Genomic DNA, 108,101 nt, shown 5'->3' on the forward strand with positions numbered 1-108,101 from the left:
GCTATGCCTGGCTTGATCCGCGCAGCCGCCTGCAGGGGGTCGACGCATGAGCGCCTTTGCCGCGGTGCCGCACAAACCGTTGCGACTTCGCTGGAGCCTTGCGGCAGGCGCGCTGCTGGTCAGTTTGCTAGTGCTGCTGGCAGTGTTCGGCCAGTGGCTGGCACCACATGATCCGGACTTGATCGACGTCGGCCAACGCCTGCAACCGGCCAGCATGAGTCACTGGCTGGGCACCGACCACCTTGGCCGCGACCTGCTCTCGCGGCTGATTGTCGGCACCCGCTTGTCGCTGGGCAGCGTGCTGTTGACGCTGTCCCTGGTGTTGGCACTAGGTCTGCTGGTCGGCGGCGTCGCGGGGTTTGTCGGCGGCAAGCTGGACCTGCTGCTGATGCGTATTTGCGACATGTTCATGACCTTCCCCACGCTGGTGCTGGCGTTTTTTTTCGTCACCCTGCTCGGCACCGGCTTGACCAATGTCATCGTCGCCATCGCTCTCTCCCACTGGGCCTGGTACGCGCGGATGGTGCGCGGCCTGGTCATCGCCCAGCGTGGCCGCGAGTACCTGCTGGCAGCACGGCTGGCCGGCGCTTCGCGCTGGAGCCGGCTGCGCCAGCATGTAGTGCCCAACATCGCCGGGCCGCTGCTGGTGCTCGCCACTATGGATATCGGCCATATGATGCTACACGTCTCCGGGCTGTCGTTTCTCGGCCTTGGGGTGACGCCGCCAACTGCCGAGTGGGGGGTGATGATCAACGACGCCAAGGAGTTCATCTGGACCCATCCGCAACTGCTGCTGTGGCCGGGGCTTATGATCTTTTTCTCGGTGATGGCCTTCAACCTGCTCGGCGACGCCCTGCGCGACCGCCTCGACCCTGCTCAGGAGCGCCACTAGATGCCCACCCCCACCCTCGAGTTGCGCACCCTCAACGTTGCCAGCCGGAACACGCTGCTGGTCGATCAACTCAGTCTGCAGCTGCACCGGGGCAAGGTCTGCGCGCTGGTTGGCAGCAGCGGTTCGGGCAAGTCGCTGAGCTGTCTGGGCATGCTTGATCTGCTGCCGCAGGGCCTGCTGCGTAGCGGTGGCGAGCTGTTGCTAGACGGCGTTTCGCTGGCACCTGCGCAGGTGCGCGGGCACGTTGCGAGCCTGGTTCTGCAAAACCCGCGCAGCGCATTCAACCCAGTGCGGAGCATGGCCAGTCATGCTCAGGAAACGCTCAAGCTGCGTGGCGTGCATGGCGCCGATGCCCGTCAGCAAATGATCGAATGCCTTGCCGCAGTTGGCTTGGGCGATCACCAGCGGGTGCTCGAATCGTTCGCCTTCCAGCTCAGTGGCGGCATGCTTCAGCGCATGATGATCGCCTTGGCCTTGATGGCGCAGACCCCTTATCTGCTGGCCGATGAGCCGACCAGCGACCTCGATGCACTGAGCCAGGCACGCTTCCTCGAACTGTTGATGGAGCTGGTTGAAGGACACGGGCTAGGCGTGCTGCTGGTGACTCACGACATGGGCGTGGTCGCACGCTGCGCCGACCACGTGCTGGTGATGGACGCCGGGCGCATCGTCGAACGGCAAGACACCCAAGGTCTGTTCGACGCACCCGCGAGCGCCAGCGCCCGTACACTGCTAGACGCGCACCATCTGCTGACCGGGGGTCATCCATGAGCCTGCTGCGAGTACAGCAAGTTGAACACGGTTATCGCAGTGGCGGGCTGCTCGGCAGAGGTAAGTGGCTGCAGGTGCTGGAAGGCATCGATGTACAGTTCGAGGCCGGCCAGACCACCGGCCTGCTCGGTAGCAGCGGCAGCGGCAAAAGCACTCTCGCCCGCCTGCTGCTCGGGCTTGAGCGGCCCAGCCAGGGCCAGGTCAGCTTCGCCGGGCGGGACGTCAGCCGCTTGCGTGGCGAGGCGGCGCGCGATTTTCAGCGCGCCGTCCAATTGGTGTTTCAGGACGCGCCGAGCGCGTTCAATCCACAGCGCTCGATTGGCTGGAGCATCGCTGAGCCCCTGCGTCATCTGAGCACGATCAGCCAAGCAGCCCAACGCCAGCGCGTGTTGCAGTTGCTGGAGCAACTGGGCCTGTCGGCCGAACACGCCGAGCGTTTGCCGCAACAACTCAGTGGCGGTCAATTGCAGCGGGCCAATATCGCTCGAGCTCTGGCGATTTCACCCCAGCTGGTGGTGCTCGATGAAGCCCTGTCCAATCTCGACCGGGTGTTGCAGGTGCAACTGTTGCAGCGGCTTGAGCAACTGCGCCGCGACACCGGCACCGCGTTCGTGCTGATCAGCCACGACCTGAGCCTGGTGCGCTACTTCTGCCAGCGTGTAATGGTGCTTGCGGATGGCCGCATCGTCGAGGATCGATCCGTCGATCAGGAGCTCAGTTTTCAGCACTCAGCAGGCCAGCAGTTGCAGGCAGCGATGCTGCCAAGCCGTCCTGAGCGTGCGCGTAGCGAGTTTGATCTCGCGTGAAAAAATATTTTCAACAGCCTGCATCCAAACCCGTTCCTGGCGGGTAGTACTGTCAGCAGCCCATCGCTGCCACTCGGTTACTCACCAGGAGATACACCATGAATGGCAAACGTACTCTCAGCCTGATCAGCGCTTCCCTGGCCATCGGCGGCCTGTCCCTGTTCATGCAGACCGCCCAGGCGCAAATGGGCCTGCCGGATGCAGTCAAGGTGCCGGACGGCAACAAAGTGATGATGGAAACCGTCGGCGTAGGCGAGATCACCTACGAGTGCCGCGACAAGGTAGATGCCGCCGGCCAGACCGAGTGGTTCTTCGTCGGCCCCAAAGCCGTGCTCAATGACCGCAAGGGCAAAGCAGTCGGCGACTACTTTGGCCCACCTGCAACCTGGCAGGCCAAGGATGGTTCGAAAGTCACCGGCACCCAGGTCGCCGTCTCCCCAGCCAGCAAAGGCGACATCCCCTACCAGCTGGTCAAGGCCAACCCCGCCGACGGCAAAGGCGCGATGCAGGGCGTGAGTTACATTCAGCGCACCGCGACCAAAGGCGGCGTAGCTCCCGCCAGCGCATGCACTGCCGCCAACAAGGGTGAGAAACAGGTTGTCAAATATCAGGCCGACTACATCTTCTGGTCTGCCAAGTGATCGACGTGCGCGGCAAGTGCTGACTACAAAAGTCGTCTAAGCTCTGCGACAAACCCCGGCCAGCCGGCTGGGGTCCGCACCCCTTGCCAATGGCTGAACAGAATTTGTCCTTGCCTGAAACCGCGTTTGATTATCAACGTTGCCTGCTGGCCTGCGCTGCAGGCGATCGTAGAGCCCTGCGCGAGCTGTATCAGCAGGAAAGCGCGCGTTTGCTCGGGGTCGCCCTGCGCATCGCACGCGAACCGGCGGTCGCTGAAGACATCGTCCATGACGCCTTCGTGCGCATCTGGACGCATGCCGCAAGCTTCGACCCAGACAGAGGTTCGGCACGTGGCTGGATCTACAGCGTCACCCGGCATCTGGCATTGAACTTCGTGCGTGATGGCGCCCGCCAGGTGCCTCTGGATGAGCAACACGACGAGGCGCTGCAAGCCTCTGCGCAGTGGCAGCCAGTGGACTTTACCGCGCAGGCGCATTCGGCGCGGATTTACCACTGCCTGGAGCAGTTGGAGCCGGCGCGGCGCGACTGCATCCTGCACGCCTACGTCGACGGCTGCACCCATGCAGAAATCGCCCAGCGCATGAGCACGCCGCTGGGCACGGTCAAGGCCTGGATCAAACGCAGCCTGGCAGCATTGCGGGAGTGCATGGGATGAACAACGACCAGAGCAACGCCGATGAGCTGGAGCAACTGGCCGGTGAATACGTACTGGGCACGCTCGACGCCGAGCAACGTGACGCCGTGCAACAACGCCTGGCCTATGACGGTGCCTTGCGCGCCGCTATCGATGCTTGGGAGCAACGCCTGCTGGAGTTGACTGCCCTCGCCCCGGCGCAACAACCCTCGAGGCAACTGTGGCAGCGCATTGGCCGCAGCCTGGACAACCTCGCTCCACGTGAAGCAGCCCCCGAACGCAGCGTGAACACCTCCTGGTGGAACCTGCTGCCGCTGTGGCGTGGCCTGGCAGGTGCTGGCCTGGCGGCATGTCTGGTGATGGCCGTGGCGCTGTCGAGCCAGACTGTCACGCCGCCGCAGACCTCCTATCTGGTCGTGCTGGTCGCCCCGCAAGACCGCGCCCCGGGCTGGGTGATTCAGGCCAGCAGTCCGCGTGAGGTCGAGCTGATTCCACTCGGCCAAGTCACTGTGCCGGCCGACAAAACCCTGCAGTTCTGGACCAAGGGTGATGACTGGCAAGGGCCGGTCTCGCTAGGTCTGGTCCAGCCAGGGGAGAAGATTTCGGTGCCGCTGGACAAACTGCCGCCGCTTGAAGCGAACCAGTTGTTCGAACTGACACTGGAGAATGCCGGCGGATCGAAGACTGGCAAGCCGACTGGGCCGATTCAGTTTATTGGCCGGGCGGTAAAAGTCATCTGATTGTCGGCATGGAGCCTGTGGCTTCGAGGTTGAGCACGCATGAGCTATGTGGACAAAGCTGTCCAAAAGCCCTCATGCTCACGGCTTCAAGTTCACGACCGAGCAAGGAAGCCATCATGACTGTTCGCGGTAACGACCGGCAGATCGACAACATCGAATTCAATGTCAGCGACATTGCCCGCAGCAAAGCGTTTTACGCCAAGGCATTCGACTGGACCTTCGTCGATTACGGCCCGACCTACACCGAATTCAGTGACGGTCGCCTGAGCGGCGGTTTCACTACCGGCGAACCGGTACGCCCCGGCGGCCCGCTGGTGATTCTGTACGCCGACGATCTGGATGCGACTCAGCAGCGGCTGCTGGCTGCTGGCGCGCAGATCAGCCGGCAGACCTTCTCATTCCCCGGCGGCAGCCGCTTCCACTTCATCGACCCGGACGGCTACGAGCTGGCGGTGTGGACTGCAACAAGCACTGCTTGATCGGCCCGTTCAGTTGTCACCGAAAAAACTGCGCCCGCGTTCCTTGAGCAATTCGACCATCGCGGCCACGGCCGGTGGCAGATAGCCCTCGGCGCGAATCGACACCGCCACAGTGCGGTGCATGGTGCTTTCATCCAGGGTCACCGCACGCAAGCGCGACATACCGTGGCCGTGCTCAAGGGTTTCCCTCGCTACAAAGCTCAGCAGCCGGGTGCGCTCGATCAGGCGGGGCAGCATCGAGATGCTGTTGGCTTCGATCTGCACCTGTGGCATCGGCAAATGGCGAGTGGCAAACACGTTGTCGATCCAGCGCCTGGAACTGACCGTGATCGCCGGCAGCACCCAGCGGTATTGGCAAAGGCTGTGCAAGGTGATCGGCGCGGCAAACAGTGGATGGTCGGCACTGGCTACCACCACGGCCTCATCCTGCAGGATCGGGTAACTGCTGACGTGCGGATCATCGACGATCAGCGGGCAGATGATGGCATCCAACCGCCCCGAGCGCAGCGACTCCTTGAGCAGATCGTCCTGGCCGATGGACAGCTGCAAGGTCAGCTCGGGCGCGCGCTGCAACAGCGACTCGGTCAGCCGCGGCAACAAGTACTCAGCCATGCTCGCCGCGCAACCGAGGCGGATGTTGCCAATCAGACCACCGGCAAAATCGCGGACCTCGCGCTCGGTTTCGGCGATGTTCAGCTGCAATTGCCGACCTCGTTCAAGCAGCAACTCGCCTACGTCGGTCAGCTTGATACGCCGGCCATCGCGCTTGAACAGCCGCGTGCCAAGTGATTCTTCCAGCCGCTGGATACTTTTGCTCAAGGCGGGCTGGCTGCGGTTGAGCCGTTCGGCAGCCCGGCCAAGATGACCAAGCTCAGCGATGGTGGCGAAGTAAGTCAGGTCGCGAAGGTCCATGATTCATGAATTTCAGTTATAGGTTCATCGAAAGTAGAAAATAGACTTGATCGATTGCGCCGTCGATAATTTTCTCCAGTAAGCGCCGTTACCGGGTCGAGGAGAATCACCACGTGCAGTTGTTCCTATCAAATCCCCTGCTGATCCTGCGTTGGCTGGCCCTGATCGGTTGTGCTGCCGCCAGCGGCCAACTACTGCATGCGTTGGCAGTGCCTGCAGGATTGTTTCTCGGGCCGATGCTGACCGCGATCGCCTTTGGCGTCAGTGGCACCGGGCTGCGCCTGCACAAACAGGTGTTTCGCTTTGGCCAGGGCTGCGTCGGCCTGATGGTTGCCCACTCGATGAGCTGGACGGTACTGGCGGCCTTGGCGCAGTCGTGGCCGGTGATGCTGATAACCACGCTGCTCACTGTGCTGTTGAGCGCCATGGTAGGCCTGGCCACTGTACGTTACGGCGGTATCTCGGCCGCGACTGCAGCCTGGGGCACAGCCCCTGGCGCAGCTTCGGCGATGGTCTCGATGGCGGAAGCACACGGTGCCGATCCTCGGGTAGTGGCAACCATGCAATACGTGCGGGTCGTCTGCGTAGTAATGATCGGCGCGCTGGTCAGCCACTTGCTTGGCGCCGGCGATATCGCCAGCAAGGCGTTGGTACCAGCCGCCAGCACCCCTGCGGTACAGCTGAACCAACTGCTGCCATGCCTGGCAGTGATTGTGATCGGGATAACCCTGGCCGCCAAACTGCCTGCGGGCGCGCTGCTGGCACCGTTGTTGATCGGTAGTGCGCTGCAACTGAGTGGCCTGATGCAGATCACCCTGCCCGGCTGGTTGCTGGCCTTTGCCTATGGCGCCATCGGATGCTACGTAGGCCTGCGTTTCGATCGTGCCACGGTGCGTTATGTGGGGAGCCGCTTGCCGACCATGATCGCCGGAGCGACCGGCTTGATCGCGCTGTGCGCCGGCTGCGCCTGGTTGCTGGCATGGGTCACTGGACATGATTTTCTTTCGATGTACCTGGCAACCAGCCCAGGCGGGCTGGATGCCATGGCCATCATTGCGGTGGAAACCCACTCAGATGTCGGGCTGGTGCTGGCAATGCAGACCTTGCGCCTGTTTGCCGTGATCATTACCGGTGCCTTTTGCGCCAGACAGATCATCCGCCTGGCCAAGGCCTGAAACCCGCTTACCCCTGCTGCGCGTTTACCAGAGCGCAATGTCGTAGGTCAGGTACAGCCGATTGCTGTCACGACCGCGGGCGAAGTCAGCGCGATAGACGTAGTTACGTGCCTTGATGCCAAGCCCCTTGAAGGTGCCCGACTGGACCACGTAGGCCAGCTCGATGTCACGTTCCCACTCGCTCAGGCCAGCATCGCCGGAACGGCCATTGTCACCGCTCAGGTAGCGGGTCATGAAGGTCAGGCCTGGCACACCGGCTGCAGCAAAGTTGTAGGCGTAGCTGGCCATCCAGGTCTTTTCTTCTTCCTCGATGAACTTGCCGATGCCGACGTTGCTGAACGAGTACACGGTCGCACCGCTGATGTACGGCAGCCCGGCGTCGCCGTTGAGCACCTGGTAACCGGCACCTACGGTATGGCCGCTGTGGGCGTAGGCCAACTGGCCGCTGAGCATGTCGTTGTCGATCCGGCCGGCGTAGGCCGAACCGCTGTCATGGCTGCTGAAGTAGCGCAGGTCGCTGGTCAGCACGCCGCCACCGAGCTTGAGGTCGTGCTGGATACCGGCGAAGTCCTGGCGGTAGAAGTTTTCCAGTTCGCCATGGAAGTAGCTCAGGCGCAGTGTTTTGCTGGCGGCATAGTCAGCACCGGCGTAGCGGAAATCGCCGGTCTCGTCGCCGCGATAGCCGTCGACATAGAGCCCGGTGCTGTCGGACGAATCGCGCTGCTTGAAGCGGTCCAGCTGGCCGGCAGTCAGGGTCAGTCCATCGATATCGGTGCTGACCAGTTGAGTGCCCTGGTAGGTCTGCGGCAACAAGCGTGCATCGTTATGCACCAGCACCGGGGTCTTGGGCAGCAAGGTGCCGTGCTTGACCACGGTATTGGCCAGCTTGGCTTTGGCGGTTACACCCGCGCTGGCGAACTCGTCGGCCGCGCGGCCATCGTCATGCACGGGCAACAGGCCGGTGCCACTGCGGCCGCGACCGGAGTCGAGCTTGACCCCGACCAGCGCCATGGCATCGAGGCCAACACCGATGGTGCCCTGGGTGAAGCCTGACTGGTAATCCAGCAAAAAGCCCTGCGCCCATTCGGTGCGCTCGCTCTTGGCAGTGGCGGCAGCACGGGCAGTCATGCCCTGCTCGTCACGGAAGTTCTCGTTGAAGTAGACATTGCGCAGTTGCAGCTTGAGTTTGCTGTCTTCGATAAAACCGCCGGCGACGGCCGCAGGCAGGCAGCCGCAGAACAGGCCGCAGGCGGCCCCACGCAGAAGGAGTGATTGCATGTCAGAGGACTCTTTTATTGTTTTTTGAAGGGCTGCGCGGGCACCGAGCGGTGCCCGTCCAACAAGGTCAGGCGAAGAACGAAATGGCGCCGGTCAGGACTGCCAGGGCGGTGATTACCAGGGAGGTATACACCGCCCATTTAACCGTGGCTTTCTGGAAGTCGCCGATATCGCGGTCAACCATCCCCACCAGCAGCAGGGTCGAAGCCACCAGCGGGCTCATCAGGTGTACCGGCTGGCCAAGTACCGAGGCGCGAGCGATTTCCACCGGGTCGATGCCGTATGCAGCAGCGGCGTTGGCCAGGATCGGCACCACGCCGAAGTAGTAGGCATCGTTGGACAGGACGAAGGTCAGCGGCATGCTGGTGATCGCCACCACCAGCGGGAACCAGTGCCCCCAGGCATCCGGGATCCAGTCAACCAAAGTCTGCGCCAGCGCGTCGACCATCTTCGTGCCCGAGAAGATGCCCGCGAAGATACCGGCGGCAAACACCAGCAGGACCACGGTCATGGCATTGCCCGAGTGGGCGAGGATGCGCTCTTTCTGGATGTCCAGCTGCGGGTAGTTGATCATCAGCGCAGCAACGAAGCCGATCATGAACAGGATCGCCGCGTGCATCACACCCAGCACCAGCGCAGTCATCACCGCGATCACCAGCACCAGGTTGACGTAGGCCAGGCGCGGACGCTTGTGCGGGGTGTCTTCCAGGATCGCCTTGATGTAGCAGTCGCCACCACCGGACTCGAGCTTGATGTTACCAATGCGCTTGCGCTCGCTACGGCCCAGCAGGAACGCGGTGAACACAACCCAGGCGGCGCCGCCGATCATGGTTGGCAGCATCGGGATGAAATAGTGGGTGGCGTCCAGGCCCAAGGCAGCGATGGCGCGAGTAGCCGGCCCGCCCCATGGGCTCATGCCGCTCATGATGCTCAGCGACAGCATCGAGATGGTCGCCAGAATCATCGGGTTCATGCCGATGCGCTTGTACAGCGGCAGCATCGCGGCGCAGGTGATCATGTAGGTGGTGGTGCCGTCACCATCCAGTGCGACCAGCAGCGACAGCAGCGCGGTGCCGATGGCAATTTTCAGCGGGTCGCCATTGACCCTTTTGAGGATCTTGCGGATCAGCGGATCGAACAAGCCCGCATCGATCATCAGGCCAAAGAAGAGAATGGCAAACAGCAACAAGGCTGCAGATGGCGCAACCATTTTCAGGCCGTCGAGCATCATCTTGCCGGTTTCCGGGGCGAAGCCGCCGATCACCGCAAATACGATAGGCACGACCGTCAAGGCCACGATTGGGGATAAGCGTTTGCTCATGATCAGGTAGGTGAACGTCACTACCATGACCAAACCGAGGAGTGCGAGCATGTCTGTATCTCTTGTTTTTATTGTAAATGTGCACGTCTGCCGGGCAGACGGCGCCTGACTCGCTCGATGCCCGGCAAGGCAGCGAGCGATTGTATGTCAATCGTTAAACAAAGCGTTTAAAGCGATCAGCCGGCGAGCCTGCGCACGGACGGCGCGTAGACGTAGCCGGAGAAGAGCCGCCGGGCAGTGCGTACCACCGAGGCTTGAATCGGCTTGCCTTCGGTGCGTTCCAGGGCAATATCGATGCTGCCGCTCGGGTGTTCCAGGCGCACCTGAGTAAGGCCATTGGCGCGCTCGCCGAGCATCTGCATGACCACCGTGCCTGGGCTGACGCAGGCCGTCGCCAGGCCTATGGCGCCGGTGATGGCCAATGCCCGATGGCAGTCGTGCGGCATGAAGTAACGCACCTGCAGGGTGCCGTCGAATTTGGCGGGCGAGATCAGCACGGGTTTGGGGATGACCATACCGCTGACATCGCCCAGGCCCATCGCCGCGCCGGCCTTGATCCGCAGCGCTTCGATCTTTTGCATCAACGCGCTGTTGCCCTCGAGCTCGGCCGGGCTTTCGCCGCCGGTAACGCCAAGCTTGCTGGCTTCGATGATCATCATCGGCATGGCCATGTCGATGCAGGTCAGCTCGACACCATCGATCACATCGCTGGCCTGACCGGTGGGGAACAGCTTGCCAGTCTTGCTACCAACGGCGTCGAGGAAGGTCAACTGCACCGGCGCTGCGGTACCCGGCACGCCGTCGATCGCAGTGCGGCCCTCGTAGCGGACGATGCCGCCGGGGGTTTCCACCAGCGAGTTGACGAAGGTTCCGGTGTTCAAGTTGCGGATGCGCACCAGGGTCTTGCCTTCGGTGGCCTTGACCAAGCCCTCTTCGATGGCGAATGGGCCGACTGCGCAGAGCATGTTGCCGCAATTAGGTGCAGTATCGACGCGGCGCTGAGCGACCATGACCTGAACGAACAGGTAGTCGACATCAGCATCGGCATGTAGCGAGGGGCTGAGGATCGCCACTTTGCTGGTCTGCGGGCTGCCGCCGCCGATGCCGTCGATTTCCAGCTCATGGCCAGAGCCCATCAGGTTGATCAGCATTTCGTCACGCTCGACCACGTTGGTCGGCAAGTCCCAGGCATGGAAAAACGGACCCTTGGAGGTACCGCCGCGCATCAGAACACAAGGAATTCGTTGCATGACTACTGACTCTTGTTGATCAATAGGGGGTATTGATGTGTTGGAAACAAGAGTGACAGGGACCGATAAATCAATCCAATGCAAAGATCGTAGCTATTATTGCGTGCAGCAAATGAATCAAGTCGTGGACTGCTGAAGAGAATCGTCATGGAATATGAGCTCCAGGATATAAGATCTTTCGTGAAAATCGCCGAACTTGGCAGCTTCCACGAAGCTGCTGATGTGCTCCATCTGTCTCAACCGGCACTGAGCCGGCGGATCAAGAAGCTAGAAGAAGGCCTGGGTACGCCGTTGCTCGAACGGACTACGCGCCGGGTCAGCCTGACCAGTGTCGGCCGCGACTTCCTGCCCAAGGCCAGGCGCCTGCTGGATGACTTCGAGGACTCGATCCTGAGCATCCGCGAACTGGCCGAACGCCAGACCGGCCAGGTGACCCTGGCCTGTATCCCGACGGCAGCGTTCTACTTTTTGCCGTCGGTGATTCGCCTGTACAACGAGCAATACCCGAAGATCCGTATTCGCCTGCTCGATCTCAGCGCCAACGACGGGCTTGAGGCCGTACTGCGCGGTGAAGCCGACTTCGGCATCAACATGATGAGTGGCCAGCACCCGGACATTGAGTTCGTGCCGCTGGTCGAGGAGAAGTTCGTCCTCGCCTGCCGCCGTGACCACGAGCTGGCCAGCCGCGCGTCGGTGACCTGGACGCAACTGGCCGACTATCGCCTGATCGGCGTAGGCCGCTTGAGCGGCAACCGGATGCTGCTCGACCATGCCTTGTCCGGCCTGAGCTGGCGTCCCAAGTGGTTCTATGAGGTGCAGCACTTGTCGACGTCGCTGGGCATGGTCGAGGCTGGCCTTGGCGTCTCCGCCATGCCCAGCCTGGCCATGCCGGCAGCCGACCACCCTACCCTGGTCAGCGTGCCGCTGAGCGAGCCAGAGGTGACCCGCACTCTCGGCCTGGTCTACCGCCGCGGCGCCTCGCTGTCGCCGGCTGCCGAGAAGTTCGTGGCCATTCTGCTGGAGAAATGGCCGAACAGCTGAGCCGTGCACGGCGACTGGCTTGCGCTGGTACTGAGCGGACGTCATTCGCCCCCCACGCCGTGCGGATCGGGCTGGCGTTTTTCGATGGCAAACTTGAGCAACGCCGCGCTGCGGAAAATGCCGTGGGCGAACTTGCCGTAGGGCAAGGTCAGGAACAGCGCCATCACGCAGCCCAGGTGCACCGCGAGCAAGATGGCCATCGCTCCGGTGTCGCGCCAGCCGAGCAAGGCCAGGCCAGTCAGACTGACCAGCAGCAACAGCAGGATGAACGCGCGGTCCATCGGCCGCTGGCTGACATCGCCATGCGCTGGGTCGCGGCGCAGGTTGAGCAGCAGCAGGCCGACAGGGCCGATGACCAGGCCCACACCGCCGACAGTACCCAGCACTACCGGCCAGCTGAGCAACGGATAAGGCGCCATTTCACCCAGCAGGTAGTGGTAACCGGTGGCGACCACCGTCGCCGCAAAACAGAGCATGAAACCGTAGAAGGTCAGGTGATGAAAACGCCGGCGCCACAAGGTGTAGCGGTCGCTCTCGTTGGTGCAGCCCTGGCCATGACCACCGTCCAGATACTTCAGTGTCAGCGCCGCAGTCGAGGCTTCCACCACCGCAGCATGCTTGCTTGCGGGCGGGCTGTCTGCCGGTGCGACCTCGCGCCAGAAGCGTCTGACGGCGATGCTCAACGCCAGCATGGCCGCGGCGAAGACCACGCCAAACATCAACGCCAGGGTGTTATGCGGGAACACCGCATAGAAATCCCCCGCCAGCCGCCCTGGTAGCAGCGTGCCATTGACCAGCAGCGCCAGCAGCAGGAACAGCGACAACCCGGCTGCCAGTGCACTGGCGAGCAGCGTGCCGTTATGCCGGTAGAGCCGGCCGAACGCGCTTGGCCAGGCGTAGTCCGAGTAAGTCTGGCCGCGCACGGTGGCCAGCGCCTTCGGCACATTTACGGCAAACTCATGCGGTGCGGCGTACTGGCAGGCATGCAAGCAGGCACCGCAGTTGTGACACAGGTTGGCCAGGTAGTGGATGTCGGCCTTGTTGAAGTCCAGCCGCCGGGTCATTGCCGGGAACACCGCGCAAAAGCCCTCGCAATAACGGCAGGCATTACAGATGCGCATCTGCCGGTCGACTTCGCTTTCGTCCACATTCAGCACGGCGATCAGTTCGCCGTGGCCCTTGCTGGGCTCGACCAGCCGCGGTTCAAGCAGTTGCGCAGTCATGGGTAATCTCGCTGGAAGGATGGTGATAGCCGAGCGCTGCCGCCGCCTGGGTGCCGGCAATCCGGCCGAAAGCGGTGCCGATGGACATGCCGACGCCGGCGGTGTAGCCCTTGCCCAAGACGTTGCCGGCCATCATTTCACCGGCAACGAACAAGTTCGGGCTGGGCTTGCCGGCAAAGTGCACGGCGGCGGTGTGATCGGTGCGCAGGCCCAGGTAGGTAAAGGTCACGCCGGGGCGCAACGGGTAGCCGTAGAAAGGTGGGGTATCCAGCGGGCGCGCCCAATGGCTCTTGACCGGTTGCACGCCTTGGGTATGGCAGTCATCAAGCCGAGTGTGGTCAAACGTGCCGACCTGGCAGGCTGCGTTGTAGGCCTGCACGGTGGCGACGAATTCGCCCTCGGGCAGGCCGAGCTGCTGTGCCAGTTCGCCGAGGGTATTGGCCTTGGTGCCGGCAAACACCGGCGGCATGAAACGCCCGAGCGCCTTTTGGTCAATGATCGAAAAGCCCACCTGCCCTGGCTGCTGTGCGACCAGGCGGCCCCAGATGGCATAGCGCTTGGGCCAGAAGTCTTCACCCTCGTCGTAGAAGCGCTGGCCGTCACGGTTGACCACCACGCCAAGCGACACGCAGTCGATACGGGTGCAGATGCCGCCGTCATACAGCGGAGCACGCGCGTCGATGGCAACCATGTGCGCCTGGGTCGGATCGCCGATGGTGTCGGCGCCCTGCTCCATCAAGCCACGCAATAGCACGCCGGTGTTGAAGCGTGTGCCACGGATCAGGAAATTGTCTGCAGTCCACTCGCCACGTTCGTTCTGGCCCCAGGCCTCGCGTAGCCATTCACGATTGGACTCAAAGCCACCGGCGGCGAGCACACAGGCCCGCGCCTCGATACGTTCGGCGGGCAGGTCGCGACCATCGACGTGACGAGGGCCAATATGGGCGGCCACAAAACGATCACCGTCAAGTTCGATGTGGCTGACCGGTGCGTTGTAGCGAACACCTACGCCGAGCTGCTCGGCGCTGCGGAAATAGGCATTGACCAGCGCCTTGCCGCCACCCATGAAAAAGGCGTTGGTGCGCGCGGTATGCAGGGCACCGGACAACGACGGCTGAAAGTGCACGCCATGGCTGCGCATCCAGTCCCGGCAGGTCGCCGAAGCTCTGATAACCAGGCGCGCCAGCTTTTCATCGGTCATGCCGCCGGTGACCTTGAGCAGGTCCTGCCAGAACTCTTCTTCCGGGTAGCTCTCGACCAGCACATCCTGCGGCGCATCGTGCATGCACCTGAGGTTGCGCGTGTGCTGCGAGTTGCCACCGCGCCATTCGCGCGGTGCGGCTTCCAGCAACAGCACGCTGGCACCGGCCTCGCGCGCCATCAGCGCAGCGCACAGGGCTGCGTTGCCGCCCCCTATGACGAGCACATCAATCATATCGCCTCCTGTTCAGCGAGGAGACGGGCGTTCGGTTGCTCCTCGCGATGGCGGCGACTTTAGAGCGCTGCCCAGGACGGCGAAACGGGCTGTCGGCACAGGGGCCTGCAGTTTTGCTAAAGGGTCAGGTCGAGAGCATCCGTGCACCGGGCCAACGGCCTTGCTCGACCAGCTCACGCGCCACGTCGAACAGCACGATGCGCGTGGCCAGTGCCGCCGGTGACAGTTCGTCTTCGGCCAGGCTGACCATCACATTGCGCCGCTCGGCGTCGGCATCGCTGATCTCGAACACCTTCAGCCCCGCCTGCAGCGATCGCGCTACCGTGGCGCCTGGCTGGATGGTTGCGGCGTGGCCGGCACACACCGCGTCCATCAACAACGACAGGCCGTCGATCTCCATGACGATGTCAGGCTCATGCCCCACCCGCTCGAAGGCTGAACGCAGTGTCGTGCGCAAACCGTGCTGGGCGCTGGGCAACACCAGCGGCAGATCCTTGAGCTGTGCCAGGCTAAGGCTATCGCCCCACTCCGCCCGCACCAGCGCCGCTGGCACCAACGCAAACAAGCGCTCTTGCAGCAGCGGTCGCAGGCTCAAACGCGGCCCCACATCGGCCTGGAACAGTACCGCCAGGTCCAGATGGCGCGCGTTGAGCTGGTTGACCAGATAACCCGAAAGCATCTCGACCAGATGCAGGCGCACGTCTGGATAACGCTCGCGCATGCGCGCAATCAGCGGCAGGCCGAGGATCGATGCTGTTGTGGGCGCCAGGCCAACGCTGGCATAGCCGCTCATGCGCCCGCTCTGCGCGGCCAGCACAGCGTGCTCGGCCTGACGCAGTGTCAGCCGGGCATGGTGCTGGAACGCCAAACCGGCCGCAGTCGGCGTCACGCCGGTGCTGGTGCGGGTCAACAGCCGCGTGCACAGCTCACCTTCGAGCTTGGACAGCTGCTGGCTCAACGCCGAAGCGCCAACACCCAGCTCAAGGGCGGCGCGGCCGAGGCTGCCGTGTTCGAGTACACCGAGGTAGTAGCGTAATTGGCGCAGTTCCATGGAGACCTCGGGCGATGGTGGGCGGCTACCCTATACTCAAAGCTTTGCACAACTCAATGGCTGGCTCCACGGTGATGTTGCAACCTGCTGGGCCGCACATCGGCACTTTCCCAGCGCGTTGGGTTCGAACGTTGCAGACAAACCATTCGACTGTTTCCAGGAGGTGCCTGATGATCCTACGCAACACTTTGCTGCTGTCATGCCTGGCCTTGGCGCTGGCCGGCTGCGCAAGCTCCAGCGACAACCAGAAACCGCCGGCAACCATGCAGGTCGACCTGCAGCGTTACCAGGGCACCTGGTATGAAGTCGCCCGCCTGCCGATGTTCTTCCAGCGCAACTGCGTGCAGTCAGAAGCGCGATACGGTCTGCGCGCCGACGGCCTGATCGACGTCACCAATCGCTGCCGTGAAGAAGACGGCAAGTGGAACGAAGTCCACGGCACCGCAGAACCACAGGTGCCGGGCAAGACCGACAAGCTCTGGGTCAAGTTCGACAACTGGTTCAGCAAGCTCCTGCCCGGCTTGACCAAGGGCGAGTACTGGGTGCTGTACCACGATCAGGATTACCAGGTTGCATTGGTCGGCCACCCGAACCGCGAGTATCTGTGGCTGCTGTCGCGCACGCCGACCATCAGCAGTGAAACGCGTGAGAAATTGCTGACTACGGCGCGTGAGCAAGGGTATGACGTGAGTGAGTTGGTGTGGCGTAAGGCGGATTAGATGATATAGGTCGGAAGGGGCTAACGTGTCACGACACCTTCCGACCTATATACTTACAGTTCCAGCTTCTTTTCGACAACAATCATTCAGATTTAATTCACTCACTGATACCCTCAAGCTATAACATTGAAAAATGTGATTCCCCAGTCTCTTTCAGACTAAAAGACTTTCCACAGGGACACCCGACCTCAACTCACAGCAAATCACCGATAGAGGTACGCAGACCAGCCGCGACGGGTTCACCACAACGTTATAACTAAATGAAGTAGCGGCATCCACGCGAACCCTACACACATCAGCAGCCCTCCGACATTAAGACGAATACGCAAGCCCCTAGGGATAAGCCTCAAATCTTCATCAGTGATTTGACCGCGCCGTATATATAGACGACGACAGTGAAGCAACCAAGAAAAATTTATAACGAACCACCACCTATCATGAAACGCTCGAAAATTGCTCGGCATCACAATAATTAATCTCGGATTGGTAGAGACGATCTGTTGCAGACCTTTGAAATCCCGACTCAGAATCACAAACACATACAAACCCATCCCGGCCCACATCAATACAAATGGGGTCACGAAGAGCCACAGCTTTAGGTCTAGCGACCATGATTCAGGGATATTCATCACTGTGTTGTTTCCTCATAGATAACCTCACCTCCCACCTCTCCAAGCGACCCACCATACTTACCACCGATTATTGCACCGGCGCCCACCATCACTAGGCTACAAACAGGGGCATAAGGACCAGCGAAGCCACATACCGCTACAGCGGCTCCCTTGCCACCGGCTGCACCGAGAGATCCGCCAGAGAGTCCGCCTATAAAACTACCCGCCTCTGTAAACCGAATCCGCTTGCACTCCTCCGTCTCGCCCGCTCGACATACTTCCTCCACCTTCAAATAAAACGATGTACCTCCCAAGGCTGTGCCGATGTGTCCGCCATACTTGACGTACTTGGCCGCCTTCGCCACCTCATCCAAATGCGTGGCATACCCCGGAATCTGCCCCGGCCCACCGGTTTTTGACCAATGATGAACCAGGCTTTTGGTAGAAATCTTCAAATCACGACGAAGACGCTCGTAAGGGCCAAGGTTCAATCGCTTGTTCAAAAACGCCGCCTTCAACTGTCTATCCAGCTGCCTGAGCAACTTCTGTCGATTAGAAAAAAACTCCGGGCTGTTCAGGTGGCCGAACTTGGCGAACTGCTGTTTGTGTAACTGGTCGACTTCGAGCAATGTCGCCCGGACCTGCCTCAGGCCTTGCTCCAGTACATCCTTACCGACACCCATGGACTGGCTGGCGCCTGTCAGCAGCCCTGCGATTTCAGCCTGGTGCTCCATCATGAATTCGGCTTCGTCGTAGTCGAGCAGCGCCAGCGAGTCGCGGGCCTGCTGTGCGGCGGCCATCAGTTGAGCTTCTTCGCGGGTGCAGGCGTCGCCGTTGTCGGGGTCACCAATGACGAAAATCTCTCCGGCCTTGAAGCCTTGCTGGAACGTCGGGTTGAGCATCTGCAGGCGCGAGATCGGCAAGGTGCTGTCCTGCTCAGCCAAATGCAGCACCACCTGCGGGAAGGACATGTTGCGCTGGACAATATGGAAGCCTGGCTCATTGATATACGGCCGGCTGTCAACGAAGTGCACAGGCTGACCAAAGCTCTGCGCGCCTGGGCCGACCACGCGCGAAGACCTTGTCTCCCGCCAGGGTGGAACAAAGTCAGGTGGCGCTACAACTCGGTTGGTACCGGGCGGGCAAGCGCACAGCACCAGCGAACCATCGACCGCCACTTCGCTGCCATCGGAGATAAAGCACGGCGCGCCTTCGGCAACGGTGCCTGGTTCGGCGCACAACGGGCAGGCCGTGGTCTTGTCGCCGACACGCAGGACCATGCGCCCATCACAGATGTAGCCATCACCCGTGGCGATGCACACCGCACCCGTTGTCGTATCATCGCCATCGACAGCTTGACCTTTACCGTCAATTATCACGCGCATCTGCAAACGCCCTGTGCTTGTTGAGCCAGGGAAACTAGCAGCTGCTGACCGGTATTTTTCCCCGCCAAAAGCGAACAGGATGCGCCCTACTACATTGAGCGAAAAGTCTTACGGTCGGAGACTTTTCCTAACAGCCAAAACGCTCAAACCTGCTTTGAGAGTATTCATCAGTCAGCCAACGCAAGGCTAAAATAGCCCTCCGAACCCAAGAGGATCCTGCAATGGACCTGCAGTTTCTGGGCACCTCGTCTGGGGTACCCACCAAGGCCCGCAACGTCAGCGCGACAGCAGTCATCGAAGCGTCCGGCAAAAGCTGGTATCTGGTTGATTGCGGCGAAGGCACCCAGCATCAGTTACTGCACACATCACTGTCGATGCGTGATCTGCGCGGGATATTCATCACCCATGTCCACGGTGACCACTGCTACGGGCTGCCGGGATTGCTCGCCAGCGCGGGAATGTCCGGGCGCAGCGAACCGCTCGAACTGATCATGCCGCTGGCACTGCATGAGTGGCTGCGCCTGAGCCTGGCGGTGAGCCAGACCTATCTGCCCTTCGAGCTGCATCTGCTGGCGGTAGAAACGCTGCAGGACTGGCGCAGCGCGCAGGTTGCGGTGACTACCGTAGAGCTGTCGCACCGGGTGCCGAGCTATGGCTTTGTGTTCACCGAGATCAACCCGGAGCCGCGTCTGGACACCGAGCGCCTGCAAGCCGACGGCATCCCGCGCGGGCCGCTGTGGGGTGATCTGGCCCATGGCCGGCAGGTCGAACATGAAGGTCGTGTGCTCGACACGCTGACTTACCTGAAGGCCTCCCGAGCGGCCCGGCGCATCGTCGTCTGCGGCGACAACGACTCACCCGCTCTGCTGGCCGAGGTTGCCAAAGGTGCCGATGTACTAGTGCATGAAGCCACCTTCACCGAACCTGTGCTGCAACGCTCGCAATCGAACTTCGGCCACAGCACTGCGGCGGCTGTCGCGCAATTTGCCGAGGCTGCAGGTGTACCGAACCTGGTATTGACTCACTTCAGCGCCCGCTATCAGGACAACCCGCAGCGCAGCCCGTCCATCGATGATGTGCGCCAGGAGGCGCAGGCCCATTACAGCGGGCAACTGACACTGGCTCGGGACCTGCAGCGTTACCACCTGGGCAAGGATGGCCTGCTCGCAGCGGTGTGAGTTGGCCGACAGTGCGCTTCTCCACAAAGATCAGTAACCGGTCATTTCCAGGTAACCCCTGCCCTGCCCGCTGCCGCCCTCGACCCGCACCGGCCCTTCCCAATACGGGAACCGGGTGTTCATCCAGGCCTGCTTGTACAGCGCTTCGACCTGGACATCGACGCCCTGCTCCGGCAGCTGCACGCGCCAGCGGGTCGGTACGGTTTTACCGTTTGCCTGCTTGCTCGAGGCCAGCACTTGCAGCTCGATCTGCGCTCCCTGGAGTGGCTGGATCTTGCCGTCGGCGCTGACCCAGGTGCCGGCTTTGTAGGCATCGCCGTGAGCTTCGCGCACCTGAAACAGCATTACCTTGGCGCCGCTGTCCAGGTGCAGGGAAAACCAGTCCCAGCCTGACTGCCCGGCCGCCAGCGGTTGGCTGCTCCATTCGCGATCGAGCCAGGCCTGACCGGTAACGGCCACGTGCTGGCCGTCACGCTCGACTTCGCCACTGACCTGATAGAACGGTTGGCTGTAGTAATAGGAAGCCTGGCCTTTGCCGGATTTTTCGCTGTAGCCCTTGGCCCCGTGCAGCACCAATGGCCGCTCACTGACCAAGTGCAGATCAAAGCGGAAATCCTCACCTGCGGCTTTCATCTGCAACTGGCCAATCCCATTGCCGCCCAGCAGCGACCAATCATCTATCCAGGCGCGAAACGGCTGCGCCTCAACCCCAGCCTGGCCGATACCACCGCGGGCGAGCACCTCACTGGACTGATGACCGCCCGGCCCGGTCAGCGCCGCGTGGCCCATCCACAGATTGGGGCTGTTCCAGTCGGCGGTTTCTGCGCCAGGGCGCAATGCCGAACGAAACAAGGTCCACTGAGCGCCCCACTGCCGCCCCTGGGCATCCTGCAAGTTGGCGGTGACGTACCACCACTCGATGCGGAAGCCGTCGTGGGCGCCATGATCACGCGGGAACTGCAGCTCATGGCCCGGCGTGACCTGCTGGAAGGCGCTGGCCTCCTGCCCCAAGCCGGCAAAACTGTTGGGCTCGGGTGCAGGCGCATCGCAGCCTGCAAGCAGCAGGCACAGCACGGTCAGCCAGGGTTTAACGTTCATTGGCAAACTGCCTCAAGAGATCGCTGGGTTGCCTGCGCGCCAGTTGCCAGAGCGGCCAGACGCTGGCCAGAAAGCTGGTCAGCACGCCGAGCACTGCCAGTTGCAGCAGCTGACCGGGGAACACATAGAGCGGCAGACGCCAACCAAACGCCTGCACGTTGACCACGGCCACCAGGCACCAGGCCAGCAGCAAGCCAAGCGGAATCGCCAGCAACACGGTGCAACTGCTCAGCATCAGGGTCTGGCCGAGTGTCAGCCAGATCAACCGACGGCGTTCGACCCCCAGCGCCCACAACGGCGCCAACTGGCCCAGGCGGCTCTGGCCGAGGCTCAGCAGGCTGATGAACAACGCCACGCCAGCGATACCGAGGGTCAGGCTGTTGAGTGCGGCGGTAGCGGCAAAGGTGCGCTCGAACACCGCAGCAGACCATCGCTTGAGCGTGGTCTGCTCGACCATGCGGCTGTCATCGAGACTGAACTGTTGGCCCAGCGCCCGCTTTAGCGCCGGCAAATGCTCGCCAGCCAAGGTCAGGCCCAGATTGCTCAACGTCGCCTGCGGCCAGTGCTGGCGTAACCAGTCGGCGCTGATCAGCAGGTGCCCTTTGGGATTGCCATAATCGGCATAGATGCCCACTACCGGCATCGTTTGGGCTGATGGCTCGGGCAGTTGCAAGGCGTCGCCAAGACCCAGCTGCAGGCGCCTGGCCAACTGTTCGCTGAGCATGATCCCGCGCCCCTGCGCAAGCTGCTCCCAGGCACCGGCGGATTTTTCCAGCAGCGGCCAGTGATTGTTGTAGTACGGGTGATCGACGATGCCCTGGACCTGCGTCGGCCATTGCTGCAGCCGCCACTCGACCCGCCAGTTGGGCAGCACCGCGGTGACTTCGGGCTGGCGTGCCAGCCAGTCGCTGATCTGCACGGCCTGGGCAGTGTCGCGCGGGGTCAGGTACAGGTCTGCCGACAGGCGCTGATCGAGCCAGCCGGTAAAGGTGCGGCGAAAGCCCTCGGTCATGCTGCCCACACCGACGCTGGCGGCCAACGCCAGCAGCAAGGCCATCAGCGCCAGGCTCAGCGCCGGCAATTGCTGGCGGCTGTCGGCCACGAACCATTGTGGCAATGGCCGCCGGCACAAGCGCGCCAAACCGGCCAGGGCAAGCTCGAGCAAGGCCGGCAGCAATAGCGCCGCTGCCAGCAGCAATGCCGCGAGCAGGACAAAGGCGCTGCTCAGGTTATTGCCCCACTGCCAGCACCCCAGCGCTACCAAACCAAGCAACAAGGCGACCAGCGCCTGACGACGCAGCCACGGCCCTTGGGCCAGGCGCCAGGCCTGTGGCTGGGCAAGCGCCAGCAGCGGCAGGCGCGCAGCGCGCAGCACGCTGCTGACACCGGCCAACAACGCACCGAGCAGACTCACGCCGACGCCGGCCAACCACCACTGCGGCGACAGGCTCAACTGCCCGGCGATCTGCGCTCCATACAAGCCGCGCACGCTGGCCGCGAAGTCAGGCAACAACAGGCTGGCCAGCAGATAACCACTGACTACCCCGGCGAGGCCGCCGAGCAACGCGAACGCACCCAGCTCCAGCGCCAGCCCGGTCAACAGCACCCGCAAGCTGACACCGCAGGCACGCAAGGTTCTGATCAAGCCGCGCCGTTGCTCCAGCGCCAGGCCAATGGCCGCATGGGCAATGAACAGGCCGACCACGAATGCCAGCAAGCCCAGCGCAGTCAGGTTGAGGTGAAAGCTGTCGGTCAGGCGCTGCAGATCACCGTCGTCGCCACCGGTTTGCAGCATAAGCTGGGCGGCGATGTCGGCAGGCAGCGCGGTGGGTTGTTTTTCGAGCAGCAGACGCGACAGTTGTCCTGGCGCACCGAGCAGCGCCTGCGCGTGGCCGATATCGACCACGATCACCCCAGGCGCCAGTTCCGCTTGCAGGACCAACGGCGGCATCAGCTGACCATCGCGGGTGCGCGCGCGCTCACCCGGTTGCAGGTTCAACTGGCGTAGCGTGTCTGGACTGATCCAGGCTTGCCCAGGACTGTCGATGAAGGCCGCAAGCTCGAACGCTTGCGCCTGCACCCCGGCCACGGCCATCTTCGCTGGCAGGCTCAGCGGTTCAATACCGATCAAGCGCACTGCCTGAGTCGCGCTTCCTGAAAGTTGCAGGCGGCCTTCCAGAACCGGCGTCACCTGCACGCCTCTAGTGCGCAGTTGCACATACAGCGCTTGCGCCAGATGCTCGCCCTGACGCGGCACCAGTTGCGTCTGGCTGGCGCCCGAAAGCACACCACTGGCACGGGCATAGTCGCTGCGGGCCTGGCTGTTGAGCGCCTGCACGCCGGTCCACAATGCCGTTGCCAGCCATAGCCCGGTAAAGATACTGAAGCACTGCAAGCGGTGCCGGCGCCAATGGCTGAGCAGCGCCTGCAAGGTGATCAGCAGGCTGGCCATCAATCCGGCTCCGGCTGAACACGTCCAGCCTTGAGGAAGCACCGATGTTCGAGCCGCGCCGCCAACTGCCGGCTGTGGGTCACCATCAACAGGCTGCTGCCCGCCTGGGCGACCAGCTCGAGCATCAGTTGCAGGACTTCTTCACTGCTTGCTTCATCGAGGCTGCCGGTGGGCTCGTCGGCCAGCACCAGCGCCGGCCGTCCCGCCAACGCACGACCAATCGCCACACGTTGCTGCTGGCCGCCCGACAGCTGCTCGGGGTAGCGCTGCAACAACTCGGTCAACCCAAGCCGCTCCGCCAGCTGCGCGGTCCAGGCAAGATCGTGGCGCCCGGCCAAGCGGGCTTGAAACGCCAGATTGGCGGCAACGTCGAGGCTGCTGATCAAGTTGTACTGCTGGAACACCAAGCCAATGCTGTCGCGCCGCCAGCGGGCCAGCGCCGTTTCGTCCCGTGTATCGAGGGGTACATCCTCGATCAGTATCCTGCCGCTGTCAGCCCGATCAAGTCCGGCGAGCAGATGCAGCAACGTGCTTTTGCCACTACCGGATTCGCCCATCAGCGCCAGGCTGCTGCCCCGCGCCAGTTGCAGGTCGACGCCCTGCAGCACAGGCAGAACGCCCTGGGCAGTATTGAATGACTTGCGCAGATGCTCGACGACCAACATCGGTGGGGGCTTCCTCTCAGGGCACAACGGGCGTTAATCACTAACTCTTGGGCACAGCGTTGCAGCAATAGGTTGCATCGTTCTGCCCTTCAAGGGTAGGCGCAATCGGGGCTAAACTGAGGTACGAACATCATCAGGCTTACAGGAACCTCCATGGCCCGCACTGCGATACCTGGCTACCACCCATCGTGGTTGCTGCTGATCCTGCTCATCGGCAGCCTTGCATCGCTGACGGGATGCTCGAACAAATCCAGCGCTACGCGCTATGCCCAAGCAGGCGCGAACTGCTTCGCCAAGGCAGTGCCGACCGCTGGCGAGGGTGGCCTGGCATGGGGCAACACGTTGAGCGCGGCGCGCAAGAAATCCATGGACAGCTGCATGCGCTATGCGAGCCGTTCAGGCGGTACGCCGAAGACCTGTCAGGTGGTGATGGCCAAGTGCAAGTGATGGGCGGCGGCTACGAGCGGGCCCGCTAGTTCGAGCTATAAGGTTGGTTAACTCGGTTGGTCGTAAGACCGCCCGCCCGCAGCCACCATTGCGATTGTTCAGGCATTGCACCTGAACAATCGCGCAATCATGGTCGGCCAGTGGGCAGGCAGCAATCAGGCGAATCTTATTGCCAGGGGTTACTGCAGCCACGGCGGCGGTGGCGGCTCCTCGCTCTTGACCGGGCCACGCTCGGCTTCCTCACGACCGGCACGGCGACGTTCGTCATCCATCCGCGCCGCTTCGATCTCGCGCAGCACGCCGCCGACATCGGCGTCGTGGTCGTCATCCTCGAACTCGCCGGTCAGCGGGCTATCGGGCAACAATTCCCCGGCCTCGAACAGCGACCACATCTCGCGGGCGTAGCGGGTGTCCTTGAGCTCGGGAGCAAAGCGCCCGAAGTAACCGCTCATGTTCGCCACGTCACGATCGAGCATGCTGAAAGCATGGTTGTTGGCGGCAGCATCGACGGCCTGCGGCAAGTCGATGATCACCGGGCCATCCGGGCCAAGCAGGACGTTGAATTCGGACAAGTCACCGTGCACCAGCCCTGCACAGAGCATCAAGACGATCTGGCGGATCACGAACGCGTGGTATTCACGCGCCTGATCCGGCTCCAGGTGAACGTCGTTGAGGCGAGGCGCGGCGTTGCCGTCGGCATCGACCACCAGCTCCATCAACAGCACGCCGTCCTGGAAGTCGTAGGGCTTGGGCACTCGCACGCCGGCATGCGCCAGGCGGAACAAGGCGGCCACCTCGGCGTTCTGCCAGGCATCTTCGGCTTCCTTGCGACCGTACTTGGAACCCTTGGCCATGGCCCGCGCCTGGCGGCTGTTGCGCACCGTGCGCCCTTCCTGGTACTCGGCCGCCTGGCGGAAGCTACGTTTGTTGGCCTCCTTGTAGACCTTGGCACAACGCACCTGGTTACCGCAGCGCACCACATACACCGCTGCTTCCTTGCCACTCATCAAGGGCCGCAACACCTCGTCGACCAGACCGTCTTCGATCAGCGGCTCAATACGTTTTGGAGTCTTCATCAGGTTTAATTCAGGGTCCTGTTCTGCCAGACACATGGTTTGCCGGCCATCCTCTCACAGCCTGATCCGACTTGCTCGTTTCGAGCTAATCAATACGCGGATGTTGTTGTACCAAATGCGTGCGTTTGGCCTCAAGTTCAGCAATCTGCTCGTCGATATCCTCGATTTTTTGCTCAATGTTGTCGTGGTGTTCCTGCAGCAGTTCACGCGCTTCCTCGATGTCCGAGGCGGCGGGCGCAGCGCCGCGCAATGGCTGATTGGCAGTTTCTTTCATGGTGATACCGGTGATCAGACCGATCAGGGCAATGACCATCAGGTAGTAAGCCGGCATGTACAGGTTGTTGGTGCTTTCTACCAGCCAGGCGGCGATGGTCGGGGTCAGGCCGGCAATCAGCACAGAAATATTGAAGGCACTGGCCAGCGCGCTGTAGCGAATGTGCGTAGGGAACATCGCCGGCAGCGTCGAAGCCATCACCCCGATGAAGAAGTTGAGCAGCACCGCCAACATCAGCAAACCGGCGAAGATCAGCCCGAGCACACCGCTGGTGATCAGCATGAAGGCCGGGATGGCCAGTGCGAACAAGCCGATGCTGCCGCACAGGATGAACGGGCGGCGGCCGTATTTATCGCTGAGGAAGCCGATCAGAGGCTGCACGAAGAGCATGCCCACCATGATCGCGATGATGATCAGCACCCCGCGGTTCTCGCTGTAATGCAGGTTGTGCGACAGGTAGCTGGGCATGTAAGTCAGCAGCATGTAATAGGTGACGTTGGTGGCGATGACTACGCCTACGCAGGTCAGCAGGCTGCGCCAGTGCTTGGTAGCCACCTCCTTGAACGACACCTTCGGACCGCCAGCCAGGCCTTCGCGATCGCCCTGCTCGAGCTTGTCGACATGCTGCTGGAAGGCGGGGGTCTCTTCCAGCGCATGGCGCAGGTACAGGCCGATCATGCCCAGCGGCAGCGCCAGCAGAAACGGCACCCGCCAGCCCCACTCCTGGAACCTCTCTTCACCGATCATGGCCGAGATGAACACCACCAGGCCGGCGCCGGCAACAAAGCCTGCGATCGAGCCGAAGTCGAGCCAACTGCCGAGGAAGCCGCGCTTGCGGTCCGGGGCGTACTCGGCGACGAAGATCGAGGCACCGGTGTATTCACCCCCCACCGAGAAGCCCTGGGCCATCTTGCACAGCAGTAGCAGGATGGGCGCCCAGATACCAATCGCGGCATAGGACGGAATCAAGCCAATGGCGAAGGTGCTCAGGGACATGATCACAATGGTGGCGGCGAGAACCTTCTGCCTGCCGTATTTGTCGCCGAGGGCGCCGAAGAACAGCCCGCCCAGGGGCCGTATCAGGAACGGCACCGAGAACGTACCCAAGGCTGCGATCATCTGTACGCTGGGGTCGGCGCCGGGGAAAAAGACCTTGCCGAGCACATAGGCGACAAAGCCGTAGACGCCGAAGTCGAACCACTCCATGGCGTTGCCAAGCGCTGCGGCGGTGATCGCCTTGCGCATCTTGGCGTCGTCAACAATGGTGATGTCTTTCAAGCCGATCGGCTTGACGCTTTTTTTGCGTGATTTCATATCTGCCACTCTGTTACTGACGTGTCCATTACCGGTTGCCATTGTTTTAATGGCCAGGCTCTAAGGCATCAGATACAAAGGGTTACGAAAAAATTCACTGAGTGCCAACATTTTTCACGCTAACAAACAGGCCATCTGCGCTGAGGCTTCACGCAGATGGCCTGATATTGGTGATCAGCGCAGCGTCACTGACTGCGCGTTACCCGCCAAATGGTGTTGGCGAGGTCGTCGGCGATGATCAGCGCACCGCGCGGATCCACCGTCACACCCACCGGGCGACCGCGGGTCTTGCCATCTTCACCACGGAAGCCGGTGGCAAAGTCGATCGGCTCGCCGGCCGGCTTGCCATTGCTGAACGGCACGAAGATCACCTTGTAGCCCACCGGATTCGGTCGGTTCCAGCTACCGTGCTCGCCGACGAACGCGCCCTCGGCAAACTGCGTGCCCATGGCCGCCACCGAGAAATCAACGCCCAGAGCCGCAACGTGGGAGCCGAGGCTGTAATCCGGCTTGATCGCCGCAGCGACTTTCTCGGGGTTCTGCGGCTGCGCACGTGGGTCGACGTTCTGCCCCCAGTAGCTATAGGGCCAGCCGTAGAAGCCCCCCGCTTTGACTGAGGTCAGGTAGTCAGGCACCAGGTCAGGGCCAAGCTCATCGCGCTCGTTGACCACAGCCCACAGTTCACCGCTGTTGGGTTCGATGCTCAGCGCAGTCGGGTTACGCAGGCCAGTCGCATACGGCTTGTGCGCGCCGGTCTGGGCGTCGATCTGCCAGACCATGGCCCGATCTATTTCGACCTCCATGCCGCGCTCGGTGATATTGCTGTTGGAGCCGATGCCGACGTACAGGTAGCGCCCGTCGGGGCTGATCGTCAGCGCCTTGGTCCAGTGGTGGTTGATCTCGGCCGGCAGGTCGCTGACCTTACTGGGCGGGCCACTGGCCGTGGTCTGGCCATCCGCGTAGTCAAAGCGCACCAGCGCATCCTGATTGGCCACGTACACGCTGCCCTCGAAGTAGGCCAGGCCATAGGGTGCGTTGAGGCCTTCGGCGAACACCGTTTTCACTTCGTACTTGCCGTCACCATCAGCGTCACGCAGCAAGGTCAGGCGGTTACCGCCCTTGACCTGGGTATTGCCCTTGGCCTTGATAGAGCTGGCGATGACGTCCTTGGGCTTGAGTTTGGCCGCACTGCCGCCGCGCCCTTCCGCTACCAGAATATCGCCGTTGGGCAGCACCAGCGTCTGCCGCGGGATCTTCAGGTCAGTGGCAATCGCAGTGACGTTGAAGCCCTGCGGTACGGTTGGCTTGAGATCGCCCCAGGCGGTCGGCTCGGCGATTTTCATGCTCGGCAACAGGCCGCGCTGCTGATCAGGCAGTTTCGGGTTGGCGCCGTAGGTTTGCGTGGCGTCGCCCTCGCCACCGCAGGCGCTGAGCAGCAGCGCCATGCTCAAGGCTGTCAGTGCATGTACGCGGTTCATCTCACACCTCCGGAGCGCAGATTGGTCAGGCCAAGGCCGGTTGCGATGCACGCCAACGCACTGACGATGACCGACAACACCAGCCCCGACGGCATCACGGCCCAGGCATCCTTGGCATGCTCAAAGGCGTTCATCAGGCCCAGCAGCCAGGTAGCCAGCAGCAGCACGAAGTACACCACTGGGCGCCCGCCCTTGTGCTCGGCGCGGATCAGATTGACCAGGGCAAACAGCAATGCCAATCCGCAGAACAGCAAGCCACCGGCAATCAGCCAGGCAGCAAAGTTGGCCCATTGAATCTGGTAGCTTTGGTAATAGGCTATGTCACTGAGCAAGGCGCCGAGAAACAGCGGCACGGTACCGGCCAACAGAGTCGCGTGCAGCGCTCCTGGCCGGCAGCGATAGAGGGTTGAGTCGTTCACGGTGGCTCCTTTCATCGATCCAGAGGTCCCTCCCTGCACAGACTGCGCCTGGAGGCCTAATGGAAGATCGCTCGGCCAAAGCGATAGTTCAGCGCAATCGCAGACAGGGCTGTAATCTGGCGGCTACCCGTTTGCTGAGCGGCACCGGCTGAGGACTAGAGTTTTGGGCAAAGACGCTGACAACCCGTGCATATCCAAATGCCAGATCCGCGACGAAGTTTGCCTGGGCTGCGGGCGCAGCAAAGACGATATTCGCAAGTGGAAGAAGATGAAGAAGAGCGAGCGCATCGAGGCTGTGCAAAAGGCCAAGGCGCGCTTGAAGGCTATCAAGAAAGGCAAAAAATAAGGGGGGCCGCGGAGCAGCCCCACGTGGTAACCGCTTAGCCCGCGAACTTGGCCCGCGCTGCGTGCAGCTTCTTGTAGCTGTCGACCAAGCGCAGGTGCCGATCGAGCCCCTCCAGCTTCATACTGGTCGGCGTCAAGCCATGGAAGCGCACGTTGCCCTCGACCGAGCCCACGACCGCATCCATCCGCGCATTGCCGAACATGCGGCGCAAGTTGACCTCGTAGTCGGCCAGTTCCAGTTCATCATCGAGCACCACTTCCAGCACCACGTTGAGCGCCTGATAGAACAGGCCGCGCTCCACGGTGTTGTCGTTGAACTGCAGGAACGCTTCTACCAGTTCCTTGGCTTCGTCGAAGCGCTTCAAGGCGAGCTTGATCAGCAGCTTCAATTCCAGAATGGTCAACTGGCCCCACACCGTGTTGTCGTCGAACTCCACACCGATCAAGGTGGTGATGTCGGTGTATTCGTCCACTTCGCAGTTATCCAGACGCTTGACCAGCGCCTTCAGGCTGCGATCGTCCAGGCGGTGCAGGTTGAGGATGTCTTCGCGGAACAGCAGCGCCTTGTTGGTGTTATCCCAAATCAAGTCTTCAACCGGATAGATCTCGGAATAGTCCGGCACCAGGATACGGCAGGCCTTGGCGCCAAGGTGCTCGTACACGGCCATGTACACTTCCTTGCCCAGCGATTCGAGGATGCCGAACAGGGTTGCAGCCTCTTCCTCGTTGGAGTTTTCCCCTTCACCAGAGAAGTCCCACTCAACGAATTCGAAGTCGGCCTTGGCACTGAAGAAGCGCCATGAGACGACACCGCTGGAGTCGATGAAGTGCTCTACGAAGTTGTTCGGCTCGGTCACTGCGTGGCTCTCGAACGTCGGCTGCGGCAGGTCATTGAGACCTTCGAAGCTGCGTCCCTGAAGCAACTCGGTGAGGCTGCGCTCAAGCGCGACTTCCAGGCTTGGGTGCGCGCCGAACGAGGCGAACACGCCGCCGGTGCGCGGATTCATCAAGGTCACACACATGACCGGGAATTCGCCGCCCAGCGAGGCATCCTTGACCAGCACCGGGAAGCCCTGCTCTTCCAGCCCCTTGATCCCGGCGAGGATGCCCGGGTATTTGGCCAGCACGTCCTCAGGAACATCTGGCAGGGCCAGTTCACCCTCAAGAATTTCCCGTTTTACCGCACGTTCGAAAATCTCTGACAGGCACTGCACCTGCGCCTCGGCCAGAGTGTTGCCGGCGCTCATGCCGTTGCTCAGGTACAGGTTTTCAATCAGGTTGGAGGGGAAGTACACCACTTCACCGTCGGACTGACGAACGAACGGCAGCGAACAAATGCCGCGCTTCACATTGCCCGAGTTGGTGTCGTACAGGTGCGAGCCGCGCAGTTCGCCGTCGGGGTTGTAGATCTCGAGGCAGTACTCATCGAGGATCTCGGCAGGCAAGGCGCCCTTGCTGCCGGGTTTGAACCAGCGCTCGTCCGGGTAATGCACAAACTCGGCGTTGGCGATGTCTTCGCCCCAGAACTGATCGTTGTAGAAGAAGTTGCAGTTGAGGCGTTCGATGAACTCGCCCAGCGCCGAAGCCAGGGCTCCTTCCTTGGTGGCGCCCTTGCCGTTGGTAAAGCACATGGGCGAATGCGCATCGCGCACGTGCAATGACCAGACGTTGGGCACGATATTGCGCCACGAGGCGATTTCGATCTTCATCCCAAGGCCCGCGAGAATGCCCGACATGTTGGCAATGGTCTGCTCCAGTGGCAGGTCCTTGCCAGCGATGTACGTGCTTGCCTGCGGATCGCTGTCGAGCATCAACAAGGCTTGCGCATCAGCATCCAGGTTAGCCACCTGTTCGATGACGAACTCTGGGCCGGCCTGTACCACCTTCTTCACCGTGCAACGGTCGATCGAACGCAGGATGCCCTGGCGGTCCTTGTCGGAGATATCCGCCGGCAGTTCGACCTGGATCTTGAAGATCTGGTTGTAGCGGTTTTCCGGGTCGACGATATTGTTTTGCGACAGGCGAATGTTGTCGGTGGGGATGTTGCGCGTTTCGCAATACAACTTCACGAAGTAAGCCGCACACAACGCTGACGAAGCCAGGAAGTAGTCGAACGGACCCGGCGCCGAGCCATCGCCCTTGTAGCGAATGGGTTGATCGGCGACCACCGTGAAATCATCGAACTTGGCTTCAAGTCGGAGGTTGTCGAGAAAGTTAACCTTGATTTCCATGCGGGATTACCATGATAAAGCGAAACGAAATGGCCGCCATTATCCGGATTTTTGCCGCGCAAGTCTTTGCCGATCAGCGCGGCGTACAGGTTGCAGCCGCTGGCGTGCTTGCTTAGCGTCAAGGCCGCTCATAAAATGATAATGACTCCCAATTGCGCTTCGAGCCTTTTATGACCTCCAGCCATCGCCCGCTGAACCGTCAGGTGCAGTGCCTTTACCAGGAACATCAGCGTTGGCTGCTGAGCTGGCTGCGCCCCCGCGTCGACTGCCGTGAGCTTGCCGCAGACCTGGTGCAGGATGTGTTCATTCGGGTGCTCAGTGCCAAGGATGCACAGAATCAGCTTGAGGCAGTGCGCGAACCCAAGAGTTACCTGGCCACCATCGCCCGCCGCCTGATGATCGACCATTTTCGCCGGGCTCGGCTCGAACGCGCCTGGCTGCAGGCCCTGGCCGAGCAACCCGAGGCGGTCAGCATCAGCGAAGAAACCCGCGCGATTTTGCTCGAAAGCCTGTGCGAACTGGATGCGATGCTCGCCGGTCTGGGCCCAAACGTGCGCCAGGCGTTTTTGCTGTCGCAACTCGACGGCATGAGCTACAAGCTGATTGCAGAGCAATTGCAGGTTTCGGTGGTGACGGTTACCCGCTATGTAGCCAAGGCCACCCAGCATTGCGTGCTGTTCAGCCTGGGCGCCGGACGCTGATGACCGTCCTCCACGCTCGACAACGCGCAGCCCTGGAACAAGCCGCAGGATGGTTTGGGCTTTTGCAATGCGAGGAAGCCTCGGTTGCAGACCAGGCTGGCTGGCAAGCATGGCTCGACCGCGATGAATACAATCGCTGGGCCTGGGCTCAGATCGAACAACTGCAACAACGTCTGCATGGCATGCCCACGAACGTTACCGGGCGAGCGCTGCGCCTAGCCGATCAGCCCGCGCTGGATAGCAGACGCGCCGTGCTCAAAGGTTTCGCCTTGATGATGGGTACCGGCGCGCTTGGCTACGCAGGTTATCGCCAAGGCCAACGCGCAGGCTGGATGGCTGACTACCACACACGCACCGGCGAGCGGCTCAATACGATGCTCGCCGACGGATCGCGCCTGCAACTGAACACCGCCAGTACCGTCGACGTGCTCTACAGCGCAACTCAACGCCGAATACAACTGCACAGAGGCGAGCTGCTGCTTACCAGCGCCGCCGACCCTGCTCGTCGGCCGCTGCAGGTGCAGACCGCACAGGGCAGCATTCAGGCGCTGGGCACGCGCTTCGCCGTCAGGGCCGACGGCGCGAGCACGCTGGTCAGCGTTTTTCAACATCAGGTGCGTGTCACCCCAAACGGCGCTGCGCCAGTGGTGCTCGATGCAGGCACCCAGTGCCGCTTCAACGCCAGCCAGCTTGGCGCGGTGCAACCGATCAATGCCGGTCAGGACGCCTGGAGCGAGGGCATGCTGGTGGCCAATGATCAGCGTCTGGATGCGTTTCTCGCTGAACTGAGCCGCTATCGCCCCGGCTGGTTACGCTGCGACCCCGTGGTCGCAGGTCTGCGCATCAGCGGCGCCTTCGCCATCGACGACAGCGACCAGACCTTGCGCGCACTGAGCACGACCCTGCCCGTGCGCGTAGTACAAACCACACGCTATTGGGTCACAGTGGTAGCGCTATAAAGCATCCTGGTTCGGTAATCGCCCATTTTCAACCAGCAAACGTGCTAGCCGATTGACGAATTAACCAGATAGTACAAATATCGGGGCAATCAAAAACAACAAAGTGATCTGCCATGACGCCCCGAATTCTCGTGCTCAACGGCCCCAATCTCAATCTGCTCGGCACCCGCGAACCTGAACAGTATGGCCGCGAGACGCTCGCCGACCTCGCCAACAGCTGCGCCGACAGCGCCCGCGATCTGGGCCTGGATATCGAATTCCGCCAGACCAACCACGAAGGCGAACTGATCGACTGGATCCACGCCGCCCGCGGTCGTTGCGCCGGCATCGTGATCAACCCTGGTGCGTGGACCCACACCTCGGTGGCCATCCGTGATGCGCTGGTCGCCAGCGAGCTGCCAGTGATCGAAGTACACCTGTCCAATGTGCACAAGCGTGAGCCGTTCCGGCATATCTCGTTCGTCTCGTCGATTGCCGTTGGGGTGATCTGCGGCCTGGGTAGCCATGGCTATCGCATGGCGCTGGCGCACTTTGGGCAGATGTTCGCGGAGCAAGCAGCATGAGCCAACCAAGCATTCTGGCCGGCCTGATTGGCCGCGGCATCCAGGCATCCCGCACCCCTGCCCTGCATGAGCACGAGGGCGACGCGCAATCGCTGCGTTACCTGTATCGGCTGATCGATGCCGACCAGCTGGGGTTGGAAGACAGCGCCCTGCCCGATCTGCTTGAGGCCGCGCAACGCACCGGCTTTACCGGCCTCAACATCACCTTCCCGTTCAAGCAGGCGATCCTGCCGTTGCTCGATGAGCTGTCTGATGAAGCGCGTGGCATTGGCGCGGTGAACACAGTGGTGTTCAAGGACGGCAAGCGCATTGGTCATAACACTGATTGCCTGGGCTTCGCCGAGGGTTTCCGACGCGGGCTGGGCGACGTCAGCAAGCGCTTGGTGGTGCAGATGGGCGCCGGTGGCGCCGGTGCTGCAGTGGCCCATGCCCTGCTCGCTGAAGGAGTCGAACAACTGGTGCTGTTCGAAGTCGATGTTGCGCGCGGGCAAGCCCTGGTCGACAACCTGAACCAGCGCTTCGGCGCAGGCCGAGCTGCCCTGGGCGGTGATCTCGCTGCCACCCTGGCCGATGCCGATGGCCTGGTCAACACCACACCGGTGGGCATGGCCAAGCTGCCAGGCACACCCTTGCCAGTGGAACTGCTGCACGCGCGGCTATGGGTTGCCGAGATCATCTACTTCCCGCTTGAGACAGCACTGCTGCGCCACGCCCGTGCGCTCGGCTGCCGCACCCTCGACGGTGGCAACATGGCGGTGTTTCAAGCGGTCAAGGCATTCGAGCTGATCAGCGGCAGAGTCGCAGACGCCAGCAGGATGCAGGCGCATTTCGCCAGCATGAATTGAAATGCCGGGCGACGGGCTGCCGAGGTTGCAGCCCGCTTGCCTCAGCTTTCATGGCAGCCACTGGTGGCATAGCTACGGTATTCAACGCTCTGGCGCTGGCCGTGCGAATCGAGATACTCGATGCGCGAGTTGACTACCCCGCACGCATTGCTGCGGTCATCTTCTACCGACAGTACTTTCTTCACGTCCAGCCGATCGCCATAGCGATAGTGCATGGCGCTGCTGCTTTCCATCGATACGCTGCTGGCTTGCGCAGCAATGGTGGCGCTGCTGGCAACGGCGAACAAGGCTGCACGGGCAATAGTCTTGAAGTTCATGGCAACGCTCCTGGCTAGGTGGGGAAGACCACACTTCCCGTTGAGTGCCATTTCACCCCCGACAGGTATCTGCCCTGTGTCGCCGAAGCGGCGTTATTGCGAGCCCGTGTATCTGCAGCACTGCGAGATACACTGCAATACAAAGCCGCGCAGGCAAGCGCCTTGGCGCTCGGTACACTGCGTCCATTCTCGCTGAGACGGACTTGCCTGATGGATCACATCGACCACATCCTAATCGTCGACGACGATCGCGAAATCCGCGAGCTGGTCGGCAATTACCTGAAGAAGAACGGCCTGCGCACCAGCATTGTCGCCGATGGCCGGCAGATGCGCAGCTTTCTGGAATCGAACACGGTCGATCTGATCGTCCTCGACATCATGATGCCCGGCGACGACGGCCTGCTGCTGTGCCGTGAGTTGCGCGCCGGTCGCCAGCGTACTACGCCAGTTCTGATGCTTACCGCGCGCAATGACGAGACCGATCGCATTGTCGGTCTGGAGATGGGCGCCGATGATTACCTGACCAAACCGTTTTCCGCCCGTGAGCTACTGGCGCGGATCAACGCAGTGCTGCGCCGCACCCGGATGCTGCCGCCGAATCTGACCATCAGTGAAAGCAGCCGATTATTGGCGTTCGGCCAGTGGCGGCTGGATACCAGCGCACGCCACCTGCTTGACCAGCAAGGCACGCTGGTGGCCCTGAGCGGCGCCGAGTACCGGCTGCTGCGGGTGTTCCTCGACCACCCGCAGCGGGTGCTCAGCCGCGAGCAGTTGCTCAACCTTACCCAGGGCCGTGAGGCGGATATCTTCGATCGCTCGATCGACCTGCTGGTCAGCCGCCTGCGTCAGCGTCTGGGCGACGATGCTCGTGAGCCGACCTGCATCAAAACCGTACGCAGCGAAGGTTACGTGTTCTCGCTGGCGGTTCAACTGCTCGAGCCAACACTATGAAATGGCCGCACACGCTGGCTTCGCGGCTGGCCTTGATCTTCTTCAGCGGGCTGGTGCTGGCCTACGGGCTGTCGTTCAGCCTGCAGGCCTATGAGCGCTTTGTCAGCAGCCGCTCGATGATGCTCACCAATCTCGAACAGGATGTAGCCACCTCGGTGGCAATTCTCGACCGCCTGCCCGCAGCAGAGCGCGCCGCCTGGCTGCCGCGGCTGGAGCGTAGCACCTACCGCTACCGGCTCGACAACGGCCAGAGCGGCCAGGCCATGCCCAGCGAGAACCCGCCGATGGCGGCCGAGTCGGTGGTCAAGGCAATTGGCAAGGACCATCACCTGACGTTCCTGGAGATCCCCGGTCAGGACGCGCACTTCCAGGTCCATCTGCGCCTGGCCGACGGCGCCCCGCTGACCATCGATGTAACGCCAGCCCTGGCACCGGTAGCCAGCTGGCTGCCGGTTGTGCTGCTGATACAACTGGTGCTGCTGCTGATCTGTACCTGGCTCGCCGTGCACTTGGCGATCGGCCCATTGACGAGGCTATCGCAGGCGGTGGACAACCTCGACCCCAACGCCCCCGGGCCGCAACTGGATGAAAGCGGCCCACGTGAGGTCAGGTATGCGGCAGTGGCCTTCAACGCCCTGCAAGCACGTATCGCTGTCTACCTGAAAGAGCGCATGCAAATCCTCGCGGCGATTTCCCATGATTTGCAGACGCCCATTACCCGCATGAAACTGCGCGTGGAAGTGATGGATGATGGGCAGGAAAAGGACAAATTATCGAGCGACCTGAGCGCCATGGAGCATCTGGTTCGCGAGGGCGTGGCCTATGCCCGCAGCATGGACGGCGGCACCGAAGCGCCGTGCCGCGTTGATGTTGACGCCTTCATCGACAGTATCGTCTTCGATTACCAGGACAGCGGAGCCCAGGTCGAGCGGCTGGGCCATACCGGCGGTACCGTGCAGACCCGGCCGCATGCCTTGCGCCGGGTGCTGGTCAACCTGCTCGATAATGCGCTGAAGTTTGCCGGGGCTGCGCAGCTGGATGTATCCCGGCATAACGACCTGACGATCATCCGCGTGCTCGATGACGGCCCTGGCATACCTCAGGAAGAGCTCGACGAAGTACTCAAGCCGTTTTACCGGGTTGAAGGTTCACGCAATCGTCAGACCGGTGGCACCGGCCTGGGATTGGCGATTGCCCAGCAACTGACGCTTGCGATGGGCGCCAGGCTGACGTTGAGCAACCGCTCGGGCGGCGGACTCTGCGCCCAAATCGAGGTGCCTTGAAGGCATAGCCGGGGCTTGCAATACACAGCGATACACAACGCTGTTTGGTCGACACATTGCCGATACCTCAGCGTCGCAGACTCTGCTCTCCCCTCTTCATGCAGCGGAGTCTGACCATGAACGCTATGAACCGCGCCTTCAGCAGTTTCGACAATTTCGCAGGCTGGACTGCCGACATACCGCTGCGCTTGTTCCTGGCCTGGGAGTTTTTTGAATCAGGCTGGGAAAAATTCAACGGCGGCAACTGGTTTGGCGACCTGCAAGCGAGTTTCCCGTTCCCTTTCAACCTGGTGCCTGCAATTCAATTGGCAGCTGTCGATGTGGGTCGAGCTGGTCGCTCCGCTGCTGCTGTTGCTGGGTCTGAGCACCCGGCTGGCCTCGGCGACACTGATTATCCTGACCGTGGTAGCCATTGCCGCAGTTCACTGGCCTGCCGACTGGTCGAGCCTGGCCGAGCTGGCCAAAGGTTATGCGATTACCGACCAAGGCTATGGCAACTTCAAACTACCGCTGATTTACCTAGTGGTCTTGCTGGCCCTGCTGCTGAGGGGCGCCGGCCGATTGAGCCTGGATCATTGGCTCTGGCAGCGACGCCCGATTACCAACAATACCGCGTGATAAATTTCCGCCCACGGCCCTCGTCATTTGTACAAATGAGCCAACCAAGCGAGTAAGCCGTGGACCTGCAGAGCATTCTGGGCAATTTGTTCGCCAACGCCGCCAGCGTTGGCCTCAAGGGCGTGTTTCAGTTCGTCTTCGATGGCCATACTGCGTACTGGTACGAGGCCGGCGGCCATGCCGAAAGCGGCAGCGGCCAGCACGGCTCGGCAGATGTCAGCATTGCCGTTGCCAGCGCAGATTTCATGGCGATCATGGCCGGGCAGGCCAATGTCGAAGAACTGTTCGCCAGCGGCCGCCTGATCATCGACGGCAACCTGGGCCTGGCTACTCTGCTGCCGCAGGCGATCGACATGGCGCTGCGCGGTAACCAGGCGCCTGCGGTCGAAGCCAATCGCCGCTATCCGCCAAGCGCCCGACCCAGCGATGCGCTGTCTGCAGCGCAGCCGCCGTTAACTCGAATCGAACGGCGGCCACGCTACGGCTTGTCCGTGGACGAGTTCCGCCAACACTATATGCTGCACGGCATTCCGCTGGTGATCAGCGACGCGCTGCACGACTGGCCGTTGTTCAGCAATGGTCATGAGGCCTCGCTCGAGCTGTTCGCCAACCTGCAAGGCATTACCCGCCACGGCGACTATGTCGAGAAAACCTTCTCCACCGAGCGCGACTTCCGCTCGACGTCCATGGCTGATTTTGTCTCCAGCCTGGACAACCCCATAGCGGCAAGCACTGACGGCAAGCCGCCCGCATACATGGGTAATAACATCCTGCCGGCACAACTGCTCGAACACATCCGCTACCCCGGCTATTTCGAAGCCGAGCAATTCATCCCGCCGCGCATCTGGATCGGCCCCAAAGGCACGCTGACGCCCCTGCATCGCGACGACAGCGACAACCTGTTCGCTCAGGTCTGGGGAGAAAAGTCGTTCATACTCGCCGCGCCCCATCACCGCGAGGCCCTAGGCTGCTGGGCGACATCGCCAGACGGGGGCCTGGAAGGCTGTGACGTTGACCCCAAAGCGCCCGATTACGCGCAATTCCCGCGTTGCCGCGAGGTGCGGTTCCTGGAAGTTGTGCTGCAGGCTGGCGACTTGCTGTTCCTGCCCGAAGGCTGGTTTCATCAAGTCGAGTCTCTGTCGACATCGTTGTCGGTGAATTTCTGGGTGGATTCAGGGCGCGGCTGGCCACGCTCACCACTGCCTGAGGTGGTCGAAGCAGCGCCCTGCCCTACAGTACCCGCTTGATCAGCGGCTCCAGCCGACTGAAACGCAAGCGTTTGAGGAATTTGCGCACCTGCTGCGGATGCTCGCCCGGCTCGCCCAGCTCACTGGCCGAGCGCAGCGCCGGCGCATGGCGCCTGAGCGCTTGCAACTCTTTCTCGCGCGGCGCCAACCACTGGCCCAGCGGGTCATCGATGAGCAACCCGTTTTCAAGGTCGAGGTTGAAGCCGCGAGGGTTGAGATTGTTGCCGGTGAGCAGGCTGTAGCGCTGATCGATCCAAACGCCCTTGGCGTGGAAGGTGTGGCCGGGGTCATTCCAGATGCGCAGGGTCAACTGACCCACGTCGATCGCCGCCTGGCGGCGTTTGGCAAAGGCGCGCAGGGTGTCTTCGTACAGGTACGGCAATACACCACTGGCGCTGAATGGCTCACCAGGCGCGACGTAAAAATCGTTGGCAGTACGGTCGCCGACAATGATTTCCAGCGCCACACCACGCGCCAGTGCCCGATCGATCTCGGCCATGACCAGGCGCGGCGGATTGAAATAGGGCGTACTGATGATGATCTGCTCGTCCGCTGCCGCGAGTAACGCGCAGATCGCACGGTTGAGCGGGTTGCCACGGCCAATGCCGAGCAGCGGGATGACCCGCAGGCCGTGACTGGCCGGTTCAGCCGGCAATGGATAGGTCATGCGCCGCAAGCGTGCGCGCAAGCGACGGATAGCAGCGCGCATGGTGCGCGTGGCCGGCGGCGCGGGCTGGTCCAGGCGCGGCGTGGCAGCGCTGGCCAGCACCTCGTGGACCAGGCTGACCATGGCATCGGCAAGGCTTGGGCACTCGAACAGATGATAACGGTCGAGGCGATAGCGATCGAAGCGATGCAGGTAAACGTTGTTGAGGCTGGCACCGGTGTAGATCACGCAATCATCGATGACGCTGCCTTTGAGGTGCAGCACGCCAAACAGCTCACGGGTTTGTACCGGTACGCCGTGGATGACGACGTCCAGACCGCGCTGTTCGCGCTGGGCCTGATACCAGGCGGCGTTGCCGGGCTGGCGGCCAGCGCCAAGCAAGCCACGACGCGCGCGGAACCAGTCAACCACGATGACAATCTGCAGTTCAGGCCGCGCCGCCTTGGCCTGGTAAAGCGCGTCCAGCACCTCTTGACCGGCTTCGTCTTCCTGCAGGTACAGCGCCACGATGACGATGCGCCGCTGCGCGCTGGCAATGCGTTCGAGCAACACCGTGCGATAAGCTGCAGCATCAGGCAGAGCGCTGATGGCTTGCGGGTCGATGGCAAAACCAAGCTGGGGAACAGGCATGGACGTGCGGATCAAGCGGATCACCTCCGGTCTCGAGTGAAATGCAAGGTTCACCCGTGCATTGCGTGGCGCCCATCATAGCAATAACGCCAGCACGCCCGACCATCGCGATCATTACAAAAAAAAGAAGGGATCAGATGTCGCCGCCGCCAGAGCAGCCCAGATTGCCTGGGGCTGCCCGGGGCGCCAACGGCTACTTCAGATCGAAACGGTCCAACTCCATCACCTTCACCCAGGCCGCGATGAAGTCCTTGGCAAACTTCTCACTGGCATCACTGCTGGCGTAAACCTCGCTCAATGCGCGTAACTGCGCGTGGGAGCCGAACACCAGATCTACCCGGGTACCCGTCCACTTCGGCTGGCCAGTTTTGCGGTCACGGCCTTCGAACGCATTGTTGTCCGCGCCGGTCGCCTTCCATTCAACGCTCATATCCAGCAAGTTGCGGAAGAAGTCATTGCTCAACTGCCCAGGTTTGTCGGTGAACACGCCATGCTTGCTCGCATCGTTGTTCGCGCCCAGCACACGCAGACCACCGATCAGCACGGTCAGCTCTGGCGCGGTCAAGGTCAGCAGTTGCGCCTTGTCCAGCAACAGCCGCTCTGCCTTGACGTTGTAACTGCCCTTGGCGAAGTTTCGGAAACCGTCAGCCAACGGTTCCAGCGCACCGAACGATTCGACATCGGTCTGCTCCTGCGAAGCGTCGACACGACCCGGACGGAACGGCACAGACAGGGCATGGCCGGCATCACGCGCCGCTTTTTCGACGGCAGCACTGCCAGCCAGCACAATCAAGTCGGCCATCGACATCTGCTGGCCGCCAGTGGCGAAACCGCTGCGAATGCCTTCCAGCACACCCAGCACTTTATCCAGCTGCTGCGGCTGATTGGCGGCCCAGAACTTCTGCGGCGCCAGGCGTATGCGCGCGCCGTTGGCACCGCCACGTTTGTCCGAGCCACGGAAGGTCGAGGCCGAAGCCCAGGCGGTATTGACCAGCTCGCTTACGCTCAGGCCCGAGGCGAGCACTTTGCTCTTGAGCGAGGCGATGTCTTGCTCGCTCAGTGCCGAGGGGGTGGCTTTGGGCAGAGGGTCTTGCCAGAGCAGCTCTTCCTGCGGCAGCTCCGGCCCCAGATAGCGCGCCAGCGGGCCCATGTCGCGATGGATCAGCTTGTACCAGGCGCGCGCAAAGGCATCCGCCAACTGCTCGGGGTGATCCTTGAAGCGACGCGCTATCGGCTCATAGATGGGGTCAAAGCGCAACGCCAGGTCGGAGGTCAGCATTGACGGCGCATGGCGCTTGCTTGGGTCGTGCGCGTCGGGGATCTGCCCTGCCCCATCACCGTTCTTTGGCTGCCACTGATGGGCGCCAGCAGGGCTTTTGCTCAGTTCCCAGTCGAAGCGGAACAGATTTTCCAGATACTCGTTGCTCCAGCGCGTCGGCGTCGAGGTCCAGGTCACTTCGAGGCCACTGGTGATGGTGTCGGGGCCTTTGCCGGTGCCAAATTTGTTGTGCCAACCCAGACCTTGCTGTTCCAGGCCGGCAGCCTCGGGCTCGGCGCCAACGTTGTCGGCCGGACCGGCGCCGTGGGTCTTGCCAAAGGCGTGCCCGCCAGCGATCAGGGCCACGGTTTCTTCATCATTCATGGCCATGCGGCCGAAAGTCTCGCGGATATCCTTGGCCGATGCGACTGGGTCCGGATTGCCTTCGGGGCCTTCCGGGTTGACGTAGATCAGGCCCATCTGCACCGCCGCCAGCGGATTCTCCAGGTTGCGCCCGGCATCGGTGCGGCTTTGTTCCTCACCATGCTTGGCGGGCTCGGCAACCAGGTCACCCTGGCCCGGCGCCTGGGCCTTGCCGTAGCGGGTGTCACCGCCCAGCCAGACCTTTTCCGAACCCCAGTAGACGTCTTGGTCAGGTTCCCACACATCGGCTCGGCCGCCGGAATAGCCAAAGGTCTTGAAGCCCATCGATTCGAGGGCGACGTTGCCGGTCAGTACGATCAAGTCAGCCCAGGAGATAGCCTTGCCGTATTTCTGCTTGATCGGCCACAGCAGACGCCTCGCCTTGTCCAGGCTGACGTTGTCTGGCCAGCTGTTGAGCGGCGCGAAGCGTTGTTGTCCGGAGCCTGCACCACCGCGCCCGTCGCCAATGCGATAGGTGCCGGCGCTATGCCAGGCCATGCGTACGAACAACGGCCCGTAATGGCCAAAGTCGGCTGGCCACCACTCCTGCGAATCAGTCATCAGCGCGGTCAGGTCCTGTTTGAGCGCTTGAAAATCAAGGCTGGCATAGGCTTTGGCGTAGTCAAAATCGGGGTCCATTGGATCGGACTTGTCTGAATGCTGGTGCAGAATGTTCAGGTTGAGTTGGTCAGGCCACCAGTCACGATTGCTGGTGCCACCACCTGCGGTTTGATGGAACGGGCATTTCGATTCGTTCGACATCTGCGGGTACCTTCGGGTCGGGTTCTGTCAGAGTTCCGGTCTAGGCCAGCTTGATCAGCCGAGCACATAGGCTCGGCCGTCTGCTCATCAGTTGGAGCGGTCAGGCCGCCACAAGCGTGCAAAGGGGTTGCCTGGATACGGCGTGTTGTGCAGCAGGCGCTGCGCAGCCGCAGGCTTGTCCCTTGACCAAGACTAGCTGAGCGCGGGCAGAGGTCTAATAGAGCAAGTATTACCCACCGATAGCGTGAATATGTCAGCACCCCGAAGCCAACGTGCGCGCCAGCAGATTACTTGCGCCGTTGCATCCACGCAGCGCCCAGACCACTGAGGCAGATGATCGCGATGCCCACCATGCTCAGGTGGTCTGGCACCTGGCCGAAGACCACAAAGCCCAACAGCCCGGCAAACACGATCTGGCAGTAGCTGAACGGCGCCAGCATGGCCGGTGCGGCAAAGCGGAAGGCCTGGGTCAGCAACAGGTGCGCAGACATCCCGAAACCACCCAGCGCCAGCATCAGCAGCAGGTGGTCCCACTCGGGCATCTTCCAGAAAAACGGCACCAATGCCGTCATCACCAGGGTATTGCACAGCCCGGCAAAGAAGTTGCTGGTGGTCGGGCTGTCGTAGGCAGCTACTTTGCGGGTGAGTAGCTGATAAAAGCAGAAACCCAGTGCAGAGCCGAACGGGAAAAGAATCGCCGGGGTGAACATTGAGCCGCCTGGGTGTACCACTACCAACACGCCAATGAAGCCCATTACTACCGCGACCCACTGGCCAGTGGTGACATGCTCTTTGAGCAGCGGTACCGACAATGCCGTCACCAACACCGGTGCAAGAAAGTTGACCGAAGTGGCCTCGGCCAATGGCAGATACTGCAGGCCCGCGGTAAACAGCAGACTGGTACTCAGCAGGCTCAGTGCACGCAGCGTCTGCAACACAGGCTTGCGGGTACGCAGCACCGCCATGCCCGACTTGGGCAGAAAGATCCCAGCCATCAGCAATGTATGCACCAGATAGCGGACCCACACCACCATGATGATCGGGTACAGACCACCGAGGAACTTGGACAGCGCATCATGGCTGGCAAACAGGAAAGTGGCGACCACTACCAGGGCGATGCCTCGCAGCGGCTGATTGACTCCGGACAGCGGTGTACTCGAACTCATGGCGTACTCAAATAGGGACTTGGCAGCTACTCCGCCAAGATCCGGCTTCCATCAAAGGCGGCCTGGATATGGGCGAATTCTAGAAGAGATGCGCGCAATTGCGATAGCCGGTAATGGATTGCCGTGTCTACCGGCCGCTTTAGCGTTCGCTGATCGAACACTTTTTCACAGCAGGTACGACAGCACCGATGCGCTAAAGCTCCCGGCGCAACAGGTATGTGTCCATGATCCAGCCCTTGCGTTGCCGCGCTTGTTCACGTGCGGCCACAATCTGCGCCTTCATCTGCAACAAAGGCCCGGCAAGCAGCAGCTCGTCCGCCGTGCCGAGATAGGCGCCCCAGTAAATATGCAGTTGTGGGTCGTCGATATCGGCGAACGCGCACTGGCCATCAAGCATGACCAGCACATTGTCGATCTGCTTCACTGCGCCGAGCTGCCGCCCGGGAAGTACGGTCAGCGGCTCGCCAATGCGGTTCAGCGGGATCTGATGACGAGCTGCCAGGGCCTGAATGCTGCTGATGCCGGGGATGACTTCGAGTTGCAGTTGTGTACCGTGCTGGCGTACCAACTGGAGAATCCGCAGCGTGCTGTCGTACAGGCTTGGTTCGCCCCACAGCAAGAAAGCACCCACGTCGTCCGGGCCGAGTTCGTCATCGATCAATCTTGCGTAGAGCGCTGCGCGTTGCTGGTGCCAGTCCTGTACTGCCTCAATGTAATCGCTGGCCAATGCATCACGCTGCGGATCATCGACTTGCAGCACCCGGTAGTCGCCAGTGGGCAGGTAGCGCTCGAGAATTGCCCGGCGCATGCGCACCAGCTCATCAGAGCGGGCGCCCTTGTCGAGGACGAAGAATACCGTGGCCCGTTTGAGCGCATCGACTGCCTCGAACGTCACCTGCCGCGGATCACCAGGGCCGATGCCGATCAATAACAACTGCTTCATTAGCCACTCCCGCTCTGGTTTGCTGTGATTGCCAGACCCTGAGTGTCGGCTTGAGCCGACACTATGTCGAGCAGTTAAGGCTGTGGGTGAACAGCAAATAAATTAACGCACATAAAACTAGTAAAGTTCCCTGACTACTTGCAAAGTTTATGGTTTACCGTGACGCCGTCGGCAACTACACTCGGGACTAGCGAACAGCACTATCCCTGCGTGACCGACGTTAAATCTTCTTACAATGTTCGTCACGTTTTGACGCAGTCGTATTTAAGGAGTGATGAAAGTGTCCAGACTTGCAGAGTTTCGCGCTGCCGAAAAAGCGCTTCAGGAACAGATCGCCCAACTCGAGGCGCTCAAGCAGGATGCCGGTCTCAAACGCGAAATCGAGTTCGAGCAGAAGCTGCTGGGCCTTATGAAAACTTACGAAAAGGGCCTGCGCGATATCGTCGCCATCCTTGATCCAAAAGGCAGCAGCAAACCCGCCACCAAGGCGTCCGGGGCGCCCCCAAAACAGCAGCGCCGCGCCCGCGTGGTCAAGGTTTACGAGAACCCGCACACCGGCGAGCTGATCGAAACCAAGGGCGGTAACCACCGCGGTTTGAAAGCCTGGAAAGAAGAACACGGCGCCAGCACTGTCGACGGCTGGTTGCGTCCATGAAACATGGACATACACTTCACACTTTTTTCACAGCTTGTGGGCCATGATCAATTCCAGCTAACGGATTAGCGACCCCATCTGCGCCCGCACACGCGGGCCTCTAATTTCAGCGCCCTGCCCTCGTGCAGGGCGCTTTCATTTTGCCTCCCCGCTCACGTCCCGTATCATGGACGGCCTGTCTTATCGCTGGTGCCTGCGGGCCCGGCCTCGTCTCTGGAGCCTTCATGAGCCTGAACGATCTCAACACCTTGCCTGGCGTTACCGCTCAAACGGACGCTGCCACTGCGCAATTCGTTTTCAACCACACCATGCTGCGCGTCAAGGACATCGAGAAGTCGCTGGACTTCTACACCCGCGTGCTCGGTTTCAAACTGGTGGACAAGCGCGACTTCGTCGAAGCCAAGTTCAGCCTGTACTTCCTGGCACTGGTTGACCCCGCGCAAATTCCGGCTGATGACGATGCTCGTCACCAGTGGATGAAGTCGATCCCGGGCGTGCTGGAGCTGACTCATAACCACGGCACTGAAAGTGATGCAGCGTTTGCCTATCACGATGGCAACACTGACCCACGCGGTTTTGGTCATATCTGCATTTCGGTGCCTGATGTAGTTGCAGCGTGCGAACGCTTTGAAGCTTTGCAGGTGCCGTTCCAGAAGCGCCTGAGCGACGGCCGCATGAATCATCTGGCCTTCATCAAAGACCCCGACGGTTACTGGGTCGAAGTGATTCAGCCGACGCCCTTGTAAGTACAGCTGACTAGGCGCTCCGCGCATAGGCGATTGCAGCATCGATCTGCGTTGCCGTGGGGCGCACGCCGGTATACAGCACAAACTGCTCCAGCGCTTGCAGGGCAATCACCTCAAGCCCTGTGATGACCGGTTTGCCGAGCGCTTCGGCGCGGCAGATCAGTGGCGTGCGCGCCGGCATCGCCACCACGTCGAATACCCGTTCTGCCACTGCAATCGCGGTTTCGGGGAACGCCAGTTGCTCCGCCTCAGGGCCGCCGGCCATACCAATCGGCGTGACGTTGATCAGCATCGGCGGCGCCAAGTCGCCCAGTTCTGCCTGCCAGCGATAACCCAGCATCTCGGCCAGTTGCCGCCCAGCTTGTTCATTACGGGCAATAATCAGCCCTTCACGAAAGCCGGCGTCACTCAACGCACAGGCTACTGCCTTGGCCATCCCGCCGCTGCCACGCAGCGCGAACGCTGTAGCCGGGTCTACCTCATGTTTGGCCAGCAACTGCTGCACGGCCAGATAATCGGTGTTGTAAGCCTTCAAGTAGCCGTCGCTGTTGACCAGCGTATTAACCGACTCGATGGCAGCCGCAGACGCATCAACCTCGTCGACCAACGCCAGGCAAGCTTCCTTGAACGGCATCGATACACCGCAACCGCGAATCCCCAATGCTCGAATACCAGCCACCGCGGCGGGCAGATCATCTGTGGTCATGGCCTTGTAGTAGTAATCCAGGCCCAGCTGTTCATAGAGATGATTGTGAAAGCGCACGCCAAAGGTACCGGGACGGCCGGCCAGAGAGATGCACAACTGCGTGTTTCTGCTGGGAATGTGGCTCATCTACTGCTCCGTTTGCCTGAGCTGAATCGTTGCTCCAGCGTACCAGAGGGCATTGCTTACACAACCTTTACCCTTTCCCGGCGCTCAGTTGACAGTAACAACGGCCATAGTAGGAGCCACCGCGCAGCGTGGTCTCGACACTACTGTTGATAGAGCTGATGACCACTATTGAGGAAGTTGATTTCAAACGCCGTCAGGAGCTGGGTAAGGTTGGCGCACGTCTTACAGGAGGTCAGCATGGCCACTATCCAGATCATGTCGGTTGTTGGTAGCGCAGTTCCCACTCGCTTGCGTGAGCAGGGGCTGCTGGCCTGCTGGTATCTGATGCGCAATGGCGAGCCGGTGAGCGGCCCGCTGGCGTCCAAAGCCTGTGCAGTAGCGATGGCCGATCAGCTGCAGAGCGGCAGCTTGATGGCTTGAACGAATGTGTTGTGTGTTGCTCCTTGTGCCCTTGTTGCCCGCCATTTTTGGCGGGCTTTTTTTTTGCGCGCTGGGGCACGCCTCAGGCTGGATCTGGATGCTCGCTGGAGACTGTGTTGTTGGTCTCTACGTCAGACATTTCTTCGTCCAGGCCGGCATCTTCATCTTCAGGCAGCGGAGGCATTGGGTCATGAGCCGTCTCGTTGTCGGTCGTACCGCCCACGCCCTGCTGAGAGATGTTGCCAGGTGCTTTTTCGTCGATATCCATAGCGCTACCCTCGTCAATGCACGGATGATCCGTGCCTTAGCGTGAGAGCCGCGGGATTGACGCAAGTGCCCGCGACGAGACCAACGGCGCTAACTCTCGAGAAGCAACTCTTAACAGTGGGTATTGGCTAAGCCGATCGTTTTTTCCCGGTGCTGATCAATTCGACGCTCCATCGTCATTAAAACGACGTTTGCGCCGAACCGCCTGCAGCAACAATACAGCGCTGGGAATCAACAGGCCGACCGCGGTCCAGCCAAACGCAGGCTGACCAGCAGCGCCTACGGCGGCGAAAACAACACCGATAATCAGCATGGACCCGCCTGCGGCGTAAAAAGGGGTAGTGCTGTGCTTGCTCATGATGATCCTCCTTGAAGTGCGGTATTTAATCATGAATCGACAAAGTGCCCATCGTCTTCGGCAACCACGAGCTACAAAGTAGCCCGCTCGCGCTACGCCCCACTCCCACAGCTTCGCCGCAGATGGCGTTAAAAAATGGATACCGGATTAAAATTCGTTCACGTTGCGCCCTTTAGTCATAAGGCATTCGACACGCTTTCGGCCATACTCCACAGATGTTTTTCGCGTTTCGGCACGCTTTGGAAAGGGCGGAAAGCCCGGGTTTCTGGGCCTTCCAGCCCTCCCGGATACCCTGCAACACACTCCAAAACGAGGCCAGTGGTACAAAAAGTGGTACGAGGCAGCTGTACGTCCATCCAGCGAAAGCCGGTCATACGTAGTAGATGTTCGACTATTGCCAAAGGCCCAGCTCTGCTGGTCTGAGCGCTGCTGCCCCCCCCTCCCCCGGCGTTCTGCCGACCTCCCCCTCCTCTATATACCTACACCGTCCGGCACCACCAGGACTGCGCATGCAGCACCCTGTCGACCTCCTCTTCACCATTGATGCTGATGCCGAGCTGGGCCATGCCTTTCACCTTGGCATCGTGGAGGCGCGGGATGACGTCGGCGCCGGGCGAATGGCTGAAGAGCCAGGCCTGCGTCGACACCCTGCCCAGCGGCGCGCTGCGGTGATCGCCGATGTGGATGTCTGCCTTCAGGGCCTGGATCTTCGACAGCTGATCGCTCGGGATGGCCACGCCCAGCTTGCGCCGCCGGACGATCAGGAAATACATGTCATCGGCCCATGGCTGCACAGGCTGTAGGTAACCACGCCCCAGACAGGTAGGAGAAAGTAAGGTGATCACGATAGAGCACATGCTCGATCACTTTAGTACTAAAAAGCTGTTCGGGTACCTGTGCGCTTGGTTGAATGCAGCTCTCGCTCTCGTAAAATTTCGGCTGAAACCCGCTGTGCAGCAGTTCGCCCTGGAGATGCCAGCGCCCTAGCGGCAGATGAAAATGGTGGCTTCAACTGACGTTCATAGCCAATGCGGTGCCGATTTTCTGAAGGCAGAGCACGCACCGTCACTTCCTAGCTGTCACCCTTGTGTAGGCCAGTTTCCGCACAGAGCCCGGACAAACTGCGCAACACGAGCTCAGAGGCATGAAAACTGAATGTACCAGTAGTTTGACTGCGCGTAGTAAGAGGTTGGCCCGGAGTTAAAAACCGTGCCTCCCTCTGCTGCAGAGCCTTCTGCATCAATCATGTACCGTCCGCCACATGCTTCATGCATCTGCTTATATGCACTTTCGCGGCGTTGATTCCGGACAAACTCAGCTCCGTCGTTGAGATATTTAACAACCCCAGGCCTTGCTCCCTCGTTAGCAGGAGCATACGCCGAGCCAGAGTTCGGCGACGAAACCATCTGTGCTGACGTACAACCAAATAGCCCAGAAAGAACAGCCAGCACGACTAGCATTTTAGTTGGCTTCATCAACCCGATTTCCTTAACGAGATGGAGGACTATATAACTGATGTCACGCCACCTGAGCAATATGAGCGTAGTCCGACAGCCTTGATGAAATCACTGACAGTGGATACGACGAACAGACTCAATCGGGAATGGAGGCTACCCTAGAAGCGCCAAAAAAATCCAGTCACCGTTAGATGACTGGATTTTTTAGGGATTTTTAGTCGGGACGGAGTGATTCGAACACTCGCCCCCTTGCACCCGATGCAGCGGACGATACTCATATAACTATCTGATTTCGTTAGACATATACCAGAACCACGCGGGCCAAAATCTTTAATTTTTGAGCGTTTTGCAAACGAAAACACGCGGCCGCCAGCCTGGGTTTTGCGCAGCCTAAAGGCGATACCTCTGTGGCAGAAAGCGCTGGATGCATGAATGGGCGACAAGTCAGCCCTCAAACGGATGGGGGACGCATCCGGGCCAGGCTTAGGGCTGGCATCAAGGAATCTTGACCTCTAGGGCCAACATCACCACGCGGTTTCTTAAGGGCGTTTAGCGGCACTAGAGGTTTGATTTGCTGGTCAATATCTCCTCCTCGCCTCCACGCCTCCTCTTTTCCGCGTTGCGGTATCAGAATTAGTATCATTCGGTCGCTACCGTGGCTGTCCGCTATCGACCCACAGCTGCCCTTCGCGACGGGCAGAAATCGGCCAATAGCAGTCATTGCTTACCCGATTGTCGCAGCTCGAAAGATTGCCGGGGCTGAACCCAATGCAATTCTGAGCAGCTTGTCCTACCTGGGTGAGATGACGTCCGAGGAATTCGGCAAACCGGATGCCGCGCGCGTCGGCTAGTTCGCGTTACCAATAACGCCGCTTATGTTCAAAAGGCCCCTACACTTGAAGCCAGTGTGGGGGCTTTTTTGTGGGCCGGTGAAAACCAGCCCCCCCCCTGCGCTTGTAGACCAACCCCCACAGCGGTGGTTTTACGCAGTGACCGCTAATTCGATCAGGAAGCGCCTTCCTGGCGTTATCCCTCACCTCAACAATAATGGGTGAAAGAATGAGCGTCGTATTCTCGCGCAATGGTGTCAGCATGCCCGATCTGGTCCGCACCAAACTCGCCAATCACCTGGCACGCCTCGGCCGCCCAGCAGATGTGCCTGCCTTTGCACTGGCCGAAGAGCGCGCAGAAGGTTTTGTGGAGGGGGTGGAAGCCGCACATGCGCTAACCCCCGCTTCGATTGAGGGGTTGTTTATCGCCGTTGAAGACGCCGCCGCACGCCGGCGGCGGGATCTGGCGCCATGAATGGTGAAGCGATCCAGTCAGACACCTTGAGCGCTTTGGTCAGCCAGCACGCGATCCGCGAAACGGTGGTGGGCCGCGTGGCGTGGATAACCACTAACCATAACGGACGTTCAGGCAGATGTGATGCCAAATAATAGATGGAGTTCGCATTGCCTCTAGGGGGCATTTCAAAACCTCAAAAAAATGACCAAAAGCCCTTGGCATTGATTTCACGGCGATGCGTTGATTAGCCATCCTGACCGCGATCAGCAAAACGCACCGCGATAGCCTGGAATTGCTCATGGTTGGCCAGGAAAACCTCGCAAATATCTGGATCGAAATGCGTAGCACATCCCTGGCGGATTATCTCCAGCGCCTGATCGTGTGACATGCCTTTCTTGTATACGCGTCGGCTAATCAACGCGTCATAGACATCCGCCAATGCCATGAGCCTGGCGCTGATGGGGATGTCATCGGCACTCAGCCCATCGGGATAACCGGTACCGTCCCACTTCTCGTGGTGGCTGTAGGCGATCTCCTTGGCCAGACGCAGAAATCCCACCGAGGTGCCCAACTGCTCTTCGGCATGCCGGATTGCATCGCGTCCCAGCACCGTATGGGTCTTCATCGTCTCGAACTCTTCCGGCGTGAGGCGCCCCGGCTTGAGCAGTATGTCATCGGGTATGCCGATCTTGCCGATGTCATGCAACGGAGCTGACTTAAACAGCAGGCGGATACTTTCCTCATTGAGAAACTGCTGGAACCTCGGATGTTCGCGAAGCAGCTCGGCCAGTAGTCTGACGTAGTGCTGAGTTCGTCGAATGTGGTTACCCGTCTCATTGTCGCGGGTTTCGGCCAGCGAGGTCATGGCCTGAATGGTCACATCCTGGATAGCGATGACCTCGGCGGTGCGGCGCTGGACTTCCTGCTCAAGGTAAGCCTTCTGATCACGCAAAAAGTCGGCGGCCGCCTTGATCTTCAATTGGGTTTCCACCCGTGCCAGCACGATGGGTGGGTTGATCGGCTTGGTGATGTAGTCCACGGCGCCCATCTGCAAACCCAGGATCTCGTCTTCCATTGTCGCCATGGCGGTGATGAAGATGATCGGGATATGAGCGGTGCGCGGATCGCGCTTGAGCTGCTCTGCCACCTCATACCCCGACAGATCAGGCATCATGATGTCGAGCAGAATCAGATCCGGGCGAGGCTCCTGCACCGCTGCCTTCAGCGCGCGCTCACCGCTGATGGCCACCCGCATGCGGTAGATGTCCTTCAGCAGGCCATTGATCAGCGTAATGTTCTCCGGCGTATCATCGACAATGAGGATGATCGGGGGAAGTGGATAGTTTAGCGTTTCACTCATGATGTTCCCTCCAGCACGGGGTATCGCGGGCCGTCGATGCACGTTTGAGGGTTAGCCGTGCGGCCTCGAAGTCAAAGTTGTTCACCTCATTCATCAACTGCTCGAAACTGTCCTGGCCGAGTGCTCCGCGCAACGAATCCGCATACTGTTCCATATAATCCGGCGCTGCTCCGTCATTGGCCTCCAGCAGGTGGATGAGCGCTATGGCATGCTGTGCCCAGTCGACGCTCGATACCACCGCCGGTGCTGCCTGGCCGCTACCCAGCGCTTGACGGATTGCATGCACGGCCAGCGAGAGCGCCTCAATCAATTCATTCACCAATGCGTCCGACTCAGCGTGTGCCCCGATCGCGGTTTCCAGCTTACCGGCCATGGCTTGCAGGCCGCTGAAACCGAGGTTGCCTGCAACGCCTTTCACGGTGTGGGCCATTCGCTCGGCCGTCGCCCGATCACCCGCACGTAGCGCGTTCCTCAGCGCTTGCCCTTCCATAGCCCTGCGGTCGGCAAATTGACCCAGCAGCTTGATGTATAGCTGGCGATTGCCCGCCACTCGCCTCAGTCCGTCGGCGCTATCTAGCCCTGGAATGTCCGGTAGGCGCTCCTCGCCCGATGCGGCGCTGGACGGCTCCACTGCCGCCGACCGAGGTACGACCCAGCGCAGAACCGTGGCGATGAGTGCTTGCGGATCCACGGGCTTGGTCACATGGTCGACCATGCCCGCCTCGATACAGCGCTCCCGGTCCTCGACCCTGGCATGTGCGGTCATAGCAATCACCGGGATCTGTGCGCAGTGAGGCCCGACGCGAATACGCCGGGTCGTCTCGAGACCATCCATCTGCGGCATCTGTACGTCCATCAGCACCGCGTCGTATTGCGCTGCAGCCAACATCGACAGCGCCTCGCAGCCGTTGCCGGCAACTTCCACCAGGGCACCGGCAGCCTCGAGAAGCTCCCTGGCAATCTGTTGGTTGATTTCGTTGTCCTCCGCGACGAGCAGGCGCACTCCGGCGAGCACCTTCGCCTGCGCAATGGGTACGGTTAGCGCCACCACGCCCGTTTGCGGCGCGAATAAGTTGACCAGTACCTCTACCAGCGAGGACTGGTTGACCGGCTTGACCAGGAACGCGCGAATGCCGGCCGCTTGCCCAGCGGCGTGCATTTCGTCATGCCCAAATGCACTGACCATGATGGCGTACAGTGCAGGCTGCAGGCCAAGCGCCCGGCGCGTCGTCTCGATGCCATCCATCTCTGGCATTTGCCAATCCACCAATAGCACCCGGAACGGGTCGTCGGCCGCAGCACCGCGAAGGCTCTCCAGAGCAGCCTCGCCTGACGCCACCGCGACCGGCGAAAGCCCCGCTACGAGAAGCATGTCGGAAAGGATCTGGCGCGCGTCGGCATTGTCATCGACGACCAGGACGCGCGCTCCGGCGAGCTCTGCAGGGACAATCTGGCGCTGCGTACGCATGTGCTGGTCAAGACCAAGCCAGACACTGAAAGAGAACGTGCTGCCGTTGCCCGGTTCTGAGTCAACCGCGATCGTTCCGCCCATCAACTCGACGATGCGCTTCGAGATGGCAAGGCCCAGGCCGGTACCACCGAATTGTCGCGTGGTGGAGCTATCGGCTTGGGCAAAGGCCTCAAAGAGTCGCCCGGTTTGCTCGGGAGTCATGCCGATACCGGTATCGCGGACACGAACCTGCAGTTGAACTTTGTCGCCGGTGCGGCCCAGGTTGCGAACCACGACCGTAACCTGCCCCTGTTCGGTGAATTTCACTGCGTTGCCTACCAGGTTCAGGATGACCTGGCCCAGACGCAGCGGATCTCCAAGCAGCGTCTCGGGAACGTCCGACGCCCGGTCGAACAGCAGCTCAATGGCCTTGTCGTAGGCCTTTTGCGCAATCAGCGAGGACACGTTGTCTAGCACTGCGTCTATCTCAAATGGCACTACCTCGACGCTAAGCTTGCCGGCCTCGATCTTGGAGAAGTCGAGGATGTCGTTGATGATGCCAAGCAGCGAAGTGCCCGCGTTGTGGATTTTCGAGACATAATCGCGCTGCCGCTGGTCCAGCGAAGTCTTCAGCGCAAGGTAAGACATGCCGATGATCGCATTCATGGGCGTGCGGATTTCGTGACTCATGTTTGCAAGGAAGTCGCTTTTTGCCCGCGTCGCCTCTTCAGCAATCTCCTTCGCCCGCTGCTGCGCGTGCTCTGCTGCCTTGCGCTCGGTGATGTCCTGCAGCCAGCCGAGCAGCCCTTGCTCCCCCTGGATCTGGATTGGCAGGTAGGTGACAAGTATGGTGCGTTCGCGCCCCTGCCGGTCACGCATCGGTACTTCTTGGTCCTTTGCGATGCCGTCGTCCGTGAGGCGTTCGACGATGGCTTCGCGATCATGCTCATTCGCGTAAATCTGCGAAGCAGCGTCACCGACGCCTACGCCGAACGTTTCACAGAAGCGGGGGTTGGCGAAGCGGATCACGCCCTGGGTAGAAAAGGCTATGTTGATTGGACTCGTATCGAGGATTGCCTGCAGCCGCGCGCGTTCTTCGCTAAGCGCCACTGCTGCCGCATGATGATCCGTGACATCGCGCACCCAACTGGCGACCAGGGTCTCACCGTGGATTGTCACGAATGATGCACCGACCAGAACCCAGAGAATTGATCCATTTTTGTGCAGCAGGCGGGTCTCGAAGTTTTCGACCTTGCCATTTCGTGTCAGCAGTTCGAGGAAGCGCTCGCGCTCCTCAGGGTCGACATACAGGCTCGTGGCGTTGCGCCCGAGCAGGTCCTCGCTGACATAACCGGTCGCCTGTGAAAAGCGTTGGCTTACTTCCCTGACAGCTCCGTTCCGATCTGCCAGCACCAGGCTGGCGGGGCTGGTATCCATGAGCGCGCGGGTGAAAGCCTCGCGCTCGGCTAGCTCTGCGGCAACGCGCTTGCGCTCGTCTACTTCCCGGTTGAGGCGTCGGTTCCAGGCCAGCATGGCGCCGAGCAACAGCAGGACCGCGACCAAGCTCGGGATCGCCCATCTCATTACGGTTTTAATATCGAGGCCGTCCTCGTTGAGGGACTCCTCGAACAGCCGGTATTCCATGAGCGATACGCGATAGTACCGCCGCCAGCTCGCATCGAGCGGCGAATCAATGCGATTGCTGGACTGGAAGAACTGCTCCAGCGCTCGTGCGAGATCCGGCGCGTTGCGCGCAACACCCCACCCAACGCTGGTCGCTTCGCTGACCGGAAACGCAATGGAGAGACGTTCGGGATCTTCACGGGCCCAGCGCAGCGCGCTTTCACTACCCAACACCGTGAAATCCACCTTCGCATCGGCTACCAGTTTCACAGCCTGCTCGGTTGGCGCATAGACGATTCTGACCGGCTGACTGGATAGAGGACCGCGGTTGGCTTCATCGATCCACTGCTCGTAGCCCGTACCCTTCTGCACTGCCGCCGTCAGACCGAGCAGATCAGACACCTCGTTGCCAAGGGACTGGTTGGAGCGATGGGCGATGACCAGGTTGCGTACCCGGTAATAGGGCACGAGCAACATCTTCGTTTCGCGCCAAGGGACGATCTGCAAGTCATTTGGATAAAGATCGCAGCGGCCGTCGGCGAGTAGCTTCGGGTCGTAGCTTGCCTCGCGTACGGTCTCGCCCCGATCGTCGTGAAACTGCGCATCGAAACTCGGCAGTTCCGTTACCTGTGGGCGTAAACCGAGTGACCGCGCGAACGCCTCCGCGTTAGTCCGGTAGAAGGAAGCGCTTGAGCCAGCCACGCATATGCGCAGGACGCCGCTTTCCCGAATCTGGGACAGCGTACGTGCTTCCACGCATGGCATGCCCAACACCAACAAGCCTCCCAGTGCAAGCAACGCTCCCAAGCGCGGCTCTGTTTTCAAAATGCTCCTGCTGGTAGGTAATTGCTCACGATCCAACTCGACATATCCTTGTGAACGCCCTTCCAAGAGCTTGTCCGCCGTTCTGCACTGGTATTACAGGTTTTGGAGTGTAGGCATACGCTGCAGCAAGCGCCAGCAACAAAAACTGGGCCAGCTAGCAACTCCCCACTGCTACTCACCGTTCGGAAAGTGAGTTTCCGGACGCTTACTTAATACTCGCACACCTAAGTATCTCCAATGTCCGCTATGGGTCGATAGCAGACCCCGCTGGCCGATTCTTGGATCACATTCCAAGCTCTCCTGATGACAGCGCTGTTGTGCTAAGTCAACGGGTTTCAAGACCGTGATACAAACGCCCGCCCCACGCGGTCTAGACGCCTAAATCGATTCCAAAACAAACACGAAATAGCACGGCTACAGGCCGCATACCGCAAGGGTCGCTGTTTCAGTTTTGGAATCGATTTTTGCCTTTCTTCCCGCGTCCTGCCGACCGAATCCCAAACCAAAATTACACCGCTCTGCACCACCACGACTGCGCATAAAGCACGCCGTCGACTTCCTCCACGCCATTGATGTTGATGCCGAGCTGGGCCATGCCATTAACCTTCGCATCGTGTAGCCGCGGGATGACATCGGCGCCGGGCGAATGAGTGAACACCCAGGCCTGCGTCGACACCCTGCCCAGCGGCGCGCTGTGGTGATCGCCAATGTGGATGTCTACCTTCAGGGCCTGGATCTTCCCCAGCTGATCACTCGGGATGGCCACGCCTAGCTTGCGCCGCCGTACAATCAGGAAATACATGACATCGGCCCGTGGCTGCGCAGGCTGTAGGTCACCACACCCCAGACGGTGAACTCGTCACCTTCCATGATGAAACGCGGCGCGTACCGAGGATTCTCCGAGCGCAGCACGATCTGCCGGCCGACATAGTCGAGCCGCTTGCAGACTGGCTCGCCATTGACCGCCGCGATGACGATGTGACCGGCCCGCGCATCGATCGCCTTGTCGACGATCACCACGTCCTCGTCGAAGATCCCGGCACCCTCCATGCTGTCTCCGTCGATCTTGACCAGGTACACGTTAGGCGCATGCACCTGCAGCAGTTCGTCGAGGGATATGGCTTGCAGGTCTTCGGCTGCTGCGAATGCGCTCACGGACTGCATGGCTGGCCAGCCTCAAGGCCATAGAGACGAGCCGCCTCTGCCATCTCGAGCATGTCCGCGAGCTGGTCGGCGTCCACCTCATTCCTGCGGTGAGCGGCCAAGGCCATGACCTCGAGCACAGCCGCTCTTCCCTCAGGGTCGTCGGTCAAGGCAGCGACATCATCGAGCTCAGCGACCCAAAGCGCAGGTAAGTGTTGTGACATGGCGGCACCCAATACTGTATATAAAAACAGTATCCTAAAGCCGCAAATGGACTGCGGCAATCACCGCCTGGCGGGCAAGGATCAGTGCGCGGGCGCGCCTCTGCCGCTAAGGGCTTTAAGCTGGTAGTCAGTGACCGCCTGGGCATGGGCATCGTAGATTTGCCGCAGCCGCTCAACTTCACGGGCTGGAGCGCCCATGTCTTGCGCTTCGTGATAGCGCTTCAACGCCGCCGTGACCTGCAGGTACATTTCATGGTCAGGCATCAGCACGTCATTGGCATCCGAGCTCACAGACTATCCCTCAGTGGAATGGCACAGTTCGGCCGTTGAGCAGGCTTTCAATGCCTGGTAAGCGGCTTACGATCAAATGCGTAAAGCTGATAATCGGTCACAGCTTGGTAGGCCGACTCGGCGATCAGACGTAAGCGCTCTACTTGATCCAGCGGTTCGTTAGCGTCTTCCGCCTCATGGTATCGACGAAGTGCCGCGATCGCTTCAAGCATGAGAGGCTCCCCCGCCTCGAGCAACCCATTGATCGTGCGCTTCAATGAAGTTCTCCAATTATGGCGTCAGCGCATTATAGGACGCTTCGCACGCTAAGCCCGCTATTCGGGCTCGATCATACGCTTTCGCCAGCTCTCCCGCTCGAGCGTCAGCCCGTGCGAGCAGGTCGGAGAGCACCATGGCGGCGCGGGTGGCTGCTTGGCCTCTGGCGACAGCGGAGGTATCCGTGCCGGGGCAACCGACGGAGGCGGCGAGCTTGCCGGCTTCGTCGCGCATCCGCTGGCCAGCAGCATCGGCACCAGCAGCGCCAGCATCAGCAATGGTCCTTTCTTCGTGTGCATGGGCTCTCGCCTCCTCCTGCGCCTTGGCGCGTTGTTGTTCTTCTGCTCGGGCATTCCGTTCACCCAGCACTTCGGCCAAGCGATCGCCGCTGTCGCGTGTCGCTGTAGCGGCAGTGGCGCCTGCTCGCTCCACTGATCGGCCGTGCTGGTAAGTCAGCCAATACGAGCCAACCACGAGCAGAAGAGCGATCACCCTGACGCCCCAACCGTTCACGCCGGCTCCAAGAACAGATCGCGCTCAGCATGGCGCCGTCGGGTCAGGCCGGCCAGCACCTTGCCTCCCGCCTTGTTCCAGCGAGGAAACTGCTCAGCAGCACCGGCATAGTTCCCGGCATTCAGCAGGCGGCGCAGCGTAGACGATTCGAGATTGGCCGCGCCCAGGTTGTAGGTGAAGCTCAGCAGAGCGTCCCACTGGTTCTGATTCAGCGGCGCCGTGACCAGGCGCTGCAGCTCTGGTTCAAAGCGCTGGACGTCGTTCAGCAGCATGCGCTCGGCCTGCTCCTTGCTGATCGACATACCAGACTTCACGCCACGGGTGGTGCCGTAGCCGATGGTCCATACGCCGACGGAATCTTGGTAGGCCTGCAGGCGCAGGCCCTCAAACGACTTGATGAGGCTCAAGCCGCGTTGCGATGTACGCATTGGGTTTTCTCCAGGCAAAAAAATACCGCCAGGCGGCGGTCGGTGGGTTCGTGCAGATCAGGCCGGCGGCGCGGGCCAGTCGATAGTGGCCGGGTAACCTGGCTGGTCAGGCAGACGGTTCAGCGCTACGCGGTAGCGCTTCCATTGCTTCAGTGCAGCGGCTTCAGCTTCGGTCGCATCTTCGAGGTCGACAGCATCCTGCAGGGGCGCAATGGTGGAGTCGGCCACGACGCGACGTTGAGCTATCTCAGCCATCACCGCGGCAAGCAACTGCTCGGCCGCAGCATGAGCCTTCTGCTCTGCAGTGATGACCTTGGACCAATCGATATTACTCATCAGTGGGAACCTCGGTCAGTGGCAGCGCTGGCTGCAGGTTGTAGATTGGCAGAGTGATGGGACCGCTTCGGGAAACAATCATCGGCTCCGGGAAGCGGGTGCTTTCTGGTGCATTTGGACCCCATGGCAGGCGCAGCGTGAGGCGAAGCTCTCCGTTGATGCGACTTACTTCACCAGGGAACCAATCAGACAGCACGGCTCCTTGTGGAAGGGTTTCACCCTCGCCCAAAGGGCTGAAATCAAATGCCTCGCCTTGGACGTAGAGCACGTCGCCGTTGCTGGCCAGAGTGAGCTCTTCGTCCATGCGCACTGGTAAAAGACTAATGATCATTAGTACCACCGACCGATAGAAAGGAAGTAGAACAGGGGAACGACGCTGCCTGCAGGCGTTGCGCTACCTGCTGCTGTTCGATAAAGGAATGACATGTTGGTGGTGCTTACCCCTGAATCATAGGGGTAGAGCAAGAACGATGCACCGCCAGACGTGAGCATCCCAAAGGTTACTGGTGCCGACGCAAAGGCGATGGGGTGCGGGGTGGTGATTTGGCCGCCCGAGCCAGCCGTTGTCATACCGGCGCGCGTGCCCCAGGTCACCAGGGTGCCATCCGCAAGCTTGACGTATTCGCCATTGGCGCTACTGCCGCGCTCGATGATGGCGCCAGTCGAAATTCCGCCACTTTGGCTGACAGAACCGACGACATCTGCCACGGCTGCAGCTTTTAGCTGAAGCGCGCTGCGAGCGGCCGCAGGCGTTGTGCCGCCCGTACCCCCTTGAGCTATGCTCAGCGCAGTAGTGAGACCAGTGAGCGATGTGATGTCCCCGTTCACCCCGCGCCCAGCCGCCCCAATATTCTGCAAAAGCCCCGGAACAGTCGTAGCCCCGCCGAATAGTGCCAGAGTGTCGCCGAACTGGGTTACCAACTGCCGCAGCCGGTCTGCCGACTCTTTGACGTACCCCTGCATGGGCGCCAGCCCGTACGTACCTGCCGCAACGGTTGCACCCAGATACGCTGGGAGGATGCTGATCACGGTCGCGCTCGCGATGTTGGTCACCTCATACCAGCGACCATCCGGCCCCTGAAATGCGTCACCGACGCGAGAGTTCGCAGGGAAGTTGGTGCCGGTACCGGTCACCGTTGTTTGGCCAGCCGTGATCGCGACTGTGCCTACTCTGTACCAGGGCATATGTTGCTCCGATTTAATTGAATGGAAACGGGAGGTTGTCCGTGCGTATTACAAGCGCTTCCGGGTATCTATCCGTGGGTATGCTGTAGTAGGCGTTGTAGGTAAATTGCGCACCCCAGTACATAGTTGTCCGGGCTGCGTCACATGACATGAAGTAGATCCCCCCATCAGCTCCGTAGGCACCATCCATATGCGCCTGCTGATTTCCGCGCGCTGGGAATGTTCCTCCAGCAGACATGCTGTCCATCGCTGCCTGACCGAAACTTCTGGAGAACGTAGTCGCCGTCGCGAACTCTCCCGAGCCAATAGGGATGAACACCCTGGAAACGCAGTAATAGACCCCTGAGTTGATGAAGCGCGTGGCAAGCCTGGATGCCCCAGCGAAAGGGACGCTGTAGGTGGCCACTCCGCCTGCCGAGACCGGCGACGGAGGGGCGGGAGCCTTGATAGTCGACACAATGTTGAGCGGCACTTGGAGGGAGTTGAAGGTCAGAACCTCATCAACCTCCCGGAAGCACTTCATACCCGCACCGAAGAGCGTGTTCCTCATGGTGTCGAAGTAATAAAACTTGGTCGATGGACTCGCGCCAATGTAATAAAACGTCGTGGTATTTCCAGTCTTCGACGAGCCGCACGATATACCTGACCCCACGATAAACACTATCGGCGCCACCGCGCCGTCGACACTGAATCCATGCATGGCGTCGACGACAGACGATTCGCTGTAGCTTGACCCCGAATTCGGCGGCAAGTTTGCCGATCTATATTCGAGGCGAGGCCAACTGAGCAGATAGCTCATATACCCGCTCTTCAGCAAACCGTAAGTGATTTTCTCTGTGTCAAAAAGGAGAGAGCCATCCTTCTTCCATACCTTCATGCCTGCAGACATCAGTGATACCCGTAGTGGATTCGGCAGTTGAGCGAATAGAACCCCCACCCGCTCGCGTAGGAGTACTGCCAAGAAAGTGTTGCCGTTGACGCTCCGATGGTGAGCGTTACCCCTGGACGCTTCCCGAGGTACTTGCTCTGTGCCGACAGCTCAGTGATGGCGTAGAACAGCTCTTTGCCAGGCGGAGCAAGCGGGATCACAAGCGAACCATTGCCTGCTCCGGTGTCGACATAGCCCTCCATCTGGCTGATTGAGCTCGTCATGTCGAGCAAAAGCAGGGCGCTGGGGTCCCACGCCTTCATCCCTGCGCTCATACGTTCACACCCAGATCGATCGCTAGATTGCCGTTGGCGTGGTAAATGCGGATCCGCTGGTTAGTGATGGTCAGCCTCCCCTGCCCAGCCACCGTGCCGTTGATTTCAAGCGTTCCGCTCTTGTTCAGGATCCAGCCCTGCTGCCCCGCCACATAGTTGGTCGAGCTGATGAAGCTGCCGATCTTGGCATTGGTGATCGTCCCGTCAGCGATGAACGCCTCGTTGATGAACACCTGCCCGCCCTGCACCGCGAATGGCGAGGCCAGCACGCCATTGATGCCATTGACCACGGCGAACCGGTCTGCCGACACCAGGAACTGGCTCTGCAAACCTGCTGGGCCATTCTCGATGCCAAGGCCGATGCCGGCGGAGACGTACTGGCCTTGGGCGTTGAGCTGCATCTTGACCGCCCACATGGTGCTGGCCTTGCCGTCGAGCGTGGCTTGAGCCTGGCTGACGGTTTGCACGGCAGCATTGGTATCGGCGATCGACACCTCTAGCGTCTCGGACCGGCGCGCCAGGACGTCGACCGCAGTTGCCCGCACCTTCGACTCGTCGGCGATCTTCGCAGTGCTTTCCCATGACTTGAGCGCGCCGGCCAGATCGCCTTCGCCATTGTCGTCACGCTCGCCCTGAGGAGAGGTGAACGAAGCCTCCATGATGCCGAGGCGTTCACCGAGCGATTCATCACCAGTTACTCGAGCCAGCTCTTCCTCGCTGATCGCCGTCTCAGCATCATCAACTCTCGCGTTAACCGTCTGCAGCCGTGAAGCTGTGGACGCCTCATTGTCGGTGACCGTCTTCTCCAACTGCGAGATACCAGCCGTGTTGCTGCCGACCTTGGTATTGACGTCGGTGAACCTGCTTGCCGTCGCCTGCTCGTTGGTGACGACCGTCTGCTCAAGGCTCCGAATGCTGCCGGTGTTCTCACCGACACGCGCCTCGACCGTGACCATACGACTGGCCATCGCTTCGTTCTGAGTTGCCCTGGTGCGCGACTCTTCCGAGACCTTGGCAAGCGTGCTCCAACCCCGCATCGCATCGGCAAGGTCACCCTCACCATTGTCATCGCGGTAGGCGGACTGCACGGCCTGCAACATGGCCGCTGTCACAGTGACCTTGCCGTCCACCGTAGCGATGTCCGTGGTGTTCTTGGCCACGGCCTGCGCCAACCCATTGGCCGTCGCGGCTATGCTGCCGATATCGACCCAGTAGGTCGGGTTCGGCGGAGCATTGCTGCCGTCGGCTGCAGCCGGCACTGGCACGATGGCCATGTACAGGCGCCGACCACTGCGCACTGCGTCATCCTTGGCGTAAGCGTTGGCTGGCACGTACTCGAGAGGGTCGGTCAGCTCGGTGATCAGCTCCTCGAGCTCCTGCTTCGCTTCGTTGATCCGGTCATTGACCGAGCCAGGGAAGTCGCCGGAGATCTTCTCGATTTCCTTCAGCAGCTCCTGGCCAAGTTCGCTCTCGGTCACCTGGCCACTGATCAGCTCCAACACTGGGCTGGCATCAGATCCAGACTGGCCCAGCACGCCGCCGCCAGCCGGGTACCACGGGCCAATATTGCCAGTCCGGTCCACCAGGCGCGCCCAGAAGAAGAAAGACACCCCAGCCCTCAGGCCCTGCATCACGTACTCAGCCTGCGGATAGGCCAGGTCGGCAAGCTTTGTTGCCGTCTCCAAGCTGTTGCTCTGGCTGTACCAGAGTTCAGTGCGCTGGGTGTCTTCGGCACCTGGGGGGATACCCCACCTGATAGCGATGCTGAGCAGGAGTGATTCGGCAGCCAGGAAGGTGACCGAGGGCGGCGCACCATCCTTTCCTTTCAGCTCCGTCAGCATCGAATCCCGCCAGATCGACGTGATATCGAATGCGCTCACCGCCCGCACGCGCGCCAGGTAGGCGCCAGCGTAGATGCCAGTGATGTCGACGGATGTTGCGCCGACGCGCTGCAAACGGATCCAGTTGCCGTTGTCCTTGCGCCACTCAACGTCATAGGCGACCGCGCCCTCGACAGCTGGCCACTCGATCGTCATGGTGCTGACCGCAATGCCTTGGTCAATCGCATACCCGGAGGTAAGGGTAACGCTGGCTGGAGGTGGCACCGTGGTGATCGGGATGACGCTGATCGGCCGCTCTTCCAGCTTGGCGCCATTGTCGATCGCCGCGAACTTGCTCGGGTTGAACTCCAGCGCGGTGAACTCGTATTCGCCCTCGGTCGTGCGCTTGCGCTTGAGCACGCGGAACAGTTGCACCGCCAGGTCGCTGTAATCGATCGCCCACTGCAACTGCGGTTCGGGCTGCAGGGTGTATGCGGTGGTCACCGTCACGGTGCGGCCAGCCACCGACTGCACGGTCCTGGCCTGCGCGGTACCGTTTGGCAGGTTAACGATCAGGCGGTCACCTGCCTTCACCGGCGTGTCACGGTCCAGTGTCACGGTGCGGCCCGCAGCGGCGGATATCCTGCCACCATTCGGCCTGCCTGCGACCAGCTCATCAGCAACCGGGATGACATAGCCCGGGAGAACATTCGCCCCTTCCATGCCGGTCTTGAAGGTAACGGTCCGGTCTTGGTTGTTGCTCAGCAGTGCCCACTTGCCACGGCGCTGCGCTTCACTCGCCCGCGTGCAGCCAATCGCTGAGATCTCGATGGGGCGATCCCGGTACCGGCGCTGCAGCGCGTTGTCGGTCACCGGGATCACGTCGGTGTCGTAGTTGTTGGCCGGGTTGTCGTAGCTGATCAGCGCTCGGCTGTAGTGGGTGTCCCGACCGGCCCCGCCGTACACGAAGTCGCCGTCAATCACGTTCGACCTGGTGAAGGTGTAGTCGATGTCCTGCGCCCGCGGCATATCCGCCTGCATGTACAGAGAGCCCTGCGCCCAATAGACCATCCCACGGTAGATCGCAGAAAGGTCACGCAGCAGCGTCCAGGCCTCAGCCTTGCCCTGCAGGTTCAGGTCGCACAGATAGCGCGGCTCCATCCCGCCCACGCCGTTCGACACCAGCTGATCGCAGTACTGACCGATGCGGTACATCTCCCACTTGTCGACCATCCACGGCTGGATTCTCTTGCCCAGGCCGAAACGATCGTTGACGCACAAGCCGTAGGTGGCCCAAACAGGGTTGTTCGTCCAGGCCTGTTTGAAGGTGCCGTCCCAAACGCCGGTGTAGGTCCGGGTCACGGGGTCGTAATTGCTCGGTACCGGCCAGCGCTGGCCATTGCAGTTGACGGTCACAGCCGGGATATTCTGGAACTGCTCGGCGTCGAACTCGATGTAGAGCAGCGCGGTGTTGGGATAGCGGATCTTCTGGTCGATGATCTCGGTGTAGCCCGCGATGGTCATCGTGTCGGCGATCAGGCCATCGTTTGCATTGGGCGTGATCCGGCGCACCCGAAAGGACCACCCTGAAGTGGCCGGCGGGAGGATGACAGGCTCGGAGCGTTGATAGCCACTCGTGGTCTTGCCATCTACTGCGCCGCGCAGGGACTCGACAAACGCACCACCATCAGTGGCGATATCAATCGCGTACTCGATGCGGTAGCCGTTTGTGTCTCCGCTGCTCTTGTCTTGCTTTGCCAGGCGCGGCCAGGCGAATCGCAGACGCAGCCTGGAAAGCTGGATGTTGCTCAGCGCTCTCGTGAAGGGATTATCGCTGCGCAGCTCGACGTTGACCGTGGTCTCGTTCTCGATCGACGGGATGCCCTTGATGTACTCCTGCTCGACACTGCCTGGCCGCCACTCCCACTTCACGCCCGGAAAGTTGAGGTTGCCGCTGGCGTCCATGATCGGCGTGTTGTCGAGGTAGATGTCCCGCGCGGTCGGCGTCCCATCGAACTCTCCCTCTCCCACCGCCAGCAGTATCTTGGCAATGTTGGTCGAGCGCAGGCTGTCCGGCGCCTCTACCGGGGTTTTCGGCTTCTTCTCGCCACCTTTTTCCCCGGCAATCACCAGGTGAGCTGCTGCGCCCATGCTTTCCTCCAGGCGTAAAAAAACCGCTCGAGGCGGCTGTGGTTGTTCGTGCTGGCTGCTACGCCTTGTCTTGGGCGTAGATCGAGGCAGAAATGATCGCCCCACCCCAGCGGCGCCTGCCGATGCAGATCGGTACCGGATTGCCGCTGGCGGTGGTGTTCTTGGCAGAGCCGAAAGCGTATGAGGGCATGTTCGCGGGGCTGCCACTCTGGGAAAGGCCCTTGGCTTGGGGGCTGAGCATCTGAATGACGCCACCGACTGCCATAGATCCGCCGCCCATCCCTACAGCCAAAGCGGTTGCAGCTGACCATCCCAGTGGGTTCCACCAAGCTAGTGCAACGATCACCACACCGATGATGGTCTGCAATAGCCCCGCACGCTTGCTGCCGGCGATCACAGGTGCGATTCGAATATCCCCAGTGCCTCCAAAGCTCAGCTCTTTCTCTTCCAGATTTCTGCTGCCACGGAAGATCGCGAACTCGATGCCCTCTGCTTTCGCATTGGCAAGGAACCGCTCGAAGCCTGGGATTTGGACGCAGAGCGCTTTAATTGCCTCGGCTGGCGACCTCACGGACAGCCTGAAAGATCGCCCAAACTGTCGAAGTTGACCGTACAAAAGAACGGTAGTCATTGGCTGGTACTCGATTGCGAGGGCTGACATCTTTTTCTCCGGACGTAAAAAAACCACCCTAAGGTGGTTGAATTTGTAGCAGGTGCGCCTAGCCGGCACAGGACCTGACAGCATCAGGAACGCGCTCAAGCGGCGACTGCCAAGTTCGATAAAAGTGGTAACTGATTCGAGAGCCGCCCGGGGTCGGCGCGATGTCAACTAGATGAAGTGGGGCCTGCACGTCCGGCGCGAGAACTGAGTAGCGCTCACCAGAGGATTGCAAAACACCACCTACGCTCGCACCCAAGACAGTGGTGTTCTGCCATGCGTCACGGATGCACTCCGCAGCCTGTTTAGGTTGCTTGGAAGACTGCAACACCAGTAACGCAGGGTTGCTCCTCGTATCTCCAACGCTCGCACAACCAGGCAGCATTGCCACTGCAAGCGCAGCTATCAGAATTCGCATGTCATCCCTCCCTCAAAACACAGGACTGTAGCAGCCGGGCTGGCCAAGCATCCAGCGTGGATGAAAGGCCAGTATCACGCCACCACAGCGGCGTAGTAGCGTTGCACCTCCCAATGAACCGCCCCGGTCCGTTGCCGGAAAGCCCATGGACTGGGGTTTCGCCAATACGGCGCATTCGTGACCTGGAGGTCAACGTGACGAGAGAAGTAAGCCAAAGTGAATTCAAGGCATTGGATCTTGCATTCAGATGCCTCGCAGCTAGCCTAAAGCACGCAGGCATACTCGATGAAAATCTGTATGTCATGCGCCTGGAATCGCAAATCCAAGGCGATTATCCTGCGGCCGATAATAAGGAGATCTTCAATCTAGTTCTCCAGAACTATGTTGATGATATTAAGCGGGTAAAGGGCCCCGCCGAATAACCTGCTCAATGAGGGCTGAGAGTTTCTGAACGGCCTCAGCCCTCATTTTTGCCTCATGTTCATAGTTATGTTTAAGCGACTCGCTCACTTTCCATCTCCCTGCGGCCTTGCCGCTTCATTTCGCGTCCCTATGACGCAACACAAGACGAGTCCGGTCGAGCCAAGGCCCGCCGAACACGATGATTTCTGATGGTCTGCCGTAAAGGTGGTGCAGCAGGAACGGGCCTGGCCCGAAAACATCAGCTTGCTCGCCCGGTAGTGCCGGTTCGGTGCCAAGGAAAATGCCCGCGTGGTTCGGGTGCGCGGTTCGGCCCACAGCCATGACGACCATGTCGCCGCGCTGCGGTTGGCTGACCTGGTAGAAGCCTGCGGCTTCGTAGGCCTGCTCGTACAAGCTCGGCCCCTCGGTGCTCTCCCACCAGCCATCCTCACGGACGTAGGGTGGAAACTCCAAACCCCACTCGCGCAGGTACCAATCCGCACAGACCTGCCAGCAATCCCAAGCGCCATGCACGAAGGGCCGGCGCAGCAGCGGTGTTTCGCCCGTTGGGGTGATGGTGCGCAGATCGCCCTCCGGCCAAGACAGGATGTGCCATGGCAGCCCCGTTGCCTCGCACATGGCCAGATCTCGCGGCGACGGCCGACTGGTCGCATCAGGATGCGAGTGCACGATGCCGATCACCTCGCCCTGGTCTTCGGCCTCGGCGTACTGCTCGGGCGCTATCCGAAACTCTTCGGTCGGCTCGGTGGCCACGTTCGTGCACGGGTAGTAGATATGCTTCCGGCCCACTGCCAGCAGCAGCCCACAGCACTCGCGCGGGTACTCCGCCGCGGCGTGCTGCTGCACGGCGGCGAGGATGTGTTTGCGCATGATCAGCTCCTGGCGATCAGGGACACGGCTGGGAAACCGCCGAATGGAATTTGATTGCCTTGGCCGAACCGCACGACGCAGCCCGTATCCAGACAGCCATTGCACTCGTCCTTGGCGGGGTCGTCAGTAGGGTTTCCGTCGAAGTCGTAATAGGGGCCGGTATAACCGCAGTCCGGCCCACGGTAGCCATTGGTCATTGCCCAGTGGCACAGCGTGGTCATCTGGCGCCCGATCGTCTCGCCGCCCACATCGCCGGGGCTGGCCAACTCCCAGGCAACCGTCTGGCCGTTCTCCGAAATTTTCTGATCGATGAACCACACCTCAAGCGCCTCCTCCGCCGGATCGGCCTCAGGGTTTCCCTCGGGGTAGTTGGCGGCGTCCAAATACTGCGCCAGGGTGAGGCGCATGGTTAGCTGGAACTCGAGCAGGTTGTCGAAGGCCAGACACAGCGCCGTGATGCGGCCGTTGACGTTACCCACCGTCAGCGTTGGCCGCACTGCGGTGCCGTCCGAGTTGGCCTCGATGCCATCGATCTGCATTGGCCAGGCTGAATACTCGTTGCCCTGCCACCAGATGGATTTCGCAGGCAGCTGGTCTGCATCAGCACCAGCCGCGGCCAGTTCCTCAGGCGTGTGAGGAATCGCGTGACCGTGGAACCGCAGTATGTCGGCGCCGAAGTCCGAGCCATCCAGCTCAAACAGCAGGATCTCTGCGCCGGGGTCAAGCTTCTGTAATTGGGTGATCAGGCTCATGGCTGGTACGCCCGCTCAAAGGTTGCCGACAGCACCACGACACCGCCTGGTTTGCGCTGCTGTCGGAAGGTCTCACACCGGTACATCCCAAGCACGCCCTCGGGGTTGGTCCACAGAAACGACCTCGCGCCGCGGTGGCGCCGTATGAATGCAAGCGGAGGCCCTACCTCTTCCGCCAGGCCCCCGAACGACAAGGACCAGCTGTCCGTCTCGCCATTGAGCCCGTCGCTCGATACCTGGGCGTAGCCATCGCCGAACTGCGATTTCCTCGTGCGCAAGGTGCTCTCGCCGCCCGCCTCATCGTCAGGCTCCCAAGTGAATGTCTCGATGGCCATTACCGTCTTCCTGTGCTGTTTCGATAACTGAGCCCGCCGGCGCGCCATGACACCGCGATGGCCCGCTCGGCAACGCCCTGCATCTGCTGCTCGAGGTTTTGCTGCAGTGCGGAGCTGTCCAGCTCCATACCGTCCTTGCTCCGATCCTCAAGCGTCACCGCCACGGGCATGTTGAGTTGAAGAACAGTCGAGCCTCCGCCCGCTCCTCCCACCATCTGAACCCCGAGCGATCCATCCGCGCCGCGAGCGAGTGGCATGATTGCCTCCGGCCCGGCCTCGCCAGCAACGCCAAGCCCGCCGTCGGCCATGCTGAAAGGCGTGGGTGTGTTCAGAATGTTATTGGTGCGAAACGCAGCCCCTTTGGCGAACATCTGCACGCCGCCGTTCCAAGCCCCGCCCAGCGCCTGTGGGAAATAAGCGCTGCCGTAGCCGGCTTGTGACGCGCCGAGATTGGAGGATGTGGCCCCAGCTGAGCCAGCCGCCATGCCATTCCCGCCGCCGCTGCCGAAGTAGCTGCCAACCGCAGAGACCCCCAGCCCCACCAGCCCGCTCAGCAGCGAGCTCGCGGCCTGCTGACTGGCGATCCTGGCCATGTCCGAAATGACACTGACGGCGAAGCTCTTGAAGTTGGCCTTGCCCGTCATGGCGAATTCGGCCACGGCATCGCGGGCCGAGTTAAATCCAGCAGTGAGCATGTCATCGGTTGCGCCAGCCACATTAGCGGCATCAGCCTGGATGTTCGCCCAGGCACGCTTGGCGCCGTTGCGATAGTCGCGCTGCGCCTCAAGCCGGGCGTCAAAGCCATCAACCTCCATCTGCAGCTCGCGGGCCTGGTAGTCAGACAGATCCGCCAGGCGCTGCTGGTAGGCCTCCTGGCTCAACCGGCGCGACACATCTTCCTGCTGCTCTTCGAGTTGCCGGCGAGACTCGGCGTACTTCTGGCGAACCGCGTTCAGCCGGTCGGCCTGCTCGCGCTCGTCGTCGCCCATACCCACACCAGCAACGTCCGCGCTGATTGCGTCCTGCCGTGTCTGCAGCACGATCTCCATGGCCTTGCGGTATGCATCGGCGCTGTTGCGGCGCAGCTCGGCGAGCTTCTTTTCTTCCTCGGTGCGCTTCTGGATTATCGGATCGGCGTAGGCCGTGTTGAGATTCTTGATGCCGAGTTCCATCTCGGCGCCCGTGATCTTGCCGGCAGCCTGAGCCTTGCGCAGCCCCTGCACGCCTTCCGACAGATCGGTCAGCCGCTTCTTCTCCGGCAGCGCGCGGTCGATGATCGAATCAAGGGCTTTGATCTCGTCCTTGAGCGCCTTGGTGCGATCCTTCGTGCCTTCGGTGGCATCCTTGTTGGCCTTCTTCTGCGACTCGATCGCGCTGGCTGCCGAGAGGATCGCCTGCCGATCCGTCTCGGTGAGTTCGGCATTGTCGGCGATGTGGCGGTTGGCGATCTTCATCGCGTCGCCGTTGTCCTGCAGGCCGGCCAGCTGCTTCTGCAGCGTCTCCAGGTATGTCTGCCCGGCGGTGCTCATGCCTGCCTTGGCCGCGTTGTTCGCCTGGGTGGCCGAGGTGTTCTGCTCGGTGACGCCGGTCAGCACCCGCAGCGTCTCGGCGATCAGGTTGGTGCGCTGATCAGCGTCACTGACGGCGCCCGCCTGGGTGATCCACTGCTGCACCGTGGACGCAGGCAGTTGCAGGCGCGCTGCTACCTCCTGAAGTACAGGCGACAGGCCTTGGCCCGAGGCACGCGCTTCGTTGAGCCGATCAATCAAACCCTGGTATTCAGCCAGCTGTCGGTTGTACTGACCGCCGGAGTCGCGCACAGGTGCGGTCACCACGGCGGAGCGAATGGACTGGGCCAGGTCGCCGTAAGCATCCTTGACCTTGTCAGCGGCGTTGACCTGTTCCTGCTGCCACTTCACCAGCGAGGCTTCGCGCTGGTCCTTGTTGAGCTTGGCGAACTCCTCGCGCAGCTGGGCGACTGGCTTCTGCAGCTCGTCGAGGCTGACCCCGGCTTTGTCTGCGTTGTCTCTCAGCAGCAGGAAGCTTGCCGCGGCGGTGCCGGCCATCAGCGCCAGGCCCATTGGCCCGCCGAGCGCCGCGAGCAGCCCGCCGGTTGATGCGCGCATCAGGTTGGTCTGGGCGATCGCCAGTGCGTCGGTGGACGCCTTGAGCGCAGCCTGCCGGGGAATCAGTTGTGTCTGGACCAGTGACAGCCGCTGCAGGCCGGTCGCGGCTGCCACGGATGCCTGGGCCTGCTGGACCTGCGCTTGTGCGTAGATCCGCTGCGCGTCGGCGGCACGCAGTGCTGCCTGGGCGTTCTGGATCTCGGCTGCGCGCTGGGCCAGCGCGGCTTTGATGGCCATGCCTGCCTTGGCCACGTACAGCGTCAGAGCGGCGGCGCCCGCACCGCCCATAGCGACGGCCACCAGGTCGACGTTATCAGCCAACGCAATCAGGATGCTCGATAGACCTGCAACAGCGCCGGTCTGCTCCTCCATGCCGCCCAAGAACGTCTGAATGGCGTTGCTGATGTTTACCAGTGCATCCTGCACGCTGGTGGACATATCCGCTGCAGCCTTGCGGTTTACATCCACCGTGCGCAGAAGGCCGGTGTTGATCGCCTCCAGAGACAGCTTGCCCTCAACGCCCAGCTTGCGCACTTCGTCAGCGCTTTTGCCGGTGGCATTGGCGATGGCATCGACGATCGTCGGCATGGCGCCCTGAATAGCCACCCAGCCATCGGCCTCGACCTTGCCGGTTTGCAACGCCTTCGAGTAAGCATCGAGCGCGGAACCTGCCTTGTCAGCCGCCGCAGCGTTGGTCACCAGCAGGAAGCTGAAGCTATCGGTGATGTCGAGCGTCTGCTGCGTATTGAAGCCCAGACCGCGCATCACGCCGGCGGTGCGGATGTAGAGCTCTTGGGCCTCCGCCAAAGGGCGGTAAGTATCATTCGCAGTTTGCAGCAGGTGCTCCTGCACCAGTTGATACTCGGTGGCACTGCCAGCAGCAGCCTTCATGCGGTCGGACATCTGCCCGTAGGCGTCGACCTGCTTGATGATGCCGCCAATGAGGCCAGCGCCCGCCACGGCAGCGAATGCGCCGCGCATGAGCACGCCAGCGCCCTGCGCTGCAGCCCCAGCCCTGTCGAATGCCGTGTCGACTGTCGCCAGGTTGCGGTCGATCGCCTGGGTGCTGCGCGCCACCACCTGGTCAGCGGTCGCTAGTTCCCGGCGCAGCTGGGCTGTAGTCGCCTCGATCTGAACCAGCATCCCCTGGACTTGTTGGTCGGCCATGCATTTCTCCAAGCACAAAAAAGCCGCTCTAAGGCGGCTACTTACTCTTCCCGGCGACCGCGGAAGAAGGACTTCAATTTATCCGCAACGCTTCCCTGCTTCCGGGGTGCTGCGGTTCGCCCCTGCGGCTGGCCCTGCCCGCGACCCGTCCAGTCAAGGCGTGCATCGAGCGCCAGCATGATCTGCGGTATCGGGGCGTTCCAGGCAGTGTCAGGCGGCCAACCAAGCCAGCCGGTGGCCACGCCGAACAGATAGTCGACGTAGCTGCCGTTTTTCACTGCGCTGTGCTGTCCGCCTCTTGCTTTCCCCGGGCAGCAACGCTCGGCGGAACAGGGTTGAGCAGAACGGTAATGAACGCGGTCAGCTCGGCTGACACCTTTGCAACACCGGTTTGGAACACGCCAGTGGCCACCTCGGTGTGCTGGCTCTGCTGCAGACCGGCGCCGGCGACGATGATGTCGGCGCTGGCACCGATGCTCATCAAGCGCATGGCTTCCAGTGCCCCGCGCAGGCCACCGAAGCGGGTTTCGATCAGCAGCGCTGCCTCAAGGGTCGGGCGCAGGATGTAGGTTCGCGCGCCGATAACCAGGGTCACGGTGCCGTGCAGTGCTTCGCTCATGGAGTGGTCTCAGCAGGAGAAGGGGCCGCAGCCCCATCGATCAAGGAACGGCAGGGCCGGCGACGATTTCGAGGATGTCGGTGTTGATCGCGAGCGTCACGTTGCGGCGCACGACATTGTCAGCTGCACCAGGTGCGACGGTGTTGTTCATCACCTTCACGCCGTAGTAGAACGTCGTCGGCAGAATCGGAGGAGTAGCGCCGGGATCGCCGTCGTTCAGCGTGACCTTGATGTTGTAGTTGCCCTTGGTGCGGTCCTTGTGCGCGACTGCGACCGCCTTCTGCCCAGCGTCGCCGTTATCCAGACCGACAGTCACGGTCATGTTGCCGGCATCGGCAGTGCCCTTGTACTTGCGCACACGGCCATCGCTCAGCGCAGTGAAGTTCACAGCGCTGAAGGTGTCGCCGAACTCGCCAAGGTCTTCGATCTCGCCAACATCGACGTAGGTGTCGGCCTTGTATCCAGCTTCGGTGTCAGCCGCCAGCTTGCTACCGATAGCGAGTCGGCAGCCGGCGGCTGTGTTGAGGTTGTCTTCGGCCATGGGGGTTCCTCCAAGGGCACATTGGATAAAGCCGCAGCGCGGCCGGAAATTGGATTTAGTGCGTAGTGATGACGCGGACCGTGATCGATCCTTGGTAGGTGATGCCGTCCGCGTCGCGCTGGGCATCGGCCTGCTCGACCCGAACAGAAACAGCGCGACCCACAGCCAGCGGCAATCGGCGCTCGTCCAGCGCCGCAATGACTTCGCCGTTGATGCGCTTCACCTCAGCCTGGCCGACCGCGTCAGACCAGACCGACAGGTACACCATGCGCGTCTCGCGCTTGCGACCGGAGATCGGGCTGCTGTTCGCGGAAATCTCGCGGTCGATCGACACATAGGGCATGGCCGCATTGAGCGGCGCACCGTCGTAGATCGGGCAGCTGACCTCGGCCTGTAGCCTGGCGAATATCGCCTCCTGCAACGCAAGTGATGGATCAGACATTGCCTGCACCTTTACTGGCCTTGATCAGCGTTCGGCTAACTGCCGCCTCGATCTCTGCCATGACAAACTCGCGGTTGACCTGCAGCGCTGGGCGCAGCCATGGATGCGCTGGCCGGGCGGGGATGTCGGGGAATTTGCCGAAGAAGTGCGCGCCATCAGACTTGTTCTTTACGTCACGCTGCCGGATACCGTTGCGCCGCCCACTCAGCTGACTCGTGTCTCGATTTTTGGCGTGTTGGCCACCTATCGCATTGATGTCTGCGCGGCGGTACATGGAGCCGGAGTAGCCTTTGGTGCCGTACTCGATGAAGCGCATGTAGAAGAATTGCTTGTTAATGCCTTTGCCGCGCAGCCCGATCTCGGCGTCCAGGCCACTTTTCGACACGAACGCGGTCAATGCACCTGCTGCTGCGCCTGTGTCCTTGGGAATCAACTGCTGCATGGTACCGAGGATGCGGTCGGCGCACTTCTGCATGGTCGGTCGCAGCTCGTTGTCCATGGTGGTGTGGATATTGCGGAGCGTGCGGCGCAGATTAAAGTCGCCGCGCAACCTAGAGCGACGGGCCATGGCCTACTCCTTGACCGAATCGACCTTGCCTGGTTTGGCTGCCTTGTCCGCGACTGCGGGGCTCTCGACGACTTCTTCGGCATAGCCGCGGGCAATCAGGCCAGCGCCATGCGCTTTCTCGACGACAAATTCTTCACCCTTCTCGCGGTCGCCAGACGCGCCGGAGAGGATGCCAAGTGCACGAACTTTCATGGTCCACCTCATGGGTTTGGTACGGATGAGCACAGTAGGCGCAGCATGTCGCCTTCGTTATTAAGGAGCGCGGCCTCGACCCTGTAGGTCTGACCGGTGCGCTTGCGTGTAAGCCTCCAGCCTGCGGATACATCAGTGCGTGGGTGAAGCCGGATCTCGGCAGTCACGGTGGCCTTTAGCTGCTCAGCCACCGGCATGATGCGGCCTGTCGGCAGCGTCACTTCTGCGAAGATCTCAGCCACTTCAACCCAGACCTCATCGAAGCCTCCAGTTCTGTTCTGAACCCGCTCTGCTTTCGAAAGACGGCACCTGTGCCGCAACGGACCGGCCCTCATATTCCCCACCCGATTCGGTGAGGCGTTAGAAGCGAAAGCGATGCCATAGGAATAGCAGCGGCGATCGTCCCGGTCACAACGTCCTCGCGATTGGCGTACAAGTGGCCCAGGATCAGCAGGCAGGCGGCTCGGATAGCCGGGTTGATCAGGATTGGAGCCGCGCCCGCCAAGCCTGCTGATTGGGCCTCACCTAGCGCTTCCTCGTCGGCAAAAAACTGGCGATTCAGATAATCCGATGCTTTGCGCTCAGCGGCATCCAGCAGCATCTCCAGATATTCATCATCATCTTCTGGGTCACGGAGGTGATGACGAGCGATTGCCATGCTGATGACGGGCACGGTTTACTCCTCCAGCGGTTTTAACGATGCCAGTTTGCGCTGCACCAGGTCCTCGCCGTGTCGGCGTGGCACCGAATACGATGGACCGCCACGACGACGCAACTCATCTGCGTCCATGTAAGAGCGCATCGGGTAGATCTGAATTGTCGGCGCATTGGGATTGCCCGCCGGCTGGGTCTCGGCAATGCCATCCTTGTCGTCGTTCTGCGCATCAGCGGCTTGCTCTGCAGCGAGTTCAGGCAAGTGCGCATCTGCACCGTCAGGCTGCGAACCATCGGTAGCAGCAGGTGCTCCAACAGAATCGCTGAGCTGCACACCAATCACCGGGGCATCCTGCGATGCCTCTAGAGGAGCAGGACCATCCGAACGGTGATCAGCAGGTGCATTTACCGCCTCAGTCGCCTCGCTCAGGATCACGGGTGATTCAAGCACGGCCGGTACAGGCGAGGGATTGGCCGCAGGATCTTGAGCAGGGTCCCGCTCGGCCGCTATCTCATCGGCGGGTGCTGGTGTTGCCTTGGTGCGTGCCATAGTAATTCTCCAGCTGGGCGCCATTACTGGCGCCGCTTGGTGATGGGATCACGGAGTGCCAGTAAGCGGGCCGGTCACAAACGCTTCGTCGCGGTAGATGGCGAATGCCAGTCGCTCCTCAGCGCGGATTGTCGCCATGTTGTTTTCGAAGTCCTTGTCGTTCTCAGTCGAGATCAACACCTCGATTTCCATGCGATCAAAGATCTGCGCGCCAAGCTTGAATGCACCGACGAGGAAATCGTCTTGCGTCATGGCCTGGGTCGAAACCACCGGACGATTCCACAGACGAGGATTGGTGCCCTCCTGCGGCTGGCCGATGATGTAACGCCCTTCCCCGTCCTTGGTCAGCTCAATCGCCGCCCAATCGATAGGGTTGAGCACGATTCCGTCAGATGGGAATTCGGCCAGCTCGGCCTGCAGCAGCGCAAGGCGCAGACGGTCGATACGCTGCTCGCCCACAACAGCGACGCCGGCAGGTGCGGCGTAAAGTTGAGCGACGGTCATCAGGCCTTGTAGGTTCGCGCCGGCGCCGTTGCCGTAGAGCAACTGAGCCTCTTCCGCCATGGTCAGGCCGTAGCGTGCGCGTGCGTCGATATAGCTCTGCAGTGCCTTCGCGTCGTCCAGCATCTGGCGGCTCGCCTTAAACAGGTGAGCAATTGTGCGAACGTTTGCGGTGGCCAGCGCGAAGGTCAGGTCGGAATATGGCTTGGCGGTGGTTTCAGCCACGGTCCGAGCGTTGTTGGTGAAGCCGGTCTCACGGATGTACTCGATGGAGTTCGATTCCGTGGTGCCCGGGGCTACCAGGTCACGAATGGTCAGTCGACGCGGCGGCGGAGCAACAATGCCCGCCAGGCGCTGAGCTGGCACCAGGTCGCCACCGGACGCGGTGGTAATTGCAGCGCGAGGTACGGAGACACGACGCGAGCCGCGGAAAGACGAGTTCATGTCCTTCATTTCATCGCTGCCGATCACCAGCGCACCCACCGACTGCTGAGGCTCTTCCTGGTGACCGCGATCACGGTTGGCGTTCACAAGCTTTTGTTCCGCCTCGCCCAGACGCGCCTGAAGCTCGCCCTGCTTGGTCAACAGCTCGTCCACTTTGGCGCGAGTTTCGGTGTTCATTTCGCCCGAGGCCTTTATCTGCTTTTCGGTAGCTTCGGCCTGGGCTTTGATCTGATCGCCGATGCCTTTCAGGCTGGCGTTGAGTTCTTTGACTTGGGATTCGAAATCCATGGTCATTTTCCTTGCAGAGATTTGAGAAGGTTTGTTGCCGCGCTCAGTGAGGCGGAGAGGTCTGGCGCGACAGCGCTGGGCTTGTCGGTCGAGGTAGCGTCGCGCGTACCCCCGCCAGCAGCGCGAGGCATGCTGGACTTGAAACTGGCGAACAACTCGCGGCGCTCTGAGCGAGGCATGCCTGCCTTGGCCAGTGCTACGTCCATTGCTTTCAGAGCGTTGTTCTGGGCGGCCTCTTCGGTTTCGCGCTCTGTGATCTCGCTGGACGAAAGCAGCCCGGTGGCCAACCCGAGCTCTACGGCGCGCTTACCACGAATGTAGGTTTCGTCGTCCATCAGTTCGGCCATGTCCGCCATCGACTGGCCGCTGGTTTCGGCATAGAGGTCGGCCATTGCTGCGTCGAACTCCTCCATGTCAGCGGCGATGTCGCGCAGGTAGTGGCGATTACCTGCAAGCCAGGTCCAGCAGTTGTGAATCATCAGGAATGCGCTGCTGGCTACCTCTCGCTTGCTGCCTGCGAGAAAGACGATCGACGCGGCACTGGCCGCCATACCAAGCACCTTGGTGGTGACCTGATGACTGTGCTCGCGCAGGCGGTGATAAATTGCGATGCCTTCGAACATGTCGCCGCCTGGCGAGTTGATGTAGACGGTCACGTCCCGCTCGCCGATGGCACGCAATGCGGCATCGATACGCTTCAGAGTGACCCCCTCGCCATACCAGTCCTCGCCAATCACGCCGTACACCGTGATGGTGTCCGAGGTGCTCTCAACGGCCGCCTGAATCGCGGGGTTCCATTTATCGAGCGCGCGCGGGCTCATCTCGCTGCGCAGGCCGCGAGACTGGATCTTGTGTTTCATGGATTACTCCCGAGAGGTGCTATCCGGCTCTTGCAGCCAGTTCATCAGGGCGGCTCGAACAGCTTGCCCATCGTTTTGCTTGCCCAGCTGATCCAGCGGTACCAGGTTCGATTGCACGGTGAGCACGTCCCCGCCGGGCTTGCTCGGCAGGTTCTCTTTGCTCCTGCCCTCGTTGCGCGTGTAGAAGCCGTTCTGCGCCATCGTTGCGAGATAACTTGCACGCCCCGAGCTGTCAGCCCGCAGGAACGCTTCAAGCGAGAACTCCGAATAGAAGTTGATCCGGTCTACTGCGGTCATGCAGCGTTTGTTCACGCACTGCTCGATCGGTGCTGTGTAGGACATGATGCAGTAGGTCAGGAAGGCGATCTGCTGCTGCTCAAGACCCGTACCCCAGTTGCTGCCCTTGTCGGTCTTCATGACCATCCAGGGCGGCACGCCGAACCAGCGGCAGATTTCCTCGATGCTGTGGCCGCGCGACTCGAGCAATTGAGCGTCGGCAGGGTTGATGCCAATCATCTCTGGCTTAACGCCTTGCTCAAGCACCGGGCTTCGACCTGCATTCAGGGCGCCTGATACGGTCTGGACATACTCGCGAAACTCGGCACGCTGTGCAGGGTTGAGCGTCTTGTCCACCGAGAACGCAACGGTAGGCATCATGCCGTTCTTGAACGTGTTGTTGGCCGCATCGTCAGCAGACATCGCGGACCCGAAGACATCGGCTCCGTACCTGATGGCAGACAACCCGACGCGGCCATCCAAGGTGAACGCGGGAATATGCAGCATGTCCTGCGGCTGGATCTCGCGGCGAGCGCCTTTGCGCGGCCTGAACCAGTACCTCAGACGGCCATCATCGTCATATTCCGGGTCAACCCGCGATGGCATCAGAAAATCCAGCGCAATGACGCGGCCAGCGGAGCGATGGATTTCGCAGTAAGCATTGCCCCATAACAACATGGACGAGACTACCGACTGCCAGAAGTGGAACGCTGCCATGTCCTCATTCGGGCTGGTGTGCACTACGTCGTACAGCGGAAAGTCCCGAGCGCTCTCTCGGCTGCCGTCAGGCATGCGCTTGTAGATGCTCAGCGGTAGACCGGCGACTGAAGTGGAGATGATCCGCACGCACGCCCACACAGTCGAGAGACGCATGGCCTTATCGACGGTGACGGCTTTACCACTGCTCGATTGCACCCCCGAGAAGCTGCTCCAGAAACCGCCATCCGAAAGACGAATCTTCTTGCCGACCCACTCCCCCATACTCGCGCTGGGCTTTACCGCTGCAGCGCCCAGCGCTTGCGACAGTGTCTTAACCATCGGTGAGTCCTCGGCGGATAAAGGCGGCGATACAGAAAAAGCTGACAGCGCCCGTCAGCAGCGCCCAGCCTGTGCCGGCCAGCATCCAGACGCCTGCACAGGCTAGACAGAAGGCAACTAGGGCACTGGCGATGAAGTAGTGGAATGCGCTCATGCGATCAATGGATCCCGAATGCCAGCCATGAAGTTGTCCATTCCACCTTGGCCCGCAGGATTCAGGGCCATCAGTGTCACGGCGTTGAACAGCGCCATCAGCGGGTCAATCTTCGCTGAGCCGCTTGCTTGCTTTGTAATCAGAATGGAGTTGCCGCGGGGCTCAACCTTCGCGTTACCGCAGCACCAGGCCATCATCGGCTGACCACCGTGCAGCAAGGTGCCTTCGGCCAGTTTTCGCTCAGCCGTTTTGATTGCACCGCCAAGCCGCCAACCTTGCGAGATACCGTCAATCTTCTCGCGCGGGATGCCTGCAAATTCGAGTGCATCTAGGATCGCACCCACCCCCGCCGGGTCGAGGCCGACCTTATCCAGCAGCCCAGAGACCTCAACCTGTGAGACAAGCTCGGCAACTTCATCAATGTCGTTGCCGATCCTCTCAACCAGCCGAAGGTGGCCGTCATTGGCGAAGTCGCGGATACGAGGTGCCTCAGCCTTGCGGCGCTCCAGCACTGAGGGGTGAGCCCATGCGCGGGTCCACACCAGCCAGCGGCGAGTTTCACGCTCCCGGCCCACGGCGGCGAACCCCAGCAGGTCGTCAAGCCCGCCCCCGTCGACGCCAATGTCGATGACCTCGCAGCGCGCTATCAGATCTTCAAGCGTTTTGCAGAGGTCCGAGCTTTGCTGCTCCCAAAAATCAGCGCCTGCCCAGCGGTCAGACAGAAGCGCCAGGCCGATCTCGACGTTGAGGTGCTTGGCCAGGAACCCGCGAAACGACTCCTCCCCATCCATCTGCGCTTGGGCGTAACCGCGTTCGATGAAAGGCTCATCAACCGAAAGCCCCAGATTTGGGTTGGTGATGTAAGCGTTGCCGACTTCGCGGTGCGCTCCAGCATCGAGCATCGCTTTCGGAAACTCATAGAGAACCGGCAGGAAAGATTTATCGACGATTTCGCCATTTCGGACCTTGCGGGCATACATGAGCTTCTGGCGAAACACACCTGCAGGCGGCGCATCGGACTGGGTGGTGGCCCAAATGATGAACCCTTCAGGCCGTGAAGCGAGGCCGCCGGTGGCTTCGCGAAGCATAGCTTCGGCATTGGCTCGCTTGCCGAACACCCAGAGTTCGTCGATGAATACGCCAATGGCCTTCTTGCCCGACACCGTCTCACTATCCGCTGCCACCACTTTGAGTGTTGCATTGGTCTGATGGTGCGTAACGGTGCGCAGGTGATCCTGGACCTTAAGCAGCGCCGACAGCTCCTCATCCGCCCGAACCATGTCGCGGATTGGGATGTAGGAGTTGTCAGCGATTTCCTTGGTGGGCGCCAGGATGATGAATTCACCTGACGGTCGCCAGTTTAGGATCAGTGCAGTCAGCATGATCCCGGCAGCGATTGTCGACTTGCCGTTTTTCTTGCTGATCAGAAGCATGAATTCGCTGACCAGGCGCCGACCCTCATCTGGGTCGTAAGCACCGAAGATCGCCGCAACGAATTGATTTACCCAGTCGCGCACAGTCTCGGACATCAACGGACTGCCGGTGGCGTCGACCATCCGCAGAGCGCCGAACACCTCAAGTGCCTCCTCAGCTTCCGAGGGGAATAGCGGCTCGAAGGGGATCAGGCTCTGCCGGGCAACAATTCGCTTCTCCCAATCGGGGCATGCGGTTGTCCACTGCATCATTTCACCGACCGAAGCGGGCCGCGCCGCGCGCCGAACTTGCCTGTTGCTGCTTCAGCGGCCTTGTCCTTTGCCTGCTCTTTCTTGCCGCTCTCACCTCTGCGAGGATGAACAAAAGGCATTAGCGCCTTGGCGGCGTCGACGCGCAATTTGGCGTCAGTGCCCAGGTCGTTCATGACCGCAAGCAGGAAGTCTTTCGGGTCTTTGTGCGAGAGCGCAGCTGAGAGATCGAAACCCGCAGGCTGCCACTCCCCCTCCACGCTTCCCGCGTCATTCTCGCCCTCTGGCTTGTCCACCGGAGCGGTGGTAGCCGAGGGCTTTTTGTTAACGCCCGCTTTAACATTTTCTTTAACATCTGACGCTATCAGCCCAAGCGCTTGTAGCTTCTGCAACTCGGCCACTACATCGGGATCCTTCGCGAGCCTGGATCCGGCTGCAGACGCCGTCTTCTCTGAGTAACCGGCGGCGATCGCTGCGTCTTTTTTGGACGCACCTTCCCTCAGCGCAGCGACGAAGGCACGCTTTCGGGATGTTAAAGCCATTTAACAAAAATCCTATGGGGGAAAAAAATCTGTACGTGGGATCGGAGGCGGTCTAGCTAGCTGAGAAATCTTAGCTTTTAACCCCCCTACCCCTTTTGCGGCACGTCACTGGCATGCCTCTTTGTAGCTCCACCGGGTTTCGACGATCCGCAGTCGCCTCAGCTACCCAGCCCCGCAGCCTCCTCGGCCTGCTTGACGGAGTCGTGGCAAGGTTTGCAGAGGCTCTGCCAGTTGGTCTGATCCCAGAAAAGAACCATGTCTCCACGGTGAGCAACGATGTGGTCGACGACTCTGGCCGCAGTTGTGCGGCCGTTCCGCTCGCAGTAGATGCACAGCGGGTTGTCACGCAGGTACTGCTCTCGCGCCTTCTGCCACCGGTAGTCATAGCCACGTTGGGAGCTGGTCATGCCGCTCCGCCAGCTGCCAGGTGTGACCACCTTGACCCGTGACCCTGTGCTCTCCTTGATGCGCGATCCGAGCGTCTTGAGCCTGGCCATCAGCGCACCTCGATCACGGTGCCGCGCTCTATCCAGCGCATCACTCGCCCAAGGTGAGGATCGCGACCAGTCACATGGGACATGAGCAGGACGCCGGCCAGGTAGTACTTCAGCCACCGGCGATGCCGGCAGACGATCGTTGCTGTCACGTGGGGCATTCGCTCACCTCGCGCCACGAAATGGCGCATGTCGATTTCGTGGTGCGGTGCACTTATGCTATGCGCGAAGGAATTACTTCACAGGGATCGGGATGACCAAACTAACCAAAATTCGTATTGCTCTCACGCTTGGTGCGCTCGCCGGAATCGCTCCAGTGACTTTAATCTTCCTCTGGGGACTACTCTTTTTGGTCATAGCCATCGTCTATATGGATAAGCTCGCCTTGCCAGTGACGATAATCGCCATTTCTGTGCCGAGCCTATGGGGGTGCTGGAAAGCCTATGCAGCAGCGATGGCGAGCAAACCCAAGCATCCACGTGACTGGCGGGTTATCGCCTCTGTGATTTTGGCAACTGTCTGGGCTTTCCCATGCAGCGCGGCAATGAACTGGGATCTTACGATCCTGTTCACATTCCTCATGCCTGGCTTGACCGCCGCGATCATGCTCGGTGTCACCGAGTACCGCGCTCGCAGGGTTGATCAGAACGGTGAGCTTATGGCGATACCCGATTGAGGGCCTCATCAGCCTTGTCTGCCGCCTTGGTTGCAGTGGTCGCCGCCCTGGTCGCTTTCTCGGCTGCCGTGCTGGTCTTGCGGGTCAGCTCATCCAGGCGATGGTCACGCTGCTTGGTAGCCTCGTCGTATGCCTGGCGGATCTGTGCGACCTGTTCGAGGTGTGACGCTGCGAGCGACCACTGACTGAGCTGGAAGCCGAGAAAGCCGCCACCCACAATCAGCAGCAGGGCAAGCAACCAGACCTCGGCGCGGCGCCACCAACGGCGGGCGATGTACTCCAACACGCATCTGTCCATCACGAGACACCTCCAAGCTGCAAGCGGAGCCGCGCAATCTCGGCGCTCTGGGTGGTCACCTTCTCGGTGAGGTTGGCGACCTGAGTCGTCAGCGATTCGATCTTTCCTTCCATCCGGCCAACTGCGGCGGCGAGCTCATTGCGCTCCTTGGCGAACTGGTCCGCACGGGCCTCGGCAAGCTTGCGGGCCTCGCGCTCTGAGTCGAGCAACTCATTAAGGCGGCGCACGGTGCCGATGTCGGCGCTATCCATCGCCCGATCAGCAGCGTCTTTGGAAAGGAAGCGTCGCACCCAGAGGAGCGCGCCAGTGACAACAATGCCGCTACCGCCCAGCCAGGTGGCTGTGCCTGGGCCGAGATCGGTCGGGTCCATCGATGGTCTCCAGAAACAAAAAACCCGGCGCGAAGGCCGGGCTTGAGATGTTTTCGCCAAAGGCGAAATTGTGACGATGGCGAAATAGTGCCAGAACACTCCTCAAATCGTCAAGCGGCTAATTCATCATCCTCATCCCATTCGCGAATGCGTTCGATCGCCACGGTCACCGGCTTCAGCGCCTGCCGGTCTAGCTTGTCGATTTGAGCACCAAGCCGGTCCCAGATCTCCTGCCAGTCACGAGCCCAGTTCTGGGGATTCATCTTCTCTCCAGTCCGCTCCTCAACGAACAGACAGACCGCCCCAGGCCCCATTGCTTCACGCCCCGCCACTAGCAGCTTGTGCGACTGGAGGGCGGCCATTGCCATCCAGTAGGCTCGTTGCTTCTTACGGTCGGTTAGCGAATCCAGTCCGCTGCCCAGCCATACCAAGCCATGAGCGATGCTTAGGTCGTTGCCAGTGGCGATCGGGGAGTACAGGAAACTGCCGAAATGACGGATGCTTTTCGGCAGCTTGTCGATGGCGAGAAGTATCAAGCCAGCAGTGAGCATGTGGATGCATCTTGCCTCCGTCAGCCGCTTTCCAGAGCGGGTCTCTTGAACATCATCAGTCCGAACCTTGTACACTTTCGCCACTTCCTTGCCTTCATGGCTCTCCAGCATGACCATGATCTTGTTCTCTCCCGAACCGAACTTCCGGCCAATCACTGCGGCCTCAGCGGCAACTGCCAGTGCCGAAGGCCGGTCTTCATGGATTGCATCGTGCCAAGCCTGGCGTGCACAAATTACCTTCATGTCGTTCCCCTCAATCCCCGGTGTAGTTGGTGCCGCCGGCGCCGCGGCGGTTGTTCGACTGGTACTGCGCATCTGGGCCGTCGGTGCGCGGTGGCCGCTGGCGATCCACCTGCTGCTCCAGCTCACGCACTCGCCGACCCAGCTGCGTTACAAGTTCTTCCAGAGGCAGCGGCTGACCCGTCACCGCAGAGAGCCATCCCGATGCATTGCAGAGACCACAGGGCAGCTCATAGAAAACGCCCTTGATGACCGCTTTCCCTCGGCAGTCGTAGCACTGCGTCAGGACGATCCTTTCCTTCCTGAGCGCTGGGCCGTGCTTCTTCATCATCCGATCACCTTGAAGCCTTGGGCGCGCAACGACTTTTCGGCCACCTCGTGCGCCCACTGCCCATCAGGGTCACCGATGATCAGCTCGAAAGGGTTTTTGAGGCACAGCGACTTGCGAGAGGCTTCCCAACCCTTCTGGAACGACTCCCAATCAGCCTGGGCCATCGGGTCGATGTAGTTATTGCCCTTTGGCGGCTCGCGGCGATGATCGCGTGCGTTAGTGCGCTCGAACTCGGCGCGGATTGCGTCGATATTCTTCATTTCGAATCCTCGCTTTTTACGGATTCCGAGTTTGCCCCGCAGGCCTCGCCGCCATTGGCCTCGGGAGCAATATGCGAAATTGCGATTCCTGCCTCTGTCGAGCGGTGAATAGCAGCGAAACCCTTGCTATCAAGCCAGGCATGCCACTTCTCCAGGGCTTCGCGCTTCAACCGCTCGGCAGAGGTGTGGATATAGGTCTGCACGTTGCGGGTCAGGGTATGATTCACCAGCATCTCGCCGATCAGGTAGTCCACCCCGAGATCCGTCCAGCCAGTACGGGCCACCTTGCGCAGGTCATGGCTGGTCCAGTCGCCCTGCCCCAAGCGGGTGAACACTGCGCAGGCCTGGCTCTCCGTCATTGGCCGCCCATTCTTCGCTGGAAAGATGAATGCACCTTGGTAGCCCCTGCTCTGCTGCCAAGCCCGGTACCGCTCCAGCAGCGCCAGTGCCTGGCGGGTCAGTGGCAGGCGGTGCTCGCAGCGTGTCTTGGTGTTCTCGGCCGGAAAGAACCACTCGGCCTGAGCGCCTTGGGTCAAGTGAGCCCAGCGCGCTTGCCGGGTTTCGCCAACTCGCGTGCCGTGGCACAGCATCAGCAGCGCCAAGGTGCAATCCACGGGCGACTCATCAAATCGTGAGCGCAACTGCTCGAGCACTTCTTCCAACTGGACGGCCCGGAGTCGAGCGGCCTTTGGCACGACCCGAGCAGTGGTGAAGTCGGTAAACTTGAAGCCCGCGATTGGATTGCTGGTGATCATCCTCAGCTTGGCTGCCTGTCGGAATGCCACGACCAGCACACCCCACATCAATCGCACGTAGGACAGCGACACTTCTGCCTGGGCCGGCCACATGAGGAGCTTGTCCAGCGTCGAGCGCGACACCTCAGCCACAGGAAGGCCATCCAGGCGAGGTTTCAGATGACAGGTGATAGCCGATGCAGCGGTTGCTTTACGCTTCGCCGAAAGGCTGCGGTCACGAGAGTGGCGATCAGCAAACCAGTCCAGCAGTTGGCCGACGGTGTGGAGGGTGCCAGCGGCAGCGGACGCCTCAGGATCAGCGGCCAGCCGTTCACGGATACCGGGCAAGGCACTAATCAGGTTCTTTACTGGCAGCTCAGGGTATCCGGCTATCTTGTTCCACTTAGAGCCCGTGACCAAGTACCAAGTGCCGCGCTCACGACGCTGGCCCAACCTGAGGTATACGCCCGGAAAGCGCGCGTCGCGCAGATCTCTAGCGGTGCCGGTCGAGATCTGTCGCTTGATCTCCGCGTCGGAAAAGGTGGTCAGTAGGGTTTTGCTCACGCAGCAACCTCCGTTTTAGGCAGGGCCAGGTACGCCCTCAGGCACTCCATGGCGTCGAAATGCCCCTGACACACAACGGCCAGGTAGCCTTGGTCGTTCAGCCGGCGAATGCACGCTTGCTGGCTGGACGAGACAGGCGCCGGCTCGACGGTCGCCTTGAATTCGATGTACAGGCCGAAGTACCCGCCGCGTGCCATCGGCAGCACCAGGTCAGGAATGCCGGCCTTCACGCCCTGAGCCTTGAGCTTGGCGGCAACAGCCTTCACCCGATGCCCACCGTTCGGGACGTGGTAGATCAGCTCGAAAACCTCTGGGTAGCGCAGCTCAATCTCCCGCATCAGGGCGGCCTGCTCCTGCCCCTCCCGGTCGATTGGCTTGGCGCGGGGAGTTTTGGACTTGAACGGGCGGATGGCGGGCGGTTTCATGCGACGAAAACCCCCTCATTGATCAGCAACGACTGAGTGCGCATTACCCCCTCAGCGTGGTACTGGCGTGCAGAAGCGCGGTCGACGGCCTTGCTTCGACCATCGCATGCGTCATGGCAGGCGCTGCAGGCCCAGGCACCCTGCAAGTCGTGCGGCTTGCAACCGACGCCGCAGGTGCCGGCCATGCGGTAGTGCGCGAGGACGGTGGTCTCCGGGTTGCCATTGCATACGCCTGGGATGCGCACCTGGCACTCCCGGCCGCGCGCGGCCTTGGTCAGTTTCGATTGCCGCATGGGCTGTCTTCTCCATGAAGGTCAATGACGAGGTAAGTGCTCGGCCACAACAGCTTGCCGTGGGCGACGGCGAAAGCCTTGTTGCCATAAAGCGCAATGGGCGGCGCGGGAGCGTCGGATAGTCCGAGCAGGTGGCTCTGGCAGTAAAGGGCGTAACGGTAGGCGGCTGGATCAGGCGGGAGGAGCGTTCTCATACGCGAGCCCTCATAGCGCGGATCTCCGCCAGCGCCTGGCGCCCCACCTCCGGCGTGCGGCGTGGCGCGGCCTGAGCTGGAAGCGCCAGCGGCATCTTCTGCAGCGGTTCACCAGCCACCACGCGGCGGACGGCGATCGTGTAGTTGCGCTCGAACAGCTTCGAACTCAACTCCGCCGCAAGGCGGTTCAAGTTCTCGAAGCCACACTCTTTGGCGGCATGCCAGACAGCGTCATGACTCCATTTGCCCTGACCCGCCATCGAGGGATGAGCATTGCGACAGGCCTCGCGAAATGCCGCCGCAAGGGCCGGAAGGCCCAGCATTTCGGGGGATGGGTGGCACCACTCGATGAACTTCCCCGGCGCCGGGATGAACTCGCGGCCAGACTGCCTGCAGCGCATCAGCCCAAACTGCAGTTGCTCTGTGGTGTTAATACCCGCCTCAAGGAAGGCCGTCAGCCACTGCTGTTTGGCGGCCTTGTACATCGCCTCATCCGGCCAGGCCTGCTTCCAGGCGCTGCAGATCGTGCGCAAATCGCGAAACAGATCGTTGATCACCGCAGCGGTCTTGCGGTTGAGCTCGGCCTTTACATCGTCCGGAATCGAGTACTGCGCCGGGATGTGTTGCCCCGACTGGACTTTGGCCCAGAGGCCATGGGCGACCACAGAAACCTGATTCATTCGCTGTCCCTCTCGTCGAGCCAAGTGGTGTCCTCATCGTCGAAGCTGCTGCCTTGAGGCGCTCCGCTGCGGGTGGCCGTGGAGCGAGCAGCCCGAGCAAGGTCGGTCCTGACCCAGTTGACCAGCGCGGCCAGCCACTGCTTTTCGGTGCGGGCGAGGCCCTTGGCATCGTGGTGGAGCACGAACCCTGAAATCGCGTCAACGGTGAACTGCTGGAGGGTCAGCCCGGCCCGGGCCGCATAGGCTTTCAGCTGCTGCTGATCGGGGGCCCACTCGAGGAACATTTCGAAGGGCTCGCGCAGAGAGTGAGTAGAATGGTTAATTGACGTATTGGGTGCAGCTGCTGCACCCCGTTCTGCGTTTTCCTGCACCCCGCTCTGCTGTGAGCTGCACCCCGTGCGGTTTCCTGCACCCGGCTCAGCACGAGGTGCAGTAGATGCACCCCGCTTTAGCTGAAGGTCATAGACCACCGGGCGGCGATCGCGTCGGTCGATGTACGCTGCGGCTATGGCCTGGTTACCCTCCACGATCCACCCGCCGACCGACAGCTCATCCAGTTTCAGGCGAACCGTGCGCTCAGAGAGGCCCGTGTCCAGCGAGAGGGTTCCAGCAGAAGGGAAAGCGCCGCGGCCATCGCTTCCCGCATAGTTCGCGAGACAGAGAAGCACATGGCGAGCCGCAGGGTTTTCCAGCGAGGCCTTTGGGATGGCCAATGCCCAGGTCATAGCTTGAACACTCACCACTGAACTCCTTGCGCAGCAGGGCGCGACAGGATGGTGAACACAGGCAAAGCTGATGCGACAGGCTGGGTATTGCCTGTATCGATTGCGGACTGCATAATCGACCTCGTTGTTGTTTCAGAAGACCGCCCTGCCAGGCGGTTTTTTTTCGTCTTCGATTCTGCTACTGGATGGATTAGCAGGTGTCTTGGTCATCTACTGGCGCAAGGCCAAGTCGAGCAAAATTCACTTCATCAGGCAGCTGGTCGACTCGCCTTTGGCCGGGCCGGCACTGGCCTCTTTTCATAGGCCTCGATCCGCCCGTCTTCGTGAACGGTTATGTGCACAGATCGCCCTGCGCGAACCATCTGCGATACGGCGCTTTGGTTTATCCCTAGCGCCGCAGCCAACTCGGACTGCGTTCCGTGCTTTTCCAGGTATTCAGTGAGGGGGATTGTCTTCATGGCGTTTCCAGCGTGCGTTTATGCATACCGATAGTAGCAGCGCTACTTTGATCAAACAAGAAATTACTAGCACCGCTGTTTGTTGCTACAGCAGCACAGCTAATATCCTCTATCCCATGAAGACACGACGCCCCCTAACGCCCGAAGAAGTCGACGAGAGCCAACGCCTCAAAGCGATCTACGAGCAAAAGAAAGCTGCTGCCAAGGCCGCTGGCCGCTCTCTAACCCAAGCCGAGGTTGCAGACGCTTGTGGATGGTCAGGACAGAGCGCATTCAGCCAGTACGCCACCGGCAAGGTCCCCCTAAACGTCGAGGCACTGCTGAAGCTCTCTAAAGCCTTGGGCTTTGCTCCTGGAGAGGTAAGTCCGCGCCTCATGGAAGGGATCGCCTTTCCCAAAGACGAACCAGGACCGCAGGACCTTCAACCGATCCAAGCCTGGGACGATCGAACCCCACTCGATGAGCATGAAGTTGAAGTTCCGTTTCTTCGAGAGATTGAGCTTTCGGCGGGGTCTGGTCGATTCGGAATTGAAGAGGATGACGGTTCAAGACTGCGTTTCGACAAGAAAGATTTGCGGGCCAATGGCGTTCAATTCGACCAAGCGAAGTGCGTAACGGTGCGCGGGAACAGCATGCTCCCTGTTCTGAGGGATGGAGCTATCGTAGGGATCAACACTGGCAGGACGTCCATCACTGATGTGACGGACGGCGATCTGTATGCGTTAAATCACAACGGCCAGCTCCGCGTGAAGCAGATATTTCGGCAACCAGGCGGAATTCGCTTACGCAGCTTCAACCGCGACGAGCATCCCGACGAGGACTACACCTTTCAGCGGATGCACGACGAAGAAATCAGCATTCTTGGCCATGTGTTCTGGTGGGCCATGTTCGCCCGTTAGGCCGCCTCCAACCCGATCACCGAAAGCCCGCTCATGCGGGCTTTTTTGCGCCTCTATATTTTTTTATTAGCACTGCTATTTACAATGCATAGCAGCACTGCTACTTTTTACTCATGCCGGATCGACACCGGCCAGCAACGAAGGCAGCGATGGACAGGCCTCAACTGTCCAGAGGGGTGGCAACTGCCCCGGGCGTGCAGCGTAAAACGCAAATTCAGTTATCCAGCGGGAAAACAAGCCGGAAGGCCCGCGGCTGGAGGAACAACTCAAGTATCGCCGCGCAACTGACGCCAGTAGCGGGTCGCGGCAGATTTCACTGGCTGGCCTTGGCGACAGGGCCAGACGGGAAATCAACTGATAGCGGAGCAATTGGAGATGACCACGATTATCGAAGACCGCTTCGAGAGCGGCGCCCAGGTGAGCCTGGAGATGGACAAAAACGAGGGCGAACTCTTCGTCTTCTACTGCCCGGCTGGGCAAGGCTGCAAGGTCAGTAAATGGCCTCTGGATAGCTACCACATGCCGATCGCGATGGCTCATTACGAGCAATGCATGGAGCTGGAGCGCGCCGCCTTCGAAGCCTGCTCCACGTCAGCCTGACGCTAACTGCCCGATCACCTGGTTCCCCATCACCAGGCTGCATCGGTCGTGGCGTTCGCCCTCCCCTTGGTCCGGGAGGTAACGGCAGCGAGCGTCACGACCAATGCAGCCCACCGAGAGACACTTCATGGAAACGATCAAATGCGGCTCATGGACTGGCCGGCTCGGACAGGGCCTGGCTCCGCGCGAGCTGGAAGCACTACTGGCTGTCGCCCAGGGCATGACCGCCAAAGAGATTGCCCGCGTCATGGACATCTCGCCCGGCACCGTCGCCAATCGCATCGAGAACGCCATGTTCAAGCTTGGCGTACACCGCCGCGCCGCAGCAGTGGCCGAGGCCATGAAGCGCCAGATCATCAGCCCGCTCTGCATCCTGCTGGTCGGGATTATGGCCATGCACTCAGCAGTTAACGACGGCGACCCCATCCGACGCGATCGCCGAGCGCCAGAGCGGCGCACCGCCCAAGTTCGAATCGTTCGCAGGGCTGAGGCCTTGGAACTTCACGCCTGACCCACCGAGGATCACCCATGCAAACCATCATGCATCCTGCGTTTCAGGAAAAGCTGGCTGTGCTTGCCGCGCTGCTCGAGTACAGCCGCACGCTGCGGGCTGAGACCCGTGCGAAGATCGGCGCGCCGCGCTACCAGGTGGTCAGCAAAGGACCGGCTTGGGATGTGGTCGACATGGACACCGACTCGGTGCTGGGCTTCGCATTCAGCTATCAGGCCGCTCTGCGTTTCGCCTCGGCGATGGAGGCCGGCGCCGCCAGCAAGAGAGGCCTGCAGTGATTGGCCAAAACATTCCGGATCAGCGCCAGATAGCTCGCGACTGGCTGAGTTCGAGCGTTGATAGCTTCATCGTTCATGGCGGAACTGTTGAGGTTCTGCCCGGGTCCGGGAATGTGCCGCTGCCTGCCCGCCGCGAACCTGGTCAGCTCGGCGATGCTGCCCGTAAGCCAGTCAACAAGAAGACGGCGGCGCGCCTCAAGCGAATTGCAGAGATTCGCGAGCTGGCCAAAACGATGACCTATGCCCAGGCAATGGCTCACACCGGAATATGCCAGGGCGTTCTGGTGCGTTATGCCGCTGACGGGGGTTTCAAATTCCAGCCTGACCCCCGGCGGGGAAAGGGCAACCTCGGCAGAAAGCTCAGTGACCCCATTGAGGACAGGAGAAAGGCCGAGAAGCTCGTTGCCCACCGCGACGCGGGCCTGAAAAGGAAAGACGCCATCGAGCTGCTGGGGATCTCCTACAAGCAGCTATCTCGAATCCTGCGGGAATTCAACCTCACTTTTCCAACGACCGCCGAGAAGAAGGCGAAGCGAAAGCTATGAAACGAATCACCGCGCGCGTTCGGCACGGCCGGCGCCAGCAGCACATCAATCTGCCGCCAAGCGGCATCGCCCATCAGGAGACGCCTCAATGTCCAAACCAACTGATACCACCGAGTTCCTGCAAGAGCTCAACGGTGGTGCATTCGCTAGCCAGATCGGCCACGCCCTGTCGGAAGTAGCGGCTGGCGTAGTCGACCACGGCAAGGCCGGCAAGATCACCATTACCCTGGACTTCAGCCAGATCGGCGACTCCCACCAGGTGAAGATCAAACACAAGCTCGACTACAAGGTGCCGACCAAGCGCGGTACCCGCAGCGAGAACACCAGCCTCGACACGCCGATGTATGTCGGCACCGGCGGCAACATCTCGCTGTTCCCCGAAAAGCACGACCAGCTGTTCACCCGCGATGAAGCACCGGTCCACCCGCGCACCTGATCCCTCCCACAGCAAGGAACCTACGCATGTCCCTCACCAAAGATGCTTTGCAGCTCATCACCGACAACGCCTTGGCAGCCGCCGGTAAAGAGCTTGAAACCGATACCCCGGTTGTGCTGATCCCAGAAGGCTCCAAGGTAGTCGATCTCGAGCGCTTCCAGCACGGCCGCTCCCGCTTCCGCGGCACCTACTCTACTCACTCCCTGGTCGACTTCGGCGCCTATGTCGTCGAGCGCGCGGCACCAGACGCCCGCGGCTTCATCGACCAGGACGCCATGAGCTGCGTGATGCTGTTCAACCTGGGCACTCCAGATTTACCTGGCCATGCAGATGACCGCGCTGTGCTTCGCCTGAAGGCCTCGGCTGCGTTTGCTGCCGTGCAGGCGGTATGCGGCCAGGCCTTGGCGCAAAAGGCCATGAGCGATTGGATCGAAGACTGGAACCAGCACCTCGCTGCTACCGATGAGAACGGCGCCACCATGTCGATCGCCAAAGCCATCGCTGCGGTGCGCACCATCACTGTCAAGGCCTCGTCCGAAAGCGATCACGCCGTCAGCGAAACTCGCACCAGCCGTAGCACCATGGATGCAATTGAGGCCAGCAGTAAGGAGACCTTGCCAGCGTGGCTGGACTTTAAAGTCACCCCGTTCGAAGGCCTCGGGGAGCAGGTTATCCGCTTGCGCGTATCTGTGATCACCAGCGGCGCGCAGCCTGTGCTGAAGCTGCGCTGGATCGGCGAGGAAGCGCAGCGAGAGGCCATCGCGCAGGAATTCAAGGCAGTGCTAGACGACAAGGTCGGTACTGCTGCGAAGCTGTCGCTGGGCACATTCGACGCGAAGTGATTATCTAGGAAGCGCTACGTTGCGGGGCCACCCCTTCTATTTTCTCAGATGAGTAATGATAGAGCCCCGCATTTATCAAACGAATCAGTAAGCTCATCAGACTCTGGCGAGGTTCCAGGGTGCATTAGACTTCCTCGCCCCTCAGCCATCGCGGCTGCAAACGACAGCGCGCTCATAAGATTAAAGAGCCTCAAATAGTTTTCCTTAGTTGCGTAACCCTGAAACAATCCATGCGCTATGCCATGCCTGTTTAATGTCAAGTATTCCGGAGCGACTTCAGTATGCAGATAAAGCCTAGACTGAAGGTATGACGAAATACTCTCAAACATCTGAACGCGCTCATGAAAGCCATCCAAGAGTGCAATATTTAACTCAGCTTCCGGATACCAATCGTAACCGTCAAGCATCGATTCAAGCTCCTTTCTCTGCAGGCGTCGAAAAACCTTGGTAAGGATCCTGATGCTAACCGAGTCTCCAACTGGAACTCCAGAAAGTACACCCAGCTCTCTCACCACCCCCTCGACACAGGGAAGGAGCCCGGTGATTGCGACACCGTATAAACCCAAGCAGTAAGCCTTAGCGGACTCAACAACTTGTGCATGGAACAGTTCGAAGCTTTTCCGCTTCGACCAAACCCCAGCGATAAGGGCTGCCATTCCACTTGCCGGATACATGTAGGCAAGCATAGTCGAGCCAGCATCCATTTTTCCTAAGTGAGTTTCTGCCCGCAATATTTTCCCAGCGTGCTCATGTAAAAAACCCATTTGGTAATAAGGTGGAACAACAATATCAGCTTCCGCAAATGCTGAGCGCATCCAAGCTACTCCACTATTTGTGACGTCGAGGGGCTGAGCGGGGAAAAAAGCTGACCCATCTAATGTAGTCAGTTTGAAACCGTGAATTGTACGAAATGTATCAATCTTGGCATCAACTACAGATACATATTCCAGCCCAAGTCGATCAAGGTTTTCTTGGACTGCTTTAAGCCCTCTACCCAGCGCCTGAGTACGCTTACACGACCTATAGATTACCGCGAAGTCCATAACGCTCCAGTCTCAATGTTAAAAATCACCTTCGAGATACCACAAATGCCCACAGCAATCGACCTGTTCGCCGGCCTCGGCGGATGGAGCACCGGCGCGCGCGCCGCAGGCGTCCAGGTTCTCTGGGCGGCAAACCACTGGCCGGTGGCCGTTGAGTGGCACAGCGCCAACCACCCCGAAACACAGCACGCCTGCCAAGACCTGCACCAGGCACGCTGGGAGCAGGTGCCGGCTCACGACATCCTGTTGGCTTCGCCCTGCTGCCAGGGGCACGCTAAGGCCCGCGGCAAGAAGTCAGGCAATCCTGAGCACGATGCATCGCGCTCGACGGCATGGGCGCCTGTGTCGGCCCTTGAGTTCCACCGGCCGCAGGCGGCAGTAATCGAGAACGTGCCGGAGTTCACAGACTGGGTGCTTTACCCGGCCTGGCTGCAAGCGGTACAGGCTCTGGGGTATCAGGCCGCGCCCCACATCGTCGACTGCGCCGACCTCGGCGTGCCCCAGCATCGGGTGCGCCTATTCATGGTGCTGACCCGCAGCAAGGCCCCGCTGATGCTACAGCTGCCGCAGGAACGACATGTGCCAGCATCCAGCTTCCTCGACTTCGACGGCGGGCGGTGGTCACAGATCGAGAAGCCAGGCCGGGCCGTGGCCACGCTCGACCGGGTGAGAAACGGCCGCCAGCGCTTCGGCGACCGCTTCATCATGCCCTATTACGGCAAGGGATCCGGCACCACCGGACGCGACATCAACAGGCCGATCGGCACCATCACCACCTTGGACCGCTGGGCGCTGGTCGACGGCGATCGCATGCGGATGCTGAGCGCCAGCGAGGCCTTGGCCGCTATGTCCTTCCCAGCTGACACCCTGCGGCCGGACAACCATCGGCTGACCATGCACATGGCAGGCAACGCAGTGCCTCCGCTTGCCGGGCAGAGAGTGATTGAGGCCCTGCTAAAAGCTGCCTAGCCGGCCGGCTTGATGTCGCGGCGTATCGAGTACAGACAGTTGTCTTGATCATCAGGAACCACCATCTCTTCTCCAATTGAGTAGATCGGGCCCACGAGCTCGCCGCTCGCCGCATACAAGCCATTGTCGATTACTTGAAAGCGCTGAACTCCCTTCTCGTCCACCACGGCCCCGTCGGCCTGTATGGGACCAACCGGCGTACCAACTGGCCAGCGCCCCATATAAAGCGTGTGCTTGTACTTATTGAATTCCCCAACCATTCCATTACTCCCGTGGCTAAAACATGAACTGTAGCCCAGGTATCACCTTGCCCGCAGAAAACGCGGAGGCCGCATGAAGCCCATCCCCCGCTCCTACTCCCGGCCCCGAGCCGGCATGCCCCAATTCACGTTATCCAATGTATGCGACGAGTGCGGGCTCAGTCGCGCCCACGGTAACCACAAGGCCTGCTCGAAGAAGCGACAGGCAAGGTATCAATCGCAGAAAGCAGCTGTCCCGAATCCTGCGCGAGTTAGACCTGGACTTCCCAACTACCGCCGAGAAGAAAGCGAAGCGAAAGCTATGAAACGCATCACCACGCGCGTCCGGCACGGCCGGCGCCAACAGCACATCAATCTGCCGCCCAGCGGCTTGGGAGGTATCGTACATGGCAATGGAACAGCCGCAGCGCCACAAGCGCCGGCGCGAGAAGGCCATCACAGTGTAGGATGAGCATCTGCGCTTGAAGGTGCGACTAGGGACTAAGCAGGCCCTGCTGGAACTGATGGAGTGGGCCGGGATCGAGGAACAGGGCGAGGCGATGACGCTGATGATTCATCATCTGCACGGGCTTGGCCCGGGCGGCGCGCTCCCGCTGCTGGAGCCTCCGCGCCACGAAATAACGGTGTTACCTGCTGTGGCCCGGAAACTGGAAAACTTTTGCCAGCGTGAAGATTTGCGAACCAGTCAGGAGAGAGCGGGAGACACCTGATCGTGATCGACTATCTGATGAGCAATTTTCTCAGCAGCTGCTTTCGCCTCGTCCTTGGTCGGCCAGGTCTTATCCTTGTCCGCAATCGGCGGTCGGCCGTCGATCTCCAGCTCAGTCACCCATCCATTAGGATATGCGTAGAAGGTGATTTTGAAGAAGACACCCTTATAGCGATCAGAAAAGGATGAGTTGAGATAGGAATTTTTTAGCATCTTTCCTCCATGATCCGGCCCCGTGCCGGTCACCCGTAATACTCCATTCACAACCAAATTGCCACCATGCCGCATCCGGCAGGAGCGTAGCAGTTAGCTCAGCTCTGGTTGACTGTGGGCCCTCGCTTGTTTGAGCAGGTCTTCTCTAATTGGAGCTAATGCATCTATCGTAAGTGCTACGTCACAGAAGCCCGCAGACAAAACAACCGATGCGCTATCCAAATAGCGATCAGACCCAAAGGAAATATAAAAGACCAAAAGACGCTCATGCTCTGTTAATTGCGACTTAAGTAATGACATGTACAGATCGAAGCTAGAATCACCGGGCGATCCTGACTTTGAAACAAACTTAACAATCGCATAAACAAGCTGAAAATAAAAACCTGTTAAGGGCCAAACCTCAGAACTGAAAAGCTCCACTGCCTTACGAATCTTTTGGTACTTTAGCTCAATTGAATCATGAGTTCTAAACGAATTATTCATCCTATAGTAAAGACTATTCCACATTTTTTGAGTGGCGGCCCTTGATTCTAGATACACATCATATTTAGCAACCGTGTGTTTTTCATCACAATATTTTACATCTGAAACGGATTGAGGCAAAAGCGCAAGCATTTGAAAAAATCTCACATCAGATACTTCAATTCTATGACGCGATTCTGAATCCCTAGCTGCCTCTCTTTGGTCAACAAGCGTCACGAGTAATGCTATAAAAGCACAAAATGACAATATTGGGTTGAGTAAGCCACCAAAATAATCACCGAACTGCCCCCAAGCATCTTGACGATCGGAAAGCCCAGAATGAAATCTAGTCAAGTAAGCTAAGAGAACAATCAAAATGAAAAAACCTACCGCAACTGCCGCCTTATAAACCAATCGTATGTTCGCCCGGTCATTTTTGTATTGTATTTTGTTCATTTATACTATCCCACTAAATTTTCACTAATTATGCCGCAAATAATAGGGCGCGATGAGGGGCGCCTATGTCTCCGTATCGCCTACGCGGGAGAACTGTCCTGAGTTTTTCAGGCGGCCGCACCAGCGCCTCCTGAGCGATTTTCTTGTGCTGTCCACCTATACCGGCAAGGAGCACCCCGCCACCTTGGATTTCGTCCGCGAATGCGCTGAGCGCTGCGCGGTCCCGATTACCTAGCTGGAGCATCGCGATGACGAGCAGGGCCTTGCCCTGGCGGACATCGACACTTGCAGCCGGAACCGTGGGCCGTTTGAGCCAGTCATCCGCAAGCGCAAGTATCTGCCTAACCCGGTAATCAGTGTCTGCCCATCGACCTGAAAATCAGGGTCGTTCAGAACTACCCGCGCAGCCTGGGCCTGTCCACAGAGCAGAAACCGGTCGACATGATGACCGGCATCCGCGCTGACGATTGATGGCACGCCAGGAGCGATCGACCGAATCAACCGGCCAGTTTGCCGGAGACGGCGCCCGCTTCCGCAAGCACCGCCCCAGCTATCAGCAGATGATCGACTACGTCGAGATCCAATTCGACCTTCGCCGAAGTTGATGAAGGTATCGGCTGCTTCTGCGGCGGCGGATTAGGCTTGCGCATTACGAAAAATTTGAGGCAACCAATTGGTTATCCCGAGCATGTCGGTGATAAACATGATTTCCACTCCTATCAATACCAGAGGTATTAAGTAAGGGTAGAAAGAGTACCAATAGGTGGCTACCATAAACCACAGGCGCGGCAGACCTGTCAGGAAATAGTCGTTACGCATATCAAGCCAAGACCGGCGGTAGTCGACCCTAGCGTGATTTTCAACGTCTGTGGTAATGCGAGAGTATTCCTTTTCTAATCGCTCAAGCTCCGTCGGACCATTCCCCTCGGCGGTACCTTTCAGACGATTCATCTCCCGAATCAGCTCTTTCAAGCGGTTACCGCACTCAGTCAGAAGCTCAGATCTGAGCTCATACTTGGCGGTTCCGATGACAACCGAAAAAACCAGAACTGCTACAGCCAAGAAAATCTGCATCATGTTCAATACAGACGGCGCCACCGACAACTTCACCTGAGAATTCTGAATCAGTGGTATCAGAATCAATCCGAGTGACAAAACAGTTGTTGTAAAAAATGAAAACCGCGCATAGTTTTTTAGTCTATCAGCGGCGGCAAACCGACATTTCACTGTCGTTCGCATGCTCATGTGTAGTTTCTCAAATGCAGTTGTCGCGGCCTTTTCTCTAGGGCCCAAAGACCAAAGCCAACTCCATCTACTCTTGATCCACAACCATCCTTTCGAATCCGCTTTTGAATCTGACACTGCCGCATGCTCCTTATTTCAGCGCACCTGAGTATGCACATGCCCCCTTCTCCTTGGAAGCACTCCGACATCATGAAAGGTATCCTCATGCCCACAGCAGGCGACCGTTTCATCATGCCCTACTACGGCAAAGGCTCCGGCACCACCGGCCGCGACATTAATCGGCCGATCGGCACCATCACCACATTGGACCGCTGGGCACTCGTCGACGGCGACCGAATGCGAATGCTCAGCGCCAGCGAGGCCCTGGCCGCGATGTCGTTCCCAGCCGACACCCTGCGGCCGGATAACCACCGGCTGACCATGCACATGGCCGGGAATGCGGTACCGCCGCTGGCCGGCCAACGAGTTATTGAGGCCATCATCAACGCCGCTTGAGAGTCCTCAGAAGGCTAAAAGATAACGAGTTGCAACTGTCAACGAAATTAGACCAAGCAGAATTGGCAATGCAACCTCAACGACCACCACCCTGAAGCCTTGCAAGTCCATCAAACCTTTGTACCAAGAGTCGAAGCGCTCTAAAGACACTTCAATTCTTGGACTGAGGACAACTTCCCTGCTGGTTTGTATCTCGCTGCGAAGATTCATTAAATTAGAATTTACCTGCCCCATCAATTGAGAAGTGGCAATATCGTCCGGGGTACCTTTGATTTCATCCGGACTACCTAGTCTATATTTAATCTCATCTAAATCACTGCTAAGTTTATCTGCAAGCTCGCCTAAAGAGTGAAGCCTGCGCGCGTAGGACTTCCACCAGTTTGCTAAGCTAGACTGTTTCGGATCATCCGGATAATCCACATGCGCGCTGCCTGCGCGTGCGCCTGTTTGGAACGCAACTTTAGCGCCAGTCATACGCACCCGATACTCACCTAAAAGCTCTACGACATAAAAGAGAAAGTGCGCCAGCGAATACGCTAGAACGATCATCGCGCCTATCACTATCTTATCGGCAGTAACACCTTTGAAAGCCAATCCAAAAATAGTGAAGGTGTCACTTGGTTCAATCTTGGCTATCACCAAACACAACAGTGCGACTGAAGCCGCCATTAGACTTTTACGCACCTTTGCGGCTGGTTCGGATATATCAAACCCAGCAGGCTTACCAAGCGCCTCCGCAACGGCAGCAAGCTCCTTCTCTCGTTGATCCACCTTGCGCCCCCTCAGGCTAGTAGTTCACAACTTGTCATGCATCAGCTGACTGCACAGATACCACGACCACTCACCTGCTGTAACCCCTCTCCCCTCTATTCACTGCCGCGATATGGCGGCCAAGGACGAAGTCATGCCTGTAGAAAACCAAGCATCCAAATTCGCACTCGATGGAAGCCAGCCGGCCCGGGCTGCCCTCGCCTGCTACCAGGTCGGCGACTGTGATTGGGTGGCGGCCACCAGCGAAGACGAGGCGCGCCGCATCCTGGCTGAAATGAATGGGGATGATCCATCTGAATACGCCGACTGGGACGTTGAGCTGACGAGCGACAGGATGCTCGACCAGCAGTGGGTCGACGAAGATCCGCCACACGCTGAGTGCGGCTGCCTTCGCCAGTGGCTGGCAGAGGCCACCGAGCCCTGCTACCTGATGGGCACGGAGGGCTGACGATGACCCGCCTCGTCCTCTGCCTCCTGCTGCTGGCCACCGGCGCCAGCGCAGAACAACTGACCGACGACATCGTGGTGGTGCACGACCAGAAGCGCGGCGCCACCTGCTGGGTGCCGTACAACGGCTATGGCACACCGCAGGCGATTTTCTGCATCCCCGACAGCCAGCTGCAGGCCGGCAACGAGCGCCAGCTCTCCCCGCACGAAAAAGATTCAGGACCTACACCCGCACTGGCGCCTGGGCGCTGGATTGATGAGAGGTATGAGCTGTGAAAGCACTGTCAATCAAGCAGCCATGGGCCTGGCTGATCATCCACGGTGGCAAGGATATCGAGAACCGCACCTGGCACACGAACCTGCGCGGTCGCTTCCTGGTGCACGCATCCAAGGGCATGACCAAAGCCGAGTACTTCGAAGCGCTTGAGGTCGTGGTGCGCTCAACCGACGCCGAAACGCTGCGCTCGCTGCCCATGATGGAAGATCTGCAGCGCGGGGGCATCGTCGGTTCGGTTGAGCTGGTCGATAGCGTCGATACCAGCATCTCGCCTTGGTACATGGGTGAAAAAGGGTTCGTGCTGCGCGACCCGAGGCCGCTGCCGTTCATCCAGATGAAGGGACGCCTTGGATTTTTTGACGTGCCTGCGGATGCCGTATGCACCTGCCCATCCGGCGACGGCTCACTGCGCTGGCCGTGCCCGGTTCATCCTCCAGAGGAGTAGCAACCATGATCGAGCAATTCACCCTCCACGAACTAGAAGCGGCGCTGAAAGGCCGCGCCATTCCCGGCGACCTGCGCTGCGGCGAATCCATCGCCCAGTACCTGCACCGCGAGATCCAGAGCCTGGCAAAAGAGCGCGACAACCTCCGCGAAGACCGCGATGCCATGCTCGAAGCCGGCGCCCACCTGCTGTAACCCCTCCCCCTACTACTCAAGCCCGCCGACGTGCCGACCAGAAGTGCGTCACGGCCAGCAGTACACCAGGTATGGCCATGCCAAGGCCGCTGTAGATGAATGCAGGCTGCTCTGTCATCAGCCCACTGAAAGCGAACCCGGCACCAGTTGGTATCAAAGTGACTGCTGCATAGCCCCACGGCTTTCTAGTTTCCTTGGCCATATCGTTTCTCCTATTGAAACCCGATTAAATCACACGAGCCCGCCGACATGCGCGGGCGAGGATAACCTGTGCCTGAGAATACTGAATACAGCATGTCGCCGGATGATGCGCTGATCATCGCCGGCATTGGCCAGCACGGCCTGAGCATGCGCCGAACGATGATTCAAGCCGTAGTGGATCAGCACGGAACCGCGAGGCTAGCAGAGATGTTCGCCCAGTTCATCGGCATGGCCAATTCTGTCGCAGCTAACTGCGCCGAGATGAGCGACACCGTGCTCATCAATGAATGCGGCGTCCACCCCGACAAGTTCGACAGCGTGAACCTGCCGACCATCTTCGGTGCCTGCCAAGGCGTCCAGATCGCTGGTAAGTGCGATCCCGCTGGGGCGTGTCATGGCTGCGCTTACCGGCTTGGCTCCATCGCAAATCAGTCGCCCATCACCACCAGCGACGCCGAGTTCATGGCGCATGACCGCAAGGGTTTCATGTGCCACGCCGACCTCGATGAGCACGGCGAGCCCCTTCGCGTATGCGTGGGCCACGCAAAAGCAGCCCGGGCATCCGGCTGACCACCAACCTGCCGCCACCGGCGGCGTGGAGACCATCCCATGGAAAACGAACAAAGAGAGCCGATTGCCTGGGCGTCGGACAAGGTGCCCGAGGACCGCATGGCGGAGCTGGTAGGCACCACCAAGCGAGCGCTGGAAGGCAAGCGATGCCGCGGCGTCATCCCCGAAGGGGTCTGGAAAAAGGTCGACGGCCGGATTTTCTACAGCATCAGGAGATATGAAGCGTGGCTGGAAGGAGAATGGGGTTACCCACTGGAGTCGAGTTCATCGGCAACGCCGTCCGCATCCGTTTTATGGTCAACGGCGAACGGCGATCAGAAACGCTCGCATATCCCCAAACTGCCAAGGGGATCAAAGCGGCAGCCGATCTACGCGCTCAAGTAGTCAGCCTGGCCAAGCATGGCGTGCTGGACGAAAAGCGCTATGCCGAGCTGTTCCCGGGTTCAAGCTACAACGCGACAGTCAGCGAGATTTCATTCGGGGAGTACGCGCAAAGCTGGCTCAACAGCTTGGAGGTCGTGCACGACACGCGGGTCAATTACAAAGGGATTATGAACAACTACTGGATGCCGCATCTAGCGAGACTGCCTATCAAGGCAGTTACGCCGATGGTGCTGAGGGAGGTGGTCGCTAGGACCGAGTGGAAGAGTTCGACCGTCAAGCGCGCCGCGATCGCCCGGGTCAAGGCAATGTTTCGAGCGGCGGTCTATGACGAAGTTGTGGACAGGAACCCAGCTGCCGCGATCCAGCTGCCGCAGAAGACGCGCAAGCAAGTGGATCCGTTCACGGTCGAAGAGGCGGACACGCTCATCGAGTGGATGTATGCCAACTTCTCCAGGTGCAATCAGGTCTTCGCCGCTTTCTACGAGTTTGCGTTCTACACCGGGATGCGCACGGGCGAGATCATGGCCCTGAGGTGGGACGAGGTCGACATGGATAAAAAGACCGCCCACGTCTGCCGAATCGTGGTCGAGAACCAGGTGATGGAGCGGACCAAGACCAAATACACCCGCACGGTGATGCTCAACAGCAGGGCACTGGCCGCGCTCACGAAGGCAAGGAAGATCGCCGATGACAGGGAGACGCAGACGCGGCGCGTGTCCACGGTTTCGCCATACGTCTTCCAGCCGTCCGGTCGATCACCGTTCATGAAAGGGCCTGACACGCCTGGAGTCCACTTCAATGAAGCGATCGCTGGGCGGCAGGTAAGGCCTCGACCGCAGTACAATTGCAGGCACACATACGCCACCATGTGCCTCATGTCAGGCATGAACCCGGCCTTTATTGCAGGGCAGCTCGGGCACTCTGTTCAGGTGCTGCTGACCACCTATGCGAAGTGGTTGAATTCGGCCAATGATTGGTCGGAACTGGCGAAGCTTGAAATGTGCGTAATTGGTACAGAATTGGTACAGGATTAAAATTCGTTCACCTTGCGCCCTTTAGTCATAAGGCATTCGACACGCTTTCGGCCATACTCCACAATGCAGCGGTTTTTTGGGGAAAACCCTGCAAAGCCAACGACATACCTCCTTTTAGTGAGCCTCAACGTGAAAACTTCTCTGTCCATCCTCAGCCTGCTGCTGTTGCTCACTGGAACTTCGACCCTCGCAACTAGCGCTGCCGCTGCGCCGCCGCCGAGCCAGACTCAGCGCGATCCGGCCAAACTGCACCTGGCCTCGGGCAGCGCGCTGCTGATCGACCTCAACAGCAACAAGGAGCTGTACGCAAGCCATGCCGACCGGGTGGTGCCGATTGCCTCGGTGACCAAACTGATGACGGCCATGGTAGTGCTTGACGCGAAACTGCCTATGGACGAGCAGTTGACCATGACCATCGCCAACAACCCGGAAATGAAGGGTGTGTACTCGCGGGTACGCCTGGGTAGCCAGCTCGATCGTCGCGAGACCTTGCTGATCACTTTGATGTCGTCGGAAAACCGCGCAGCCAACAGCCTCGCCAACCACTACCCAGGCGGCTATGGTGCCTTTATCAAGGCCATGAACGCCAAGGCGCGCAGCCTCGGCATGAGCCATACCCGCTATGTCGAGCCTACAGGCCTGTCGACGCTGAACGTGTCGACCGCACGCGACCTTGGCAAGCTGCTGTTGGCATCGCGCAAGTACCCGTTGTTGAGCGACTTGTCGACCACTCGCGAAAAGACCGTGGCGTTTCGCAAGCCTAACTACACGCTGGGCTTTCGCAACACCGACCATCTGGTCAACAAGAGCAACTGGGACATCAAGCTGACCAAGACCGGCTTTACCAATGAAGCAGGGCACTGCCTGGTGCTGCTGACCCGGATGGACAACCGCCCCGTGGCGATGGTGATTCTGGATGCCTTCGGCAAGTACACCCACTTCGCCGACGCCAGTCGCATGCGCCAGTGGCTGGAAACCGGTGCGGCCAAACCTGCACCGGCCGTGGCCATGCAGTACAAAGCGGAGCGACGCAAGGTCGTTGCCGACTGAGCCTGACGCTCCAGGGCGACGCCAGGCCAACCGCCGGGCGTCGTCTCAGGCCTGGGTATTGACCGTACCGCCGGCGCTGCTGTCACCGGTCTTGGTCAGGGCTTCGAGCAACTGCGCGGTCGCCGCCATGACCTGGCCAGTCAGCGTGCTGACGCTGGCTTGCTTGGCGGTAATCAAAGCGATCATGGCACCATCATCTGTGTCTTTAGCCATCATCTCGGCCAATTGCTTCTGCTCTTCGGCGAGCTGCTTTTGCAGTTGCTTGATCAGTTCGCGCAGTTGCTTGATGTGCGGCGGCTCGCTGCTGTCCGAGCCGCTATCTGCTTGTGCCGCCTTGGCGCCGCCAGCGACTTTTGAAAGGTCGACAGGCATGGCGCCGCCCTTCTCGACCTGCTCGACGTCATCACGCTGATTGGTTTTGCCGGCGACTTGCGCCGAAGCAGCGCCAGCGATCGGGATGCCTGTAACTGTAACCATGTTCCGTACCTGCCCTGAAGTGGTCCTTGCGTTGACCAGGCTATCGGCCGCGCGCAGCAGATCTTGAAGTGGGCAGCACCTGCGCTGCAGGCTGGCTAAATTCCCTCAAAGCTGGCTCGTTCCAAAATGTGTAGAAGGCGCAGGGGCCAAACTCCGGCGCGCCTGTTCATTCGAACTTCAGGGAACGCAGCCATGAGCCAGACCCCAGAAACAGTCAAAGATTTGATCGGCGTGGGTTTCGGCCCTTCCAACCTGGCCTTGGCCATCGCCCTCGAAGAACTCGCCCAGAGCCAGGGCCATGCCCTGGACGCCCTGTTCATCGACAAGCAGCAAGACTACCGCTGGCACGGCGATACGCTGGCCACTCAGAGCGAGTTGCAGATTTCCTTCCTCAAGGACCTGGTGTCGCTGCGCACCCCTACCAGCCCGTACAGCTTCGTCAACTACCTGCACCAGAAGCAGCGCCTGGCCGACTTCATCAACCTCGGCACCTTTTACCCGTGCCGGTTGGAGTACAACGACTACCTGCGCTGGGCCGCCGAGCATTTTGCCGACCAGGCCGTGTACGGCGAAGAAGTACTGCGCATCGAACCAGAACTGCACGCTGGCCGGGTCGAGCACCTGCGGCTGGTCTCGCGCGACGGTCAGGGCCGTGAGTACAGCCGGCGCACGCGTTCGGTAGTAATTGGTAGCGGCGGCACGCCGAAAATCCCGGAGAAATTCGCCGGGTTCAAGGACGACAAGCGCGTCTTCCACCACTCCCGCTACATCAGCGGCCTGGCCAAGCTACCCTGCGCCGAAGGCAAGCCGATGCGTATCGCGGTGATCGGTTCCGGGCAAAGTGCGGCCGAGGCCTTTATCGACCTCAACGACAGCTACCCGTCGGTCAAGGTCGACATGATCCTGCGTGCCACTGCGCTCAAGCCTGCCGATGACAGTCCCTTCGTCAACGAGATCTTTGCCCCCGACTACACCGACCTCGTCTACAACGAGCCTGCCGAACTGCGCAGCAAGCTGATCGGCGAGTACCACAACACCAACTATTCTGTGGTCGACCTCGACCTGATCGACCGCATCTACGGCATCCTCTACCGGCAGAAGGTCTCCCACCAGTATCGCCACAACGTACTGTGCCGGCGCAACGTGGATGCGGTCGTAGCCACTGCCGATGGCATCGAGCTGACCCTGCGCGACCTCGCCACCGGCCAGCAACAGACTCACCGCTATGACGCGGTGATCCTCGCCACCGGCTACGAACGCCGCTCGCACCGAGAACTGCTGGCGCCGCTGCAGGGCTACCTGGACGACTTCAGTGCCGATCGCAACTATCGAGTCCTGGCCAGCCCGGACATGCACGCCTCGGTGTACCTGCAAGGCTTCTGCGAAACCACTCATGGCCTGAGCGATACGTTGCTGTCGGTGCTGCCCGCCCGTGCCGCGGAAATCGGCCAGGCGCTCTATCAGGACCTCGCCCAGCGCTGCGCCCGCCCGGCGGTAATGGCCGCCGCGAGCAACGCCTGAGGGTACAGGACGCCTTCTGAAATATCTGGTTGCATTTAAAAAGGCAGGATTTTCATTCTCATTCGTCTTTATTAATGCAGCCTTACACGGTTGAGCATGCGCTCGACCCTTATTTTCAGAAGATGACCGATGGCCCAACCTACGAAAAAGTCCAAGTCCAAGCTGTGGTTCCTCGTCCACAGCTGGCTCGCCCTGCCGATCTGGTTCTTTGTCCTGATCGTCTGCTTCACCGGCATGCTGGCCGTAGTCAGCCAGGAGATCGTCTGGCTGGCCAACTCTGACGTGCGCGCGAGCAAACCCAGCGACGGCGCCGAGCGGCTGAGCTTTCAGCAGATCATCGACGCCCTGCACAAGGCCGAGCCGGACATGGCCGTGCGCATGCTGGTGCAGCCTGAGGGTTCGCACTTTGCCCTCGCCGCCAGCGTCACCAACCCGGATGGCACCACGCCAACCCTGTACGTCAACCCGTACACCGGGGTGATCCAGGGCAAGGCGCCGGACTTCAACTTCGAAGCCTTCACCCGTGCCCTGCACGGCTGGTGGCTGGTGCCGTTCACCAATGGCTACAGCTGGGGCTGGTACCTGGTGTCGCTGCTCGGCCTGCCAATGCTGGCCTCGCTGGTGACCGGCCTGGTGGTGTACAAAAAATTCTGGCGCGGCTTTTTCAAGCCGGTGCGCAGCGGCCACGGCTCGCGGATCTTCTGGGGTGACGTACACCGGCTGGCGGGGGTCTGGTCGATCTGGTTCATCACGGTCATTTCGATTACCGGCATCTGGTTCCTGATCCAGGCCATTCTCGGTGACAACCATATAACCATCTCCAGCGAGCCGATCGTGCCGGTGATTGCCCGCGAAGACGTGCCGCTGACTGCCGACGGCAGCCCGGCACCGCGGATCGACCTGGATGCAGCGGCGCGCATCGCCACCGAGGCCATTCCCGGCCTTGAGATCACCTTCATCAGCCTGCCCAGCACGGCCTACAGCCATGTCGAAATGGGTGGCCGCGGCTGGTACCCGCTGATGTTCCAGACCGCATCGGTCAACCCCTACACCAGCAATGTCGACAGCAAGTTCCTACTCGAAGACCGCTCCGCGCTGGAGTTCGTCACCGAGTCGATGCGTCCACTGCACACCGGCGACTTCGGCGGCCTGGCGATCAAGCTGATCTGGTTCTTCTTCGGCCTGGTATTGACCCTGATGGTACTCAGCGGGCTGTTGATCTGGACCAAGCGCACCGCCCAGGCCACCGCCGCAGCGCTCAAGCGCACCGATCGAGTCGCGCGTGCGCAACCGGCACGCAGTGAAACTTCAGTGGAGGCGCAGCCATGAGCAAGGCGCAAGCAGTACCGGTGAGCCTGCTCAAGCAGTTCTGGCTGAAGTGGCGATTCCACATCAACATCCTGCTGATCCTGATCCCGCTGGGGTTCATGCCCAAGTACTTCGCCGACGCGGCCATGTTCCGCGGCGACAGTGGTTTGGGCGCCAATCAGGTCAGCGACATTCAGGTAGGCCCGTACACGCTCGACCTGGCCGAGCTGCGCGACGAAGCGCCCAGGGCGGATGGCCCGGCGGGTCATTTCAAACTGTTCAACGCAGCCCTGTGCAAAGCCTGCACCACGGAGGTTAAAGCGGTCTACCTGCGTATCGGCAAGCCGCGCAGCCTGCGCGCTGCGGGGACGATTTTCTTCGGGGCACCCTACCGCATGATCACTTCGCTGCCGGTACCGCCGCGCACACGGTCTGACGCACAGGTCTGGATCACTATCGAAGGCTGGGACGGCAGCATGCACCAGGCATCCGTCCCCCTGGCCCAGGCCTCACCGGCAACCGTGGCCTGGCTCGAGAAACAAGGAGGCACCAAATGAAACA

128 protein-coding genes and 3 pseudogenes (2 of these 131 only partly in view) are annotated in these 108,101 nt (G+C 60.5%); 50 read left to right on the plus strand and 81 right to left on the minus strand.

What is annotated here, in order from left to right; translation table 11 throughout:
- From nikB to K3F44_RS08420, 8 genes are all read left to right on the plus strand, one after another.
- Positions 1-50, plus strand: the 3' end of a protein-coding gene (gene nikB / locus K3F44_RS08385; protein WP_220633767.1) for a nickel ABC transporter permease subunit NikB. It extends 892 nt beyond the left edge of the window; only the last 50 of its 942 coding nucleotides appear in the window; its start codon lies off the left edge, out of view; the stop codon is at positions 48-50.
- A complete protein-coding gene (gene nikC / locus K3F44_RS08390) occupies positions 47-892 on the plus strand; it encodes a nickel ABC transporter permease subunit NikC (RefSeq protein ID WP_220633768.1) in 846 nt (281 codons plus the stop codon). The genes nikB and nikC overlap by 4 nt, the downstream gene beginning before the upstream one ends.
- Entirely contained in the window at positions 893-1,663 is a 771-nt protein-coding gene (locus K3F44_RS08395) for an ATP-binding cassette domain-containing protein (protein WP_220633769.1), read from the plus strand.
- On the plus strand, positions 1,660-2,469 hold the full coding sequence (nikE, locus tag K3F44_RS08400) for a nickel import ATP-binding protein NikE (protein ID WP_150569042.1): 810 nt from the start codon (positions 1,660-1,662) through the stop codon (positions 2,467-2,469). Before K3F44_RS08395 ends, nikE begins: the two co-directional genes overlap by 4 nt.
- Before the next feature lie 98 nt (positions 2,470-2,567).
- On the plus strand, positions 2,568-3,110 hold the full coding sequence (locus tag K3F44_RS08405) for a DUF3455 domain-containing protein (protein ID WP_181089267.1): 543 nt from the start codon (positions 2,568-2,570) through the stop codon (positions 3,108-3,110).
- A gap of 110 nt (positions 3,111-3,220) precedes the next feature.
- The gene (locus K3F44_RS08410; protein WP_259407045.1) at positions 3,221-3,766 is read left to right on the plus strand and encodes a sigma-70 family RNA polymerase sigma factor; all 546 of its coding nucleotides are present in this window, start codon (positions 3,221-3,223) and stop codon (positions 3,764-3,766) included.
- Positions 3,763-4,485 carry an anti-sigma factor domain-containing protein gene (locus tag K3F44_RS08415; protein ID WP_188036136.1) on the plus strand — a complete coding sequence of 241 codons (723 nt, stop codon included), beginning with the start codon at positions 3,763-3,765 and terminating at the stop codon, positions 4,483-4,485. The genes K3F44_RS08410 and K3F44_RS08415 overlap by 4 nt, the downstream gene beginning before the upstream one ends.
- Positions 4,486-4,601: 116 nt before the next feature.
- A complete protein-coding gene (locus K3F44_RS08420; RefSeq protein ID WP_188036137.1) occupies positions 4,602-4,964 on the plus strand; it encodes a VOC family protein in 363 nt (120 codons plus the stop codon).
- A 9-nt stretch (positions 4,965-4,973) separates the two neighbouring features.
- On the opposite strand, the gene K3F44_RS08425 is transcribed toward K3F44_RS08420, so the two are convergent.
- On the minus strand, positions 4,974-5,876 hold the full coding sequence (locus tag K3F44_RS08425; protein WP_220633770.1) for a LysR family transcriptional regulator: 903 nt from the start codon (positions 5,874-5,876) through the stop codon (positions 4,974-4,976).
- Positions 5,877-5,989: 113 nt separating this feature from the next.
- On the opposite strand from K3F44_RS08425, the gene K3F44_RS08430 reads away from it, so the two are divergent.
- Positions 5,990-7,051, plus strand: a complete 1,062-nt coding sequence (locus K3F44_RS08430) for an AbrB family transcriptional regulator (RefSeq protein ID WP_150569040.1) — start codon at positions 5,990-5,992, stop codon at positions 7,049-7,051.
- A gap of 24 nt (positions 7,052-7,075) precedes the next feature.
- On the opposite strand, the gene K3F44_RS08435 is transcribed toward K3F44_RS08430, so the two are convergent.
- The 3 genes from K3F44_RS08435 to K3F44_RS08445 all read right to left on the minus strand — a co-directional run bounded on the left by K3F44_RS08435 (position 7,076) and on the right by K3F44_RS08445 (position 10,900).
- Entirely contained in the window at positions 7,076-8,329 is a 1,254-nt protein-coding gene (locus K3F44_RS08435; RefSeq protein WP_181089273.1) for an OprD family porin, read from the minus strand.
- 67 nt (positions 8,330-8,396) lie between these two features.
- Positions 8,397-9,701: a CitMHS family transporter gene (locus tag K3F44_RS08440; RefSeq protein WP_150572467.1), complete on the minus strand. Its 1,305-nt coding sequence runs from the start codon at positions 9,699-9,701 to the stop codon at positions 8,397-8,399.
- A 125-nt stretch (positions 9,702-9,826) separates the two neighbouring features.
- On the minus strand, positions 9,827-10,900 hold the full coding sequence (locus tag K3F44_RS08445; protein ID WP_101320064.1) for a 4-oxalomesaconate tautomerase: 1,074 nt from the start codon (positions 10,898-10,900) through the stop codon (positions 9,827-9,829).
- A 147-nt stretch (positions 10,901-11,047) separates the two neighbouring features.
- On the opposite strand from K3F44_RS08445, the gene K3F44_RS08450 reads away from it, so the two are divergent.
- Positions 11,048-11,941 (plus strand): LysR family transcriptional regulator, encoded by an 894-nt coding sequence (locus K3F44_RS08450; protein ID WP_101320065.1) that lies wholly within the window; start codon positions 11,048-11,050, stop codon positions 11,939-11,941.
- A 41-nt stretch (positions 11,942-11,982) separates the two neighbouring features.
- Here the strand turns inward: K3F44_RS08450 and tcuB are convergent, their stop codons facing one another.
- The 3 genes from tcuB to K3F44_RS08465 all read right to left on the minus strand — a co-directional run bounded on the left by tcuB (position 11,983) and on the right by K3F44_RS08465 (position 15,650).
- A complete protein-coding gene (tcuB, locus tag K3F44_RS08455; protein ID WP_220633771.1) occupies positions 11,983-13,164 on the minus strand; it encodes a tricarballylate utilization 4Fe-4S protein TcuB in 1,182 nt (393 codons plus the stop codon).
- Complete coding sequence (tcuA, locus tag K3F44_RS08460; protein ID WP_188036140.1) at positions 13,145-14,599, minus strand: FAD-dependent tricarballylate dehydrogenase TcuA; 1,455 nt, start codon at positions 14,597-14,599, stop codon at positions 13,145-13,147. Before tcuA ends, tcuB begins: the two co-directional genes overlap by 20 nt.
- 124 nt (positions 14,600-14,723) lie before the next feature.
- Positions 14,724-15,650 carry a LysR family transcriptional regulator gene (locus K3F44_RS08465; protein ID WP_101320071.1) on the minus strand — a complete coding sequence of 309 codons (927 nt, stop codon included), beginning with the start codon at positions 15,648-15,650 and terminating at the stop codon, positions 14,724-14,726.
- A 170-nt stretch (positions 15,651-15,820) separates the two neighbouring features.
- Here K3F44_RS08465 and K3F44_RS08470 point away from each other — a divergent pair, with 170 nt between their 5' ends.
- Entirely contained in the window at positions 15,821-16,369 is a 549-nt protein-coding gene (locus K3F44_RS08470) for a lipocalin family protein (RefSeq protein ID WP_101320073.1), read from the plus strand.
- Positions 16,370-16,997: 628 nt separating this feature from the next.
- Here the strand turns inward: K3F44_RS08470 and K3F44_RS08475 are convergent.
- Positions 16,998-18,365: a PAAR domain-containing protein gene (locus K3F44_RS08475; protein ID WP_220633772.1), complete on the minus strand. Its 1,368-nt coding sequence runs from the start codon at positions 18,363-18,365 to the stop codon at positions 16,998-17,000.
- Between the two features lie 221 nt (positions 18,366-18,586).
- Between K3F44_RS08475 and K3F44_RS08480 the strand changes: the two genes are divergently transcribed.
- The gene (locus tag K3F44_RS08480) at positions 18,587-19,543 is read left to right on the plus strand and encodes a ribonuclease Z (protein WP_220633773.1); all 957 of its coding nucleotides are present in this window, start codon (positions 18,587-18,589) and stop codon (positions 19,541-19,543) included.
- Positions 19,544-19,573: 30 nt separating this feature from the next.
- On the opposite strand, the gene K3F44_RS08485 is transcribed toward K3F44_RS08480, so the two are convergent.
- The 3 genes from K3F44_RS08485 to K3F44_RS08495 are packed head-to-tail and all read right to left on the minus strand — an operon-like array spanning position 19,574 to position 23,758.
- The gene (locus K3F44_RS08485; RefSeq protein ID WP_220633774.1) at positions 19,574-20,641 is read right to left on the minus strand and encodes a lipocalin-like domain-containing protein; all 1,068 of its coding nucleotides are present in this window, start codon (positions 20,639-20,641) and stop codon (positions 19,574-19,576) included.
- Positions 20,631-23,093, minus strand: coding sequence for an ABC transporter permease (locus K3F44_RS08490; protein WP_220633775.1), 2,463 nt, complete (start codon positions 23,091-23,093; stop codon positions 20,631-20,633). Before K3F44_RS08490 ends, K3F44_RS08485 begins: the two co-directional genes overlap by 11 nt.
- Positions 23,093-23,758 (minus strand): ABC transporter ATP-binding protein, encoded by a 666-nt coding sequence (locus K3F44_RS08495; RefSeq protein WP_220633776.1) that lies wholly within the window; start codon positions 23,756-23,758, stop codon positions 23,093-23,095. Before K3F44_RS08495 ends, K3F44_RS08490 begins: the two co-directional genes overlap by 1 nt.
- Positions 23,759-23,911: 153 nt before the next feature.
- On the opposite strand from K3F44_RS08495, the gene K3F44_RS08500 reads away from it, so the two are divergent.
- On the plus strand, positions 23,912-24,205 hold the full coding sequence (locus K3F44_RS08500) for a hypothetical protein (protein WP_101320085.1): 294 nt from the start codon (positions 23,912-23,914) through the stop codon (positions 24,203-24,205).
- A 179-nt stretch (positions 24,206-24,384) separates the two neighbouring features.
- Here K3F44_RS08500 and K3F44_RS08505 read toward each other — a convergent pair whose 3' ends face one another.
- The 4 genes from K3F44_RS08505 to K3F44_RS08520 all read right to left on the minus strand — a co-directional run bounded on the left by K3F44_RS08505 (position 24,385) and on the right by K3F44_RS08520 (position 28,781).
- A complete protein-coding gene (locus K3F44_RS08505) occupies positions 24,385-25,281 on the minus strand; it encodes a PA4780 family RIO1-like protein kinase (RefSeq protein ID WP_150571859.1) in 897 nt (298 codons plus the stop codon).
- A gap of 85 nt (positions 25,282-25,366) precedes the next feature.
- Positions 25,367-26,869: a glycine betaine/L-proline transporter ProP gene (gene proP / locus K3F44_RS08510; protein WP_101320088.1), complete on the minus strand. Its 1,503-nt coding sequence runs from the start codon at positions 26,867-26,869 to the stop codon at positions 25,367-25,369.
- 185 nt (positions 26,870-27,054) lie between these two features.
- Positions 27,055-28,347, minus strand: coding sequence for a sorbosone dehydrogenase family protein (locus K3F44_RS08515; RefSeq protein WP_220633777.1), 1,293 nt, complete (start codon positions 28,345-28,347; stop codon positions 27,055-27,057).
- Positions 28,344-28,781: a DUF2231 domain-containing protein gene (locus K3F44_RS08520; RefSeq protein ID WP_101320092.1), complete on the minus strand. Its 438-nt coding sequence runs from the start codon at positions 28,779-28,781 to the stop codon at positions 28,344-28,346. The genes K3F44_RS08515 and K3F44_RS08520 overlap by 4 nt, the downstream gene beginning before the upstream one ends.
- Before the next feature lie 148 nt (positions 28,782-28,929).
- Here K3F44_RS08520 and K3F44_RS08525 point away from each other — a divergent pair, with 148 nt between their 5' ends.
- On the plus strand, positions 28,930-29,112 hold the full coding sequence (locus K3F44_RS08525) for a DUF1289 domain-containing protein (protein ID WP_101320094.1): 183 nt from the start codon (positions 28,930-28,932) through the stop codon (positions 29,110-29,112).
- A 34-nt stretch (positions 29,113-29,146) separates the two neighbouring features.
- Here the strand turns inward: K3F44_RS08525 and K3F44_RS08530 are convergent, their stop codons facing one another.
- On the minus strand, positions 29,147-31,342 hold the full coding sequence (locus K3F44_RS08530; RefSeq protein WP_220633778.1) for an OsmC domain/YcaO domain-containing protein: 2,196 nt from the start codon (positions 31,340-31,342) through the stop codon (positions 29,147-29,149).
- 170 nt (positions 31,343-31,512) lie between these two features.
- Between K3F44_RS08530 and K3F44_RS08535 the strand changes: the two genes are divergently transcribed.
- The 4 genes from K3F44_RS08535 (at position 31,513) to K3F44_RS08550 (ending at position 34,410) form a co-directional block, all read left to right on the plus strand.
- Positions 31,513-32,043 carry a sigma-70 family RNA polymerase sigma factor gene (locus tag K3F44_RS08535; RefSeq protein ID WP_188036147.1) on the plus strand — a complete coding sequence of 177 codons (531 nt, stop codon included), beginning with the start codon at positions 31,513-31,515 and terminating at the stop codon, positions 32,041-32,043.
- Positions 32,043-33,002 carry a FecR domain-containing protein gene (locus K3F44_RS08540; RefSeq protein WP_188036148.1) on the plus strand — a complete coding sequence of 320 codons (960 nt, stop codon included), beginning with the start codon at positions 32,043-32,045 and terminating at the stop codon, positions 33,000-33,002. The genes K3F44_RS08535 and K3F44_RS08540 overlap by 1 nt, the downstream gene beginning before the upstream one ends.
- Positions 33,003-33,115: 113 nt before the next feature.
- A complete protein-coding gene (aroQ, locus tag K3F44_RS08545; RefSeq protein ID WP_150569023.1) occupies positions 33,116-33,565 on the plus strand; it encodes a type II 3-dehydroquinate dehydratase in 450 nt (149 codons plus the stop codon).
- Complete coding sequence (locus K3F44_RS08550) at positions 33,562-34,410, plus strand: shikimate dehydrogenase (RefSeq protein WP_220633779.1); 849 nt, start codon at positions 33,562-33,564, stop codon at positions 34,408-34,410. The genes aroQ and K3F44_RS08550 overlap by 4 nt, the downstream gene beginning before the upstream one ends.
- A 41-nt stretch (positions 34,411-34,451) precedes the next feature.
- Here K3F44_RS08550 and K3F44_RS08555 read toward each other — a convergent pair whose 3' ends face one another.
- The gene (locus K3F44_RS08555; protein WP_101320106.1) at positions 34,452-34,727 is read right to left on the minus strand and encodes a DUF2790 domain-containing protein; all 276 of its coding nucleotides are present in this window, start codon (positions 34,725-34,727) and stop codon (positions 34,452-34,454) included.
- A 210-nt stretch (positions 34,728-34,937) separates the two neighbouring features.
- Between K3F44_RS08555 and K3F44_RS08560 the strand changes: the two genes are divergently transcribed.
- From K3F44_RS08560 to K3F44_RS08575, 4 genes and pseudogenes are all read left to right on the plus strand, one after another.
- Positions 34,938-35,678, plus strand: a complete 741-nt coding sequence (locus K3F44_RS08560) for a response regulator (RefSeq protein WP_101320108.1) — start codon at positions 34,938-34,940, stop codon at positions 35,676-35,678.
- Positions 35,675-36,961: a HAMP domain-containing sensor histidine kinase gene (locus tag K3F44_RS08565; protein WP_220633780.1), complete on the plus strand. Its 1,287-nt coding sequence runs from the start codon at positions 35,675-35,677 to the stop codon at positions 36,959-36,961. Before K3F44_RS08560 ends, K3F44_RS08565 begins: the two co-directional genes overlap by 4 nt.
- A 116-nt stretch (positions 36,962-37,077) precedes the next feature.
- Positions 37,078-37,579, plus strand: a pseudogene (locus K3F44_RS08570) (DoxX family protein).
- A 59-nt stretch (positions 37,580-37,638) separates the two neighbouring features.
- Complete coding sequence (locus tag K3F44_RS08575) at positions 37,639-38,826, plus strand: cupin-like domain-containing protein (RefSeq protein ID WP_220633781.1); 1,188 nt, start codon at positions 37,639-37,641, stop codon at positions 38,824-38,826.
- On the opposite strand, the gene pssA is transcribed toward K3F44_RS08575, so the two are convergent.
- The 4 genes from pssA to cobF all read right to left on the minus strand — a co-directional run bounded on the left by pssA (position 38,810) and on the right by cobF (position 44,675).
- On the minus strand, positions 38,810-40,123 hold the full coding sequence (gene pssA, locus K3F44_RS08580) for a CDP-diacylglycerol--serine O-phosphatidyltransferase (protein WP_188036154.1): 1,314 nt from the start codon (positions 40,121-40,123) through the stop codon (positions 38,810-38,812). The two genes, K3F44_RS08575 and pssA, sit on opposite strands and share 17 nt — an antisense overlap.
- A 193-nt stretch (positions 40,124-40,316) precedes the next feature.
- Positions 40,317-42,566, minus strand: coding sequence for a catalase/peroxidase HPI (gene katG / locus K3F44_RS08585; protein ID WP_220633782.1), 2,250 nt, complete (start codon positions 42,564-42,566; stop codon positions 40,317-40,319).
- A gap of 287 nt (positions 42,567-42,853) precedes the next feature.
- Positions 42,854-43,732 carry a DMT family transporter gene (locus K3F44_RS08590; protein WP_101320118.1) on the minus strand — a complete coding sequence of 293 codons (879 nt, stop codon included), beginning with the start codon at positions 43,730-43,732 and terminating at the stop codon, positions 42,854-42,856.
- Between the two features lie 193 nt (positions 43,733-43,925).
- Positions 43,926-44,675, minus strand: a complete 750-nt coding sequence (gene cobF, locus K3F44_RS08595; protein ID WP_220633783.1) for a precorrin-6A synthase (deacetylating) — start codon at positions 44,673-44,675, stop codon at positions 43,926-43,928.
- A gap of 280 nt (positions 44,676-44,955) precedes the next feature.
- On the opposite strand from cobF, the gene K3F44_RS08600 reads away from it, so the two are divergent.
- Positions 44,956-45,330, plus strand: a complete 375-nt coding sequence (locus tag K3F44_RS08600; RefSeq protein ID WP_220633784.1) for a histone-like nucleoid-structuring protein, MvaT/MvaU family — start codon at positions 44,956-44,958, stop codon at positions 45,328-45,330.
- A gap of 224 nt (positions 45,331-45,554) precedes the next feature.
- On the plus strand, positions 45,555-46,076 hold the full coding sequence (gloA, locus tag K3F44_RS08605; RefSeq protein WP_101320122.1) for a lactoylglutathione lyase: 522 nt from the start codon (positions 45,555-45,557) through the stop codon (positions 46,074-46,076).
- Positions 46,077-46,086: 10 nt separating this feature from the next.
- Here the strand turns inward: gloA and K3F44_RS08610 are convergent, their stop codons facing one another.
- A complete protein-coding gene (locus tag K3F44_RS08610; RefSeq protein ID WP_220633785.1) occupies positions 46,087-46,908 on the minus strand; it encodes a shikimate 5-dehydrogenase in 822 nt (273 codons plus the stop codon).
- Between the two features lie 237 nt (positions 46,909-47,145).
- On the opposite strand from K3F44_RS08610, the gene K3F44_RS08615 reads away from it, so the two are divergent.
- A complete protein-coding gene (locus K3F44_RS08615) occupies positions 47,146-47,328 on the plus strand; it encodes a hypothetical protein (protein WP_101320126.1) in 183 nt (60 codons plus the stop codon).
- A gap of 82 nt (positions 47,329-47,410) precedes the next feature.
- Here K3F44_RS08615 and K3F44_RS08620 read toward each other — a convergent pair whose 3' ends face one another.
- From K3F44_RS08620 to K3F44_RS08635, 4 genes are all read right to left on the minus strand, one after another.
- Positions 47,411-47,596, minus strand: a complete 186-nt coding sequence (locus tag K3F44_RS08620) for a hypothetical protein (RefSeq protein ID WP_101320128.1) — start codon at positions 47,594-47,596, stop codon at positions 47,411-47,413.
- Between the two features lie 156 nt (positions 47,597-47,752).
- Positions 47,753-47,953, minus strand: a complete 201-nt coding sequence (locus K3F44_RS08625) for a hypothetical protein (RefSeq protein ID WP_220633786.1) — start codon at positions 47,951-47,953, stop codon at positions 47,753-47,755.
- A gap of 479 nt (positions 47,954-48,432) precedes the next feature.
- Complete coding sequence (locus tag K3F44_RS08630) at positions 48,433-48,726, minus strand: hypothetical protein (protein ID WP_220633787.1); 294 nt, start codon at positions 48,724-48,726, stop codon at positions 48,433-48,435.
- A gap of 363 nt (positions 48,727-49,089) precedes the next feature.
- Positions 49,090-49,428 (minus strand): hypothetical protein, encoded by a 339-nt coding sequence (locus K3F44_RS08635; RefSeq protein ID WP_146047340.1) that lies wholly within the window; start codon positions 49,426-49,428, stop codon positions 49,090-49,092.
- Between the two features lie 1,041 nt (positions 49,429-50,469).
- Between K3F44_RS08635 and K3F44_RS08640 the strand changes: the two genes are divergently transcribed.
- Complete coding sequence (locus K3F44_RS08640; protein WP_033733270.1) at positions 50,470-50,715, plus strand: hypothetical protein; 246 nt, start codon at positions 50,470-50,472, stop codon at positions 50,713-50,715.
- Between the two features lie 226 nt (positions 50,716-50,941).
- Here the strand turns inward: K3F44_RS08640 and K3F44_RS08645 are convergent, their stop codons facing one another.
- From K3F44_RS08645 to K3F44_RS08715, 15 genes are all read right to left on the minus strand, one after another.
- Positions 50,942-52,057, minus strand: coding sequence for an HD-GYP domain-containing protein (locus K3F44_RS08645; RefSeq protein ID WP_028614250.1), 1,116 nt, complete (start codon positions 52,055-52,057; stop codon positions 50,942-50,944).
- The gene (locus K3F44_RS08650; RefSeq protein ID WP_101320134.1) at positions 52,050-55,991 is read right to left on the minus strand and encodes a response regulator; all 3,942 of its coding nucleotides are present in this window, start codon (positions 55,989-55,991) and stop codon (positions 52,050-52,052) included. Before K3F44_RS08650 ends, K3F44_RS08645 begins: the two co-directional genes overlap by 8 nt.
- A gap of 472 nt (positions 55,992-56,463) precedes the next feature.
- The gene (locus K3F44_RS08655) at positions 56,464-56,757 is read right to left on the minus strand and encodes a hypothetical protein (RefSeq protein ID WP_220633788.1); all 294 of its coding nucleotides are present in this window, start codon (positions 56,755-56,757) and stop codon (positions 56,464-56,466) included.
- Positions 56,745-57,119 carry a LexA family transcriptional regulator gene (locus tag K3F44_RS08660; RefSeq protein WP_220633789.1) on the minus strand — a complete coding sequence of 125 codons (375 nt, stop codon included), beginning with the start codon at positions 57,117-57,119 and terminating at the stop codon, positions 56,745-56,747. Before K3F44_RS08660 ends, K3F44_RS08655 begins: the two co-directional genes overlap by 13 nt.
- Before the next feature lie 284 nt (positions 57,120-57,403).
- On the minus strand, positions 57,404-57,586 hold the full coding sequence (locus K3F44_RS08665; protein WP_220633790.1) for a hypothetical protein: 183 nt from the start codon (positions 57,584-57,586) through the stop codon (positions 57,404-57,406).
- Between the two features lie 74 nt (positions 57,587-57,660).
- Complete coding sequence (locus tag K3F44_RS08670; RefSeq protein ID WP_220633791.1) at positions 57,661-57,825, minus strand: hypothetical protein; 165 nt, start codon at positions 57,823-57,825, stop codon at positions 57,661-57,663.
- A gap of 58 nt (positions 57,826-57,883) precedes the next feature.
- Positions 57,884-58,381, minus strand: coding sequence for a DUF2514 domain-containing protein (locus K3F44_RS08675; protein ID WP_220633792.1), 498 nt, complete (start codon positions 58,379-58,381; stop codon positions 57,884-57,886).
- Entirely contained in the window at positions 58,378-58,809 is a 432-nt protein-coding gene (locus K3F44_RS08680; RefSeq protein ID WP_220633793.1) for a lysozyme, read from the minus strand. Before K3F44_RS08680 ends, K3F44_RS08675 begins: the two co-directional genes overlap by 4 nt.
- Before the next feature lie 57 nt (positions 58,810-58,866).
- Positions 58,867-59,145 (minus strand): tail fiber assembly protein, encoded by a 279-nt coding sequence (locus tag K3F44_RS08685; RefSeq protein ID WP_220633794.1) that lies wholly within the window; start codon positions 59,143-59,145, stop codon positions 58,867-58,869.
- On the minus strand, positions 59,138-59,476 hold the full coding sequence (locus K3F44_RS08690) for a hypothetical protein (RefSeq protein ID WP_220633795.1): 339 nt from the start codon (positions 59,474-59,476) through the stop codon (positions 59,138-59,140). Before K3F44_RS08690 ends, K3F44_RS08685 begins: the two co-directional genes overlap by 8 nt.
- Positions 59,476-60,279, minus strand: coding sequence for a phage tail protein (locus K3F44_RS08695; RefSeq protein WP_220633796.1), 804 nt, complete (start codon positions 60,277-60,279; stop codon positions 59,476-59,478). Before K3F44_RS08695 ends, K3F44_RS08690 begins: the two co-directional genes overlap by 1 nt.
- A gap of 64 nt (positions 60,280-60,343) precedes the next feature.
- On the minus strand, positions 60,344-61,219 hold the full coding sequence (locus K3F44_RS08700; protein WP_220633797.1) for a hypothetical protein: 876 nt from the start codon (positions 61,217-61,219) through the stop codon (positions 60,344-60,346).
- Positions 61,219-61,533, minus strand: coding sequence for a hypothetical protein (locus K3F44_RS08705; protein ID WP_259407047.1), 315 nt, complete (start codon positions 61,531-61,533; stop codon positions 61,219-61,221). The genes K3F44_RS08700 and K3F44_RS08705 overlap by 1 nt, the downstream gene beginning before the upstream one ends.
- Positions 61,530-65,504 carry a phage tail protein gene (locus K3F44_RS08710; RefSeq protein WP_220633798.1) on the minus strand — a complete coding sequence of 1,325 codons (3,975 nt, stop codon included), beginning with the start codon at positions 65,502-65,504 and terminating at the stop codon, positions 61,530-61,532. The genes K3F44_RS08705 and K3F44_RS08710 overlap by 4 nt, the downstream gene beginning before the upstream one ends.
- A 58-nt stretch (positions 65,505-65,562) precedes the next feature.
- Positions 65,563-66,165 (minus strand): tail assembly protein, encoded by a 603-nt coding sequence (locus K3F44_RS08715; RefSeq protein WP_220633799.1) that lies wholly within the window; start codon positions 66,163-66,165, stop codon positions 65,563-65,565.
- A gap of 609 nt (positions 66,166-66,774) precedes the next feature.
- Between K3F44_RS08715 and K3F44_RS08720 the strand changes: the two genes are divergently transcribed.
- The gene (locus K3F44_RS08720; protein ID WP_220633800.1) at positions 66,775-67,002 is read left to right on the plus strand and encodes a hypothetical protein; all 228 of its coding nucleotides are present in this window, start codon (positions 66,775-66,777) and stop codon (positions 67,000-67,002) included.
- Between the two features lie 115 nt (positions 67,003-67,117).
- On the opposite strand, the gene K3F44_RS08725 is transcribed toward K3F44_RS08720, so the two are convergent.
- The 21 genes from K3F44_RS08725 to K3F44_RS08825 form a co-directional block, all read right to left on the minus strand.
- Entirely contained in the window at positions 67,118-67,873 is a 756-nt protein-coding gene (locus K3F44_RS08725; protein WP_220633801.1) for a C40 family peptidase, read from the minus strand.
- A gap of 2 nt (positions 67,874-67,875) precedes the next feature.
- A complete protein-coding gene (locus K3F44_RS08730) occupies positions 67,876-68,625 on the minus strand; it encodes a phage minor tail protein L (protein WP_220633802.1) in 750 nt (249 codons plus the stop codon).
- Positions 68,622-68,960, minus strand: a complete 339-nt coding sequence (locus K3F44_RS08735) for a phage tail protein (protein ID WP_150568995.1) — start codon at positions 68,958-68,960, stop codon at positions 68,622-68,624. The genes K3F44_RS08730 and K3F44_RS08735 overlap by 4 nt, the downstream gene beginning before the upstream one ends.
- Positions 68,960-72,253 (minus strand): phage tail tape measure protein, encoded by a 3,294-nt coding sequence (locus K3F44_RS08740; protein WP_220633803.1) that lies wholly within the window; start codon positions 72,251-72,253, stop codon positions 68,960-68,962. The genes K3F44_RS08735 and K3F44_RS08740 overlap by 1 nt, the downstream gene beginning before the upstream one ends.
- Before the next feature lie 41 nt (positions 72,254-72,294).
- Positions 72,295-72,531: a hypothetical protein gene (locus tag K3F44_RS08745; protein WP_220633804.1), complete on the minus strand. Its 237-nt coding sequence runs from the start codon at positions 72,529-72,531 to the stop codon at positions 72,295-72,297.
- Entirely contained in the window at positions 72,528-72,872 is a 345-nt protein-coding gene (locus K3F44_RS08750) for a hypothetical protein (RefSeq protein WP_220633805.1), read from the minus strand. The genes K3F44_RS08745 and K3F44_RS08750 overlap by 4 nt, the downstream gene beginning before the upstream one ends.
- A 40-nt stretch (positions 72,873-72,912) precedes the next feature.
- On the minus strand, positions 72,913-73,413 hold the full coding sequence (locus K3F44_RS08755) for a phage tail protein (protein ID WP_220633806.1): 501 nt from the start codon (positions 73,411-73,413) through the stop codon (positions 72,913-72,915).
- 55 nt (positions 73,414-73,468) lie between these two features.
- Positions 73,469-73,855, minus strand: coding sequence for a DUF3168 domain-containing protein (locus tag K3F44_RS08760; protein ID WP_220633807.1), 387 nt, complete (start codon positions 73,853-73,855; stop codon positions 73,469-73,471).
- On the minus strand, positions 73,848-74,423 hold the full coding sequence (locus K3F44_RS08765; RefSeq protein ID WP_220633808.1) for an HK97-gp10 family putative phage morphogenesis protein: 576 nt from the start codon (positions 74,421-74,423) through the stop codon (positions 73,848-73,850). The genes K3F44_RS08760 and K3F44_RS08765 overlap by 8 nt, the downstream gene beginning before the upstream one ends.
- A gap of 3 nt (positions 74,424-74,426) precedes the next feature.
- Entirely contained in the window at positions 74,427-74,615 is a 189-nt protein-coding gene (locus K3F44_RS08770) for a hypothetical protein (protein WP_220633809.1), read from the minus strand.
- A gap of 8 nt (positions 74,616-74,623) precedes the next feature.
- The gene (locus K3F44_RS08775) at positions 74,624-74,950 is read right to left on the minus strand and encodes a phage head closure protein (protein WP_220633810.1); all 327 of its coding nucleotides are present in this window, start codon (positions 74,948-74,950) and stop codon (positions 74,624-74,626) included.
- Positions 74,947-75,288 (minus strand): head-tail connector protein, encoded by a 342-nt coding sequence (locus K3F44_RS08780; RefSeq protein WP_220633811.1) that lies wholly within the window; start codon positions 75,286-75,288, stop codon positions 74,947-74,949. Before K3F44_RS08780 ends, K3F44_RS08775 begins: the two co-directional genes overlap by 4 nt.
- A gap of 3 nt (positions 75,289-75,291) precedes the next feature.
- Positions 75,292-75,819, minus strand: coding sequence for a hypothetical protein (locus tag K3F44_RS08785; protein WP_220633812.1), 528 nt, complete (start codon positions 75,817-75,819; stop codon positions 75,292-75,294).
- 48 nt (positions 75,820-75,867) lie between these two features.
- Complete coding sequence (locus tag K3F44_RS08790) at positions 75,868-77,052, minus strand: phage major capsid protein (RefSeq protein ID WP_220633813.1); 1,185 nt, start codon at positions 77,050-77,052, stop codon at positions 75,868-75,870.
- Positions 77,053-77,054: 2 nt separating this feature from the next.
- Entirely contained in the window at positions 77,055-77,912 is an 858-nt protein-coding gene (locus K3F44_RS08795) for a head maturation protease, ClpP-related (protein ID WP_220633814.1), read from the minus strand.
- 3 nt (positions 77,913-77,915) lie between these two features.
- Positions 77,916-79,226 carry a phage portal protein gene (locus K3F44_RS08800; protein WP_220633815.1) on the minus strand — a complete coding sequence of 437 codons (1,311 nt, stop codon included), beginning with the start codon at positions 79,224-79,226 and terminating at the stop codon, positions 77,916-77,918.
- Complete coding sequence (locus tag K3F44_RS08805; protein WP_191622731.1) at positions 79,219-79,380, minus strand: hypothetical protein; 162 nt, start codon at positions 79,378-79,380, stop codon at positions 79,219-79,221. Before K3F44_RS08805 ends, K3F44_RS08800 begins: the two co-directional genes overlap by 8 nt.
- Positions 79,377-81,065 carry a terminase large subunit gene (locus K3F44_RS08810; RefSeq protein WP_220633816.1) on the minus strand — a complete coding sequence of 563 codons (1,689 nt, stop codon included), beginning with the start codon at positions 81,063-81,065 and terminating at the stop codon, positions 79,377-79,379. Before K3F44_RS08810 ends, K3F44_RS08805 begins: the two co-directional genes overlap by 4 nt.
- Entirely contained in the window at positions 81,062-81,604 is a 543-nt protein-coding gene (locus K3F44_RS08815; protein ID WP_220633817.1) for a terminase small subunit, read from the minus strand. The genes K3F44_RS08810 and K3F44_RS08815 overlap by 4 nt, the downstream gene beginning before the upstream one ends.
- Before the next feature lie 158 nt (positions 81,605-81,762).
- Positions 81,763-82,101, minus strand: a complete 339-nt coding sequence (locus K3F44_RS08820) for an HNH endonuclease (protein WP_150568980.1) — start codon at positions 82,099-82,101, stop codon at positions 81,763-81,765.
- Entirely contained in the window at positions 82,101-82,259 is a 159-nt protein-coding gene (locus K3F44_RS08825; protein WP_220633818.1) for a hypothetical protein, read from the minus strand. Before K3F44_RS08825 ends, K3F44_RS08820 begins: the two co-directional genes overlap by 1 nt.
- 92 nt (positions 82,260-82,351) lie before the next feature.
- Here K3F44_RS08825 and K3F44_RS08830 point away from each other — a divergent pair, with 92 nt between their 5' ends.
- Complete coding sequence (locus K3F44_RS08830; protein ID WP_220633819.1) at positions 82,352-82,774, plus strand: hypothetical protein; 423 nt, start codon at positions 82,352-82,354, stop codon at positions 82,772-82,774.
- Here K3F44_RS08830 and K3F44_RS08835 read toward each other — a convergent pair.
- From K3F44_RS08835 to K3F44_RS08885, 11 genes are all read right to left on the minus strand, one after another.
- On the minus strand, positions 82,755-83,072 hold the full coding sequence (locus K3F44_RS08835) for a hypothetical protein (RefSeq protein ID WP_220633820.1): 318 nt from the start codon (positions 83,070-83,072) through the stop codon (positions 82,755-82,757). The two genes, K3F44_RS08830 and K3F44_RS08835, sit on opposite strands and share 20 nt — an antisense overlap.
- Positions 83,072-83,443 (minus strand): DUF3450 domain-containing protein, encoded by a 372-nt coding sequence (locus K3F44_RS08840; RefSeq protein WP_150568976.1) that lies wholly within the window; start codon positions 83,441-83,443, stop codon positions 83,072-83,074. The genes K3F44_RS08835 and K3F44_RS08840 overlap by 1 nt, the downstream gene beginning before the upstream one ends.
- 110 nt (positions 83,444-83,553) lie before the next feature.
- On the minus strand, positions 83,554-84,237 hold the full coding sequence (locus tag K3F44_RS08845; RefSeq protein ID WP_220633821.1) for a hypothetical protein: 684 nt from the start codon (positions 84,235-84,237) through the stop codon (positions 83,554-83,556).
- A 10-nt stretch (positions 84,238-84,247) separates the two neighbouring features.
- A complete protein-coding gene (locus K3F44_RS08850; protein WP_220633822.1) occupies positions 84,248-84,565 on the minus strand; it encodes a hypothetical protein in 318 nt (105 codons plus the stop codon).
- On the minus strand, positions 84,562-84,825 hold the full coding sequence (locus K3F44_RS08855) for a hypothetical protein (protein ID WP_220633823.1): 264 nt from the start codon (positions 84,823-84,825) through the stop codon (positions 84,562-84,564). Before K3F44_RS08855 ends, K3F44_RS08850 begins: the two co-directional genes overlap by 4 nt.
- Positions 84,822-86,123, minus strand: coding sequence for a site-specific integrase (locus tag K3F44_RS08860; RefSeq protein WP_220633824.1), 1,302 nt, complete (start codon positions 86,121-86,123; stop codon positions 84,822-84,824). Before K3F44_RS08860 ends, K3F44_RS08855 begins: the two co-directional genes overlap by 4 nt.
- A complete protein-coding gene (locus tag K3F44_RS08865; RefSeq protein ID WP_220633825.1) occupies positions 86,120-86,548 on the minus strand; it encodes a VRR-NUC domain-containing protein in 429 nt (142 codons plus the stop codon). Before K3F44_RS08865 ends, K3F44_RS08860 begins: the two co-directional genes overlap by 4 nt.
- A complete protein-coding gene (locus tag K3F44_RS08870) occupies positions 86,545-86,841 on the minus strand; it encodes a DUF1364 domain-containing protein (protein ID WP_220633826.1) in 297 nt (98 codons plus the stop codon). Before K3F44_RS08870 ends, K3F44_RS08865 begins: the two co-directional genes overlap by 4 nt.
- 190 nt (positions 86,842-87,031) lie before the next feature.
- On the minus strand, positions 87,032-87,715 hold the full coding sequence (locus K3F44_RS08875; protein WP_220633827.1) for a replication protein P: 684 nt from the start codon (positions 87,713-87,715) through the stop codon (positions 87,032-87,034).
- Complete coding sequence (locus K3F44_RS08880; protein ID WP_220634164.1) at positions 87,712-88,440, minus strand: DnaT-like ssDNA-binding domain-containing protein; 729 nt, start codon at positions 88,438-88,440, stop codon at positions 87,712-87,714. Before K3F44_RS08880 ends, K3F44_RS08875 begins: the two co-directional genes overlap by 4 nt.
- 248 nt (positions 88,441-88,688) lie before the next feature.
- Positions 88,689-88,898 carry a Cro/CI family transcriptional regulator gene (locus tag K3F44_RS08885; RefSeq protein WP_220633828.1) on the minus strand — a complete coding sequence of 70 codons (210 nt, stop codon included), beginning with the start codon at positions 88,896-88,898 and terminating at the stop codon, positions 88,689-88,691.
- A gap of 116 nt (positions 88,899-89,014) precedes the next feature.
- On the opposite strand from K3F44_RS08885, the gene K3F44_RS08890 reads away from it, so the two are divergent.
- The 7 genes from K3F44_RS08890 (at position 89,015) to K3F44_RS08920 (ending at position 93,009) form a co-directional block, all read left to right on the plus strand.
- Positions 89,015-89,797, plus strand: coding sequence for a S24 family peptidase (locus tag K3F44_RS08890; protein ID WP_220634165.1), 783 nt, complete (start codon positions 89,015-89,017; stop codon positions 89,795-89,797).
- A 375-nt stretch (positions 89,798-90,172) separates the two neighbouring features.
- Positions 90,173-90,397: a hypothetical protein gene (locus K3F44_RS08895; RefSeq protein ID WP_220633829.1), complete on the plus strand. Its 225-nt coding sequence runs from the start codon at positions 90,173-90,175 to the stop codon at positions 90,395-90,397.
- A gap of 127 nt (positions 90,398-90,524) precedes the next feature.
- Positions 90,525-90,908 carry a response regulator transcription factor gene (locus K3F44_RS08900; protein WP_220633830.1) on the plus strand — a complete coding sequence of 128 codons (384 nt, stop codon included), beginning with the start codon at positions 90,525-90,527 and terminating at the stop codon, positions 90,906-90,908.
- Between the two features lie 17 nt (positions 90,909-90,925).
- Complete coding sequence (locus tag K3F44_RS08905) at positions 90,926-91,186, plus strand: hypothetical protein (RefSeq protein ID WP_220633831.1); 261 nt, start codon at positions 90,926-90,928, stop codon at positions 91,184-91,186.
- Positions 91,183-91,731 carry a hypothetical protein gene (locus K3F44_RS08910; protein ID WP_220633832.1) on the plus strand — a complete coding sequence of 183 codons (549 nt, stop codon included), beginning with the start codon at positions 91,183-91,185 and terminating at the stop codon, positions 91,729-91,731. The genes K3F44_RS08905 and K3F44_RS08910 overlap by 4 nt, the downstream gene beginning before the upstream one ends.
- Before the next feature lie 88 nt (positions 91,732-91,819).
- A complete protein-coding gene (locus K3F44_RS08915; protein ID WP_181106607.1) occupies positions 91,820-92,167 on the plus strand; it encodes a hypothetical protein in 348 nt (115 codons plus the stop codon).
- A 26-nt stretch (positions 92,168-92,193) separates the two neighbouring features.
- Positions 92,194-93,009 (plus strand): DUF2303 family protein, encoded by an 816-nt coding sequence (locus tag K3F44_RS08920; protein WP_220633833.1) that lies wholly within the window; start codon positions 92,194-92,196, stop codon positions 93,007-93,009.
- Between the two features lie 44 nt (positions 93,010-93,053).
- Here the strand turns inward: K3F44_RS08920 and K3F44_RS08925 are convergent, their stop codons facing one another.
- Positions 93,054-94,052, minus strand: coding sequence for a hypothetical protein (locus tag K3F44_RS08925; RefSeq protein ID WP_220633834.1), 999 nt, complete (start codon positions 94,050-94,052; stop codon positions 93,054-93,056).
- A gap of 45 nt (positions 94,053-94,097) precedes the next feature.
- Between K3F44_RS08925 and K3F44_RS08930 the strand changes: the two genes are divergently transcribed.
- Positions 94,098-95,021 carry a DNA cytosine methyltransferase gene (locus K3F44_RS08930; protein ID WP_220634166.1) on the plus strand — a complete coding sequence of 308 codons (924 nt, stop codon included), beginning with the start codon at positions 94,098-94,100 and terminating at the stop codon, positions 95,019-95,021.
- On the opposite strand, the gene K3F44_RS08935 is transcribed toward K3F44_RS08930, so the two are convergent.
- A complete protein-coding gene (locus K3F44_RS08935) occupies positions 95,018-95,281 on the minus strand; it encodes a hypothetical protein (RefSeq protein ID WP_220633835.1) in 264 nt (87 codons plus the stop codon). The genes K3F44_RS08930 and K3F44_RS08935 overlap by 4 nt on opposite strands.
- Positions 95,282-95,667: 386 nt before the next feature.
- Here K3F44_RS08935 and K3F44_RS08940 point away from each other — a divergent pair.
- Positions 95,668-95,991, plus strand: a pseudogene (locus K3F44_RS08940) (hypothetical protein).
- Here K3F44_RS08940 and K3F44_RS08945 read toward each other — a convergent pair.
- From K3F44_RS08945 to K3F44_RS08955, 3 genes are all read right to left on the minus strand, one after another.
- Complete coding sequence (locus tag K3F44_RS08945) at positions 95,967-96,203, minus strand: hypothetical protein (RefSeq protein WP_220633836.1); 237 nt, start codon at positions 96,201-96,203, stop codon at positions 95,967-95,969. The pseudogene K3F44_RS08940 and the gene K3F44_RS08945 sit on opposite strands and share 25 nt — an antisense overlap.
- Positions 96,204-96,296: 93 nt before the next feature.
- Complete coding sequence (locus K3F44_RS08950; RefSeq protein WP_220633837.1) at positions 96,297-97,121, minus strand: putative phage abortive infection protein; 825 nt, start codon at positions 97,119-97,121, stop codon at positions 96,297-96,299.
- Between the two features lie 636 nt (positions 97,122-97,757).
- The gene (locus K3F44_RS08955; protein ID WP_259407048.1) at positions 97,758-98,483 is read right to left on the minus strand and encodes an SLATT domain-containing protein; all 726 of its coding nucleotides are present in this window, start codon (positions 98,481-98,483) and stop codon (positions 97,758-97,760) included.
- A 99-nt stretch (positions 98,484-98,582) separates the two neighbouring features.
- Here K3F44_RS08955 and K3F44_RS08960 point away from each other — a divergent pair.
- Positions 98,583-98,861, plus strand: a pseudogene (locus K3F44_RS08960) (DNA cytosine methyltransferase); the annotation flags it as partial.
- Between the two features lie 6 nt (positions 98,862-98,867).
- Here the strand turns inward: K3F44_RS08960 and K3F44_RS08965 are convergent.
- Entirely contained in the window at positions 98,868-99,632 is a 765-nt protein-coding gene (locus K3F44_RS08965) for a hypothetical protein (RefSeq protein ID WP_220633839.1), read from the minus strand.
- 133 nt (positions 99,633-99,765) lie between these two features.
- Here K3F44_RS08965 and K3F44_RS08970 point away from each other — a divergent pair, with 133 nt between their 5' ends.
- The 4 genes from K3F44_RS08970 to K3F44_RS08985 are packed head-to-tail and all read left to right on the plus strand — an operon-like array spanning position 99,766 to position 100,995.
- Entirely contained in the window at positions 99,766-100,080 is a 315-nt protein-coding gene (locus K3F44_RS08970; protein WP_220633840.1) for a hypothetical protein, read from the plus strand.
- Positions 100,081-100,082: 2 nt separating this feature from the next.
- Entirely contained in the window at positions 100,083-100,355 is a 273-nt protein-coding gene (locus tag K3F44_RS08975) for a hypothetical protein (RefSeq protein ID WP_220633841.1), read from the plus strand.
- Entirely contained in the window at positions 100,352-100,801 is a 450-nt protein-coding gene (locus K3F44_RS08980; protein WP_220633842.1) for an ASCH domain-containing protein, read from the plus strand. The genes K3F44_RS08975 and K3F44_RS08980 overlap by 4 nt, the downstream gene beginning before the upstream one ends.
- Before the next feature lie 5 nt (positions 100,802-100,806).
- Positions 100,807-100,995, plus strand: a complete 189-nt coding sequence (locus tag K3F44_RS08985; protein ID WP_220633843.1) for a hypothetical protein — start codon at positions 100,807-100,809, stop codon at positions 100,993-100,995.
- Between the two features lie 16 nt (positions 100,996-101,011).
- Here the strand turns inward: K3F44_RS08985 and K3F44_RS08990 are convergent, their stop codons facing one another.
- Positions 101,012-101,197, minus strand: coding sequence for a hypothetical protein (locus tag K3F44_RS08990; RefSeq protein WP_150568856.1), 186 nt, complete (start codon positions 101,195-101,197; stop codon positions 101,012-101,014).
- Positions 101,198-101,265: 68 nt separating this feature from the next.
- Here K3F44_RS08990 and K3F44_RS08995 point away from each other — a divergent pair, with 68 nt between their 5' ends.
- From K3F44_RS08995 to pbpG, 4 genes are all read left to right on the plus strand, one after another.
- On the plus strand, positions 101,266-101,766 hold the full coding sequence (locus K3F44_RS08995) for a hypothetical protein (RefSeq protein WP_220633844.1): 501 nt from the start codon (positions 101,266-101,268) through the stop codon (positions 101,764-101,766).
- 39 nt (positions 101,767-101,805) lie between these two features.
- Positions 101,806-102,150 (plus strand): hypothetical protein, encoded by a 345-nt coding sequence (locus tag K3F44_RS24810; protein WP_224785494.1) that lies wholly within the window; start codon positions 101,806-101,808, stop codon positions 102,148-102,150.
- The gene (locus K3F44_RS09000) at positions 102,060-103,184 is read left to right on the plus strand and encodes a site-specific integrase (RefSeq protein ID WP_259407049.1); all 1,125 of its coding nucleotides are present in this window, start codon (positions 102,060-102,062) and stop codon (positions 103,182-103,184) included. Before K3F44_RS24810 ends, K3F44_RS09000 begins: the two co-directional genes overlap by 91 nt.
- Positions 103,185-103,313: 129 nt before the next feature.
- Positions 103,314-104,234, plus strand: coding sequence for a D-alanyl-D-alanine endopeptidase (pbpG, locus tag K3F44_RS09005; RefSeq protein ID WP_259073147.1), 921 nt, complete (start codon positions 103,314-103,316; stop codon positions 104,232-104,234).
- A 45-nt stretch (positions 104,235-104,279) separates the two neighbouring features.
- Here pbpG and K3F44_RS09010 read toward each other — a convergent pair whose 3' ends face one another.
- Positions 104,280-104,711 (minus strand): hypothetical protein, encoded by a 432-nt coding sequence (locus tag K3F44_RS09010; RefSeq protein WP_220633847.1) that lies wholly within the window; start codon positions 104,709-104,711, stop codon positions 104,280-104,282.
- 192 nt (positions 104,712-104,903) lie between these two features.
- On the opposite strand from K3F44_RS09010, the gene K3F44_RS09015 reads away from it, so the two are divergent.
- The 4 genes from K3F44_RS09015 to K3F44_RS09030 form a co-directional block, all read left to right on the plus strand.
- Positions 104,904-106,232: a lysine N(6)-hydroxylase/L-ornithine N(5)-oxygenase family protein gene (locus K3F44_RS09015; protein ID WP_101320271.1), complete on the plus strand. Its 1,329-nt coding sequence runs from the start codon at positions 104,904-104,906 to the stop codon at positions 106,230-106,232.
- A gap of 129 nt (positions 106,233-106,361) precedes the next feature.
- Positions 106,362-107,561 carry a PepSY domain-containing protein gene (locus tag K3F44_RS09020; protein WP_150571784.1) on the plus strand — a complete coding sequence of 400 codons (1,200 nt, stop codon included), beginning with the start codon at positions 106,362-106,364 and terminating at the stop codon, positions 107,559-107,561.
- The gene (locus K3F44_RS09025) at positions 107,558-108,097 is read left to right on the plus strand and encodes a thiamine pyrophosphate-binding protein (RefSeq protein ID WP_220633848.1); all 540 of its coding nucleotides are present in this window, start codon (positions 107,558-107,560) and stop codon (positions 108,095-108,097) included. The genes K3F44_RS09020 and K3F44_RS09025 overlap by 4 nt, the downstream gene beginning before the upstream one ends.
- Positions 108,094-108,101: the start of a hypothetical protein gene (locus K3F44_RS09030; RefSeq protein WP_101320278.1), read on the plus strand. It continues 313 nt past the right edge of the window; only the first 8 of its 321 coding nucleotides appear in the window; it begins with the start codon at positions 108,094-108,096; its stop codon lies off the right edge, out of view. Before K3F44_RS09025 ends, K3F44_RS09030 begins: the two co-directional genes overlap by 4 nt.

This window comes from Pseudomonas sp. S07E 245, assembly GCF_019599025.1.
GTDB classification, from domain to species: domain Bacteria; phylum Pseudomonadota; class Gammaproteobacteria; order Pseudomonadales; family Pseudomonadaceae; genus Aquipseudomonas; species Aquipseudomonas shirazensis.

Coding starts and splice junctions, on each gene's coding strand:
- nikC (WP_220633768.1), top strand. CDS start 47: ATGAGCGCCTTTGCCGCGGTGCCGCACAAACCGTTGCGACTTCGCTGG.
- K3F44_RS08395 (WP_220633769.1), top strand. CDS start 893: ATGCCCACCCCCACCCTCGAGTTGCGCACCCTCAACGTTGCCAGCCGG.
- nikE (WP_150569042.1), top strand. CDS start 1,660: ATGAGCCTGCTGCGAGTACAGCAAGTTGAACACGGTTATCGCAGTGGC.
- K3F44_RS08405 (WP_181089267.1), top strand. CDS start 2,568: ATGAATGGCAAACGTACTCTCAGCCTGATCAGCGCTTCCCTGGCCATC.
- K3F44_RS08415 (WP_188036136.1), top strand. CDS start 3,763: ATGAACAACGACCAGAGCAACGCCGATGAGCTGGAGCAACTGGCCGGT.
- K3F44_RS08420 (WP_188036137.1), top strand. CDS start 4,602: ATGACTGTTCGCGGTAACGACCGGCAGATCGACAACATCGAATTCAAT.
- K3F44_RS08425 (WP_220633770.1), bottom strand. CDS start 5,876: ATGGACCTTCGCGACCTGACTTACTTCGCCACCATCGCTGAGCTTGGT.
- K3F44_RS08435 (WP_181089273.1), bottom strand. CDS start 8,329: ATGCAATCACTCCTTCTGCGTGGGGCCGCCTGCGGCCTGTTCTGCGGC.
- K3F44_RS08440 (WP_150572467.1), bottom strand. CDS start 9,701: ATGCTCGCACTCCTCGGTTTGGTCATGGTAGTGACGTTCACCTACCTG.
- K3F44_RS08445 (WP_101320064.1), bottom strand. CDS start 10,900: ATGCAACGAATTCCTTGTGTTCTGATGCGCGGCGGTACCTCCAAGGGT.
- K3F44_RS08450 (WP_101320065.1), top strand. CDS start 11,048: ATGGAATATGAGCTCCAGGATATAAGATCTTTCGTGAAAATCGCCGAA.
- tcuB (WP_220633771.1), bottom strand. CDS start 13,164: ATGACTGCGCAACTGCTTGAACCGCGGCTGGTCGAGCCCAGCAAGGGC.
- tcuA (WP_188036140.1), bottom strand. CDS start 14,599: ATGATTGATGTGCTCGTCATAGGGGGCGGCAACGCAGCCCTGTGCGCT.
- K3F44_RS08465 (WP_101320071.1), bottom strand. CDS start 15,650: ATGGAACTGCGCCAATTACGCTACTACCTCGGTGTACTCGAACACGGC.
- K3F44_RS08470 (WP_101320073.1), top strand. CDS start 15,821: ATGATCCTACGCAACACTTTGCTGCTGTCATGCCTGGCCTTGGCGCTG.
- K3F44_RS08475 (WP_220633772.1), bottom strand. CDS start 18,365: ATGCGCGTGATAATTGACGGTAAAGGTCAAGCTGTCGATGGCGATGAT.
- K3F44_RS08480 (WP_220633773.1), top strand. CDS start 18,587: ATGGACCTGCAGTTTCTGGGCACCTCGTCTGGGGTACCCACCAAGGCC.
- K3F44_RS08485 (WP_220633774.1), bottom strand. CDS start 20,641: ATGAACGTTAAACCCTGGCTGACCGTGCTGTGCCTGCTGCTTGCAGGC.
- K3F44_RS08490 (WP_220633775.1), bottom strand. CDS start 23,093: ATGGCCAGCCTGCTGATCACCTTGCAGGCGCTGCTCAGCCATTGGCGC.
- K3F44_RS08495 (WP_220633776.1), bottom strand. CDS start 23,758: ATGTTGGTCGTCGAGCATCTGCGCAAGTCATTCAATACTGCCCAGGGC.
- K3F44_RS08500 (WP_101320085.1), top strand. CDS start 23,912: ATGGCCCGCACTGCGATACCTGGCTACCACCCATCGTGGTTGCTGCTG.
- K3F44_RS08505 (WP_150571859.1), bottom strand. CDS start 25,281: ATGAAGACTCCAAAACGTATTGAGCCGCTGATCGAAGACGGTCTGGTC.
- proP (WP_101320088.1), bottom strand. CDS start 26,869: ATGAAATCACGCAAAAAAAGCGTCAAGCCGATCGGCTTGAAAGACATC.
- K3F44_RS08515 (WP_220633777.1), bottom strand. CDS start 28,347: ATGAACCGCGTACATGCACTGACAGCCTTGAGCATGGCGCTGCTGCTC.
- K3F44_RS08520 (WP_101320092.1), bottom strand. CDS start 28,781: ATGAAAGGAGCCACCGTGAACGACTCAACCCTCTATCGCTGCCGGCCA.
- K3F44_RS08530 (WP_220633778.1), bottom strand. CDS start 31,342: ATGGAAATCAAGGTTAACTTTCTCGACAACCTCCGACTTGAAGCCAAG.
- K3F44_RS08535 (WP_188036147.1), top strand. CDS start 31,513: ATGACCTCCAGCCATCGCCCGCTGAACCGTCAGGTGCAGTGCCTTTAC.
- K3F44_RS08540 (WP_188036148.1), top strand. CDS start 32,043: ATGACCGTCCTCCACGCTCGACAACGCGCAGCCCTGGAACAAGCCGCA.
- aroQ (WP_150569023.1), top strand. CDS start 33,116: ATGACGCCCCGAATTCTCGTGCTCAACGGCCCCAATCTCAATCTGCTC.
- K3F44_RS08550 (WP_220633779.1), top strand. CDS start 33,562: ATGAGCCAACCAAGCATTCTGGCCGGCCTGATTGGCCGCGGCATCCAG.
- K3F44_RS08555 (WP_101320106.1), bottom strand. CDS start 34,727: ATGAACTTCAAGACTATTGCCCGTGCAGCCTTGTTCGCCGTTGCCAGC.
- K3F44_RS08560 (WP_101320108.1), top strand. CDS start 34,938: ATGGATCACATCGACCACATCCTAATCGTCGACGACGATCGCGAAATC.
- K3F44_RS08565 (WP_220633780.1), top strand. CDS start 35,675: ATGAAATGGCCGCACACGCTGGCTTCGCGGCTGGCCTTGATCTTCTTC.
- pssA (WP_188036154.1), bottom strand. CDS start 40,123: ATGCCTGTTCCCCAGCTTGGTTTTGCCATCGACCCGCAAGCCATCAGC.
- katG (WP_220633782.1), bottom strand. CDS start 42,566: ATGTCGAACGAATCGAAATGCCCGTTCCATCAAACCGCAGGTGGTGGC.
- K3F44_RS08590 (WP_101320118.1), bottom strand. CDS start 43,732: ATGAGTTCGAGTACACCGCTGTCCGGAGTCAATCAGCCGCTGCGAGGC.
- cobF (WP_220633783.1), bottom strand. CDS start 44,675: ATGAAGCAGTTGTTATTGATCGGCATCGGCCCTGGTGATCCGCGGCAG.
- gloA (WP_101320122.1), top strand. CDS start 45,555: ATGAGCCTGAACGATCTCAACACCTTGCCTGGCGTTACCGCTCAAACG.
- K3F44_RS08610 (WP_220633785.1), bottom strand. CDS start 46,908: ATGAGCCACATTCCCAGCAGAAACACGCAGTTGTGCATCTCTCTGGCC.
- K3F44_RS08615 (WP_101320126.1), top strand. CDS start 47,146: ATGGCCACTATCCAGATCATGTCGGTTGTTGGTAGCGCAGTTCCCACT.
- K3F44_RS08620 (WP_101320128.1), bottom strand. CDS start 47,596: ATGGATATCGACGAAAAAGCACCTGGCAACATCTCTCAGCAGGGCGTG.
- K3F44_RS08625 (WP_220633786.1), bottom strand. CDS start 47,953: ATGAGCAAGCACAGCACTACCCCTTTTTACGCCGCAGGCGGGTCCATG.
- K3F44_RS08630 (WP_220633787.1), bottom strand. CDS start 48,726: ATGTATTTCCTGATCGTCCGGCGGCGCAAGCTGGGCGTGGCCATCCCG.
- K3F44_RS08635 (WP_146047340.1), bottom strand. CDS start 49,428: ATGAAGCCAACTAAAATGCTAGTCGTGCTGGCTGTTCTTTCTGGGCTA.
- K3F44_RS08640 (WP_033733270.1), top strand. CDS start 50,470: ATGAGCGTCGTATTCTCGCGCAATGGTGTCAGCATGCCCGATCTGGTC.
- K3F44_RS08645 (WP_028614250.1), bottom strand. CDS start 52,057: ATGAGTGAAACGCTAAACTATCCACTTCCCCCGATCATCCTCATTGTC.
- K3F44_RS08655 (WP_220633788.1), bottom strand. CDS start 56,757: ATGTATTTCCTGATTGTACGGCGGCGCAAGCTAGGCGTGGCCATCCCG.
- K3F44_RS08660 (WP_220633789.1), bottom strand. CDS start 57,119: ATGCAGTCCGTGAGCGCATTCGCAGCAGCCGAAGACCTGCAAGCCATA.
- K3F44_RS08665 (WP_220633790.1), bottom strand. CDS start 57,586: ATGCCTGACCATGAAATGTACCTGCAGGTCACGGCGGCGTTGAAGCGC.
- K3F44_RS08670 (WP_220633791.1), bottom strand. CDS start 57,825: ATGCTTGAAGCGATCGCGGCACTTCGTCGATACCATGAGGCGGAAGAC.
- K3F44_RS08680 (WP_220633793.1), bottom strand. CDS start 58,809: ATGCGTACATCGCAACGCGGCTTGAGCCTCATCAAGTCGTTTGAGGGC.
- K3F44_RS08685 (WP_220633794.1), bottom strand. CDS start 59,145: ATGAGTAATATCGATTGGTCCAAGGTCATCACTGCAGAGCAGAAGGCT.
- K3F44_RS08690 (WP_220633795.1), bottom strand. CDS start 59,476: ATGATCATTAGTCTTTTACCAGTGCGCATGGACGAAGAGCTCACTCTG.
- K3F44_RS08700 (WP_220633797.1), bottom strand. CDS start 61,219: ATGTCTGCAGGCATGAAGGTATGGAAGAAGGATGGCTCTCTCCTTTTT.
- K3F44_RS08705 (WP_259407047.1), bottom strand. CDS start 61,533: ATGAGCGCAGGGATGAAGGCGTGGGACCCCAGCGCCCTGCTTTTGCTC.
- K3F44_RS08710 (WP_220633798.1), bottom strand. CDS start 65,504: ATGGGCGCAGCAGCTCACCTGGTGATTGCCGGGGAAAAAGGTGGCGAG.
- K3F44_RS08715 (WP_220633799.1), bottom strand. CDS start 66,165: ATGTCAGCCCTCGCAATCGAGTACCAGCCAATGACTACCGTTCTTTTG.
- K3F44_RS08725 (WP_220633801.1), bottom strand. CDS start 67,873: ATGCGCAAACACATCCTCGCCGCCGTGCAGCAGCACGCCGCGGCGGAG.
- K3F44_RS08730 (WP_220633802.1), bottom strand. CDS start 68,625: ATGAGCCTGATCACCCAATTACAGAAGCTTGACCCCGGCGCAGAGATC.
- K3F44_RS08735 (WP_150568995.1), bottom strand. CDS start 68,960: ATGGCCATCGAGACATTCACTTGGGAGCCTGACGATGAGGCGGGCGGC.
- K3F44_RS08740 (WP_220633803.1), bottom strand. CDS start 72,253: ATGGCCGACCAACAAGTCCAGGGGATGCTGGTTCAGATCGAGGCGACT.
- K3F44_RS08750 (WP_220633805.1), bottom strand. CDS start 72,872: ATGAGCGAAGCACTGCACGGCACCGTGACCCTGGTTATCGGCGCGCGA.
- K3F44_RS08755 (WP_220633806.1), bottom strand. CDS start 73,413: ATGGCCGAAGACAACCTCAACACAGCCGCCGGCTGCCGACTCGCTATC.
- K3F44_RS08760 (WP_220633807.1), bottom strand. CDS start 73,855: ATGTCTGATCCATCACTTGCGTTGCAGGAGGCGATATTCGCCAGGCTA.
- K3F44_RS08765 (WP_220633808.1), bottom strand. CDS start 74,423: ATGGCCCGTCGCTCTAGGTTGCGCGGCGACTTTAATCTGCGCCGCACG.
- K3F44_RS08770 (WP_220633809.1), bottom strand. CDS start 74,615: ATGAAAGTTCGTGCACTTGGCATCCTCTCCGGCGCGTCTGGCGACCGC.
- K3F44_RS08775 (WP_220633810.1), bottom strand. CDS start 74,950: ATGAGGGCCGGTCCGTTGCGGCACAGGTGCCGTCTTTCGAAAGCAGAG.
- K3F44_RS08785 (WP_220633812.1), bottom strand. CDS start 75,819: ATGGCACGCACCAAGGCAACACCAGCACCCGCCGATGAGATAGCGGCC.
- K3F44_RS08790 (WP_220633813.1), bottom strand. CDS start 77,052: ATGGATTTCGAATCCCAAGTCAAAGAACTCAACGCCAGCCTGAAAGGC.
- K3F44_RS08795 (WP_220633814.1), bottom strand. CDS start 77,912: ATGAAACACAAGATCCAGTCTCGCGGCCTGCGCAGCGAGATGAGCCCG.
- K3F44_RS08800 (WP_220633815.1), bottom strand. CDS start 79,226: ATGGTTAAGACACTGTCGCAAGCGCTGGGCGCTGCAGCGGTAAAGCCC.
- K3F44_RS08805 (WP_191622731.1), bottom strand. CDS start 79,380: ATGAGCGCATTCCACTACTTCATCGCCAGTGCCCTAGTTGCCTTCTGT.
- K3F44_RS08810 (WP_220633816.1), bottom strand. CDS start 81,065: ATGATGCAGTGGACAACCGCATGCCCCGATTGGGAGAAGCGAATTGTT.
- K3F44_RS08815 (WP_220633817.1), bottom strand. CDS start 81,604: ATGGCTTTAACATCCCGAAAGCGTGCCTTCGTCGCTGCGCTGAGGGAA.
- K3F44_RS08820 (WP_150568980.1), bottom strand. CDS start 82,101: ATGGCCAGGCTCAAGACGCTCGGATCGCGCATCAAGGAGAGCACAGGG.
- K3F44_RS08825 (WP_220633818.1), bottom strand. CDS start 82,259: ATGCCCCACGTGACAGCAACGATCGTCTGCCGGCATCGCCGGTGGCTG.
- K3F44_RS08830 (WP_220633819.1), top strand. CDS start 82,352: ATGACCAAACTAACCAAAATTCGTATTGCTCTCACGCTTGGTGCGCTC.
- K3F44_RS08835 (WP_220633820.1), bottom strand. CDS start 83,072: ATGGACAGATGCGTGTTGGAGTACATCGCCCGCCGTTGGTGGCGCCGC.
- K3F44_RS08840 (WP_150568976.1), bottom strand. CDS start 83,443: ATGGACCCGACCGATCTCGGCCCAGGCACAGCCACCTGGCTGGGCGGT.
- K3F44_RS08845 (WP_220633821.1), bottom strand. CDS start 84,237: ATGAAGGTAATTTGTGCACGCCAGGCTTGGCACGATGCAATCCATGAA.
- K3F44_RS08850 (WP_220633822.1), bottom strand. CDS start 84,565: ATGATGAAGAAGCACGGCCCAGCGCTCAGGAAGGAAAGGATCGTCCTG.
- K3F44_RS08855 (WP_220633823.1), bottom strand. CDS start 84,825: ATGAAGAATATCGACGCAATCCGCGCCGAGTTCGAGCGCACTAACGCA.
- K3F44_RS08865 (WP_220633825.1), bottom strand. CDS start 86,548: ATGAAACCGCCCGCCATCCGCCCGTTCAAGTCCAAAACTCCCCGCGCC.
- K3F44_RS08870 (WP_220633826.1), bottom strand. CDS start 86,841: ATGCGGCAATCGAAACTGACCAAGGCCGCGCGCGGCCGGGAGTGCCAG.
- K3F44_RS08875 (WP_220633827.1), bottom strand. CDS start 87,715: ATGAATCAGGTTTCTGTGGTCGCCCATGGCCTCTGGGCCAAAGTCCAG.
- K3F44_RS08880 (WP_220634164.1), bottom strand. CDS start 88,440: ATGACCTGGGCATTGGCCATCCCAAAGGCCTCGCTGGAAAACCCTGCG.
- K3F44_RS08885 (WP_220633828.1), bottom strand. CDS start 88,898: ATGAAGACAATCCCCCTCACTGAATACCTGGAAAAGCACGGAACGCAG.
- K3F44_RS08890 (WP_220634165.1), top strand. CDS start 89,015: ATGAAGACACGACGCCCCCTAACGCCCGAAGAAGTCGACGAGAGCCAA.
- K3F44_RS08895 (WP_220633829.1), top strand. CDS start 90,173: ATGACCACGATTATCGAAGACCGCTTCGAGAGCGGCGCCCAGGTGAGC.
- K3F44_RS08900 (WP_220633830.1), top strand. CDS start 90,525: ATGGAAACGATCAAATGCGGCTCATGGACTGGCCGGCTCGGACAGGGC.
- K3F44_RS08905 (WP_220633831.1), top strand. CDS start 90,926: ATGCAAACCATCATGCATCCTGCGTTTCAGGAAAAGCTGGCTGTGCTT.
- K3F44_RS08915 (WP_181106607.1), top strand. CDS start 91,820: ATGTCCAAACCAACTGATACCACCGAGTTCCTGCAAGAGCTCAACGGT.
- K3F44_RS08920 (WP_220633833.1), top strand. CDS start 92,194: ATGTCCCTCACCAAAGATGCTTTGCAGCTCATCACCGACAACGCCTTG.
- K3F44_RS08925 (WP_220633834.1), bottom strand. CDS start 94,052: ATGGACTTCGCGGTAATCTATAGGTCGTGTAAGCGTACTCAGGCGCTG.
- K3F44_RS08930 (WP_220634166.1), top strand. CDS start 94,098: ATGCCCACAGCAATCGACCTGTTCGCCGGCCTCGGCGGATGGAGCACC.
- K3F44_RS08935 (WP_220633835.1), bottom strand. CDS start 95,281: ATGGTTGGGGAATTCAATAAGTACAAGCACACGCTTTATATGGGGCGC.
- K3F44_RS08945 (WP_220633836.1), bottom strand. CDS start 96,203: ATGCTAAAAAATTCCTATCTCAACTCATCCTTTTCTGATCGCTATAAG.
- K3F44_RS08950 (WP_220633837.1), bottom strand. CDS start 97,121: ATGAACAAAATACAATACAAAAATGACCGGGCGAACATACGATTGGTT.
- K3F44_RS08970 (WP_220633840.1), top strand. CDS start 99,766: ATGCCTGTAGAAAACCAAGCATCCAAATTCGCACTCGATGGAAGCCAG.
- K3F44_RS08975 (WP_220633841.1), top strand. CDS start 100,083: ATGACCCGCCTCGTCCTCTGCCTCCTGCTGCTGGCCACCGGCGCCAGC.
- K3F44_RS08985 (WP_220633843.1), top strand. CDS start 100,807: ATGATCGAGCAATTCACCCTCCACGAACTAGAAGCGGCGCTGAAAGGC.
- K3F44_RS08990 (WP_150568856.1), bottom strand. CDS start 101,197: ATGGCCAAGGAAACTAGAAAGCCGTGGGGCTATGCAGCAGTCACTTTG.
- K3F44_RS24810 (WP_224785494.1), top strand. CDS start 101,806: ATGGAAAACGAACAAAGAGAGCCGATTGCCTGGGCGTCGGACAAGGTG.
- K3F44_RS09000 (WP_259407049.1), top strand. CDS start 102,060: ATGGTCAACGGCGAACGGCGATCAGAAACGCTCGCATATCCCCAAACT.
- K3F44_RS09010 (WP_220633847.1), bottom strand. CDS start 104,711: ATGGTTACAGTTACAGGCATCCCGATCGCTGGCGCTGCTTCGGCGCAA.
- K3F44_RS09015 (WP_101320271.1), top strand. CDS start 104,904: ATGAGCCAGACCCCAGAAACAGTCAAAGATTTGATCGGCGTGGGTTTC.
- K3F44_RS09020 (WP_150571784.1), top strand. CDS start 106,362: ATGGCCCAACCTACGAAAAAGTCCAAGTCCAAGCTGTGGTTCCTCGTC.
- K3F44_RS09025 (WP_220633848.1), top strand. CDS start 107,558: ATGAGCAAGGCGCAAGCAGTACCGGTGAGCCTGCTCAAGCAGTTCTGG.